The organism is Enterococcus sp. C53 (assembly GCF_040887425.1).
Taxonomy (GTDB): domain Bacteria; phylum Bacillota; class Bacilli; order Lactobacillales; family Enterococcaceae; genus Enterococcus_B; species Enterococcus_B hirae.
The window spans coordinates 1-115,343 of record NZ_JBFOFT010000004.1 but is presented as its reverse complement, the minus strand read 5'-3'; the positions used below and the strand labels follow the sequence as shown (position 1 = coordinate 115,343).

The window sequence follows — 115,343 nt, the reverse complement described above, 5'->3', positions numbered from 1 at the left end:
CAACTAAGTTTTCTTTTTTAGCATTCATATGAACAAAGTGGAACTCGATATCTTCTTGATTACCATTGATCAGATGTTCAGAAGGCATATGAAAATGGATATCTGTGAGATAATATTTCTGACCTTTAAATTCGACATAACTAAGCTGATCATAAGGAACCAAGTGGATCGTATTTTTAAATTCTTTATCTGTAAACCGTTGCTTCTGATAATGAAAAGCAATGGTATCTGATTGATCCTTCGCTGGCTCACAAGTGGTCAATGGAATGGGCGACTGCAATTCAAACGCCGCACCTTTAGCAAACCAGTCGCATAATTCAGCCCAATGTTCCGGTCCTCTTTCTCCCGTATATCCCCATTCAACATCCATATTCTTTTTCACTTTTATTCCTCCTGCATCTTTGCAAAATTTTCTATTGTTGACTATTTTTAACGATCGTTGAAACAGTCGCTAAAAAGTCTTCTTTTCCATAAAATTCTTGATTCAGTAATTCAGGGAAAATCTCGTTGAAGAAATACTTGACAGAAGGACGATGCTCAAACCCTTTGATCGTAGTTACCGCTTCAATAAACATCTCTTTATATACTTTTTCTGGATTGTTCTTGATGATCTCTTCAAATGATTCGTACAATAGATCGACTTTATCAGAGATTGCTAATAACTCACCTTCCACTGTGTCATCTTTTCCTTCAAACAATCGCCGGCGGTATACTTCTTGAAACTCTTCCGGAATCTCTTGGTTGATGAACTCATCCGTCATCTTTTCTTCAACTGTTTGTAACATTCCCCGTAACTCTTTATTTGCATACTTGACCGGTGTTTTGATATCCCCGATAAAACGTTCTGTGTAATCGTGATTTAACGCTTTTTCATAAAGTAATTTCCAATCGATCGCTTGACCATGAACCTCTTCAATGTCACCTAAGACTTGAGCAATCGAAGCCACTCGATAAGAATGAGCGGCTACCGTATGTTCAGTAAATTTAAAGAACCCTGGCGCTCGTGTAATTTTTTCCAAATTATTCAAACCTAAAATAAATTCATTCAATCCCATAAAATAGCCTCCCCTTTACTTTTCCGATGATTTTATCATTAAATAACTATCTTTCGCAAACATCCCGTTTGTAAATCAACGAAAAATTAATTTTTTTGATGAGAATCATGCCATTCTTGCTATAAAAAAATAGAAACCAGAAAAACAACTCTAGTTTCCATCAAAATAATCATAAGATTCAAAACCAACTCTGTGTAAGCTCCTCGCCTTAAAAACGACAAGCGAAGTACAGCAACTATTAGTTCAGAAACATTCAAAACAACATAGCTCTAAAACTTAGAAGCTGTCTTTTCAGTCACTACATAAGTTTTGGAAGCATTCAAAACAACATAGCTCTAAAACCTCGCAGGAATTTTTTTCTTACGAAATTTCGTAATCGCGCTACTCGTCCATAGCAAAACTTTCGCCTTGAATGCTTCCTTTGTTTCATTCAGTTGTTTTGTTTGATCCTAGTATACCATGGATTTTGTTCAACGAAAGCCCTTTTTTGAGTCTTTTGTTTTTGTTCCATCTTCATTTCCTTCGTTACTGTTTTAACCAGTCCGCTGGATTCTTTTTCCATTCTTTTAACAAGGCTAATTCCGCTTCATCAATATATTTTTCGGCTAATGCCGTTTCAATCAAGACAGAATAATTCGTGAGAGTAAATAGTGGTAACTCTGCTTTGGCAAAATTTTCTTCACCTGATGGTAGTTCATACGTAAAGATGGCTGCTACGCCTAATACATTTGCGCCTTCTCTTTTGGCTGCTTCCGTTGCTTCTAAAACGCTTTGGCCTGTCGAGATCAAATCTTCGATCACAACCATTTTTTGACCTTCAAAAATCCGTCCTTCGATTTGATTGCCTTTACCGTGATCTTTCGCTTTACTACGGATATAAACCATAGGCAAGTCCAAGATTTCTGCCACCCATGCAGCGTGAGGGATTCCTGCTGTTGCTGTACCAGCAATGACTTCCACGTCAGGGAATGCTTGCTTGATTTTTTCTGCTAACCCTTGAGCAATTGCTTTTCTGACTTTTGGATAACTCATCGTGATGCGGTTGTCACAATAAATCGGGCTTTTTAGTCCACTTGCCCACGTGAATGGTTCATTTGGGCTTAAGAAAACCGCTTCAATAGCTAACAAATCTTTGGCAATGTTCTTTTCAATCGTATTCAAATTGATCGACTCCATTCTTCTTTGATTGTTTGATAGGCTTGGTAGGGATCTTTCGCTTGAGTGATTGGTCGTCCAACCACGATAAACGTTGAACCAATTCCTCGAGCTTGGGCAGGCGTGACGATCCTCGTTTGATCACCTGCGACGCTTCCTTCTGGTCTGATACCCGGAGAAAGGCAAATGAAATCTTGGCGGGTAGCTGCTTTGATGCCACTCACTTCTAAGGCAGAAGAAACAACGCCATCTAGTCCGGCAGCTTCGGCACATTTCGCATAATGGATCACACTTTCTTCTAAGGGAACTTGGATCAATTGATCATGATGCATATCCGCTTCACTCGTTGAAGTAAGCTGAGTGATTGCTAACAACAATGGGCGTTTTTTGCCAGCAGGCGTTCCTTCTTCTAGCCCACGTAGTGCCGCTTGCATCATTTTGATTCCGCCAGCTGCATGGACACAAGTGATATCCACGCCTAGTTTTGCTAACCCACGCATGGCTTTTTCCACCGTGTTAGGGATATCATGAAGTTTCAAGTCTAAAAATACTTCATGTCCAGCATCTTTCAACCAACGAACAATAATCGGTCCTTCCTGATAAAATAATTCCATTCCGATTTTTACAAATAATTTTTCCTCTTCAGGGAATAGTTGCATAAATTGTTCCACTTCTTGCCACGTCGAAAAGTCTAAAGCAATAATTGGTCGTTGGTTCATTTCATTCGTTCCTCTCTTACTTCTTTGATTAGTTGTTGGAGGGATTCGATCCCTAATTCTGCCATTCGTACGGGTAGTTCTTCAATCAGTTTCGGACAAATGTACGGATCCGTAAAATTAGCTGTTCCTACTGCCACGGCACTGGCTCCTGCCATGAACATCTCTAAGACATCGTCAACGGTTTGGACCCCGCCCATACCAATGATCGGTAACTCGGAAACAGCAGCAACTTGATGGATCAAACGAATTGCCACTGGTTTGATCGCAGGACCAGAAAGACCGCCTGTCTGATTAGCTAAAATAGGTTGACGTGTTTTCAGATCGATCCGCATTCCAAGAAGCGTATTGATCATCGTAAAGCCATCTGCCCCACCGCTTTCGATTGCTTGTGCGATGGGCACGATATCCGTCACATTAGGGGAAAGTTTCACATAAACTGGTACACTTGCAACCTTTTTGACAGCTTTCGTCAATTGAAAGGCAACGTCTGGGTCTGTCCCAAAGGCAATGCCGCCATGTTTGACATTCGGGCAAGAAATATTCAACTCGATCGCTTTGACATTCGGCGCTTCACCAATTTTACAACAAACCTCGACATAGTCTTCTTCACAGGCACCAGCGACATTCGCAATGATAGGTAAATCTGGATAGACAGCTAATTCTGGTAACAGTTCATTCATGACAACTTCCAGACCGGGATTTTGCAATCCGATCGCATTCAACATACCGGAGGGTGTTTCCGCCACACGTGGGGTGGGATTACCAAACCTTGCATGTGGCGTTGTCGCCTTGACCATAATCGACCCCAATTGATTCAAATCGTAATATTTCCCATATTCTTTTCCAAATCCAAAGCATCCACTGGCTGGCATGATCGGATTTTTCAATTCCAAACCTGGGAGCTTAACTGCTAAGGGATTACTCATAAGACAACCTCTCCTACTTTAAAAATTGGCCCTTCGTCACACACCTTGACACTTTTTGTTCCAGTTTCATCATCCGGTCGATGACAAACGCACGCATAACAAGCACCGATACCGCAAGCCATTCGTGATTCTAAGGACAATTGGACATTTGGGTGATCCACAAAAAGTTGTTCGACTGTTTTTAAGAGACCATTTGCACCACAAGCAAAGACAGCTTTTGGTTGCTTATGAGTACTCATTAGCAGATTCCCGACGTTTCCATGGATCCCATAAGTACCATCATCCGTCGCTACTCTGATTTCACCTAATTCATGAAACTTTGCTTCATGGTACATGACTTCTTTTGATGCAAATCCTAAAAAATTGGTGACTTTTACGTCCCGCATATTCAGTTGTTTGGCTAATTCATATAAAGGTGGGATACCAATTCCTCCCCCTACGATGAACACTTCATCTCCTGCGGACAACCCAGATAGATCAAAGCCATTGCCTAATGGACCTAAAACGTCTAAAGAATCGTCAGCTTTCAACGTAGAAAATTCTTTCGTTCCTTCACCTTCGATTCGATAGATGATCTGGCAAGTGTGGTTTTGTTGATCAATCGAATGGATACTGATGGGGCGGCGTAAAAGCAAATCTGCTCTAGGTACTCGAATATTCAAAAACTGCCCAGGTATTAACATTTCTTTGACCAATTCTCCTTTTAAAGTCAATTCATAAATACGTGGTGCTAGTTGTGTTTGTTGAATGATTGTCATGACTTCTTGCTTCATATCTGCTCTCCTCTTTGGGATTTTTTCATTGCCAAACATCTCGACAAAAGTGATCCTTTCAGCCAATGTCAGTAACAAGGCGAACGTAAACGATCACTTTTATCTTTGTTTAGGTGCCTACAAGCTATTTTAACTATTACTTAATCGTTATAGGAACTGTCACTTTAGAACATGCTGATCAAATCGCTTGTGTTGAAAAAGCTCGAGACTCCATTACCCGAATGATCGCATCCGCTGTATCTAATGAAGTAAATAAAGGAATACCATGTTCAACTGCTTCTCGGCGAATGATAAATCCGTCTTTCGAGGCATTTCCTCGATCTTTATCGATGGTATTAACAACGACCTGTGCTTTTCCTTCTCGAATCAACTCAACAACATTTTTCTCCGTTGCTTTTTCAGAGATTTTAGCAACAGGCGTGACGATCAGCCCATTTTTTTCAAAATAAGTTGCCGTATGCTTGGTAGCTAATAGGCTGTAACCAATTTCTGAAAAACGTTTAGCTAGTGCTAACGCTTCTTCTTTAGTTTCATCAGCGATCGTGAACAAGACGGCACCATAATCTGGTAGGCGTAGACCTGATGCTTCAAACGCTTTGTATAATGCTTTATCTAAGTTTTGATCAGAGCCCATGACTTCTCCAGTAGATTTCATTTCAGGGCCTAAATAGGTATCCACTTGTTGCAATTTAGTAAACGAGAACACAGGAGCTTTCACATGAACAGCGTTGGATTCTGGATATAAGCCATTCGTAAAGCCTAAGTCACTTAACTTTTCACCTAAGATCGCTTTTGTGGCGATTTGAGCCATCGGTATTCCTGTAACTTTACTTAAAAACGGAACCGTTCGACTTGCACGAGGATTGACTTCGATCACGTAAACTTGATTGTCGTGGATCACGAATTGGATATTCATCATACCGATGCAGTTTAATCCACGAGCTAAGCGAATCGTATAGTCTTCAATGGTTTGTTTGATCTCTGCTGAGAGTGCTTGTGGCGGATAAACAGCCATGGAATCCCCCGAATGGACCCCTGCACGTTCAATGTGTTCCATGATTCCAGGGATTAGAACTGTTTCCCCATCACAAATGGCATCTACTTCACATTCACTTCCAAGCAAATAACGGTCAATCAAAACAGGATGTTCTGGGGAAGCTTTCACTGCATGTTCCATATAATCTTCCAAATCTTGTTGATTTTCAACGATTTCCATTGCTCGACCGCCCAAGACATAACTTGGTCTGACAAGAACCGGATAACCGATTTTTGAAGCGATCCCTACTGCTTCTTCTTTACTAGTTGCAGTATCACCTAGTGGCTGAGGTACTTCCAGGCTTCTTAAGGCTTGTTCAAATAAATCACGGTTTTCAGCTCGATCTAGATCTTCAATTGTAGTACCTAAAATTTTGACGCCCGCTTGAACTAACGGCTCCGCTAAATTGATAGCTGTCTGACCACCAAACTGGACGATTACCCCAATCGGTTGTTCAAGTTCAATGACATTCATCACATCTTCAAAAGTCAGTGGTTCAAAGTACAGTTTATCAGAGATCGAGAAATCGGTTGAAACTGTTTCAGGATTGCTATTCATGATAATCGCTTCATAACCTGCTTGTTGGATCGCTTTTACTGAATGGACTGTCGCATAATCAAACTCGACCCCTTGACCGATCCGAATGGGTCCAGAGCCTAAGACAAGAACAGAATCTTTTGCGGATCGTTCACTTTCATTTTCAACTTCGTATGAGCTGTAAAAATAAGGCGTCTGTGAAGCAAATTCAGCCGCGCACGTATCGACCATTTTGTATACGGGTTTGATGTCGGATTTTTCACGTAGCTCTCTGATTTGTTTCGCTTCAGTTTTCCACAGTTCAGCAATCTTTTGATCTGTAAACCCGTTTTGTTTCACAGTACGTAAGACGTTTTCATCCTGCGGGTGTTCCAACAGTTCAGTTTCTAGTTCAACGATATGGAGCAACTTGTCTAAAAAGAACAAATCGATCTTTGTCAACTCTGCCAATTCTTCAATTGGATAGCCGCGGCGAATCGCCTCTGCGACATAGAATAAGCGATCATCTTGGGCACGGACGACTTTTTCGATCAATTCACTATCATCGATCATGTTTAGTTCTGGTAGTTCCAAATGGTGTGTCCCGATCTCTAAAGAGCGGACAGCTTTTAATAGGGATTCTTCAATGTTACGACCAATCGCCATCACTTCGCCAGTTGCTTTCATTTGAGTTCCTAAAACTCGTTCCCCATTCTCAAATTTATCGAATGGCCAACGAGGAATCTTAGCAACGACGTAGTCCAAAGCTGGTTCAAATTCTGCATAAGTCGTTCCAGTTACCGGATTCTTCATTTCATCAAGTGTTAAACCTAAAGCGATCTTAGCCGCCAATTTTGCAATCGGGTAACCAGTTGCTTTACTTGCTAAAGCAGAAGAGCGTGAAACACGTGGGTTAACTTCGATCACATAATAATTGAAGCTATGTGGATCAAGTGCAAGTTGGACATTGCAGCCGCCTTCGATTTTCAATGCACGAATAATCGCTAATGATGCATCACGCAACAGCTGGTATTCATGATCTGAAAGGGTCTGACTTGGGGCGAAGACGATCGAATCGCCTGTGTGGATACCCACTGGGTCAAAATTTTCCATGTTACAAACAACAATGGCATTATCAGCCGAGTCACGCATAACTTCGTATTCAATTTCTTTGAATCCAGCAATACTGCGTTCGATCAAACATTGGGTCACTGGAGAAAGGCTCAGACCATTTTCTGCGATCACTCGAAGTTCTTCTTCATTTTTACACATTCCACCACCCGTTCCACCTAACGTGAAAGCGGGACGAACGATGATTGGATAGCCAATTTTATTAGCAAATTCGACTGCTTCTTCAACAGTTGTGACGATTTCAGATTCGGGGATTGGTTGATTCAGTTCTTCCATCAACTTTTTAAATAAATCACGATCCTCTGCTTGATCGATAGCAGATAATTTTGTTCCTAACAGCTCAATGCCTAGTTCATCTAAAATACCAGATTCTGCTAGTTCCATTGCCATGTTCAAGCCCGTTTGTCCGCCTAAAGTCGGTAACAAAGCATCAGGACGTTCTTTTCGCAAGATCCTTGAAACAAATTCTAGTGTGATCGGTTCGATATACACTTGATCGGCAATTTCTTGATCAGTCATGATCGTTGCGGGATTAGAATTTACTAAAACGACCTCATATCCTTCTTCTTTCAAAGCAAGGCAAGCTTGGGTTCCGGCATAGTCAAATTCCGCCGCTTGACCAATGATGATCGGACCTGATCCAATCACCATAATTTTTTTGATATCTGTACGTTTTGGCATGTTTATTTCTCCTCTCCTGCATCCATCATTTCCATAAATTCATCAAATAAATGAAGCGCATCATGTGGACCGGGAGCTGCATCAGGATGGAATTGGACGCTAAACGCTGGATAATGGCGATGTCTAATTCCTTCCACAGTCCCATCATTTACTTCTACATGGGTGATCAGCAACTGATCTGGATCAACTGTTTTTTCATCCACAGCATAGCCGTGATTTTGAGAAGTAAAATCGATCCTTCCAGTCGCGATTTCTCGGACAGGATGATTCAAGCCACGATGACCAAATTTCATTTTATAGGTATCCGCACCATTAGCTAAGGCAAACAATTGATGCCCTAAACAGATCCCGAAAATTGGTATTTTCCCTTGGATTTCTCGAATCATTTCAATAGCTTCTGGTACGTCTTTTGGATCTCCTGGTCCATTCGTCAGCATGACGCCATCCGGTGCTAGGGAGAGAATTGTTTTTGCATCCGTATTATAAGGTAATACGGTTAAATTGCAGTTTCTTTTACTTAGTTCACGCAAAATACTATGTTTCAAACCAAAATCAATGACAGCCACATTTTTTCCAGTTCCAGGACTTGGATATGGTTTACTCGTTGAGACTTGTTGCACTTGGTTTGTAGCTAAAACGGTCGCTTTCAATTGATCAAAAGCATGTTCAAAGGAATCACCAGCATCCACGATACTCGCTTTCATCGTTCCAACTTGACGGATTTTTCGTGTCAAGGCACGAGTATCGATCCCTGAAATTCCAGGGATACCTTTTCGTTTCAAAAACTCGTCCAATGTCATTTGACTCCGCCAATTAGAAGCCACTCTCGCATGTTCTTTGACGACTACGCCCTTGCAAGTTGGTGCGATGGATTCATAATCATCACGGTTGACACCGTAATTTCCCACCATCGGATACGTAAAGGTAATGATTTGCCCATTGAAACTTTGGTCTGTGATCGTTTCTTGATAGCCTGTCATGCTAGTAGTAAACACGATCTCGCCAAACACATTATTATTCGCTCCGAATGCTTTTCCTTTAAAAACTGTTCCGTCTTCTAAAATCAATAATCGTTCCATTTGCTTCACTCCCCTTTGTGCCACGCCAATTTTCCATCAACGAATGTTCCTAATGTTTCGCCCTTGACGTTCCATCCAACAAAAGGTGTGTTTTCGCCTTTCGATAAGAAATCTTTCTTATCGATTGTACTTGAGTGTTCAATATCGAAAATAGCTACGTCAGCTGGTGCCCCAACTGTCAATGTCCCAGCCTCTAACTGGAAGATTTCCGCTGGTTTGGTAGCCATCCAGTTGATCACTTGTTCGAGTGTGAAACGATTGGTTTCAACAAAGTGCGTATAAATCAGTTGGAAAGCTGTCTCACTTCCTACGATCCCAAATGGTGATTCTAAGAAACTTTTGCTTTTTTCTTCTAATCCGTGTGGCGCGTGGTCAGTCGCAATACAATCAATCGTTCCATCAAGAAGTCCTTCAATTAACGCTTCTCGATCTTCCTTTCCTCTTAATGGTGGGTTCATTTTCCAAAAGCCGAAGTCTTCGGGGATATCTTCATCAATCAAGATCAAATGATGGGGAGAAACCTCTGCTGTAACTTGGATACCCGCTTTTTTGGCATCACGAATGACCCGCACGCTTTCCTTGGTAGAAACGTGACAGACGTGATAGTGCACACCTGTTGCTTCAGCTAAAAGGAGATCCCGTGCGATTTGTGAGGATTCAGTTACACTTAAAATACCTGGCAAACCTAGTTCTTTTGCTTTATCACCAGCATGCATCACTCCACCGAATAGTAATGATTCATCTTCCGTATGTGCTACCAGTGCTTTGTTATTCTTTGCTGCTTCTTTCATGGCTTGATACATCGTTCCTGCGGTCTGAACACCCACGCCATCATTCGTAAATGCAAATGCACCTGCTTTAATCATCGCTTCTTGATCCACTAAGACTTCACTTCGAAGATTTTCAGTGATCGGTGCATATTGCAAGACTTTGACCACTGCATCTCGTTTGATCAAGTCATAGACCTGTTCTAATTTTTCCGGGGTATCAGGTACAGGGTTCAGATTAGGCATGGCACAAACAGTTGTAAAGCCGCCTCTTGCTGCTGCTTTAGTACCAGCTGCAATCGTCTCCTTGTATGTAAATCCTGGCTCTCGTAAATGGACATGGACGTCCACTAAACCAGGTGTGATCAGTTGTCCTTTGGCATCAAACACTTCATCAAATTCAGCCTCGGAAAATCCTTCGCCGATTGCTTTGATTTTTCCGTTTTCGATCCAAATTTCTGCAGGTGTTGTTTCATTCTTTCGTGTATTGATTTGACCGTTTTTAATGAGTGTTCTCATCTTTTCTTCCTCCTAGCTTTACGCTTTTCCGTTTAGTACTGCTTCTAAGATCGCCATTCTAACAAAGACGCCATTGCTCATTTGCTGTACGATTCGTGATTGTAGTCCTTCCACAAGGGAATCAGCTAATTCGACATCACGATTGACTGGCGCTGGGTGCATGATGATCGCATGCTTTTGTAATTTCTTCGCACGTTCGACTGTTAATCCATACTCTTGGTGATAGGCTTCTTTCGAAAAACTTTCTTTCCCATCATGCCGTTCATGTTGTACTCGAAGCATCATCATGACATCCACTTGTTCTAATAATTCATCTAATGGCAGGTAGTGCCCATAGACTTCAAATTCTTCATCGTACCATTCACGTGGACCTGAAAAGAAAACTTGTGCTCCTAATCGTTTCAGCATTTGCATGTTTGATTTTGCTACTCGTGAGTGTGTGATATCCCCGACGATCGCTACTTTCAATCCCTCAAAGTAACCAAATTCTTCGTAGATCGTCATCAAATCAAGTAAGCATTGTGTTGGATGTTGGCCACTTCCGTCACCACCATTGATAATCGAGCATTGGATCGTTTTACTTTGGATCAATTCATCATAGTAATTTTCATCTCCATGGCGGATTACTGCAACATCCACACCGAGCGCAGACATCGTCAAGACCGTATCATAAAGGGTTTCCCCTTTTTGTACAGAACTCGTACTCGCTTCAAATTCAATCACTTCTAAGCCTAGTTTCTTTTCGGCTACATCGAAGCTCTTATGCGTACGAGTACTATTTTCAAAAAACAGATTCGTCGCAAAGTATTGCGGTTTTTGTGGTGTCCAGTTTGCTCCTTGTTTAAACTCTTGACCTCGTCGGATCAAGCCCATGACTTCTTGATCCGTTAAAGCTTCCACTGTCAATAAATGTTTTAAACTAATGCGTTCTGATTTGATGATCATGATAGTTCCTCCTTATATTTCTTCGCTACGTGAAGTTTCGGGTAAGATAAGATTCAGAATGATACCAAGTACAGTTGCTAAAGCCATTGCTGATAACGTGAAGGTGCCTACTTCAAAAACCAAGCCGCCGATTCCGACCACTAAGATCACTGAAGCAATCAACAGATTTTTCTTTTTATCAAAATCGATTTTATTTTCGATCAAAATCTTCATTCCACTCGCTGCGATCACTCCGAACAAGATAAAGCTGATTCCGGAAATTACGGGTCCGGGGATACTTAAGATCAAAGCGCTTAATTTGCCCACAAATCCTAAAATCACAGCGAAGACTGCTGCACCACCGATGACGAATACGCTGTGTACACGAGTGATTGCTAACACACCGATATTTTCCCCATAACTTGTAACTGGAGGACCACCGACGAAAGCTGCAACGATCTGCGCTAAGCCATCTCCCATCAATGTTTTGTGTAAACCTGGCTCTTCAAAGAAATTACGTTTGGTTAATTTATTCAAGACCATCAAATGTCCAATGTGTTCCGTCATCGTAACGAAAGCGATAGGTGCCATCGTCGTTATTGCTCCTAAGTAAAGCTTCGGTTCATATTGAACAAATGGAATCTCGAAGTTTGGTAAAGCGAACCAAGCAGCATCAGCGATCGGCTTTGTATCGACGATTCCGAAGAGTAAAGCAACGAGGTAGCCGCAAATGATCCCTAACAAAATTGGAATAAGTCCTAAAAATCCTTTTAGCCACATGTTGAAGAAAATCGTCAATGCTAAAGTGATCAATGCCACGGCAATATATTTAAAATCATAGTTGCCTTGGTTATACATTGCGTTCGTTGCAGCATTCGCTGCTAACCCTAAGCCGATTACCATGATCACGGGACCAACGACAATCGGTGGTAAAATTTTGTCCAACCATGCTGAACCGATCTTTTTGATGATCCATGCGACGATCAAGTAAACCAGACCAGTCGTTACGGCTCCTTGGGCGATCGCTGGGTAACCGTCAGTCTTCATCAGCATTTGCATAGCTGCGATAAAGGCAAAGCTACTACCCAAGTAGGCTGGAATCTTTCCTTTAGTAGTAAAAAGATAAACTAATGTTCCTAATCCTGAGCTGACTAAGGCAATCCCTGGATCGATCCCCACTAAAATCGGCACAAGTACAGTAGCACCAAACATCGTAAAGAGATGTTGTAAACTTAAGCCGATCCAATGTCCTGTTTTTGGGCGATCGTGGATATCTAAAACCGCATCGTGATTATGGAATTTTTTCTGTTCTGACATATCAATTGCTCCTCTATTCTTCCTCTTTCAAAATCATGATTCGATCTTTGCCGTCAAGTTCTTGCATTTCGACTAAGATTTCTTCTGTTTTAGCTGTGGGAATGTTTTTCCCAACATAGTCTGCTCGAATCGGTAACTCCCGATGTCCCCTGTCTACTAAGACAGCCAGAGAAATTTTTCTAGGACGACCATAGTCCATTACTGCGTCCATCGCTGCTCGAATCGTTCGTCCAGTGTAAAGGACGTCATCGATCAAAATCACTTCTTTTCCTTCTAGTGAAACGGGAATATCTGAAGAATGAAGTTCTGCTTCAGCTGGTGTTTCTTTTTTATCATCACGATACAATGTGATGTCCAGCTCTCCGACCGGAACTTCGATGCCTTCTAGTTGCTTCAAACGATCGGCAACTCTTGATGCGATGTAAATGCCTCTTGTTTTTATCCCAATTAAGACAACATCTTGAATCGTCTGATTTCTTTCAATGATTTCATAAGTGATACGTGTCAATGCCCGCTTCATGGTTACTTGATCCACAACTTCTTTTGCTTGCATGTTTGTTTCCTCCTTTTTTATACACAAAAAAACTCCTGCCCTAAGAGGACAGGAGGAATGTCTAGACTAAGTGTACATTTAGATACACTGATAGTTATACTACGTCATTGAGTAATCGATGTTATGGCGCACCATAGCTCTCTTACCCACACCCTTCTTAGCCTCACGGGACTAAACTTAAAGGAACTGATATGAAGTTTTTATGCTTTCGTTGTTAAATACTATACCGTTATCTAAATCAAAATGCAACACTTTTCCTTAGTTTTTCTAAAGTTTTTTCAAAGATTGTTGGAAGCGGTGCTTCAAAGACCATTTTCTGACCTGTGATTGGATGGGTAAAACCTAAGAGCTTCGCATGAAGAAATTGCCCATTTCCTTTCAATGTCTTACTTGGTCCATAAACTGGGTCTCCAGCTAAAGGATACCCTATATATTTCATATGCACACGGATCTGATGGGTCCTACCTGTTTCTAACGTCAACTCTACCAACGTAAAATCATTAAATCGTTCCAAGACATTAAAATGGGTCACGGCTAGTTTGCCATCTTCTCTGACTGCCTGCATTTTACGGTTCACTTTTGATCGACCGATCGGTGCGTTGATCGTTCCTTTTTCATGAGGAATCACTCCATGGACTAACGCTACGTATTTACGTAAAGAAGTTTTATCTTTTAATTGCTTGGCCAAAGATTCATGTGCTAAATCATTTTTCGCTACCATCAACAAACCTGAAGTATCTTTATCGATTCGATGGACGATCCCTGGACGGATCACACCATTGATCGACGAAAGATCTTTTACATGATACATTAAAGCATTGACCATTGTACCATTCGGATGACCTGCTGAAGGATGGACGACCATGCCTTGTGGTTTATTGACAACAGCAACCGCTTCGTCTTCATAAACGATTTCTAATGGAATGTCTTCTGCTTCAATTGAAAGGGTCTCTGGTTCTGGCACAGCGATCACGATTTCATCATTTTTCTTCACTTTATAATTTGCTTTCACCACTTGTCCGTTGACCGAAACGGCACCATCTTTGAGCCAAAGCTGGATTTGTGAACGACTATAATCGTTGAATAAACCTGTGAGTACTTTATCGATCCGTCCTGTTTCTGTTTGAATCGTTGCGTTTAATTCTGTCATTTTTTCCCTTGTTCCTTTTCATCTAAAATAATGTATATCAAAATAAGAATCACACCACAAACAAGTGTCATATCAGCTACATTGAAGATCGGAAAATTCATAAAATCAGTTTGGAACATATCGACGACATATCCCAATCTTACACGATCAATAAAATTCCCAATAGCTCCTGCTAAAATAAAACTTAACCCTGTCAGCAACCATCGATTGCCCTGTTTGCGATTCTTGACCATCAATGTCACGACAACAATGACAGCAATCACTGTGATTATGACGAAAAACCACATCTTCCCTTCAAGCATACTCCAAGCTGCCCCAGTATTGCGTATATGATTCAACGATAAGACGCCTGGAATCAATGTCTTCGTTTCGCCTAAAGATAAATCATTGACGATCCACCATTTGACCCACTGATCAAGAGCCACTAATAATCCACTGATCATAAAATAAATTGCTAACAAAAAATCATTCCTTTTCTATTTGTTGATAAATATCTCTAGGTCTAATGATCCCCAGTAAGTTGCCGTCAGGATGACCATCTTTGGTAATCAGGACTGCTTCTAGAGTTCCTTGTTCCCGAAACATTGTTTCCACTTCATAAACATAAGTATGTTCAGCTACAAAACGATAATTCGTATATTTGCCATCACTAAAAATCAAATCAGCCGCTTTTTTATCTGTTAAATCAATGGTCCCTTTTTGACTTTCCTTTGCTAGCCAAAAACCAATGACCCGCAATGTCACAAGCGCTACGAATTTCCCTTTATTATACAAAGGAAACTGTGAGTATCGTTTTTTGGCAACCGTTCCTAACAAATCAAGTAAAGGAAGATCTCGTTCAAAACCTGTGACATGTTTCGCAAAGCGAGGTAAAACCTTTGCTGGACGAATCAAGTCTTCTTCAATCTGCTGGATCTTATTGACTGCCCAATCATTGGGTTCAGCAATCACAAAATCCACAGCAATCCGATCGTGAACAATGGCATTTCGTAACTGCGCCAGCTGAAGCAAATCTTCTTCATATTGACGAATCACTGCTTTTTTGCGTTGGGCAAGTCGCCGAACTAACTCAGTAAATCCCATATTGCGGGCGTTACCCATTTCATCTCTCATCCATTTTTCGATCCGATTAAAACTACTTAAAAAAATATCAGAGTTTGCCATCTTTCTCCTCCTTGATTACATAGGCTTGGTTTTTGATGAAAAAAAAGAAGCCAATCATTACAAGTACCACGAACATACTATAAATTAGATTGTGTAACCACAATGCGCTTAATCCACTTCCTAAAAATAAAAAGGGATAAATCTGTAACAATAAGAGATTCATTGTAATGAAGTATCCTTTGGACGGATGCGTTATTGTATACACTGGACTTTTTAACCAATAAAACGAAACTTGCATTGTAAAAGGTGCTTCTAACTTAAGTAAAACCGATTGATTATGATTCAATTGTCCTTTTTTCTTTCCATTGATCCGCAGTTGGATCGGACTACCCATGCCATAAAAACCTGTTCGTCTTGTCACTCGTACGTCCATAACGCCCCTCCTCCTGATGCTTTCTTAGTATACCGTAAAACACCCGAACAAGAAAGTAGATGTCTCAAAGTGTTTGAGTTCCCTATATTTAACTAATTTATAGACATTTTTTGCTCAAATGCAGCGAGTACAGTAAAAGTAGCCAACCAGAAAAACTATTAGAAATCTGTTGTAACATCGTTTTCACTCCTTATATATCCATTAAAGATGTTCGATCGAAAATAAAAGGATGACACAACTATCCGTAATGAATAATTGTGTCATCCTTTTTTACTGTTTAGAAGTATTTTTTTCAACCTCACTTTTTGTAAATCTCCACTTGCTTTAACTACTTTATCGTTCATTGCTTTGCAACAACTAAGTAAAGAATAAAAAAAGAAATATACCCACACCATTATAAAAAACATGGGTCAATATGGCGTACCACACATTAGAAGTTTTTATATAAACGAATCCAAATAGAACGCCGCAGAAAAAAAGGTTGAAATTTCCTCCGTGTACGATTGAAAACAAAAATGAAGAGATTATGAGGAGAGAAGCCTTTGTTTTCCTGTCAGAATGTAAGCTGATTAGACTAAATCAAAAAATCATTTCTTCTAAAAATACACCGTACGTTGTAGCACTTATTATATATTTTTTCAATTCACTATTAGCTAAAGAATTTAGGGGTAAGCTATTTGTATCAGGCAAAGCAGTATTAATGACAATAATACTAACGATACAAAAGACTGCTATAAATATGAGTTTCAGCCATTGTATTTCTACTAATGATTGATAGAGAAGCTGGTGGAACAACACCAAAAACATAAAACTTAGGATCAACGGAAACCAAGAAATCCAATCAAATATGAAATCATATATGATTGGGATCCCTATATTTGGGATCATAAAATAAATAATAAAGTAACTCAAGCAAAGAATGAATTTCCAATGTTTCTTAGTATTCCTATGTATCATATTGCTACATAATCAATATATTGTGTATTTGCTGTAGCAGTTTGAGTACGAATATATTTATTGTCTACTTTACGATAAACTCGGTAAGTGACCGTTATTCTTGCATTTTGACGATACTTCTTGAATTTTCCGCTTACTGAGTATTCGTTCCCTATTTTAATATTCATTCCGAAGATCGTTGCACCAATTGATAATGTGGTTTTTCTATTGTGGGTTTCTGTACCCAAATATGTACGATTTCCTTTAGAAACACACCAACTTTGAGGTTGTGACCAAGTTTTTGTCTGAATCGATGGTTCGTCTAATACATAGTACTCATCATCACTACAAATTGCTATGCCAGAACTATTCGTTTCATCGGCTAATACTGGAACACACGAAGTTACAGCAGTTCCTAAAGTCAAAAGTGACGTAGACACCAAAATTGTTCTAAATAAATACTTTTTCAAAAATTTTCACTCCTATTTTAGTATTAAAAAAACGTTTTCTTCGCAATGATTATAAATCATTTTATTTTAGACATATGATTGCTATCATAAAAAGCTGTTTTGAACTCAAAATCATCCGTGAAACCGCCATTATTTACTTGTTGACTAACACAATATGTATAAAAACAAGTCAGCCATTGTATCAACATATACAAGAGCTGACTTTATCCTTTTTTTGATTGAAAGAGAGCCATTACCTAATTTTAGGTATTCTCACTAATCATTTTTGATAGATGGCTTTTTTATGAAGCACCCTATCCTCTTTTTTTAGAATAATCCCAGTACTTCCCCATCATTGGTAACATCCATATTCAATGCAGCTGGTTTTTTTGGAAGTCCCGGCATAGTCATGACATCTCCTGTTAGCGCAACGATAAACCCAGCCCCTAATTTGGGAACGAACTCTCTGATGGTAATCGTAAATCCTTCAGGAGCGCCTAGAAGTGTCGGGTCGTCAGAAAATGAATATTGGGTTTTTGCCATACAAATTGGCAGTTTATCCCAACCATTAAGGACAAACTCAGCGATTTGTTTTTTGGCTTTTTTACTAAAGTTGACCCCTTTTCCACCATAAATCTCTTGGACGATCGTTGTCACTTTTTCTTCGATAGTCGCTGTCGGTTGATACAAGGGTTGATAATTTGCTTGCTGACTATCAATCGCACGAACGACCGCTTTGGCAAGTTCAATTCCACCGTCTGCGCCATGCTCCCAAACACTTGCTCGTTGTACGATCACCCCTTGATTTTCGCAAAGACGTTCTAACAAAGTAAATTCAGCTTCCGTATCTGTCACAAACTCGTTGATCGCAACAATTACTGGGATATGGTATTTCTCCATATTGTGGATATGACGTTTTAAATTACTGAATCCTTTTTCCAATGCTGCTAAATTTTCCGTTTTCAACTCTTCTTTAGTTGCACCGCCATGCATTTTCAATGCACGAACTGTTGCTACGATCACGATCGCATCAGGCGCCTTTTTCAAATTCGGAACTTTGATATCTAGGAATTTTTCTCCACCTAGATCTGCACCAAATCCAGCTTCAGTCACCACATACTCCCCTAATTTAAGAGCTGTTTGGGTAGCTAAAACACTATTACACCCGTGAGCAATATTGGCAAAAGGACCGCCATGGACAAATGCTGGCGTGCCATAAATCGTTTGTACTAAGTTTGGTTTGATCGCTTCTTTTAATAGCAGTGCCAATGCGCCTTCTGCTTTGAGATCACCAGCTGTCACTGGCTTTTGATCAAAGGTATAACCGACAACAATTCGAGCTAAACGAGCTTTTAAATCATCGATGTCTGTTGCTAAGCATAAAATCGCCATGATTTCACTTGCTACGGTGATGTCAAAGCCATCTTCTCTCGGCACACCTTGAATCGGACCTCCCAAGCCAACAATCACTTTTCGCAGTTCGCGATCATTCAAATCGACGACACGTTTCCAGATCACACGACGTGAATCGATTCTCAGTTCATTCCCTTGGTGGATATGATTGTCTAAAAGTGCAGACAATGCATTATTAGCAGACGTAATCGCATGCATATCGCCAGTAAAGTGTAAATTGATATCTTCCATTGGTAATACTTGTGCATAGCCTCCGCCGGCAGCACCACCCTTGATTCCCATGACTGGACCAAGGGAAGGTTCTCTTAACGCAATCACTGCTTTTTTACCAATTTGATTCAATGCGTCCCCAAGACCTACCGTGATGGTCGATTTACCTTCTCCAGCTGGTGTAGGATTGATGGATGTAACTAAAATCAAGTGACCATCTGGTTTTTTCTTTAATTTCTTGATGGTGGAAAAATCGATTTTCGCTTTATATTTTCCGTAAAGCTCCAGGTCATCTTGTTGGATATCCAATTTTTCCGCAATTTTAATAATCGGTTTTAACTCTGTTTCTTGTGATATTTGTAGATCGCTCTTCATCAAATTACCCCTTTACACGAACTTTATACCCAAAACAAAAGACTTTGTTCAGTTATATCTATTATACCTTTTTTTATTTTAAAACAACATAGGCAAGATTGCTTTTTTAATTTAATTGACGTATATATAAATACTCTTTATAATGTTAGTTATGATCAGACTTTAGAAAGGTCGTGAGAGCTTTGACCACAGGAACTGTGAAATGGTTTGACAACAAAAAAGGATATGGATTTATTAGTTATGATGAAACAGAAGAAATATTCGTCCATTTTACTGCAATTGAAGAAGAGGGATTCAAAACCCTTGAAGAAAATCAATCTGTAGAATTTGAAATAATCGAAGGAAACCGTGGGGCACAAGCCGCTCATGTCAAAAAAATGATCTTATAAGAAAGTTTCAACAATAAGTAACTTCTCTTCAAAACAGAAGAGATTGCATCAAAAATATTCAATTTAAAGAAAGACCGATACTCCGCAAAATGTTCTTTGCAAAGTATCGGCTTTTTTATAATTTTATAATTGCTTGAACGATAGAAAATCAACTTATGCTGCGTCTCTTCCATACAGTACAACGTTCACTAATATTACAAAATCTCACTTTTCAATATAAAGATACATATTTCTGTTTGTTTTCTGATCCTATCGAAAGAAGGTTATCTCGAATTTATCAGATGATTTGAAAAAGACTGCTCGACTGTATTGAAAACTTGATTTCTAGCGTTTGCTTTAATATTTTTTACAAATTTCTTTTCTTTTTTCTTCGCTATTATTTCTTCTCGTTGTATCTATGCATCCTTCTCACTTATTTCCGAGTGAATGATGTCTTTCGCATCAGATTGTTTTCTTTTCAACATTAATTGCCATTTTAAAAGAATCTTTCTAAATCGAGACAACGGATTTAAAGAATCGACAATCCGAACAAGGGCTTGATTGTTATATAGCCTTGGTTGATAATCTTTTTTGATTGCTTTTATACCATTTTTTTACCGAGCTTTTCTAATAACTAGTTTCAACGATCACTTTCACTATTTATGATTCGTTCATTTATGTATCTTCTTGAACTGGTTCCTGAAGTTATTTCCTGCGAATCAAACCCAGCCATGATATTTTTTAAGTCCTGAAGGTTATACCCCTGTGTTTTGCTGTTTTCTTTTTAAAAATTGCCAACCATTTATCACTCCTAATTGCTCAAAACACTGAATCCAACGATTGACATCAAAACTATGTGAACCCATAGAAAGATTCATCTCGTTGAGGTGATAGATGTCTGTTGACTCCTGGAGTAGCCCTTCTGCTGATTCGCAAAATTTCTTGAAATTTGCGCATTTTTCCAACTCGCTTGATTTGTTGCACGGACAGATAGCGAACGTATTTCTTGTTTATTGTTCGAACTACCTTGTTTCACTCTTGATGTCTGTGCTTTTTTCATCTGTGTTCTTTTGACATTTTCCTTTCTTTTATTTAGCTTTTCCAAGTGCATTCTCCGTAGTTTTGTACCTCTCGTTTTCCATATTCCTTTTATCTTCCTACCGTTCCTCCGCCATAGTCTCACTATCTTCCTACCGTTTCTCCGCCATAGTCTCGATAGCTTCGCACCTCTTTTTCTTCGTATTTCTTTTATCTTCCAAATTCGGTTGAGATCTTCTAACATTTTTTTTATTTCCACGTCCGTTTTTCTCCTTATACTTTTTCTGTAAGTTTTATTATAAATAAGAAAAAATGTTATCTTACTTCTTTTTTCCTTTAAAAAATATTTAGTGCAAATTTTTTATAATATCCTTTATGTTATTAAGTTATATATCCCTTGGTTGAATGGTCAGGTGTCCATTACTTTATCGAAAGTTACTGGTCGAACATCATATCATCCATTATTCTAAGGTCAAGTTCATACAAACGTCAGCAAGACACAATCAAGCCGAAGAATCTCACCCTGATCATAAAATGATCTTCGGATTCTTCGGCTTGTTTTCTCAGAGGTTATATATAGTTATGTTTTTCTCGCAGCTATTTTATATCTGCTGAATCAATTGGTTTAAACAAGTAAAATCAATCAGCTAGTTGTATTTACTTGGTTGTTAGTGCTTTGTTGCTCTTTACCTTCAGAATAGTAGGACAAAAAAGCTGTCTGACTTTTTTTGCGCATCAGATAGAAGGTTGGCTCAGCCTTCCCTACATATTTAATATTTACGCCTCTTTTGACCGGTGTTACAGAGTCAATATCTTGTAGCGGGATATTTTGGTCCTTCCAAAAAGCAGCATATTTAATTTTGATTGCATGGTTTTTCAAAATAAATGACCGACGATACCCAAGAAAAAGAAAAATTAAAAATAGCCCCATCACTAAGTTACTTTTCCAATAGGGTCTAGTGTTTTCAAGTGATAAAATCAAACTAAAAAATAAAATGATCAAAGATAAAGACCAATAGATGATCGTCTGCGCCCATTCCGGCTGCCAGCGAATTATTTTTTTCATTCTTTAACCTCGCATCTATTTGTAATGGTATAATTATAGCATAACACTATTTTTATAAAAAGGAGAGCTTCCTTATTATGATCAAAGTATACATTGATGCTTCCACAAAAGGCAATCCAGGACCTAGTGGTGGAGGCATTTTAATTATCCATGAAAATAAACAAGAACAGCTTACCGTCCCACTTTCGGATGGCTCCAATCATCAAGCTGAATTCGAAGTCTTTTTAAAAACTTTAGAAATTTTAAAGGAAAAAGGCTGGGTCAATGAAACAATTCTCTGTTATTCCGATAGCAAAGTACTTGTTTCTACAATCGACAAAAACCACACAAACAACGAAAGTTTCTCTTCTCTTCTATATGAGATCCAACAATTACTCGCCCAGTTCCATTTACTCATCTTACAATGGATTCCCGAGAGTAAGAATAAAGGGGCGGATAATCTGGCACGCCAAGCGCTTCAAAAACAATTAAATCCATAAAAAAAAGACTTTTTAGCTACTTACTAAAAAGTCTTTTTAAAGTTTCTGATTTAATAGAGAAGATAATTGTGATCAAAAGTAATATCGAGTTCAAAAGAACCAACCTTTTTCTCAATAGCTTGACGAATCTTTTCTTCTAAAACATCATCTGGTAACTTGAAATTCTGAGGAACTACAATATCGAATTGCAACTCTTTCCCTTTACGTATGATCCGTAAATCGTGCAACCTCAACTCTTCCCCTAACTCTTTGATAATTTGTCTCAATTGTTTCAATATCTTACGGTATTGTTCATTATGGATTGCTACCGGATCTAGATGACAAACTAAATCTACATCCAAAGTCTTTTTAAAGTCTTTTTCGATAATATCAATGATTTTATGTGCTTCATTCAAGTTTAAACTGTCGTCAACTTCAATATGAACAGAAGCAAACTTTTTATTTGGTCCATAATTATGAACCAACAGATCATGAAAACCTAAAATCGATTTATAAGAACTTAATTGTTTTTCCATTGTTTTGATTTCTTCAGCTGTTGGACGGCTACCTAGTAATTCATAGACAAAATCACGTAACATCATGATCCCACTAAAAATAATGTACCCGGCTAAGACAAAACCAACATAGCCATCAATACGCCAGCCAGTGAATCTTTCGATACCTGCAGATACTAAAACAGCTAACGTCGTGAATACATCATTGTAACTATCTTTGGCTGTCGCTTTTAGTGCTTCTGACTGAATTGTTTTTGAAAATCTAGTGTACATACGTCCTTGTAAAAGTTTTAACAGAATCGAAAATATCAGGACAAGAAACACGATCGGTGTCAGGACTAAATGTTCCGGCCGAAAAATTTTCCGTATAGAAGCGTCCAAAAATTGAAACCCTACATACGTAATGATGATTGAAACAAATAAGCCACTGATATATTCAAATCGTTCATGTCCAAATGGATGTTCTTGGTCTGCGGGTTTTGCAGCAATCTTAAACCCAACAAGCGTCAAAATGGATGAAGCTGTATCGGATAAACTATTGATAGCATCCGCCATGATCGAAACACTGCCAGAAAAAAGTCCGATTGCAAATTTCGCAACAAACAATAATATATTTGTGATAAGACCTAAGATTCCAGCTATAATACCTTTTTTGGTACGTTCTTGCCCACTAATCGTTTTTTGTTCTTTTGACACTTTTTCGCTTCCTTTATTCTTTATTCTGGTTTGAGTGGCGTTGCAGCAAACAGCGCTTTAGCAATCAGTGGCGTAATGATTCCGGCACCTATCGCTTCCGGAATCCCATTGATTGCGGCAACTCCTGCCAAAGTTTTAAATAATAGATCCGCATCTACGCCATACGCATCAGCAGTTGCCCCAGTATAAAACAGTCCCATAAACCCTAGAACTAAAAGTGTATTCACGAGTGAGCCAAATACTCCTGCTAAAACCGAACCAACGACTACAGAATGATAACGTTGATAAATCCAGTGAAAAATGATTCCTGCAACTAAGCCAACTAAAACTCTAGGAACAACTGAAATGATCGGGTTGGTAAAGACGAGGGTATCAAATGGGGTCGTAGGCATGGCGTAAGCACGAATGATCGTGGCGATCCCCCAAAACAAACCAATGACCATGCCGTCTTTCGGTCCTAATACAACCGCAGCAACGATAACTGTTATGTGAATAATCGTCAAACTAATAAATCCTAAAGGAATAAACCCTAACCATGGAACCATTGCTTGAACGATAATGATCGCTAATAAAATCGCTCGTAAAACTAAACGAAAAGTTTTATTTTTACTATTCAATTTTACCCCCTCCTTTTTATTCTAATCGTAAAAGGTTTTGCTTTTTTGTCAATTAATTACTCTCAAAGAAAATGCTGATTGGTTGCATTCAGTTCTCATAAAATAAACCGAATTTGTCAACGGGATTTCCGTTTCAAACAAATTCGGTAGAACTTTTCTTTAACAAATAGGAGGATTCAATACTCCTTGAACAAAAAAGGTCGTTCTTGAGCCCTTTAGCATGTATGAAAATAAATAGTATTATCGGTGCTTCCTTAAGCAATAAGCGATCAGTGTTTAAACTATGAAAAGCTGTTTAAAAAATGACCGCTTACTCGCTTCAATGAAAGCATTCTATTCCCCATTATTTGCTAAAACAAGGTCAAGTACTCGCTCCTTGAAATAAGTTTTTTCTCTCCCAAACATAAAATACCGTTTCAAAAGGAGGTTATTATCATCTGAGCTATTCGACGCTTTCCCATTTTATTTGGAAAAGTATTTAAAGTTGATTATTGATTAGACAACCATGTTTTAGCTTCTGATAAAGCATCTGGGATACCAGCAGGGTTTTTCCCACCTGCTTGCGCCATATCAGGGCGACCACCACCGCCACCACCAACTTTTGGTGCGATTGCTTTGATCAAGTCACCAGCTTTTAGCCCAGCATCATTTGCTTCTTTCGTCATAGCGACTAACAAACTAACTTTTCCGTCTTGTTCATTTGCCAAAACAAGAATATCGGAAATGTTTTTTTGTTTCCATTGGTCTGCTAATTGACGTAATTGGTTCATATCTTTTACTTTTACTTGTGCAGTAATCAGTGAATGACCACTAACTGTTTCCACATTTTTAAAGACATCGCCTGCTTGTTGGTTCGCTAGTTTACTTGCTAATTGTTCATTTTCTTTTTGTAGTTCTTTTAGTTGTTGTTGTAATTGTTCTGTTTTTGATACAACCTCTTTTAATTGAGGTGATTTGACAATTGTGGCAACTTCTTTTAATTGTTTTTCTTCTGCTTCCAATAACTCATATGCTTCTTTACTTGTTACAGCTTCGATCCGACGAACACCGGCACCGATTCCTGATTCAGAAACGATTTTAAAGATCCCAATATTTTCAGTATTTGCTACATGGGTTCCACCACAAAGTTCGATAGACCATCCACCAATGTTCACTACACGGACTTCTTGACCATATTTTTCACCAAATAAAGCCATAGCACCCATATTCTTAGCGGTATCGATATCTGTTTCGATGGTTTCTACTGGGATTGCTTCCCATATCTTCTCATTAACGATTCGTTCCATTTTTACTAATTCATCAGCTGTGATTTGTCCAAAATGAGTAAAGTCAAAGCGTAAATGTCCAGGAGCAACTAAAGAACCAGCTTGGTTTGCATGTTCCCCTAAAACTTCTTTTAAAGCTTTATGCAATAAGTGAGTCGCTGTATGGTTTTTGATAATGCGATTTCTCATCGGTACATCGATCAACAAGTGGTAAACTTCGCCTTCAGTCAATGTTGAAAGCACTTCTACGGTGTGCATAAATTGTCCATTCGGTGCTTTTTGAACGTCAACAACTGTCGCAACCGTTTCTCCAGAGGCATCAATGATCCAACCTTGATCAGCCACTTGTCCACCCATTTCTGCATAAAACGGTGTTTGATCAAAAATCAATTGACCTTGTCCAGCAGACAATTCACTCACTAGTTCTTCCTCTTTGATAATCACCAATAGTTTGCTGTCTGATTCAACTTGATCATAGCCAATAAATTTACTATCCACTTTGATATCTGTTAATAGGGCAGATTGGACTCCCATTGATTTTTCTGTACTACGAGCAGCACGCGCACGTTGTCTTTGTGCTTCCATTTCTTTTTCAAAGCCTTCATGATCGACTTTCAAGCCTTCATCTTCTGCCACTTCTTCGGTCAACTCCACTGGGAAACCGTAAGTATCATACAATTTGAAGATATCTTTTCCAGCAAGTGTTGTTCCATTTGCTTTTTTGACTTCAGCGATCACTTGATTCAAGATTTCAAGACCTTCGTTGATCGTTTCATTGAAACGTTCTTCTTCGGTACGAACTACTTTTTCAATAAATTCTTTTTGTTGAAGGACTTCTGGATAATAGCTAACCATGATTTCGCCAACTACTGGAACAAGATCATATAAGAAAGCTTTTTCAATCCCTAATTTTTTCCCGTGCATCACTGCTCGGCGTAATAAACGACGAAGAACATAGCCACGACCTTCATTTGAAGGAAGCGCCCCATCTCCAATCGCAAAAGATAATGCTCGGATATGATCCGCAATTACTTTATAAGAAATGTCGGTTGTCGGGTTTTCCCCATATTTTACTTGGTTGCTTAGTTTTTCTACCGCATGAATGATCGGTAAGAACAAATCTGTTTCAAAGTTTGTTGGTGCGTCTTGAACGATCGAAACCATCCGTTCCAGCCCCATGCCCGTATCAATGTTTTTATGTGGTAAAGGTTCAAATGTATGATCTGGTTTATGGTTGAACTCAGAAAATACTAGATTCCAAATTTCTAAATAGCGTTCGTTTTCTCCACCAGGGTAGTTTTCTGGATCATCTTCTGCGACATCATTGTATGCTTCGCCTCGATCATAGAAGATTTCTGTATCAGGACCACAAGGACCCGCACCAATATCCCAGAAATTATCTTCAACATCTACAATGTGATCAAGTGGCAAGCCGACTTCTTCATGCCAGATTCGTTTTGCTTCTGTGTCTTTTGGATAAACGGTAACATATAATTTTTCCGGATCAAATGCCATCCATTCAGGACTTGTTAAAAATTCCCATGCCCAATGGATTGCTTCATTTTTGAAATAATCACCAATAGAAAAATTTCCAAGCATTTCAAACATTGTGTGGTGCCGTGCTGTCTTCCCTACATTTTCAATATCATTCGTACGAATTGATTTTTGAGCGTTTGTGATGCGTGGGTTTTCTGGTACGACAGAGCCGTCAAAATATTTTTTTAACGTAGCAACCCCTGAGTTGATCCATAAAAGTGTTGGATCGTTGACTGGAATTAATGATGCGCTAGGTTCAATCGTGTGTCCTTTTGATTGGAAGAAATCTAAAAACATTTGTCGAACTTGTGCACTGCTTAATTGTTTCATTTTATTACCTTCTTTCTTTATTTTAAACGACAAAAAAACACCCTCACAGCCAAGGACGAAAACTCGCGGTACCACCTTGGTTGCAATGATGTTCGATCATTACCTCTTGAACTCGATAACGCTGAGTAGCGTTGATATTTCTATCAATAAAAAAGGGAGCAATTTGTTTTTTTGACTATTCTTTTTTCAGCCTGGAAAGAATTTTCTGTAAGTCAGACTTAAACAAACCATGTCCTTTTCGTACTTTACAAGTATACGTATTCTATTTTATTCTGTCAACCGCTCTTTTCCTTCAACTCTTATTTCTTTCTAGAATATTTTTTGTTAAGCTTGAATTACGCCTATTAATCAAAAGGAGAATCGATGATGCAAGTTTATTTTGGAAACAAGTCCTGGATCAGAGGGGCGAGTTTTTATCTTCGTTATCAGGTATTTGTTCTGGAACAAGGCATTTTGCCAGAATTAGAATTTGACGAAACGGACACTTCTGATAACTACTTTCTGTTAATGGAAAACAATGTTCCAATTGCAACATTACGTTATCAAAAAAAATCGTCCACTTGTCTTAACCCCGATCGTTTTTGCGTCGCCAAAAATTATCGCCAACAAGGTTTCGGTCGTCAGCTGTTGTCCTTAGCTGAACAGAAAGCGAAAAAAGAAGGCTTGCTATCAAGTTACCTAGTAGCAGAAATGACTGCCCTTAGTTTCTATCAGCAACAAGGTTACGAGACTTGTACAGATCCTTTTATCGAGGATGGGATTACCTGCGTAGGGATGCAAAAAGAATTGATTTAAGATCTATTATCACTAGATTATCTGCTAAATGAACACTTAAAAACAGACCAAAGGAATGCAATCCTTTGGTCTTTGAGCGTGAAGTCATGACGTCTCTTTTAAAGGGTCTGGTCATTGACTTACTTATTGGAGTTTTTCTTATTTTTTCTTGCAGTTCTAGTTTGTTGTCTGCGTTCGATTTTACGGTCTTTTTTGTTCTTTTCAGCAATTGCCCAATCGATTTTCTTTTTATATCCAGGTTTGATTTTTTTCTTTTTCTTTTTCACTAAGCCGATCAATGTAGGATCCAGTGTATCTTTGGATTTTTCCCGTTTCGTCCGACGATTGCGGTCATAAGTCTTGATGATTTCATCATTTTTGATTTCCATCGGTTCAAATGTGACACCAATTTTTTCAATACTGTCAATCGTTTGGTCATCACTTGGTGAGTACAAAGTGATCGCAGTTCCTTTTAAACCATTACGTCCAGTCCGACCTACTCGATGGATAAAGAAGTCAAGGTCTTCAGGAATTTCTGCATTGATCACATGAGAAACCCCTTCAATATCGATGCCACGTGCCGCTAGATCTGTCGCAACCACGTATTGATATTCTAAGTTTTGAACTTGGCGCATCACCCGTTTTCGTTCTCTTGGAGTGATATCTCCATGGATTTTAGCTACTTTTAAGCCTTGGCTTTTCAAGTAATCAGCAATTTCATCTACGTGTTGCTTCGTATTCGCGAAGACAATTGCTAGATAAGGATGACCAATCGTTAACAATTGGTAAATCATTCGATTTTTATCTTTCCCTTTAGTAGAGATCAGCCAATTCTCGATATCTTCTGAAATAACTGCTTTCGGTTTGATTTCTTCAATGATTGGATTTTCCATGTATTTACGTAAAAATGGTCGTAATTTTTCAGGAATCGTCGCTGAGAAAACTAAAAATTGCAGTTTTTCAGGCAAGCGACTAGCAATTTGATCCACTTCATGCAAGAAGCCCATGTCCAGTGTCATATCTGCTTCATCTACAACAAATGCAAATGCTGTATGGATTTTTAATGCTTGTTCATTCATCATATCCAAGATTCTACCTGGCGTTCCCACTACGATCTGTGGTTGTTGATGTTTCAAGCGGCTCAATTGGCGTTGCTTATCCGTTCCACCTACAAAATTCGTCACTCGGATCTCTGGATCGGAAAATTTAGCGATCTGACTAGCAGCATCATAAATTTGAGTAGCTAGTTCACGACTTGGTGCAGTGATTACTACTTGTACTTCGGCTTTTTCCGCATTGATTTTTTGAAATAAAGGCAATAAAAATGTATGCGTTTTGCCCGAACCAGTTTGTGATTGACCAATGATATTTTTTCCTTTAGCGATCAAAGGAATCAAACGCTCTTGTACTTCAGTTGGTTGAGCAAAACCTTTTTCTGCTAACGCCTCATTTATATATGGTTTAAAATGAAATTGTTCAAAATTACTCATTTAAGTAAGCACCTCTTCTCTTTCTTTTTTACACGACTTTCGCATTATACCACATCCTCAAACAATTTGCTTGATCCTTTTCAAAGTCGCTCACGATCCACTAGTTCCCTTTTGGTTGAATGGTACTAATCGTATGTGTTTGACTGGCTTTTTCATAGAACAGCACTCTTTTCTTACGAAGGAATGACAAGAAAAGATTCAGCATGAAGATAAACTGTGCAAATGCAACACCCAACACAATAAAAATCCCGCTTACCTGTAATACACCTGTCGTATGGTCAGTGATATGTTGGATCGTCTGACTAAGCCAAGCTAACCCATAAAATAAAAAGTAAAGATACCCATAACGGATAAACAGTGCTTTAAAAGAAAGTCGTTTTCCGTTATCCGAAACCACACGAATGCGTACGATTTTTTTACCTAAAGTGAGACCGTTTGTTACATATGGTATGACCATGAAATAAAGCAAGACTTCTAAAAATACCCACCAACTACTTGAAGTGATATCACCTATTTTCAAAGACAATTGAAGAGTCACAGCAATCAGCACGGATAAAACCGATAAGAAAGCCCAATCAATGAAATAGGCAACTAATCGTCTCGTTAGAGAAACTGTTTTCCCTTTTTCGTATGACACTTCATCCATTCTTGCTCTCGTAGGCAACATGAAGGTAAAGATTGGTGTCATAATGTACCCTAACGTTCCTCCGATCGTATTCGTCAATAAGTCATTGACATCAAATAGCCGATAAGGTCGAGGATAAATAAAATACAACCCACTTAACTGTGTCAATTCAAAAAATAAGGAAAGACAAAAACTTGCAATGATGGTTTTCACAAAAGATAATCGAAAATAATATCTTAAATAGATCCCGAAAGGTAATAAAAGCAAAACATTAAATACCGGTTCTAAAAAAACGCTTTGTCGCATCGCTGGTAAATACGTACTTGGATCAGATAAAACCAAGACGGTATTTTCTCGGAAATGGACCCATGATGCAAATAAATGTAATTCCATTTTAGGTCCGGTCATTTGAGCAACGGCTTCCTTTGAAGGCAACGGTAAAATGATCAAAAAATAAGCACATAACAAATAAAAAACAAACGAATATAAGATAACCGCTCTCGAAAAAATAAACGTTCCATACTTTCGATATTCATAAATGAAAAAAAACGAAGAAATCGCTAATGCCAAAAATGGAAAAACAATAAGTGCAAAGCGAATCGGTTCAATATAACTAGCCATAAACATCCCCCTTTTTCATCTTAACTAACGGTTTCATCTTATCAGTACTCTTGTAAACTATGCAAGTTATGGGGTAATTATTTTTAAATTTATATTAATTGAAGTATCATTAACAAAAGGAGGCGATTAGCGTGCTTAATATTTATTTTGTGTTTGGGGTACCCGCTTTTTTATTGATTCTCTATCTCATTTTTGCGTATATACGTAAAAAAACGACCATCCGCTATCTTGGATTTATCTTGTTAATTATTGCTAGTTTCATGCTCGTGTTCAACTTACAGACATGGCAACAAGCACTACTTGAAATGGAGCAAGCTTCCTCTCGATCTTTATCAGATCAATTAGGTTATCCGATCTACTTGATTTGGATTCCCATTACTGTTGCTGGTTTTCTCGTCTTATTAAACCTTTTTCGTGCTTGGCGCCGGCTAAAACAGTTAAGAAAAAAAACAGGATAAAAACGTGCATTCTCTTGTAGCTGGTTGGTAAAGTTAGCATTGCTTAACTTGACACGCTACAACAGAATGCACGTTTAACTATCATTTATATGTTAAACTACAGGATATTTATTTTTCAAATATAAATAAACAGGGATTCCGACTAATGTCAAAGCGATTCCGCTAAATGCTAAAAGTGTTTGTGTCAGTAACGTACTAACCACGATAAAAGCACCACCAAGAATGGCGATTAGCGGAATGATTGGGTATAACGGAACTTTATAAGGCCTTTCAAGTTTTGGAACTGTATTTCTCAATATAATTACACCTACAAATACCATCGTATAAAAAATCCAAATCACAAAAACAAGCATATCCGTCAGCATATCAAATCCACCGACCATCATCATACCGATCGCAATCCCTAGTTCCAAAACACCAGCAACCACTGGAATCTTCGTTCGATCGTTCAATTTTCCTAAGTGGTGACTGAAAGGTAACCGTTTTTCTTGGGCCATCACATAGGGCAGGCGCATCCCAGTAAGTGTATAGCCATTGATTGTTCCATAGACTGAAATCAAAATCCCGACAGTTACAAGTTTCCCACCTACGCCACCAAAAATCATGGTAGCCACTTCGCTAGCAGCATTACTGTTGCCACTGATTCCTCCAATCGAAGCTGTTTTTAAAAAGACGGTATTAACGAATAAATAAACAACCATAATCCCGATGATTCCTATAGAAATGGCTTTCGGTAAATCTTTTGGCGGTTTTTTTAATTCTCCTGCAATGTTTCCAACGTGAATCCAACCATCATAAGCAAACATTGTCGCTAACAAGCCCGCACCTAATGCTGAAAACAATGGCAGATCTTTTCCTGATTCTATGGGAAACAGCTGAAACTCTACTCCACCACTGCGAAATAAGCCAAACAAGACGATGACTGCCAGTGGGATCAATTTACAGATTAAGGTAATGGATTGAAAAGTTCCACCAACTTTTGATCCTAAAAAATTGATCAGCATGATCGTCACAGCGGCTATAATAGCGATGGGGACAATCCATTGCTGTTCTAAGGCAAATAAGTTCACAAATTGTGTCCCAAAGATAATTGATAATGCCGCTACATTTGCAGGAAAGTAAATCACAACTTGTGCCCAACCTAACAAAAAAGCAGCCGTCTGTCCATAGGTTCGTTCGATATATTTGACCATACCGCCTGTTTCGGGGATTGCTGCGGCAAGTTCTGCACCAGTTAAACCTGCACAGACGGAGATGATACCTCCCAAAAACCAAGAAAGCATATGTAAACTAACTGATCCTGTAACTTCTGCGACACTCGCTGCTTTAAAGAATACTCCCGCTCCAATCACTGTTCCCATCACAGTCGATAAAGCAGTAAAAAAGCCCATCGTTCGCTTTAGTTCGACTTTGTTTTTTTCAACCGATACTTGGTTACGTTCCATCGCTTATCCTCCCTTTATCGTAAACTCCCCACCACTCGATCGGAAGTTTACGATAAACTACAGTAATTAGACTGTTGCTGTCAATTTCTCTTGCAACTTGGACAACATATCTTGAGTCATTTTATCTAGGTCGTAACGTGGTTGAAAGCCCCACTCTTTTTGCGCACAACTAATATCTAATGAATTTGGCCAAGAGTCTGCGATCGATTGTCGCACTGGATCAACTGCATAGTCCATTTCAAAATCAGGAAACACTTTTTTGATTGACGCTTTGATTTCTTCTGGTTCAAAAGACATTGCAGAGATATTGAATGCATTGCGATGAACTAAATTTTTAGGATCAGCATTCATCAACTGAACAATCGCCTCAATGGCATCTGGCATGTACATCATGTCCATAGCTGTACCACGATCAATAAAGCACGCGTATTTTCCTTCTTTGATAGCTGAATAATAAATATCCACTGCATAGTCCGTCGTCCCACCCCCAGGTAAAGTTTTATAAGAAATCAATCCAGGGAAGCGTACACCTCGTGTATCTACGCCATACTTTGTATAATAGTAGTCACACAAAAGCTCGCCTGCGACTTTTGTCACGCCATACATTGTTGTTGGTCGTTGGAGTGTATCTTGAGGAGTCTCATCTTTTGGTGTATTAGGTCCAAAAGCGCCGATTGAACTTGGCGTGAAGAATTTTAACTTAAATTCTCTTGCGACTTCCAGCGCATTGACTAACCCAACCATATTGAGGTCCCAAGCGAACTTTGGTTTTGCTTCAGCGACAGCTGATAAAAGCGCTGCTAAATGAATCAAAGTATCTACTTGATATTTTTCGACTAACGCTCGCATTTTTTCGTTATCCATGACGTCTAAAATTTCAAATAGTTCACCATCTTCTAGCTTTTCAGTCATACGAATATCCGTTGCGACAACATTTTCATTACCCAAATCTTCCCTTAAACGTAAAACTAATTCCGATCCGATTTGTCCAAGGCAGCCAGTAACTAATACTTTTTTCATACAAACACTCCTTTTTAGTTCATTTTCACTATCTATTAAAAATAAATGCTACCTACATTCCATTGACGAGCAAAATATAAAAAAGGTGATTCTTCGATTTTCACAGAAACACAACCGAAACGCTCTATCCTATGATCGTCTTTCTCTTAGATTTCAGGCGAGATCGTTTCTACTAAATCAAATGATGCCCATTTCATTTCCGACTTTTTGGTAAATCGCTACAGCATGATCGAGCATTTCTTTGGTATGAGCTGCAGTTGGCATATTACGAACACGACCTGTTCCCAATGGTACGGTTGGATAAACGATTGGTTTCACATATAGTCCATTTTCAATCAACTTTTTAGAAAATTGTTGTGTTAGACTCTCATCGCCAAGTATCACTGGAGTGATTGGTGTTTCCGACACGCCGATGTCATACCCGATTTTTTCAGTTTTTCTTTGAAATAAATGGCATTTTCCCAAACTTTTTCGACTAATTCTGGATGATCTTGCATCAGTTGAATCGATGCTAGAGCAGCGCCAGCAGCACCTGGTGTAAGTGATGTTGAAAACAAGAAAGGACGTCCTCGTGATTTTAACCAGTCGATCAACGATTTAGATCCTGCGACATAGCCACCAACGACACCGATTGCTTTAGACAATGTACCCATTTGCATGTCAATTTTCTGTTGGAGACCAAAATGCTTCACTGTGCCGGCTCCTTTTCCCATCACTCCAGAACCGTGGGCATCATCCACATAAGTAATCAACCCGTATTTTTCGGCAATTGGGATCATATCGGGTAAATTAGCTACATCGCCATCCATTGAAAAAACACCGTCTGTGATATACATGATTTTGTTATATTTCCCAATATTTACCGCTTCTTTTGCTTTTTCTTCTAGATCGTTCATATCTTGATGCTTAACACGAATGATTTTGGCACCAGAGAGGCGACATCCATCGATGATCGAAGCATGATTCAATTCATCTGATAAGATCGCATCCTCCTTAGTCATAATGGCTGAAATAGCTCCCATATTACAATTGAAGCCTGATTGAAAAGCAATCGCTGCTTCTGTACCTTTAAATTCTGCAATTTTATTCTCTAATTCTTGATGGATACGCAATGTGCCATTAATTGTTCGGACAGCACCTGCGCCGACACCATAGCGATTCGTTGCGTCGATACACGCTTGTTTCAGCTCCACTCGATCAGCAAACCCCAAATAATTATTCGATGCTAGATTGATCAAATTTTTCCCTGCTACCTCAATGATCGCACCATTTGCACCTTCAAGGATATCAATCATGTTGTATAGTCCCTTTTCCTTCAATAAAGCCAGTTCCTGTTCTAAATAAGTTGACAATACTTCAGAAGACATGTCTCCACCCCCATTTTTCTAACCTTCAAGGTTGAGGAACGAATATGCAGCCTTTCATTCCTGTTTATAAGTATACCTTTTCTGATAGCGCTTACACAAATTATGAGAGTTATTTAACTGAGTATTTTCTTACATAACAAATCAATCGGTACTCCACTAACGAAATATTTTTTTACTTATTTTAGTAACTGTCGTTATTTTTAAGAGGATCACCTCTAGCTAATATCAACCCTTAACTTAATAAACTTTCCAATAAATATTCCATATATTCTGAATTTTCCGCCATTAGTTATTCTTGTTTTTTGTTATGAAATAAAAAAACGAATATTCTATTTGTATATTAAATTCTTTTAATGTTTGCTTCTCTAGCTATATATTACTTGGTCCAAGGCGCTTACCTGTAGCTATTTTAAGAAGTCTTTCTCCCAACAAAAAAAACGTTCCCTATGGTCGTCAGTTACTACTCATGACCACAAGAAGAGACTGAGACAAACCTTGCCTCAGTCTCTTCTGGTCTCTCTAAAATCGAATAAACGGTGTTCAAAGAGCTGACCTTCGGCGATAAGTCAAAAAATCTCAAAACATGGGGAGCTGTTTCGAGATTTTCATCCTTAATGTTCCTGCGATTACTCGTCGCAGTTTTTACTTGGTGAGCGCTCAGGTCAAGGCACTCTTTTCACGACCTCTTGTTCACGGTGAGACAAAAGTAGCATCTTCGGAAAACTTGCCGAAATTTACCAAAAATTTGAGAAGCACCAAGTAGGTAACAATCAACATCAAAAACGAGTTTTTGTGTTTCTTGTCAATTTTCGGAAATTCCTTCTTATTTCTTGATGCTTAACACTTTTGTCTCAACCTCCTGTTGCCAACCAGCTTTCGGGAGTAAAATCAGGGTCTCCTACTGACCATTCATTGAAGAATTCATCAATAAATTCCCGCATAAAGGCTTCTCGTCGTTTTGCTTCCTTTATACCATATGGGGTGTTCATCCTATCTGGTAATAAGAACAATTTTTCGTAAAAATGATTGATCACAGTGGACCCTTTGCGATAATCTTTTTTATTTTGATAAGTGATTGGTTGCCGACTTTCATCAAAAATGGGATGACCATGTCCACCACCAAAATAAGCCGTACGCAAAATACCAATTGCTCCTAAGGCTTCAAGACGATCTGCATCTTGAACAATTTTTCCTTCAATAGGTAATGCCATTTCTTCACCTGACAACCCTTTTGAAAAAGACAGGTTTTCAATAATCAAAAAGATTGATTCAATGGTTGCATCTGATAGCTCTAAACGTTGCAAAAATTGATGTAACTCTGCTTTTGCTTTCGTTTCATCGGCTACTACTTTATCATCGATCGTATCATGCAAATAAGCAGAAGCAAGGGTAATCAATGGATCAGCTTGCGGTTCAGTTGCTAAAATTTTCTCTGCTAATTTAACGACTCTTACCGTATGATCTATCCCGTGTCCAGTTTGATCCATTGCTAATTGCTTGAAACTGTAATCAGCAATTTCCTGCAGTTTCTCCATTTATTTTCCTTCTTTCTCGCTACTGAATTCAGCTACTTGATAGACCGAAAAATAGATTTTTTTCATGTAATCGATCAAATATTGCGGATTTAGCACCTCACCGGTTGCATCCTGAATCAATTGCGTTGGTTTTCTAGATGCACCATATTGATGGATCTTTTTTTTCATCCATTCTTTGATTGGTCGATAATCATCGGATGCTAACACTTCATCGATCGAAAGCTCTTTTTCTAATGCGTGAAGCAGTTGCGCAGCATACATATATCCTAAAGCATAAGATGGGAAGTAACCAAAACTAGCTCCTGACCAGTGGACATCTTGCAAGATTCCTTCTAAATCATTCGAAGGTCGTACTCCTAGATATTCTTCATACTTTTGATTCCAAATAGTTGGTAACTGAGCCACGTCCACGCCTTCATTGAAAATCATTTTCTCAATTTCATAACGAATAATGATATGCAATGGATAGGTTAAACTATCTGCTTCAATTCGAATCAAGCTTGCTTGGGTTTGTTTCAGCGAGCGATAAAAGTCAGTAAATGAAATATCATCGAATGTTCCTTCTGCACATTGTTGGAAAAATGGATATTGTTTTTCCCAGAAACTTCGATTGCTACCAATGATGATCTCATTGAACAGTGATTGAGATTCGTGGATGCCCATCGAAGTACCTTGGTAAATCGGAGTATAAGCAAATTTTTCGTCAATATCTTGCTCATACATTCCATGACCAGCTTCATGGATCACGCCAAAGACTGCCATTTTAAAGTCATGTTCATTCCAACGAGTCGTAATACGTGCATCATTATGATTGATCCCGATCATAAAAGGATGGATTGTGTCATCTAAACGTCCTCTTGAGAAATCATAACCTAACTGTTCAATCACGCCTGTGACAAACCTTTTTTGTTGGGCTTTAGTCATTTTTCGAGAAAGAAAAGAGGTATCTGGTTCATGCCCTTTTTCTGCTAAGGTTTTTCTAATTTCCATGATTCCTTCTTTTACTTGTTGGAAAACACGATCTAAGATTTCAACAGACATTCCTGGTTCATATTGGTTGAGTAACACATCATAATCAGTTGCTTCGTCTTTTTTCCAATAGGGGATCAACTGTTTTGTTAACTCAATATTTTTAGTCAATGCTTCTTGAAAATCCGCAAAATTTTTCGTTTCACGAGATTGCTGCCATTGCACCTGTGCGGTAGAAGTTGCTGCTGTCAATGCCGTCATCAATTCTTCAGGAACTTTATATTCAAGTTCGTAGTCTTCTTTGACCTTCTCGAACACGATTTTTCCCGTTTCAGATAATTCATTGGGATGTTCAGAAAAATATTGGATGGCTTCTTTGATCTTAGGTCCAATTTTCTTTGAGAAATAAAGACTATAAAGATAACTATTGACTTCACTACGATCCTCACTCGCTTTTTCTGGCATACCCGTTTGGATATCCCAATCTAAAATGCCCAAGGTTTGTTGCAAGAGATTGATTTCTTTTAGTTCTTTCATCAATTCTTTTTCATTCATCATTTATTCCTCCATCCATCCCATATAATTTTAAATCGTTTTGTCTTTTCTTGGTGGACGCGTTCCCCAGTATTGGAAGAGATCAGTCCGTAAAGCTCCGTTATACAGTTTACGTTTTTTAGTAGCTTTTTGCCCATAATACTCTTCAAAAGTAAGGTCACTTGTCAAAATGTATTTACTCCATGTCTTTAATGGACGGAAAACATCGCCCATTTCTTCATACAAGCGACGAACCGTTTCTTCTTCACCTAAACGCTCTCCATAAGGCGGATTCGCGACGATTACGCCGTATTCTTTATCCGTTTTGAAATCTTTGACTGCTTGTTGTTTAAACGTGATTGAAGAGCCTAAGCCAATTTCTTCCGCATTCGCTTTAGCAATTTCGATCATCCGCCCATTGATATCAGAACCTGTGATATCGAGTTCAATATCATAATCTGCTTGCTCTTCTGCCAATGCTCGAACATTTTCCATAACATCTTTACTAAACCAATCCCATGATTCACAAGCAAATTCACGATTAAATCCTGGTGCAATGTTGTGTCCAATCAAGGCAGCTTCGATGCAGATCGTACCAGAACCACACACTGGATCATAAAACGGACGATCTTTTCGCCAATTTGTCAACATCACTAAAGCGGCTGCCATGTTTTCTTTCAACGGTGCGCCACCTTTTTCCAAACGATATCCCCGTTTGAACAAACTAGGACCAGTTGTATCTAGTGTGATCATGACATGATCTTTTAGTAAAGCGACTTCTAATTGAAAATGTGCGCCTGTCTCCGTTAATGGAACAGATGCCGGACGGTGATAATACTTACGCAATCGTTCAACGATCGCTTTTTTAGTGATCGCCTGACAATCAGGTGTACTATAAAGCTTAGACTTGATTGATTTTCCTGCAACCGGAAATTCAGCATCTAAAGGTAGAAAGTCTTCCCAAGGTAATGCTTTAACTTTCTCAAATAGTTCATCAAAGGTAAACGCATCAAATTCCCCAACAACGATTTTTACCCTGTCAGCTGTTCGTAACCATAAATTTGCTGTAGCGATCGTTTCCATCGTTCCTTTGAAACGTGCCCGTCCATTTTCAACTTGACAATCAATGCCTAAGTCACGTAGTTCTTTTCCAACAAGGGCTTCTAACCCACTTGCAGCCGTTGCCACAAGATTAAATTCTCTAGTCGTATCCATACTTATCTCCTTATAAGAAAAGCTGAACGTGGTCGTCCAGCTTTTTGTAAAATCAAACCGAAAAATGAATCAGTATTCTTTTCATACTTGTCTCTAAATTGCCATTCTTCACTCGTTCATTTTTGTGTTCCTGAACAAACAAGCCATTTATTGAATGGTATAAATCGGTGGTGACACTCTAATGTTAAAAAAAACCTTCACAACATGGTTGGAAGGTATTCCCTGTTATATTGCGGTTTTCTGTAAGCCATGTTCTGTACACTACTTTTCCAGGGAGAAAAAGCAATGTGGTAACCATCTATCTGCAGTTAACCTGCCTTTTTGTCTCGTTCTTAATTCCCAACAAAAAGCGCCCCTACCATTGTTTGGGTTGCTCGCTCGAGGGGTTTACCGCGTTCCACCGAATAAGTTTCCCTATCCGCTTCGTCACTGTGGCACTTTCAAGGATACTTAAGCATAGTTAAAAACCTTAGCTTGTTTTCCTGCCGTTACTCTAATAGAGCACCTTAGCTTATTGTTTCGCTAAGCACGAACACTACAGGCATCACAGCCTGTGCGAGCATGGACTTTCCTCAGCCTGATCATGTCAGACCGCGATTACCCAAAAACCGCAATGTATCATCAATCTTAGAATTGACGTGTCTTTTCGTTATCATCGTCACTTGCATTTGTGTAGTTGTTTGGGTTAGGTTGGGAAACATTCACTGTTGATGATTGTTGATCCAATTTTTTTCCAAATACTTCACGTTCAAGATTTGACAAACGTTTCAAGATATCGAAATTTGTGACTGCTGCACTTTTCGGTGTTTCAACTTGTTGAACACGCGTTTGTGCTGCTCCTTGTGTTTTTGATAATTGTGCTACTTTGGCACTTAATTTATCATTTTCTTCTTGTAAAGCAAGGAGTTTTTTGCTGTAAGTTTCATAATCTTTGATGATATTGTCTAAGAATTCATCCACTTCGATGGGATCATAGCCACGCATCTTTGTTTTGAATTCTTGTTGTAAAATGTCTTTAGGACTATAAACCAATTCCGCCATATTTACACCTCTAGTTTTCATTTACATAATAACAGTTTCTACCTATATCATTGTATCGGAAATAACTTGATAAATCAAACACTATCTGAATTATTCACTGAAATTTTGTAAATCATCCATACTGACTAGCCGAATTTCATAAGAATGATCCTGTTGATAGGTTTGCGCCTCTTTCAGAAAATACTGGGTTTTCCCTGGAAACTCAGGATCATAAATCAGTAGACAGCCATCGGTATGGTCAAGTAAAAAACGCGTGTGGTTTCTTAATTGGCTAGGCGACTGATAGGCTTGATGGCTAACTGCTTCAACATAGTCTGCTAACTGTTCTGTCATTCTTAACTTTTCTTGATTATTCTCATTCCAATTATTTCCAAACTCTTTGAATGGATAGATGATCCCCAACTTTAACTCAGGGTATTCCTGCTTTAATTCAGCAACTACTTCCGTGACCCATGTTTCTATACCCAAGTTTCCACTAGTAAGAACCCATTCAAGTCCTTCTTCGACTAATTGCTGTATCTCTTTTTTTAAGACTTTTTTAATAACCGTTATTTTAGGGTCATTTTCCTTAAAAACCCCAAGTTCAAAACTTCGATAACCGGAAATATACATCACTTTTAATCGGTCCATTTGAGTTTCCTTTTCTTTCTTGATTCTTTTTTGCTATAATGTTGGCTAGGAGTGTGATTAAAATGGTTTTACGCTATCCAAACGGCCAACCCTATCATAAGAATGCCTCTTTAAAGGAAAAAGTTCAAGAAAAAAGAGAATCAGCCATTGAATTTGGCAATCGAGGGATGCGTTTTGAAGAAGCAATTAACGAAAGTAACCAGTATTACTTAGCGCACCAAGTAGCTGTTATCCATAAAAAACCAACCCCCATTCAAATTGTTAAAGTAGATTATCCTCGACGTAGCGCCGCTGTTATTAAGGAAGCTTATTTCTCACAGGCCTCCACAACAGATTATAACGGTGTATATCGAGGTTTCTATTTGGATTTTGAAGCGAAAGAAACAAAGAATAAGACATCTTTTCCCTTCAAAAATTTCCATGCGCATCAAATTGACCATATGGAAGCTTGTCTAAAGCAACAAGGAATTTGTTTTGTCCTATTATGGTTTTCTACGTTGAAGCGTTGCTTTTATTTAGATAGTACTTATCTGATCGATTATTGGCATGCGCAAAAGGATCAGGGGAAAAAGTCGCTTCCGCTTTCATTGATCGAAAAAATAGGGATCGAGATCCAAACAGGTTTTTCGCCACGTATCCCTTATCTAAAAGCGGTAGATCAATACTTATCAACATTAACTATCGAAGGAGATCGCAAGAATGGCAAATGAGCAAACAAGAACTTCCAGACGAAACAGTCCCTCTTCTTCTAAAAAGACGAGTCAAACAAGAAATAAAACTTCTGGCAAAGGTTCCGGGCATAAGAAGCGTGGGCTTTTCATCCGTATCATCTTGATTTTATTTTCTTTGATTTGTATCGCTTTCCTAGCCGGTGTCGGATTATTTTGGTTTTATGCAAAAGATGCTCCAAAATTAATGGACACTGCATTAGATGCGACTGTTTCTTCTAAACTTTACACACAAAATGGCGAATTATTTGAAGATTTAGGAGCAGAAAAAAGAGAAAAGATTACCGCAAACGAATTGCCGAAAACGTTAGAAAACGCCATCGTTTCTGTTGAAGATCGACGTTTCTATAAACATATCGGGATCGACCCAGTTCGGATCGTCGGCTCTGCACTTTCTAACTTTACTTCTGGCGGACTTCAAGGTGGTAGTACATTGACCCAACAATTGATTAAGCTCTCCTACTTCTCTACCAACGCTTCAGATCAAACCTTGAAACGAAAAGCACAAGAAGCTTGGTTAGCTGTAAAATTAGAACAACAAAAATCAAAACAAGAAATATTGACTTACTATGTGAACAAAGTCTATATGTCCAACGGATTATACGGAATGGAAACGGCAGCAGAAAATTATTTTGGTAAAAGATTACCAGAACTTTCATTACCACAGACTGCTTTGTTAGCTGGAATGCCACAAGCGCCTTCTGCCTATGACCCATACCAATATCCAGAACAAGCCAAAAAACGGCGAGATACTGTTTTATATACCATGTTACAAAACAAGAAAATCTCTCAATCAGAATATGATGCTGCAGTGAATACACCAATCGATGATGGTCTTCAAGAGATGAAAAAAGAAGATGATAATTCAAAAATCGTTGATAATTATGTCAAAGAAGTCATCAATGAAGTTCAAGAAAAAACGGATAAAAATGTATTTACTGATGGATTGGATATCTATACTAACTTAGATCTAGACGCACAAAAACATCTTTATGATATTGTCAACACTGATGACTATGTCAACTATCCAGATGATGAAATGCAAGTTGCTTCTACGTTGATCGATGTCAATACTGGTCAAGTAAAAGCACAAATTGGCGGTCGCCATATTGCAGAAGATGTCACACTAGGTATGAACTTAGCTGTTAATACTTCTCGTGACTTCGGTTCGACAATGAAACCAGTCACAGATTATGGCCCAGCTTTTGAATATCTAAAATACTCTACAGGAAAAACGATCAGTGATGCTCCTTATAACTATGAAGGAACCTCAACACCAGTAGGCAACTGGGATAACCGTTTTATGGGGACGATCACCTTAAGACAAGCCTTGTATCTTTCCAGAAACGTTCCAGCTGTCAAATTGTTCAATGAAGTCGGCGCAGATAAAGTTAGCACCTTTTTAAAAGATCTTGGAATTGAATATAGTACGATCCATCAATCAAATGCGATTTCAAGTAACACAGAAAAACAAGACGGCACAAAATATGGCGCTTCTTCCTTGAAAATGGCGGCTGCCTATGCTGCTTTCGCTAATGGAGGAACGTATTATAAACCACAATATGTCAATAAGATCGTCTTCCAAGACGGCACAGAAGAAACGTTCGATCCCGATGGTAATACAGCTATGTCTCCAGAAACAGCCTATATGGTCACAGATATTTTAAAAGATACATTAACAAAAGGAACTGGGACGAATGCGTTGATTCCTGGATTATACCAAGCTGGAAAAACCGGGACTTCCAACTATACGGATGATGAGTACGCAAAATTAGGAACTTCTAGCGGTGTGTATCCTGATATTTTATTTGCTGGTTATACACCAAACTACGCCATCTCAGTATGGACCGGTTATAACAACAAAATGACACCTGTCACCTCTGCTTCGTCTCATGTTGCTTCTGATGTTTATCGAGAATTAATGAAATATGTATCATCCAGCGTCACAAATAGCGATTGGCAAATGCCTAGCGGACTGGTAAGATCTGGCGGTGAATTATACTTTACCGATCAACTCAAGAAAACACCAAGTACGACGATCCCTTCAACAACGGTGCCATCTTCATCAGTGACACTGGTACCTGAAAGTTCGACACCGGTATCTTCTTCGTCGGAATCGACAGAAACTTCAACAACTGAGTCATCTGCCGAATCTTCGACATCGGTAGATAGTTCAAGTGACAAAAATGATTCAAGTAGTTCAGCTGAAACGCCAGAAAATAGCAGCAGTAGTCAAAGCTCTTCATCTTCGGCAACTCCTGAGTCATCCACGACACCACCAGCGCAAACACCTCCGGAGAACAATGCACAGTCCGGACAGTCCTCTAGTCGTTCAACGTCTTCTGGCACATAACAAAAAAGGAAGTTGAGAAAAACCTCAACTTCCTTTTTTTATCTTTTATTTTACGTTCAATGTTTTTTCTTTCATTCTGTTTTTTCCATCTTGACACATGTCTAACAAGGGGCAAACTTCACACCGTGGACTTCTTGCCGTGCAATGATAACGACCAAAAAATATTAAAGTGTGGTGAGTCTTGACCCATAATTCTTTTGGTACTTTGCGCATCAGCGTTTCTTCTACTTCCAACACCGAGGCATTCAACTTACAAATCCTTAAACGTTTTGTTACTCTCTCGACATGAGTATCCACAGCAATTGCTGGTATACCAAAAGCATCACCTAAAACGACATTCGCTGTCTTTCGTCCAACTCCCGGAAGAGAAATCAATTCTTCTCTAGTTTGAGGAACTTGACCTGAAAAGCGATCCATCAATTGTTGGGCACATGCTTTGATATTTTTTGCTTTATTGCGGTAAAGACCAATCGTTTTGATCTTAGGGATAATGTCATCAATCGGAGCCGCAGCCAGCTTTTCAGGAGTTGGAAAAGCTTCAAAAAGAGCTGGGGTCGCTTTATTAACTGAGACATCGGTTGCTTGAGCACTGAGTATGACAGCAATCAACAGTTCATAAGGGTTTCGATGTTTTAATTCACCATGTGCTTCTGGGAACATGTCGTACATTTTTGTCAAGGCTTCCATTGTTTTTTGTTTACTTAACATATTATTCCTCCAGCCAATTTTTCAACGTAACTTTTGGCAAGGCTTCTGGTTGTGCGTTAGTGGTTTCCACTTCTTTTTGTAACATTTGTTGTTTTCGTCTTTTTTGATCTTCTTCTACTTGTTGCTTCGTCTTTAAATTTTTACGTTCCCAAGACAACAAGATTCGATCCACATAGTTAAAACTATACGCTTGATTCAAAACAGCCTCACGTAAAGCAAGTTTCAGAATTTCCGGTTGATAATGATCTTCTTCTAACCATTGACCGATCCGTTGAAATTCGATGGCTGACAATGGGCGACCAAATTCCTGTTCAAATAACTGATAAACAGACTGCACCATTTTTTCTTGACTTAAATCAGCTTGTTTTTGATTTTGACTTTCCAAAAAATTCCCTAAAATTTCATATATAGGATATAGATTGTAACGATCAGCTTGCTTACCATCAATTGTTGCTGTTTCAATTTTAATAAACCCATTACTGATCAAGTGATTTAAAATTTGATAGATACGCTCTTGTTTGACACCCATATCCAACGCAATCGAGTGTAAATCTGGGAAAAAGTTTCCTTCAAGTTGCGCCCTTTGCAATTGCAAAATAAATAAAAACTCTTCTGCTTGTAATCCGATACGATGATAATTTTTTAACAACAAGTTCGATATCGTTGTTTGTCCCGCTTTTAAGTAATTTTCTAAGTTCAACATGATTTTTCCCTCACTTCAAATCCAGTATACGGAAAAAGCTTGTTCGAGGCAAGGTAGCTTTCCTTTACTTCTATATGTTTTTTATTTTTTGTTTCACTTTTTCACTTTTCGGAATAAATAAGCTATTCGCTCTATCAAGGAACATGTGCCGTCGCAAAAAAGCCAGGTTTCCCAATCATCAGTCGATTGAAAAACCTGAACTTTTTTTAAATGATTAGAGAACTGCTTATTTATCTTCTTCCGTTTGCAAGACGTAAGGTTCTCCTTCATAAGTATACTCCGTATTGATTGTTCCATCGTTTTCATCTGAATAAACGCGACGACTGAATGGGAAACGATGGGAATTGCCATCTTTCGCTACTTCCCCACTCATTAGATAATAATCCTCTTGTGTTTCATTCAATTGGTTGATTACTTGATCAGCTAATTGATCGACATTGATCGTTTCATCTTTTGCTTCTTTTTTATAATCATCCAGAAATGCTGCTTGTTGTACAAAGTATTCTTTTTCCATCATTTGATCGCTCCCTCATTATAGTTTGACATGATCTGCATCATCCTCTATTTATTTTGTCAGAAAACGAATTGAAAGACAACTTATAGCTTTTATGTCTAAGAATTAAAAGAATACTTTATCTCAAAATAATATTAAATTTTGTCTACTTTGTTATCTATGTGCTTATTTAGACCTAAATTTTTTCAAACTACTTCCTCACTTATCCCCTTACAAACCTAGGCATATTAAAAAGACGCTATTTCTTAACTATAGAAAACAGTAATTTTTCAAATTATTTCATTCAATTGATAGACTTGACTATCTATATACTTTCACTTGGATTTGACATCCATTTTACTGTAATAATCAATACAATCGTTTTTTTTGTTATTGTTGACGCTCAGATTTTTATCATCTGATGTCAGTTGTTTTCTTGTATGTAATTCATTTTTCACACTAGCATTTATACTAGCATTTCTTGTTAAATGATGAAGATTCTTATGGATATTTTCTTCATCAAGTATTCCTTTTAAAATCTCCCCCAAGTTTGGTAATTGCCTTTTTGACGAGGTGAACACCTTAAAATTATCAAACGATTGACTTTTTTTGAAAGTAAGCGGCGAACTTGAGTCGTTGATTATACTATTGGTAAAACTTGCTGTAAATTCTCCCTGAGAGTATTCCAAAAAATAATAGGGGTTTTCAGCAATTCTTTTTTCTCGTTGTTCTTTAAGCTCTAAATAAACGTTATATAGATGAGTCAACGCACTGACTTGTTTTTTATTAAATCTCGCTTCTTTTATAAAAGCTTCAAGTAACATCTTACGATTATCTCTGGTATTTCCTACCTTTGGCTTAATTGTTCTACTTTTTAATTCTACTGGTAGTTTTTTTAACCCAGTAGCTATTGTCTCTTGAAAAATAGATTTCTGACTGTTGTAGAGAACGACTCTAAAAGTCCCAAAAAGTTCTTTAACCGTACAATTTGCCATTCCATTATATCCCCTCATACTAAGGTTGAGGTATGTAGGGTCTATTTTTTCTTCGCCTAATTGCTGAATAACTTTTGCTGTATTGCAACGACTATCTTTGTGATGTTCAAATTTTGTCTGGAAAATGATTTTACTTAAAGTACTTAATTTTTCTGGAAGAATCGTTGTGAATACACCTGATGGACGATCACTGTTCGTATCTTCCAATTTATCAATCATCGCTACTAAATAATGTCCTTCTTTTCTATAAAGGATTAATCCAAATACATGATCTTGAATTTTTTTAGTGATATATGCTGGAAAAATTATAAAATCTGTTGGATCATCTTTTTTCATGTTTTCCATCATTTGCTGTAACTCTTTGGGATTTTTCATTTCATAAAATTTAATCGTTCTTTTCAAGGAATCAATGATTGCTGGTTTTTTCTCTCGGTCAATCAATGCTTCCTGTTCATCATTTTCAAGCATTTTAATAAAAGTTGAGAATAACAATTGATAATTTTTTTTCCTTCTTCACCGACTGCTTTAAAATCTCCTGCATCAGCCAACCCATAAGCGAGTGCCAACAACATATAAGATCGTTCAAACAAGTTCATAACATCACTCCTGATTAGAATAGTTGAATTTTATCATATAAAAAAGAAACAAAAGAATCTCTTTTTCTTATTTTTAGAAAAAAAGATTCTTTTGTTTCGATAATACCCGTTGATACCTTTACGTAAAAAAAGAGGGACTGGGACAAAAGTTGTCTCAGTCTCTTCTAGTATCTCTAAAAAACGAATAAACGGTGAGACAAAAGTAGCATCTTCGGAAATAAACCGAAATTTACCAAAAATTTGAGAAGCAATTTTCGGAAATTCCTTCTTATTTCTTGATGCTGAACACTTTTGTCTCAACCTCTCGTTGATAGCTATAAAGCGAATAAACAATGTTCAACCATTCGCTGATTGCTTATTGCGCAGTTTCGATTTCGCCCAATGCAGCTTGTGCCAATAGGTTCAAGTAGTTCCATGGACGGTCAAAATGAGGTTGGAAGAAGAAATCAGATAGCGCTAGATCTTCAACGGTCATTTTATTTTGAACAGCCAGTGACATCGTATTTGCTGATTGAGTGATATCATATTTCGACATGAATTGGGCACCGACAATGCGGTTTGTCCCTTTTTCATAAACCAATTCCATCATCACTTTTTCATTTGTTGGCATGAATTCTGGACGATAATTGTCTTCAAAGACCGTTGCTTGGACTTCTAAATTATTCATAGGTGCGCTCTCTTTTGTCACCCCTGTTGAACCAATCGTCCAACCAAATAGGTAAAGTCCAGACGTTCCTTGCGTTCCACGATACGCCATTTTATGTTCAGTCAAGTTATTTCCTACTAACAATCCTTGACGAACTGCGTTAGTTGCCAAAGGAATATAATTTTGGGTACCACTTGGGTTATAACTTACTACAGCAGAATCCCCTGCAGCAAAGATATCTGGATCGCTTGTTTGCATGTATTCATTAACTTTGATGGCTCCATTAGGTAACGTATCAACTTTTCCATCAACTAATGTCGTATTTGGTCTAAAACCAACACATAAGATGACCATGTCCGCGTCAAAAGTTTCTTTAGCAGTTGCTACTTGTTTCACTTTACCCTCTTCATCCGCAATAAACTCAGAAACATTTTCACCTAATGCTAGAGTAACTCCACGGTCGACAAGTTCTTTTTCTAATACATCTGTGAATGGTTTATCAAGATATTTATTTAAAATACGATCTAAACCATCAATCAATGTAACTTGTTTACCAGATTCAACAAAAGCTTCGACTAATTCGATACCGATATAACCGCCACCTACGATAACCACCCGTTTGGCATCTTCTGCTTGTGCAATAATTTCATTTGCTTGGTTATAGTTTTTACATAACAAAATATTTTTTGATTCAATTCCTTTGATTGGCGGAATGATTGGCCAAGAGCCAGTAGTCATTACCAATTTATCATAAGAAACTGTTTCAACTTCACCAGTTTTTAGATCTTTGGCTGTCACAGTTTTCTTTTCAGTATCCACGTCAGTTACATCATGTTCCATTTTTACAGTTGCACCTAAAGAATGTAGTTCTTCAGGATTAGAATAGAATAAACCGGCTGGGTCTTTTACTACACCACCCACGTATAATGCGATCCCACATGATAAAAAGGAAATATTATCATTTCGCTCGTACACAGTAACATCCGCTTCTGGGTGATTTTTTAAGATACTTTTAACAGCTGCTGTACCCGCATGCGTGCAGCCAATTACTACAACTTTCATATGTGAATCCCTCCGATTAACGATTTGTCCTTCGACAAGTTTAAATATAGCAAAAATAAAACGGATACAACAGTTTAATGCTTGTGAATTCACAAATTCAACCTTGTTGTTTTCTGTTCATTCTCCTGCGCAATTGCTGATTAATCCACGATTTACTTGTGAAAACAAAAACATACACTATAACCTTTGTGAATGAAAGAGAAAAAAATAAAAAAAAGTCAGTGATTTGTTTATCAAACTGACTAATTTTTTATTTTTTCATATTTTTATCAATACTTTCAGCAAACTAAATCGCTTGTTCTTTTTGACACTCAGGACAGCGACCATATAATTCCAAACGATGCTCATTGATCTCAAAGTTCGTCAATCGACCAGCTGCCATTTCGATATCCGCTAAATCAGGATAATGAAAATCGACGATCTTTCCACAATTTTCGCATATCACATGATAGTGACGTTTTGAACTAAAATCGAATCGACTAGATGAATCCCCAAATTTCATCTCTTGTACAAAGCCAATTGAAGTAAACAAACTTAAATTGTTATAAACTGTTGCCACACTCATATTCGGAAAACGATCTTCCAGAGCACGATAAATTTCGTCAGCAGTCGGATGTGAATGATGTTCAATCAGATACTCTAAAACTGCATACCTCTGAGGTGTGATCCGTATATTTTCCTTTTTCAATTTTTCGATTGTTTCTTCAACTAATAGTTTATTCTCCATTTTTAACACCCCGCGTTGTTATTCTCGTCCTATCATACTATTTTTAGTTTTTAAAATCTACTTTTCATGAAAAGAAATTTCAAATTAATCATAATATTGCGAAAAAAGACGCAATTAAGGAAAAAATCTCCTTAATTACGTCTAAATGTTGTGGTAAGAATTCTTTACATTTCTTGATAAAGCGCTGTTGACAAATAACGTTCTCCGTTATCTGGGACAACCGCTAAGACTTTTTTCCCTTTACCTAACACTTTCGCTTCTGCCAAAGCAGCAGCAATCGCTGCGCCTGATGAAATGCCTACTAAGATTCCTTCTTTTTTTCCAACTTCTCTAGCAGTGGCTAACGCTTGATCCCCTGTTACAGAAACTACCCGATCATAGACGCTCGTATCCAAAGTATCTGGCACAAACCCTGTCCCAATTCCTTGAATTTTATGTGGTCCTGCTTCTTTCCCTTCTAAAATCGCTGATTCGGCTGGTTCAACTCCAATGATTTCAATTGCTGGATAGACTCGCTTCAACTCTTTACCAGCACCAGAAATCGTTCCTCCAGTGCCAATCCCTGCTACAAAAGCATCTAACCCATTCACACCAAACGCCTCTTGAATCTCATGTCCAGTTGTTTTCTCATGGATAGAAGGATTTGCTGGATTTTCAAACTGAAGTGGTAAGAAGTAGTCATTTTCCGCTGCTAAACGTTTCGCTTCTTTGATTGAGCCACTGATTCCATCCTTACCTGGCGTGAGCAGTAATTCAGCACCATAACCTTTCATCAACAAGCGTCGTTCGATACTCATCGTTTCTGGCATCACGATGATCACTTTATACCCTTTAGCTACCCCAACCATGGCTAATCCGATCCCTGTATTTCCTGAAGTCGGTTCGATGATTGTGTCTCCTGGCTTAAGAAGGCCATCCCGTTCTGCTTTTTCAATCATACTTAATGCAATCCGGTCTTTTACGCTACCACCAGGATTAAAAAATTCCAATTTCACATAAACTTCCGCTGAATCTTCTGGAACCAAATGATTAAGCTTAACGATCGGTGTCTGACCAATCAATTCTGTAATCGAATGATAAATTTGTGTCATTTTAAGTTCCTCCTTAATATTTTCTTCTATTCAATGATAATACAACTAAGAAACTTCTGGCGAATAATTCGCCTTTTCAACGTAAAAAAACAGGAAAGCTGCGAAGAGCCTTTCCCGTTTTTATCTCTTAATTTAACTAAACGTTTATTTCTTGTCCGACTAATAAGGAATAGTTAGACATCGTCATCCCATTTTTAGCCATTAAGTCATCAACTGACAAACCAAATTTCTGTGCGATATCCCACAAAGTATCACCTGAAACCACTTTATAAGTCTGGCTGCCGCTTGTTGAAGAGGTAGTTGACGTAGTAGTCGTGGTTGTAGTACTTGTACTTGTCGTTGTCGTTGTTGTACCGGACGAAGGTGTATCAAATCGGGTTAAATTATACGTATTAATCAATGAGTTCAATTTTGCTCCGTAACCCGGATCTGTTGCATAACGACCAGTTAGATATGCTGTCGCATCGTAAAAACTCGTGGTATTACTTTTCCAGACACCAGCATAATGATAGTCTCCAATTGAAAAACTAGTTGAACGCAAAACGTTGGCATGATCTTGCAGAGATTCCCAATAAGAAGAATATTTACGGAAAGGTTCATTCATCGTGACCCATTGTCCATTAAGATATTCCTTTGTAGCCATATAAACGACTTGACCACTATAACTTCCTTTAACTCCGAATAAATTATAGTTTGGCGCACTTGCCAGGCTAGATGTGCCATAAGCACTTTCTAATAAAGCTTGGGCAATCATGACCGATGCATATAAATCATTGTTTGCAGCCACTTCAGAAGCTGCCCAACCGATTTGATTGATGAAAGCTTGTGGATCTGCAGTCGTTTGTGTGACCTGCTCATCTGCTCGTACATTTTGCGGTGCTGCTGTAACCATCATTGGCCCCACTAAAAGAGTTGTCCCCATCAAAGGAGCAATCGCTTTTTTATTGATCACCATGGTTCTTTTATTCTTTTGGTGTCGGGCACTGCGGGTTTTCAGCTCTTGCATTCGAATTCCTCCTCAAAAAAATAAAAAACTCTTGATAAAGTTTCCATCTTTAAACAATCTTAATTAATTAAATTATACTTTTAATTTATGGGAAACTCAAATCAATCTTTACTATTTTTCTTTTTGTAACACGAACGTAATGTTAAAGAAACATTAAGTAATATTAAACACGAATCATTATTCTAATTTTCTACTACAAAAAAAAGAACATCTGAAAATAGTCTCCTTTTTTCAGATGTTCTTAAACGTTTGTCGTAAAACTTCTTTAACTCATTTTATAATTGGTTGAAAGTTGCTACAACATTTTCCACAGTGAAACCAAATTCTTCAAGAATTTTATTTCCTGGAGCAGAAGCACCAAAATGATCGATCGTGATAGTTGTTCCTTCTGTCCCAACATAGCGTTCCCAACCAAATGAAGCTGCTGCTTCAATAGCTACTCGTTTTGTTACGGCTTTTGGTAAGACGCTTTCTTTGTATTCTGCAGATTGTTTTTCAAATAAATCGAAACTTGGCATTGAAACGACTGAAACATCTTTTCCAGCTGCTGCCAATTCTTTTTGTGCTTTGACTGCTAGATCCACTTCAGAACCAGTCGCGATCAAGATACCTTCTGGTGTTTCTCCTTGAGCTGGTGATAGTACATAAGCTCCTTTTTTCACCATTTCGTCTGCCACTTCTTTCGTTGATGGCAGAACTGGAAGATTTTGACGACTTAAAACCAAGATCGTTGGTGTATCAGTCGATTCCATTGCTACTTTCCAAGCAGCGCGTGTTTCATTCCCATCGGCTGGACGAATCACGTGAACACCTGGCATACATCTTACAGACGCTAATTGTTCGATTGGCTCATGTGTTGGTCCATCTTCACCAACCGCCACTGAATCATGTGTCAACACGTAGATGACCGGTGTATTTTGAATAGCTGCTAAACGGACTGCTGGACGTAAGTAATCAACGAAAACAAAGAATGTACCGCCATAGATACGAGTTCCGCCATGAAGCTGGATACCGTTCATCGCAGCTGCCATCGCAAACTCACGAACGCCAAACCAAATATTACGACCTTCATAATGTTCTGGAGTAAAGTCTTTGTCCGCAGTGACCATCGTATTATTCGAACCTGATAAGTCCGCTGATCCGCCCCAGAAACTTGGGATTGCTTTTGATAACTCTTGAATCACTTCTTTGCTTGAAACCCGGCTAGCTTGACTTTCGCCTACTTCATAAGAAGGTAATTCAGCATCCCAGTCAGCTGGAAGTTTTCCAGCAAACGCATCTTCAAATTGTTGAGCTAATTCTGGATAAGCATGTTTATAGTTTTCAAACATTTCTTTCCATTCATTTTCAGCTTTTTGCCCTTCTTCAACCATTGTTTGGTGGAATCTTTCAGCTACTTCTTCTGGAACTGTGAAATCAGGATACTCCCAACCATACACTCCTTTAGCCATTTTAATTCCATCATCGCCAATTGGTGCCCCATGGACAGCAGAAGTTCCTTCTTTAGGAGCTCCGTAGCCGATCACTGTTTTGACTTCGATCAATGTTGGTTTTTCAGTTTCAGCTTTTGCTTCTTCGATCGCTTGATTGATGGCTTCCAAATCATTCCCATCTTTAACCAAAATATGTTGCCAGCCATAAGCTTCATAACGAGCTCCTACATTTTCAGTGAAAGCTTTTGAAGTAGGACCATCTAATGAAATATCATTTGAATCATACAATACGATCAATTTACCTAATTTCATGTGAGCAGCCATTGAACTTGCTTCTTGCGAAACGCCTTCCATCAAGTCGCCGTCGCCACAAAGAGAATAAGTATAGTGATCTACCACTTTGAAGTTTTCTCTGTTATATGTTGCTGCCAAGTGAGCTTCTGCCATTGCCATACCTACAGCCATAGCGATTCCTTGTCCTAACGGTCCAGTTGTTGCTTCTACTCCGTCAGTATGATTGACCTCTGGATGTCCAGGTGTTTTTGAATCCCATTGACGGAATTGTTTTAAGTCATCGATTGTGACTTGATAACCTGATAAATGTAGTAAGCTGTATAACATTGCCGAACCATGTCCTGCGGATAAGACAAAACGGTCACGGTCAACCCAATTTTTTGAAGTCGTTGGGTTCACTTTCAAATGTTTCGTCCAGAGTGCATATGCCATTGGGGCTGCCCCCATTGGTAACCCTGGGTGTCCAGAATTTGCCTTTTGAACTGCTTCAATACTTAATGTACGGATCGTGTTAACGCCAAGTTGGTCGATTTTGTCGAACAAAATAACCCCTCCTATTAATTTAGGTTTTTTTTACCTTTATTTCTTACTTACTAATTTTATTAGATACGTCTAGAAAAAGCAATGTTTTTTAGTAATTATTACTGAAACTTATTTCCTCGACGATGTAAGCCTTTTTCACGTTGGATTTCTTTCAATTTTTCTGGAGTGACATCGTTACCTTCTGGATCAACGATTTTCATCCCTTCGATATGGTGTCGCATCCCAGAACGAAAAGCAGACAGATACTCTTCTCTTAACGCCAATTGTTCTTTTTCTTCGTCAGCTGTTAAGCCTTCTGTTTTCTTTTTTTGGGCCAGTTCGTTGATGCGGGTAATTTTTTCCGGTGATAACATAGCAAGTCCTCCTTTTTACTCTACTTCATATTATATAAAAATCACGAAAAAAACAACTAGTATAAAATATTTTAAATACGAACATTTGTTTGAAAGAAGTAGTTTTATGTGGTACTATTTAATTATTAATTGAAAGAAGGTGTACTCTGTGGCCCGACAAACCGAAACCAGACAAATCGAAGTCTTACGATATATCCACGAGCAAGTTTCCCAAAAAGGCTACCCACCAACTGTTCGGGAGATCGGAGAAGCGGTTCAGCTTTCTTCTACCTCCACAGTTCACGGTCATCTTGCACGATTGGAAAAAAAAGGATTTATTCAACGTGATCCTACGAAACCACGTGCAATCGAATTAACAAAACAAGGATTAGCCAAAATAGGGGTAAAACCTTCCACGATTCCAGTGCTTGGTGTGGTCACTGCAGGTGAACCGATTTTAGCAGTTGAAGATGCGTCCGATTTCTTTCCGATCCCTCCTAACCTTTCTTCTGAAGATGGAAGCTTGTTCATGTTGACGATCCGCGGAGAAAGTATGATCAATGCAGGAATTTTAGACGGAGATAATGTAATTGTCCGTAAACAAGAAACTGCCCAAAACGGGGATATCGTGATTGCAATGACCGCCGAAGATGAAGCGACTTGTAAACGATTCTATAAAGAAAAAAATCATTTTCGTTTACAACCGGAAAACGATCTTCTTGAACCGATCATTTTAGATCAAGTCTCTATTTTAGGTCGAGTCGTTGGGCTCTACCGCAGTCATATCTATTAAAGACGATTTTTTTTACTAGACTTAAGTGAAGGTCTTACTCGCATACTCATTTATTTGCAGTAACTGCTATATCTATCAATAAAGACTGAAAAACCCGGGGCAAAGTGTCTCGGGTTCTTTAATGGGCATTAAGATGGATAAACGATGATTAAGTGTCCATAAACGGCCTGAGTTTTTTCTCTTGTGCTTTCCTCACTCCTTAAATAAAATGCACCGATCTCCTACTTTTTTGTCGATCTTTGTCGTATTTCCATTTCGATTTTTTTCATTTGGTACCACTACAATCGTCATTTACCTACCATGATCTGCGGCATGATTTAGATCAAATACAGCTAACTGCTTTGAATACGGTAAATAAGCAAATGACCTGTGCTGGTTTAAAAAAATTCTGAGTATTACACACATAGATTTCGATCTTTTTTGTTCTTCCCTCTTTACAAAACGAACAAAAGTTCGTATACTAATTATACGAACTTTTGTTCGCATAAAATAATGAGGTGAGAAATCATGAAATCAATGAGACGTCTTGGCTTAGTATTAATGGTATTATTTTTAGGCATTATTATTGGTAATTTTGGTATGCGTACAGCATTGTTGATCTTTGTTCCGTTGTTTGCTTTATGGTTTATGTTGTGGGATGAAAAGAAATACCGTCAGTCTGAACGGCGTCGGATTCATGATGACACTTTTTATCCAGACTCCTATTATCGATCGAGACACTCTTGATCTTGACCCATAAAGAATCCTGAATAACGAAATAAAAAAACACATATGTAAGAGTCAGAAAACGGCTCATGCACAAAAAAGTAGTCGATTGTTCCCCCCCATCAAAAAACAATTGACTACTTTTACAAATACACCTGCACAAACTAAAAATAGTGAGCAAGCGTACTTGGGATTGCTTGACAAAAAAGAGAGTGGGACAATTAGTCAGAAAAAATCTGATTAACGTCCCACTTCTTTTTACATTTATTTTTAATGTTTATTAAGCAAAAAATCGTTTAATATTCCATCAAGGTGATCATATCATATCCTTCGATTTTTTCACGACCATCTAAGTCCATTAGTTCGATCAAGAAAGCACAGCCAACAACGACACCGCCCAATTTTTCTACTAATTCGATCGTTGCTTTGATCGTTCCCCCTGTAGCCAATAAGTCATCACAAATCAAGACTCTTTGTCCAGGTTGGATCGCGTCTTTATGGAGTGTCAATGTATCTGTACCGTATTCCAGTCCGTAAGTTACTTCGATCGTTTCACGAGGCAACTTCCCTTTTTTACGTACAGGTGCAAATCCAACTCCTAATTCGTAAGCTACAGGACAGCCAACGATGAATCCTCGCGCTTCTGGTCCTACAACCATATCGATTCTTTTTTCTTTCGCATAATCTACGATCTGTTTCGTTGCTTCTCTGTAGGCATCTCCATCAGCCATAAGGGGCGAGATGTCACGAAAAATAATTCCTTTTGCTGGATAATCAGGAATACTTGCAATATATTTTTTTAAATCCACTATTTGTCTCCTCCTAGGTTGTTAACCTTTTTTTAATAGAGGGAATATCACTTAACAATAAGAATTCCTCTACTTTGATTTTTTTTATTCGTTGCTGATAACGCACGCTATCAGTCAACGGATGACTTTTGGGATTAGCGATCTTTTGCAAAACGCCATCTTCTATTGTAACAAATTTCAATTCAAAAAACACCTGAATCATAAAAATTAATAATTTTTGTGGTATTTTTAGATATTGAGCAATTGAGCCTAATTTATAGCGAATATCTATTTTTTCTTGTGTATGGATCAGTTTGAACAATTTGGCATATTGTTCTCTTGAACCAACTCCATTCAAATAAGCTTCTTCATAAGAAATCCCTAATAAGTACATTCGATCGAAAGAACCAAAGGCAAGGATTTCTTTTAATATTTCTAAATCATTTGGACAATCAACTACCAGCAAGGAATGATATGAATTATCGTGGATCAACTGCTTGATATGTTCCCCACTTTCGAACACGTGGACATTGTCTGTAGCCAGTCCAGAGATTTCTTTTAAAGAAGAGCGATCAAACGCAAGATACAATGTTTGTGGATCAACTTTCGTTAACTGACGGTATCTCTTTGAACGCCAATCAAAAATTTGAAATCCATCAACAACAAAGTCTGATACCAGCAATTGCGGTTTTTTCCGACCGTTCCATTCATTGATAGCTAATTTCCCAACGATATCCACTGGATTATTTAACAGCTCAGCTTCTTGGTCGCCAAAACCAAATGCTACCGCATCTAACGGACTAGCTTCTTCCATCAATGTTAACTTCAAATGTTGCTGACTCGTACCAATTCTTTTCACATTTTCAGCCAAGATTTGGCGAAACAGAAAGTGAGGTACCGCATTGTCTGTACCATATGGTGCAAGTAACTTTAATTCATTAAGCAATTCAATGGTTACATCTTTGGGTGTAAGGACTTCGTCGATCGGTAAAGCTGCGCCTTTTGTCAAATCAATTTTTTGTTCGGAAACATACTGATTCATTCGTTTTTGTAGTTCTTGAAGATTATCACTAGGCATCGTTAACCCTACAGCAGCATGGTGTCCTCCAAAGAAAGTAAATAAGTCACGCATCGCATCTAACATTTCATATAGATTCAGGGCTTCGATACTTCGGCCAGATCCTTTCGCTGTACCATCTTCTTTGATCGTTAAGACGATCGTCGGTTTACCAGTGGCATTCATCAGCTTACCAGCTACGATCCCCAACACTCCCTCATGCCACCCAGGATGGGCAAGAAGGTGGATCTGATTCGTTTCATCAATCATTTCCAATGCTTCTTGGGTAATTTTTTCAACGACTGCTTTTCTTTCTTCATTGATCGTGTTGAGTTTTTTGGCATACGTGAGTGCCGCTTCCTCATCAAAGGTAGCTAGCATCTCGACAGCTGGATTAGGATCACCCATTCGGCCAATCGCGTTGAGCCGAGGGGCAATTGAAAAGCCGATGGTCGTTTCATCTGCTTCTTTCATAGAGACGCCACTTTCATTAAATAAAGCTTGTAAACCGATCCGTTCGGTTTCTTTGATCGTATCTAACCCTAAAGCAACAAGTGTGCGATTTTCGCCTGTCATTGATACCAAGTCTGCAATCGTTCCAATCGCCACTAAATCTAAAAATTCAGCAGGAGGTTCTTCTAATAATGCTGTTGCCACTTTAAAAGCTACTCCGACACCTGCTAGATCAGGAAACGGATAATTCCCTTGTGGATGTCGTGGATGCACGATAGCGTAGGCTTCAGGTAATTCACTGGGCATTTCATGGTGATCTGTGATGATTACATCAACACCTGCTTGTTGCGCATAAGCTACGGCATCGTGACCAGCCACACCATTGTCCACTGTAATGATCAATTGCGCACCTGCATCAATTTTTTCTTGATAAACGGCTTTGTTTGGTCCATAGCCATGGATAAAACGATTGGGTAAAAATGTTTCGACATTGGCGCCGAGTAGCTCCAATGTTTCTTTCATCACTGTCGTACTTGTAATCCCATCTGCATCGTAGTCACCATAAACGACTATTTTTTCACCATTGATCACCGCTTCTTGGATTCGACTGATGGCTTTATCCATGTCATGCATTAAGTAAGGATCATGCAATTCTTGATGTTTGGGATTCAAAAATTCTTTTACTTTCTCTACATCACGATAGCCTCGTTGCCAAAGTAATTTGCCAATAAAAGGCGATAGATTCTCTTGCTTTATACTTTGAAGAAACATTTCAGTCGGTTCTGATTCACTTAATTGCCAATCATAAATTGCTTGTCTCACTTGCTCACCCCTAACCTAGTTATTATAGCAAACGAAAAGTTTAAAAAAAAGAAGAAAGATAGCCACAAACACATTAAAATGGTCTTCAAAAAGTCGTTACTCACTTTTTGAAGACCATTTGACAAACCCGAAACTCAGCCTTTAACTTCTCAGCCAAATATGACAATGGTTCCTGCCATCTTTTATTTTGGTCTCGTTCATGAAACTTTAGTCAAAATAATTATAGCTTTGCTTTGCTGAAATTTTCTGCGTATCAGATGTTGACGACTGTGCTTGTTGTAGTTGTTTTTTCGTTGCTTGTAATTCTGCCTGATAAGCAGCTTCTAATTCTGCTCGTTCATTTCGGAATGTTCGTTGTTGTTCTTCCTTTGCTTCAGCAATTTTCTTATCAAGATTCTCTTGATAATCTGATAGTTCCTGCTTTAATTGTTTGATTTGTTTTTTCTGTTGCCATAAAGTGGTTGATGCAGTAACAAAAACAATCAATGCACCAATAATCGCCGAACCAATGATAACTAAAATCAATGGTGCAGAAAATGAAGCAATCCCAAAGTTAACAGGAACATTTCTGTTGTTTAATACAGCAAATACGACAATAATCAAGACAAGCAAAAATCCAATAATCACACTACTTTGTTTTTTCATACTCTTTCACCTACTTTTTATTAAAAATCCCACTTGCGAGGTAGTCGCCAATAGTCGGAAAGAGAGTGTAAAATTTAGCCGCTATTTCAAGAAGGACAGGACGATTCACTTCACGCTTTGGATGTTCCATTGTTCGTACAATTGTTTTTGCTAGTTTCTCCGGTTCTAAAACAAGTTGACTAACTTTTTCTAAATAACTGCCGGTAGGATCAGCTTTATCAAAAAATTCAGTAGCAACCGGTCCTGGATTCACCGTAGTGACTGCCACTCCAAGTGGTCTTAATTCTAATCGTAAGGCATTAGAAAAGCCTAAGACAGCAAATTTTGTTGCTGAATAGATCGTTGATTTCGCCGTCGCCATTTTCCCAGCCATTGAAGCGATATTGATGATATGTCCTTGCCTTCTTTCAGACATATCAATCGCAAATTTTTGGGTTAAGACCATCATACCTAGTACATTTACTTCAAACATATCGTAAGCTTTTCCTAAATCGAAAGTTAAAAAATCTTCAAAAATGCCAAAGCCGGCATTATTGACTAACACATCTACACGTCCGACTGTTTGCATCACTTGTTCATAGAGCCGATCGACGCTGTCAGGATCACTCACATCTACTGGAAAAGCATAGGCTTCCTTTCCGCTTAATCTCTGACATTCTGCTTTAACCTCATCAATCAATTGGTTGCGTCGAGCACAAGCAATGACGATAGCACCTTTTTTTGCAGCTTCATAACAGATTTGAGCGCCCAATCCACCAGAACTACCGGTAACTAAGACAACTTTATTTTCTAAATTCATTCTTTTCCTCCTCACGAAATGGAATATCGACAGTATCAAAATCTTTCATGATCCTTGTATTTGCAAAGACCTCACGTGCCTCTTCTTCTAGCTCTTGCGCAGCTTTTCCTAAATAGCGCGCACTGATATGGGTTAATAACAAACTTTTCGCTGCTGCTTCTTTAGCTACTTCAGCCGCTTGATAAGTCGTCGAATGGAAGTAGTTCTTTGCCAGCTTGGCTTCATTTTTGTTAAACGTACTTTCATGAACCAAAACATCACAGTCTTGGGCCAACACGACTGAATTTGCTGTCTTCCTCGTATCACCTAAAATCGTAACGATCCGCCCTTTTTTGTCTGGTCCCACAAACTGCTTCCCATCCACAACCCTTCCATCAGGTAATTGAACAGATTCTCCTTTTTTCAACTTTCCATATATTGGTCCAGCCGGAATATTCAGTTCTTGTAATTTTTCAACTTGAAGCTCTCCTTTATGGTCATGTTCCACAACCCGAAAGCCATAGCTGGCAATTCCATGATCTAATTTTTTAGTATAGACAGAAAAATGCTGATCTTGAAAAATCGGCTGATCTTCAACTAACTCGATGAATTTCAACGGATAGCCTAAACGTGTTTGCGAAACAGCTAACGAAGTTTTGACAAATGTTTCGATTCCTTTTGGTCCGTAGATTTCCAGGGGCGTATCTCCCCCTTGGAATGAACGACTGCTTAACAAGCCTGGCAACCCAAAGATATGGTCACCATGTAAGTGAGTAATAAATATCTTTTCAATCTTTCTTGGACGAATGTTGGTACGTAAGATTTGCATTTGCGTTCCTTCACCACAGTCAAATAACCAGACTTCATTTCTTTCATCCAAAAGTTTTAATGCAATACTGGTAACGTTTCGATGTTTGGCAGGTACCCCTGCACCAGTTCCTAAAAATTGTAATTCCATAATCTACCTGACTTTCTTTAAACTCACTATTAATTTTATGGGAAATGTGTCGGATAATCAACCGAAAGTCCGTATTGCTTCCTAAATAATTGCATTTTTATTGGTACTAAAAAAAGAAAAACGCCTTTTTCACGCGTTTCTCTTTCTTTATTCTGTTCGTTTCTTTATTGAGGATGTTTGTCTTTCCACGATTTCCGTGCCGTTTCTTGTGTTTGTTTTTCGACTTCTTTGGCAGCGTGGACGTCTTCTTCGACCTCTTCATAATCTAAGCGAGTAATTTCGCCACCTAAATCCATCATGACTAATTGGTTCAAAGGACGATTATCTTCTTCTTCAGCAATCAAAATCAAACCGGTTGCTCCTTCGCCAATTTTATTGCCCACAAAATCAAAAACTGTCTGAGCATCTTGGATTTCCTTGGCATCCTGCGTAGCACCGATCATCCCGCCAGCAAACCAGCCTAAAAGAATCCCTAGTGGGCCTCCCAAGACACCGACTAACATTCCGATTAAACCACCTTTTGAAGATTTATTGTTTCCAGTAAAATCCAAAAAATCCTCTATTTTGAATTGATGCGTTCCATTAGGATCGTGACTAATCACTGCCATTTGTTCACCCTTGATGGCACGAGAAGCGTGTAATCGTTTGATTTCAGAAAATGCTTGGTAAGCTTGACTCTCTACAGGGAAATTCAAAATAATCACTCGTTTGCTCATAAAAACACTCCTCTATTCATTTTCTTTATTCTAACTTTTATTTTAAAAAAACAAAAGGAAAAACCCTTTAATAAATAACACATAAGAAATATAAATTTTTCCTATTAAAAAATCTTTCTGAATACTATTGGTGATAGCTTAAAAATTTTTACCAAAAGACAAATCCTACCATTGCTTAAACCAAAAAAGCGCCAAACCATTTTTCTGGTTTGACGCTTTGTTGATATTGAGTGTTAACATGGGCTCTTTTCATGAGCATGCGTAATCTTATTCGACAAACTCAAATTCAAATTCACCGATTCTCACTAGATCGCCATCTTTTGCTCCACGGGCACGTAAAGCTTCGTCAACGCCCATTCCTCTCAACTGACGAGCAAAACGCATAACAGTTTCATCGTGATCGAAATTCGTCATTTGGAATAGTTTCTCAATTTTTTCTCCTGATAAGATCCAAGTAGCATCAGGATCGCGATCGATTTTAAATTCTGGCCCTTCTGGATTGAATCCATATTGAACTGTTTCTTCTTCGATTTCTTCATCATATAACGGAAACTCTGGTGTTACTTCTAGAAGATCCGCTGTCGCATTCAGCAATGGATCAATGCCTTTTCTTGTTACCCCTGAAACTGGAAAAATCGGCATATCGTCTGCAAATTCATCTGTTTTTTCTTTATTAAGCTGCTCTTTGAATTTTTTCAAATTTTCTTCTGCGTTTGGCATGTCCATTTTATTGGCTACAATTATTTGAGGTCGTTCCAATAAACGAAGATTATAAGTAGACAATTCATGGTTGATCGCCAAATAGTCTTCGTAAGGATCTCTGCCTTCCATCCCACTCATATCAATCACATGTAAAATAACACGAGTACGTTCGATATGACGTAAAAACTGCGTTCCTAAGCCAACACCTTGAGAAGCTCCTTCAATCAATCCAGGAAGGTCCGCTGCTGCAAAACTGCGTCCATCGCTAGTTGTTACCATACCAAGATTTGGTACTAATGTCGTGAAATGGTACGCGCCGATTTTAGGCCGAGCAGAAGAAATAACTGAAAGCAGCGTTGATTTACCTACAGATGGAAAGCCAACCAGCCCAACATCAGCCAAGACTTTTAGTTCTAATTCGATTCTGCGTTCTTGACCTGGTTCGCCGTTTTCTGCAATTTCTGGTGCTGGGTTTCGTGGAGAAGCAAAGCGGATGTTTCCTCGTCCCCCTCGACCGCCTTTAGCAACGACTAAGGTTTGACCATTTTCAATCAAATCGCCTAACAAAGCGCCTGTTTCAGCATCACGGACAGTCGTTCCTTGAGGGACTTTTACATAAGTATCTTCTGAACCCCGACCGTGCATCCCTTTACTCATTCCGTTTTCTCCTGGCTGTGCTTTAAAATGGCGATTGAAACGAAAATCCATTAATGTACGTAAACCTTCATCAACGATCAAAATGACGTCACCGCCACGACCGCCGTCACCACCAGCAGGTCCTCCATCAGGTACATATTTTTCTCTGCGAAAAGCGACCATTCCGTCGCCGCCTTTACCGGCCTTCACATCGATGGTTACTTGATCTAAAAACATGGACATCTTTAAGTCCTCCTATTTTAATTATCTATTATTCATTTGACTGCCTGAATTTCCACAATAAACAAAAGTCTTATTTATTTTATCGGTCAAAAGCTATTTTGTCTATCGTTTCAATTAAACTTTCCAGGTTTTGTTCATTTTTTCTATTCTACTTAAGGAAATTGTTTCAAAGATCTCCTAGTGCTTTTTACCTCTCAGACCATTTTATCACTTTACTTTTGTAAGTATCTTTTTTTGACAAATTTTGTGAACAGGAGGAAAATGACAGTGTATTAATCAAGGATGCGAAGTTTGCACCCTCAATATTACTAAAGGAGGAACTTTTGATTATGACAGTAAAAGTAGGTATTAACGGATTTGGACGTATTGGACGTTTAGCTTTCCGCCGAATCAAAGAAGTATCTGATGATATTGAAGTCGTAGCAATCAATGACTTAACTAGCCCAACCATGTTGGCACAGTTGCTACAATTTGATTCAACTCATGGAACCTATCCCGGTACAGTTACTGCAACAGAAGACTCAATCGTAGTAGATGGTGAAGAAACGCGTGTCTATGCTGAACCAGATGCAAGTAAAATCCCTTGGGTTAAAGAAAACGGGGTCGATATCGTACTGGAATGTACTGGTTTTTATACTTCGGAAGAAAAAGCACAAGCCCATTTGAACGCTGGGGTAAAACGTGTAGTGATCTCTGCTCCTGCTGGTGCAATGAAAACTATCGTATACAATGTAAATGATGATACGTTAGATGCTAATGATAAAATCATTTCGGCAGGCTCTTGTACGACAAACTGTTTAGCACCGATGGCTTATTTCTTAAATAATGAATTTGGTATCGAAGTGGGGACTATGACTACCGTTCATGCTTATACTTCTACACAAATGTTATTAGACGGACCAGTAAAAGGTGGAAATTTACGGGCAGCTCGATCAGCAGCTGACAACACGATCCCTCACTCAACAGGTGCGGCAAAAGCAATTGGCTTAGTTATTCCAGAGCTTCAAGGGAAATTGCAAGGTCACGCACAACGAGTACCTGTAGTGGATGGTTCATTAACAGAACTAGTTTCCATTTTAAAAACAAAAGTGACCGCTGAACAAGTGAACGAAGCGATCAAGAAACATACCGAAGACAATCCATCATTTGGTTACGATGATCGTCAAATCGTCTCTGGTGACGTAATCGGTACCACACAAGGTTCGATTTTCGATCCAACTCAAACAGAAGTCACAACGGCTGGCGATTACCAACTCGTAAAAACCGTTGCTTGGTATGACAATGAATATGGTTTCACTTGCCAAATGATCCGTTTGTTGGAAAAATTTGCTAATCTTTAATCACCAAAAGATCACACGTTTTCAAAGATAGAAAATAGAGACCGTTTGAACGACTCGTTGAGTGGTTCAAACGGTCTCTTTGTCTAGTTCTTCTAAACTGGTTCAAAAAGAACGAGTGATGGTAAAACTTATTCCCTCTCTTGATCAAAGATAGAATTTTTATAAACGTCCCTTATTTGCGAATTACTAGCTCGTGTTTTTTTCACTTTCTTTTGAACAAAGTGTTCCGGATAAGCTATTTTCAATGCTCTTTCTTCTCCTAAATTATTCGCTAACTCTGTATTTTTTCCACTCAATTTCTTAAGATCATTAATATAAACATAACGCCCTAACTGCATTGTACTTGAAAAAATAACAAAATCTACTGCGGCAGAAAAATGATGAAATCCCTGTTTTGATTTTAAATAAGCACTTTGATCAATGATATAATCTGTAACTTTTCCTCCATTGCTAATTAAAGATAAATCCCTTTGAAGGATAAAATCACTTTTGTTCTTATCGTTGCTCTTATTGAGTGCTTGTGCTAGTTCTGATAGGTTAGATTTAGAAATTTCAAATTCATGTACACAAGGTAACAGACCATTTACTTGCGTTCTTTTTTGATAGTAACCTGTGGGATCAACCACTGAAACGATAAAGTTACCGAAAGTATTTTTCCGTATCACACAACCAAGATTCTGTTTTTCATGAGGACCCTTGTCCTTCAACTTGATCTGAATATCATGAGAAGTAACTAGAAAAGAAGTTGGATCTCCTGGCATTAATCGAGAGAGTTCTTGTACAATCGAATTTTTTTCTAACTGATAATACTTACTATATTGAAGTGAACGGCTAATTGCTGCCACTTCATTTGGCAGAACAATCCCTCTTGACTGTTTTAATTGTTCTTCTGCTTTCTCAAATATTTCTTTTGGTTCCCGCAGCTCAGCTAGGTAAATCCCTCTGTCTTCTACTTCTACTGAATCTTGTCTAGACAGCGATTTTCTTTGTTGAGAAGTTGTGAGTATTGTATCTTCAATTTTTGTTTTCCAATTCTTATCCATATTTTCCACTTGTTCAGTTTTATTATGTACAATAACCATCGAATGAAGAAGATCTTCAGAATATTGTAATTGGTTCATCCTCTTAAGTGCTGCGTAATGAAACTCATTCATCAAACGTTTATGATTATTTTGTTGAGTTGCTGGTGTAAGATTGAAGTAATCCATTGGGGGCTTCGTTTGTTCATCAATTGCCTTCCCCTTCTGATCTTGTATTTGACCGTTCTTTTGAACATCCTCATGAATTTGATCAATAGCATTCCCATAAAAAATGTAGTCAACAGTGTAATATAGTTGCGGAAGTAAGAAATGAAATTTTTTTGAATGTGATATATTCTTTGCCGTTTCTTTTATTTCTTGTTTATTCCTAAGATTCTCAAATTTATCCACTAGTGTAGTCATATTCTCATGGCTAGAGTGTAATGGCGTGCCCAATAGATTGGCTAACTCTTTGGTTTTGTCTTGATCGATTGCGCATTTGCGAATCGTGAGCTCTTGGTCATTCGAAGTTACCAATGTAACGAGATATTTATTGTTTTGATTTTGGATAATTGCTCCTGTTAAACTAGTGTATACAGGCTCATTTTCAGTGGTGTCCTTAATCAACTCTTTTTCCTCTTTATGTAACGGTCTCCCACTTAGGAGTGGTAATACGAGAAAACGAGCTTCATCTCCACTTAAGTGTAAAAGTTCCTGTTCTATTTTTTGTGTATCTTGGATAGCATCGCTACTCCGTTCGAATGAATCGTACATTGTAAACTGACCCTTTTCTTCAGCTAAACTTGTTATGTTAGGATCGTCACTCACATTGATCATATGACTCCAATTTTTCAAATACTCTTTAAACATCGCTTTCGTCTCATTCAAATCAGGAATATGCCGAATATCTCCAACTGGAAGATCAAAAAATTGTTCATACATTTTGAAATTTCCAAATTTGTCTTGCTTATTTACTTCAATCGAAGGTTTTTTTTTGAACAAACGTTTTGTACGGTTCACAATTGAATGTTTAGTATCTTTAGAGGATATTGAATTGACTAATAATCGTGCGCGCAAAGCTTGTTCTAGTTCTAGTTTATTTGCCAGTGGCATTTTTTCGCTCCCTTTCTTGAGATCATTTTTTATAATAAAAATCGTTTTGTGCGGTTGATTTGCTTTCTTTACGAAACGATTTTATATCCGTTTTTATGTCAAAAAGGCTCCTAAATTCATTTTCTCTATTTTCATTCTTCACAATGTATTTTTCGATAATGACAGAAAGGTTCCTCTTTGCCTATTCTTGATTTTCGTTCGTTTTTTTGTCTGATTTATGTAAAATTCTCAACTATATATGTAAGCAGTCACCCATATTTCTATTGTGAACGGATGACTGCCGGTAAATAAAAAGAATGAGTTCTCTCTATTAGAATCCTAAAATTATTTTTGTATTAGCTATTAGCAAACAACTTATTGGACATATTTTGCTAAAAACTCTTTGACGGTTTGCTGATACTTTTCTGGGTCTGCCTGATACGCTTTTGCGTGTTCGGCTCCCTTGACCACGTATTTTTCTTTTGGTCCCTTAGTTGCAGCATATACTTTTGCTAACATATTATAGGGAACGAATGTATCCGCATCACCATGGATAAATAACATTGGTTTCGTATTTTTAGTTAATTGATCAACGGCACTTGCTTCCCCAAAAAAATACCCTGCTCGAATTTTTGTAATCAAGCTAGTCACTTGGATCAATGGAAAAGAAGGTAAGTTGAACATATCTTTTAGTTGATATGCAAGTTCTTCATCAACTGACGAATACCCACAGTCTTCGATGATCGCTTTCACGTTATTTGGTAGCTTCTCACCGCTCGTCATCATCACAGTTGCAGCACCCATACTTACTCCATAAAGCACGATTTGTTGCGACTGCCCTGTTTCTGCTATGATTTTATCGATCCATTGGACGTAATCTTTTCGCTCTGGCCAACCGAATCCGATATAATCCCCTTCACTACGCCCGTGGCCTCGAGCATCTGGAACTAACACATTGTAGCCTAAATCATGAAACATTTTTGCATAATTTGCCATTGTTTCTGCATTCCCCATATAACCATGGGCAACAATAACTGTTTTATCACTTTTCTTTTCTGCTGGCAGATAGATCGCAGACAATTTCAAATGATCTGTTGATGTTAGATGCCAGTAAGTGCGATTCTCTTTCTGATTGAACCACTTTGTCGCCTCGTTTTCTTTTGTTGTTTGAGAAGTTCCCGGCGTATCGTTTTCTAAAAAATCCTTTTCTGATGGGACAACTGCATAATTATAAAAATAGTTGCCTGCAAATAATAGAACCACTATCACGACAATAGCAATTCCGATTACTATTTTTGTCAAAAGTTTCATCGCTTTCCTTCCTTATTCCATTATTAATACTAATTCTTGATTAAGTATAAACAAAGAAGTTATTCGATGCAATCCTTCCAAGAGTAAATATAAAGCTCCACATCACCCATTTCTCTTCAAATTTCATTATAAATGGTTGAAAAAAAACCATCTTCACACAACTAATCTATCAAGATCAGTCTTGTTATCTCAGAGACATAACATCTTGACAAATTATTTAGACTAATCAATTTTTCAATCATTTTTACAAAAAAACTTCAAAACCAGTAGAATTAACCGGCTTTGAAGTTTCCCCGATGGTTCTTAGCTTTTAAACAAAAATAGTTTAAAAGTTAGGAACCATTATTTTTTATTTTCGATCATTTTAAAACTTGACCACGGTTTTAAGAAGTCTAATAAGAACAATTCATCTTCTGAAATACGTCCGACTACATTCACACGACCGTCATTTTTCATCTCTTTTAGCGCAATTTGAGTTTCACCTTTGTATTGGTCATACCCCACATTATCAATCAAGACATCCCCGCGAGACATGTCCCGGGTATTATGTGGTGGGAATGGTTTATCTTTATAGTAGATCCGTGTCATTGTTGAACGAAGGATATATTCTGAACGATCACCACGATAGCTGTGGAGATTATCAAACAAACAAATCCGTTCATCTTCGGTGATATCTTCTTCAACATCTACTTTCAATGTTGGATAATCTGCATTAAATGCTTCTGCCATCGCTTTTAGTTCTTCCTCGCTCGCATAAGCATTGCCGATAGAAATATCATCGATCAAACCCGTCAGCATCAAGTGCTTGACTTGTGTAGAAATCTCTAAGTTTCGATGATCTTCAAGCGAACACAAACCGTCTTGCGTTGGCCATGGTCCGAAATCAGCGGTTTGAGAATTAACGAATGCCATTGTATTCAAATTATAATTTCTAAATTTTTCTGAGCAATACACAAAATGATCATAACTCAAACCAGAATAGCGATGAGGGTAAAAATTATGAGACCCTAACAAATTATTAGTATTCGGAGAATAACTCATGATGTTGTCAACATAACTAGTTCCAGAACTCATATTGATCTCAATCTTAATACCGTATGGATTACGTGTCATTTTTGCTTCTTCAGCTCCCGTAAACCCGATATCTAAACGGATGCCGTACGCTCCCATCTTATGAAAAAAGGAAAGATCATCATAGGATATCCCTAATTGTTCAAATAATGCTGAATTGATATCTACCATAACTTCCATTCCTAATTGGTTCGCATATTCCACAACTTTAGAAAAATCAGCTAAAACCTTTTCTTTGTCATCTTCTATTTGTAATAAGCTAGTAAATACACGTTTGAATCCATATTTATGTGCTAAATCCAAATATGCTTTGTCCTTTTTGAACGTTGAACGTTCCGGATAAATCGAAATACCTAATTTTCCCATCAGTTGAATCCTCCCAAAATCTTTTTTGTATCCACTTACATTATAACAAAAGCGCTTTAAATGGTCTACACCTTTGAGAAAAGTGATCATAAACGAAGAAATTATGAGAAAAAGAATAGGTAAATTGATCATTATTTGTTATCATTATAGATAACAAACTGATTATCTTTGAAAGGAACCAAAAATGAAAACAAAAAAACTTCTTTTAAGTATGGGATTGGTTGCAACCCTACTATTTGCAGCAGGGTGTAATCAAAGTGAACCAAAAACAAACACTTCTGAAACAACAAGTTCAACAGAAAAAACAACGGAAAGCAGTACAAAAGAAAGTGTCGATTTAAACGCACTCCCTCTTCCTCAATTGAGCAATGAGGTCGCTGCCAATGAAGATCTGGTTGAGATGGTCACATCAAAAGGGACAATCAAAATGAAATTATTCCCTGAATTGGCCCCTAAAGCAGTTGAGAATTTTATGACACATGCTAAAGATGGCTATTACGATGGCTTGACTTTCCACCGAGTGATCAAAGATTTCATGATCCAAGGAGGCGATCCTAAAGGGGATGGTACTGGCGGTGAAAGTATTTGGGGCAAAGGATTTGAAACTGAAATATCTAACCAGCTTTACAACATCCGCGGAGCTTTATCCATGGCACGTGCCCAAGATCCTAACAGTAATGGGAGCCAATTTTTTATCGTCCAAAACTCAGATGATATGCATGACGGACTATTAAAAGATGATTACCCTCAAGCAATCATCAATGCGTATAAAAATGGTGGCTATCCTAGTTTAGATGGTGAATATACGGTCTTTGGACAAGTCATCGAAGGAATGGACGTTGTAGATAAAATCGCAGAGGTTGAAACAGATGCCTCAGATAAACCAAAAGAAGCGGTTAAAATTGAAAAAATCAATATTTTACAAGAAGCGAAAGAATCATAAGACGAATCATTAAGTAAAAGCCGAAGAATAACGAAAGGTATTCCATTGCCCTTCGCTGTTCTTCGGCTTTTACTGATAACTGGGTCCTTGTAAATTCTGCTTTTATAAAAAAAGCCGCTTTACCCAATTAAGCATCTTTGTTCACAATAAAAGTAAACTCACACTCACAAACTTTTTTATCCTCGACATAAGCCGCAGATAAAGCGGTCCCTACTGCACCCTTCATTTTTGTGATTTCAAAATGACATTTCATCACGTCACCAGGAACCACTTTCTGGCGAAATTTCGCTTTGTTAATCCCACCGATATACGCTCTTTTGCCTAAAAATTCTTCTGATTTTAAAATCAGAATCGATCCAGCTTGCGCTAAGGTTTCTAGAATCAATGCACCAGGCATTACTGGATTATCAGGAAAGTGTCCTTGGAAGAAATCTTCATTGATCGTTACATTTTTCGTTGCGACGATTTTCTTTCCTGGTTCTAAGGTATCGACATAATCGATATAGCATATTGGATAACGATTGGGAATCAAGTCCATTACTTCAGTAGCTGATAATACGTAAGACATAATATACTCCTTCTTTTGGCTAATTGCCTTGATTATTACTTTGATTATCAAAGTATCATATTCTTAAATTTTTAGCAATCTTTTTTTATTATTAAAAAAAATAGTTTGACAATCAAAGCATTTTGACTAATAATAGAAAATCAAGAGGTTATTATTTTGCAATTATTGTTTATTATACAACCTATTAAATCTTTTTAAGATCAAAGGAGTGTCAATATGTCTTTTTTAGAAGGAAAGAAAATCGTCATTATGGGCGTCGCAAATAAGCGTAGTATTGCTTGGGGTTGTGCCGAAGCAATGATGAAACAAGGTGCTGAGATCATCTATACTTATCAAAATGAACGCATGAAAAAATCATTGCTTAAATTAGTCGGCGAAGATGCCTTTACGGTGGAATGTGATGTATCAAGTGATGAAAGTATTGAAAAAGCAATGGATGCAATCGGCGAATATGCTGGAGAAATCCACGGCCTAGTACACGCGATCGCATACGCAAACAAAGAAGAATTATCAGGAAACGTATCCGATATCTCACGTGATGGCTATCAATTAGCGCAAGATATCAGTAGCTATTCATTAATCGCTGTAACAAAATATGCACAAAAGTATCTAGCACATAACAGCGGAATTGTAAGCATGTCTTATTTAGGATCAGAACGCGCTATTCCTAACTACAACATGATGGGAATTGCAAAAGCATCTTTAGAAGCAGCCATCCGTTACTTAGCTGCAGAACTATCTCCTAAAGGCATTCGTGTCAACGGTATTTCAGCTGGGGCGATCAAAACATTAGCGGTTACTGGCGTGAAAGATTACCAAAAATTGATCCAATTATCTGAATCACGTACACCAGATCAACAAGGTGTGACGATCGAAGAAGTCGGGAATGCCTGTGCCTTTTTAATTAGCCCATTATCAAGCGGAATGATTGGCGACATTGTTTATGTAGATAAAGGTGTCCACTTATCTTAAGAGAACCCTATTTACTTTAGTCATCCCATTTAAAACAACACGAATCGCTTTTTATTTAAGTAAGATAACGGAAAAATTCGTTTAACACTAACGAACTCACCGGTTTCAAATAAACTTTAAACGACGACCTACTATTGATAGGCTTATCAATATTGGGTCGTCTTATTTTGATTGATCCCTAAAGAAAATATGAGACCCAGACGATGATACGCATGAAATATGCCTATCTAGATTATTGTGGCAGATTACAAGCCATTTGATTGTTAAAATATAAATAGTTTATATTTTAATATGAGTGAAATTGTATCTTCTATTTGGTGATGGATAAACTCTTCTAAAGTAGTATGTGGCAAGAAAGCTTGTAAAACTAATTTTATAAAAAAACTAGGACAGATCATCTATATCTGTCCTAGAAATCGTAGTATCTCTTTTTTACTAGATTATACTGTTGTTTATTCGACTACTTCGATCCAACCCTCAGGCGCTTCTACATCGCCAAACTGGATCCCTGTCAATTCATCATACAATCGTTTAGTTACAGGACCAACTTCTGTTTCGCTATGGAAAACATGTAAGTTATTTTGATAATAGATCCCTCCGATCGGTGAGATGACCGCTGCTGTGCCACACGCTCCTGCTTCGGCAAATTGGTCTAATTGATCAATAAAGATATCCCCTTCGACAGCAGTTAAGCCTAAACACTCTTCAGCCAATTGTAAGAGTGAATATTTCGTGATACTTGGTAAAATCGATGGCGATTGCGGTGTGATAAATTGCCCATCTTTAGTAATACCAAAGAAATTCGCTGCCCCGACTTCTTCAATTTTCGTGTGAGTAGCAGGATCTAAATACACGCAGTCTGAATAATCTAATTCCTTCGCTTGTGTACCTGGCAACAGACTAGCTGCATAGTTCCCTCCTACTTTTGCTGCCCCTGTTCCATTAGGTGCTGCCCGGTCGTACTCTGATACGATAAAGTTCGTTGGTTTCAAACCACCTTTAAAGTAAGCACCAACTGGTGTACAGAAAACGACAAATAAGTACTCTGGCGCTGGGTGCACACCAATGTTTTCACCGACACCAATCAGAAAAGGACGTAAGTATAATGTTGCGCCTGTTCCATAAGGTGGTACAAATGCTTCGTTCGCTTTGACTACGTCTTTCACAGCTTCAATGAACATTTTTTCTGGTACCATCGGCATCAATAACCGTCTAGCACTTTGATTCAAACGACGGCTGTTTTGATCTGGTCGAAAAAGATTGATCTTGCCATCTTTTCTTCGGTAAGCTTTTAATCCTTCAAAGCATTGTTGTCCATAATGAAGCGCTGGAGAACCTTCATGGATTGTTAAATAGTTGTCTTCCGTCAATTCTCCTTTTTCCCATTGACCATCTTTCCACTTTGCAACGTAACGCCAAGGAGTTTTGATATATGAGAAACCTAAATTATTCCAATCCAATTGCATATTCATTCCACCTATCTTTGTTTTGTGAATATTTTAGCACTATCCTTGAGGTTTGTCATTTTATTTTTTGGAAAATTTCTGAAATTTGAAACAGTTTTGCTGATTTTCTTTTTCCCTTGTTCTTGTTACAATACAGTAGTGAGTATATATTTTAGAAAAGAGGATCTTATGTTTTTACAACTAGCGACAACAGCAACCACTTCCACAGGTGAAACATTAACTGACCAAGCAGTCCACCAAGTGAATGCTTTTCAACGTTTCTGGAATACGATCGATTGGGATGCAATTTTTGCAACCTTCATCCAAAAAGGACTTTATTTAGTTTTTTTAATTCTTTTATTTGCCATACTCAACCGTGTTGGAAAATATTTAATTGATAAATCTTTTAAACAATATTCTAAGAAATCGGTTTTGAATGAAAGTCGTTTAAAAACGTTACACAGTCTGTTAAATACGATTTTCCAATACACGATGGGTTTTTTCTTTATTTATGCGATTTTATCCGTCATTGGTGTTCCGATTGGTTCATTGTTGGCAGGAGCGGGAATTGCTGGGGTAGCAATTGGATTGGGCGCACAAGGCTTTATGAGTGATGTGATTACTGGCTTTTTCATTATTATGGAACAACAAATGGATGTCGGAGATTATGTAAAATTAGCAAATCTGTCAATTGAAGGAACAGTGGCTTCTGTCGGCATTCGGACGTTACAGCTAAAGGCTGTAGACGGTACGGTTCACTTTATTCCCAATCGAAACATCACGACTATCAGCAACCTATCCAGAGCGAATATGCAAGTTCTACTTGATATTCGCATCGTGCCGGAAGAAGGCTATGATTCTATCTACGAAATCATCGATCGTGTAAATCAACGATTAGCTGAAAAATACCAAGACGACTTACAAACTGAACCAACAATTTTTGGATTAGTCGATTTAGGGAACAGTAATTTTGCGATTCGAACCATTTGTTATGCCTTGAATGGAAAACAATTTGTTTTGAAAGAAGAATTTTTGAGTTCTTATGTAAAAGAATTGACAACAGCAGGATTTACCATTCCTAACAGCCCGATCAGCTTGAAATAAAAAAGATTGAGACGATTCCTTACGCTTTCCATTAAATGACCTTAATGGAGAAATAAGTGTAATCAGTCTCAATCTTTTTTGCTTTAATCGTTAACTAACGATGTCTAACTTTTCTTTTAATTCTTCGACTTTAGGCGAAACAATGTTTCGTCGTTCCAATTCATGCACCATATAGTTGACTGCCTTTAGTAGTTCTTTTCGAGTAATGATCCCTTTAAAAACTTTGTCTTCTGTAACAACCGGTAGAAAAGGTGAATCAACTAATAAATGGAGAACTTCTTCTAGTTCCCAATTTTCATCGATCGTTGCAACATTCGTTTCCATTACATCTGCAACGGTTAGTCCTTCTAATGGGTCCATGCTGATCGTTTGTAGATCGATCATTTTATTGACGACATCAGATAAGCTAACTAATCCCACAAAACGGTCATCTTTTCCTAGTACAGGGATCTTCGTATAACCTACTTTCGATAAAACAAGCAAACCATGTGATAATGGATGTTGATACATGACATTCGCTACATTTTCAGCTGAGATCAAAAAAGTCTCTCGATTTTGTAGCAATAACTCTCTTACAATCGGTCCAATCATTGGAGGGCCTCCATTTCAATTTCATTTCAACATTATTATTTTACCGAAAACGGATGCAAAATTCATATAAAAAATCGAGATTTTAGTAAAAATTAGAGATTTTTTGCTTACAAGGAAAAAGTGAAAGCCAGTTCCTCGACAGGTTGATGCGCTCGATTATAATATTGAACATTGACTTGTTCTCCACTGTGTTCAATCAAGGCATAAGAAGGGATTTGGATCGGTCCTCGTGGTTGCGAAATGCTTCCAGGATTCAAATACAAGACCCCTTCTACTACCTCACAACCAATTTGATGCGTATGACCAAAAAAGACCATTGTTGCTTGGTTGGCTTGCGCTTCAAGCGCTAATTGAGTAAGACCAAAACGAACATTTGCCAAATGTCCATGAGTGATAAATATTTTATCTTTCCCAGTATCAACCCACTCTTTTTCAACAAATCCCGGTCCGAAATCACAATTTCCCTTGACTACATGGAAGTGCGTCCACAATTGATCTTCTGGCGATAATTCTGAATCGCCACAGTGAAAGAAGAAATCCACTTTCGTTTGATAACGAGCAACTAGATCAGCTAAGATTTCCCGATCACCATGGTTATCACTGACAACTAAATATTTCATTTGTTTTCACCTTCCAACCAGCTTTGCCATACTTGGCTCAATTTTTTCATTGCTTGTGCCCGGTGGCTGACTTGGTTTTTTTCTTCACTTGACATTTCGGCTGCAGTTTCAGTTGAACCGTCAGGAATAAATAGTGGATCATACCCAAAGCCGTTGTCTCCTCTTGGGATTCTTCCTACTTTTCCTGGCCATTGCGCTTCCACCACTAGACTTTCTTTATCCGGTGCAGCAAAAACCAAGGTGCAATGAAATTGCGCCGTTCTTTTCTCATCTAGAATCTCCGTCATCTCATAAAGTAATTTCGCATTGTTTCCTGCGTCACTTTTGTGTTCACCGGCAAATCGTGCAGAGTAGATTCCTGGCATGCCACCTAAAGCATCTACTTTCAAACCAGAGTCATCAGCTAATACAGGTTGATTCAACAAATAAGCAATCGTTTCCGCCTTCAGACGAGCATTTTCCTCAAACGTTGAACCAGTTTCTTCTACATCAGGTAATTCAGGATAGTCAAACAATGTTTTGACTTCATAACCAGCTTTGCCAAACATCGCTTTAAATTCTTCTGCTTTCCCAGCATTTTTGGTAGCAATAACGATCGTCTTCAAATCGTCCTCTCTTTCTGCTCGTTGCTCGAACAAGACATTTTTTTGTTCAAGAATCAATTGCTCAATCGCTGTTTTTCCATAAAAGAGCAGATCGTTTAATTGTTCACCATCAAAGGTTGCTTCTTCCCCAGTTCCTTGAATCTCGACAAATTTGCCAGATTCAGTCATGACTAGATTCATATCGACTAGCGCTGCAGCATCTTCTTCATAATCTAAATCTGCCACACATGTCTGATCGGGTAAAATCCCAACACTGATAGCAGCTAAATGTTCAATAACTGGATCTTCACGTAAAACTTTTGTTTGAAGTAACTTTTCGACTGCTAATTTTAACGCAATAAAAGCTCCTGTGATGCTAGCCGTTCTTGTCCCACCATCTGCTTGCAAAACATCGCAATCAATGATAATACTACGTTCGCCTAACTTTTTCAGATCAACGACCGCTCTTAACGAACGACCAATCAACCGTTGGATTTCCATTGTGCGTCCTGAAAGTTTTCCTTTGCTGCTTTCTCTTCGATTTCTAGTATGAGTCGCACGTGGCAACATGCTATATTCTGCTGTTACCCAACCAGTTCCTGTTTCTCTTAAAAATGGCGGAACGTTTTCTTCAATCGTAGCAGAACAATTGACGATCGTATCACCAAAGTGAATCATAACAGAACCTTCTGGATGTTTAAAAACATTTGTTTCAATCTTTATTTTTCTTAACTGCTGAGGTTGTCTTCCATCGTGACGCATCTGTTATTTTCCTCCTAATTCAATATGCTCAACATTCAACTGATCGAGCATCAACCAATCTTGTGCAATCTCTTTAAAAAGCTTAGCTGAACCAGTCGTATAGAATTGGCATAACGTCCGCCCCTCATTGACTGAATTGCTGATTTCAAAATAGTCCAGCAACATCGAAACTTCCCCGACAGTCTCTGCACCTGAATCGATTAATGTTACACTTTCTCCCATAACGTTTTGGATAATCGGACGTAACAAAGGGTAATGGGTACAACCCAATACTAATGTATCGATTTTCTTAGTAACCAATGGCGCTAGTGTCTGGGCAACGATTTTTTTTGCCACTGACGAATGATATTCATTACTTTCCACTACCGAAACGAATTTTGGACAAGCCAAACTAGTCACGGCAAGTTCAGGTACCTTCGTTTTCAGCGCTGTTTCATAAGCACGACTTTTGATCGTTCCGAGGGTTCCGATAATCCCTACTTGTTTATTTCTTGTTTGTTTAACAGCTGCTCTTGTCCCAGGTAAGATCACACCAATGACTGGAATAGGAAGTGCCGCCTTGATTTCTTCTAAAGCAACCGCAGTAGCAGTATTACAGGCAATCACTAACATTTTGATGTTTTGTTCCACCAAATGATTCGTCATTTCCCAAGTAAATTCGATCACTTGTTCTGCCGGTCTAGGACCATAGGGGCAACGGGCAGTATCTCCAACATATAAGATATTTTCATTTGGTAATTGTTTCAATGCTTCTTTGACCACCGTCAATCCACCAACACCTGAATCAATAAAACCAATCGGGCGATTATCAGTCAATAGTATCATCCTTTTTCTCAATAAATTCTATCTTCCTTATTGTGGACTTTTTAAGGTGATTTTTCAAGTACTACCTTTGTACTTCTATCCATAAAGCTTGAATAGCTCACACAGTCGATCTAAAGAATCACTAGTTTGACTTAATGATCTTAAGTTAGTTGTTTTTAGCAGATGAAGATTGCTCTTTATCTACACTTATCATGAATGATTGCGATTCGTTTTAGAGATACTAGAAGAGACTGAGACAAGTTTTGTCCCAGTCTCTGAGCAATTATGGTTTATCGACTAACTTCAGCTGACCCTTGAGATAAAGAATTCATTTGTTTTATATTTTTGTTTGGTTTTGGTAGAGTATTTTGTTCCGATCCTCGATTACTTAGTCTTTGATTCAATGGTAATGGAACTTGATCTATTGGATTTGGGTTTGTTCTATCTAGTTCGGGAAGCTTACTTAGCAAAGTTGTTTTTCCATTGATTATTTCATTAAGCTCTTTTTTATCTTCGTTAGTGAGAGTAAGCATATAAGGTATATTGCGTCTATTTATTTCATTAAGTTTTCTGCTACCAATAAATTCCGCCATCGTAGATAGCATTTTGGGTTCTACCTTTTGGTTCTCTTTAAGTGCTAATGCAGTGTTCATTGCTCGAGATAACAAAAGCGCGTTGTCATCCACTACTTCAGCTATAGTCTTCCCATTTATTTTAATGTCTGCTTCATTTTCTTGTTTTTTATCTGTTTGTTGTTTCGCTCTTTCTCTGATTATATCCCGAAGTGCTTCTTTTTCTTCTATTCTCATGACAAGATTTGTAATCTCTTTTAAATTAGCATCTGTCTTACTTTCCTGTGTTTTCAATGTGTCTTGTTTTTTTCTGTATATTTTCCGAAGAGTGGCTCGATCTTCTTTTAATAGTTCAAGTTTAGCTATAACCGCCCTTTTCATTTCCTCATCAAGATTTAAATCCATGACCTCATTTGCTATTGCCTCTAGTTTTTCTTCGGAGACAGTGTGGTTCTCTAAAAGTTGGTATTTATTTGTAATAGCTATAGTAGCATCATCTGTTAGCTGCGCTATTAATTCATTCACCTTTAGAAATTGATCATCTTTAAGCCTAGTTAATTCCCTTCTAGTTATATTCAGATCGAAAATAAAGTTATGACACGTACTAGTTTTTAAAGGAATATAATAGAATTTATCAAGGTCTTCAATTAGTGCAGCTTTCGTTTCTTCCGACAAAGGCATGTTTGAATTAAGTCTATGTTTTTCATTAAGATAGTTAATAAAAAAGGTTCTATTATTACTATTTATTTCTATATTTCTTTGTTTTAACAGATTTTTCTCTTCTAGAAGAGATTTTAGATAGGAGGGAATTTCTTCAGTTGAAGCTTGATGATCTTTAGAAAGATCTTTATCCAATGCTGCTGATGTTTCCAGATCAGTACGTTTCTTTTTCGTAAATTTATACTTATTGAATAGTCTATAAAAAAAACCACGCTGATCTTGGGACTGTATGCTAACTTTCTCTTCATTGTTTTTATTTATATTCTGTTCCTTGTCTGGCATGCTGTTTTCTCCTTTGAGATTTTATATACGCTTTATAAATTTATCAGAAAAAAAAGGACATCAAAATTTTTATTTCTAAACAAAGAAATTCTTGGGATTTAATACTATTGCATTTATTCAAAATCTAGATTATCGTTTTTAATCTCTGGGAATATTTGGTCATAAATAGTATTCTCAAAGGATTCTACATCAACAGAATTTTATTTAGGTACTGCTATACCTAACTATTTCTTTAAAAATAATTTTTTGAATATTTGGCATCCACGTGCGGTGATTTGCAAAAATAGTATTACTTTATAAAAACAGAAGAACATGTAGCCTGCAAATTCAAATCAATATCAACATGAAAATTAGAAGCTTTTTGATCAATTTATGAGACAATGTGAAAGAACAAAAAAGCTGAGATAGCATGAGGTACATTCTGACCCAGATTTAATTTTGCGTAACTTATCAGTTCTTATTGACCAAAAACCTTTTTTTAACATATATTAAAACTAATCAAAAAAAAAACGAAAATCAGAATAACTGCTTTTCGTTTTTTCAGCTTGTTCATACGAATACTTTGACCGCACGCTCAAGTTAATTTTTGAACTGTTACACTCTTACTTGAATGTTGCTAAATTGAACACTATCTGATCGTTAGGTGATAATTTAATATCATTTGCTCCTTTTTCCGCCATTTTGCCGTTGATTGTGAACGTCCAATATAATCCTTTATCTTTGTCTTGTGCATGCCCATCAATTGCCGTCACAAAACCATTGTCTTCTTTCACTGAAAACTGTTTTTTTAGTAATTCCAACAAGGTCTGATTTGGTTGGTAAGTAACGTTTTTTGCCGATAGTTCTTTTCCCTCTTCTTGCAAAGTGATGGTCACTTTTTTTGTAGTGGCTTGTGATTGAGCGCTTGATTGTTCTGTCGTGGTAGGTGATTGACAACCAGTCATAACGATCATACTTGATAAAGCAGCTAATAATACTATAAATTTCTTCAAAAAAAACACTCCTATTTATTAATTTGTAAAAAGAATTAACTTAAGTTATCACTTTAAACATTATAGATATGATTCTTAGACAGTTAGATTTTAATTCAAACAGTAAGGTCTGATAATAATTAATGGAATACTTTCCCAGCTCGCTCATAGAATGGTTCTTTAATATGATAAACCACATTGACATAACGTGCCAAGACAAAAAAGAGATCCGATAACCGATTAATCAGTTTATAGCTCATTTGATTCGTTTCTGTTTCTTCCAAAATCAATTCAGTGATTTCACGTTCCGCTCTTCGGGTCACTGTTCGGGCAAGATGGAAATGCCCTGCTACTGGATGTCCACTAGGCAAAATAAATTTGTCGATCACCGGTAGTTTTTCTTGATAAAAATCAATCATTTCTTCCATTTTCTCCAAATCTTTTTTAGTCACGATCCGTTCTTTGACTTCCGTTGGTGTGGCAAAATCTGTTCCGATATCAAATAGTAATCGTTGAAGTTGGATTAATTGTTCGATCAAAAGTGCAAATTTATCAGGATCTAATTCTGCAACGATCGTTCCTACCCAAGAGTTGATTTCATCCACACTTCCATAAGCTCTAACACGAGAAGCTGACTTAGCTAGCCGTTGCCCTCCGATAATACTAGTCATCCCAGCATCACCACTTTTAGTATAGATTTTCATGGTACCATGCTCCTTTTTAAACTTATAATCCACACTTTAGTTGTACTTTACAATGGGTGCAAGTACTGCAACCTCCGATTTCTTCAATTGTACCTTCATGACAAATCGGACAGCGCTCTTCATTCGTTGCTGAGTCGTTTGAAGCTTCTGTTAGCAAAACATCTGGGTGTACCTCTGATGTTACTAGCTCATCGGTAAAACTATTTTCTTCCGCTGATAAAGTCAGGACTTGTGAATCTCGGCTACCGTCAACATATACCGTACCGCCTTTTGCCCCACCTTGATAAAGTCGTTCGTAAATATCAGCTACTTCTTTAACACGATATCCCTTAGGTGCGTTGACTGTTTTGGAAATGGAGCTATCAACCCATCGTTGGATCGTACATTGGACATCCACGTGAGCTTCTGGTGAAAGCTCCATTGCTGAGACAAAGTATTCCGGTAACTCTGAGGCATCTGCCTCTGGATGTTTCGCTAGATATTCGTCAACGATTTCAGCGTGTACTTCAATGAATTTTCCTAAGCGACCGCTTCTAAAGTAGGAAAAAGAGAAATAAGGTTCCAATCCCGTGGAAACACCAGTCATCGTACCTGTCGAGCCAGTTGGTGCAACGGTTAATAAGTGTGAATTTCGGATTCCATAAGTTAAGACACCTTGCCTAATATGTTCTGGCATCTTTTTCATATACCCAGAATGGATAAAACGCTCACGTAATTGTCGTGTTTCTTCTTCGTTCTTACCAACTAAATAAGGAAAACTTCCTTTTTCTTTTGCCAATTCGATCGACGTTTGATAAGCTGTAACGGCAATCGTTTCAAACAATTGATCGACTAACGCATTTCCTTCTTTAGAGCCATACGTTTTGCCGCAATAGATCAATAAGTCGGCTAAGCCCATCACCCCTAAACCAATACGACGTTCCCCTTTTGCTTGTTGCTCATTCTTGTCAAAAAAATAAGGGGTCGCATCAATAACATTATCTTGGAAACGTACACTGGTTCTAACCACTTCTGCAACTTTTTGAAAATCGATTTCTTGGTGCTCATCTACCATATTCGCTAAATTGATAGCTGCAAGATTACATACCGCATACGGTGTCAATGGCTGTTCTCCACAAGGATTTGTTGCAACGACTTTTTGTCCATAGGCAGCAGCATTAGTCATCTCATTGGCGTTATCAATAAAAAAGATCCCTGGTTCCGCAGAATAAGTAGCACAGTAAGTGATCAATTCCCAAAGCTCTCTGGCTCGAATTGTTTGATGAACTTTCACTTTACGTCCTGTCGCTTCCCACTCACGAACATCACCGATTTCAGCCCAATGTTGATCATAATCAGCCATTTCTATTTCTGTATACTCGTCAATAGCAGGAAAACGCAAATCATAGGTCTTATCTTGTGCGACAGCTGCCATGAATTCCTTTGTCAGACAGATTGAAATATTCGCCCCTGTTAAGAAGTCAGGATCTTTGACACTATAACTTCCACCCATTTTTAATTTTTGCTTAGCCTCTTTGATGAAAGCATGTTCTGCAAATTGCAAAAGCCCCTCTTCCTTAACCAAGACTTCAAATAGCTCCCTTTCTTCTTGAGTTAAAGGAGAAAAAGCTAGTTTCTCGCTTGCTAATTGTTTGATTAGGGGATTTTGACTTGTAGTTATCAACTGTTGCAGGATCAACGGATTCTGGATTTTTGAAATAATAAATTCAAAAATATCTGGGTGCCAATCATTGAGCATGATCATTTGCGCCCCTCTGCGACTTCCTCCTTGCTCGACTAAATGGGTGAGATTAGCTAAATCATTGAGCCAAGAAACAGCACCAGAAGATTTTCCATTTACGCCATGTACGACAGCTGATTTTGGTCTCAAGGTTGAGCCATTCGTTCCTACTCCACCACCACGACTCATGATTTCCATGACTTCTTCTCGGTGTTTTGCTAAACCAGAAAGAGAATCTTGAATAAATGGCATGACAAAACAATTAAAGTATGTGACTTCTGATTGCGTACCAGCACCATATAACACCCTTCCTGCAGGAATCAAATTTTGTTCAGTCAATTGTTTGTAAAAATCTTCAAAAAATTCAGCTTTTCTATCGCCCTCGACTTGACTAATTCCGAAAGCAACTCGAGCAGCAATTTGTTCATAATACAGCTCTAAAGGTTTTTCAACTTCACTTTTGTTTCTTTTAACGAATCCACGAGCTATTTCTTCAGGATCAGTCAAAGAGGAGCGAAATTCCTCTTCCACTTCGATCGTTAAATCGTCTCCAGAGTGCTGAATGATCGTTCCAATTCCACGAGCCGGGTATTGTGGATCCGCATGTACCGTCAAGACGACTAGATCACCTATGGTTAACGTCTGATTATGTGGATCTTTGTAAGTATATCGATCCAACATGACCAAGCGTGAAATCCCTTCAAATGTCAGTTTCATTTGTGGATCAATAGGTTTGACCTCTGGATAATTCCGTATATCCTGATTAAGTTTTTCTATATATTTTTTTGAATAAATTCCCATTCCATCGCCACCTTATCATAAAAAACACTATATATAGTGTCTGTTAATTATTATCACACTACATAATGTGTTTTTCAATCTTGTAATAAAAAAAATTTATGATATAATGAGAACTATTATCAGTGAAGGAGCAGCCTCAAAAGATGAACACATTTAAACAAAAACCTTACTTTACGATTCACAAATTTGCTTATTTGTCATTATTAATTGCTGCCTGTGTCGTAGGCAGACTTTTTTTTGCTTGGTTACCAAATATTCAACCTATGACAGCAATTCTTTTACTACTTGCGGCATTTGGTTCTTTAACAGATGCTTTAATCGTCTCCATATTGAGCTTATTCATCACTAATCTATATTTAGGATTAGGGACTTGGACAATCAGTCAAATGCTCGCCTTCAGCGGGATTGTTTTGTTTTTTCATTGGATGAATCAGTTACCTATAGTCGCTAAGCATGTGACTATTCAAGCAATTTTGAGCTTTATTTGTGGATTAATTTACGGTTTGATTGTTTCACGAATTGAAACTTTCATCTATCAACTTCCCTCTTTTTGGGCTTACTATTTTCAAGGACTTCCTTTTGATCTCGCCCATGGTATAGGTAATTTCTTTTTTTATTTGATTCTCTTTCCCGCATTTCAACGGATACTGTTTCCGCTATACAGTAAGACGCTTGATGACAGATATAAAAAATAAATGACGTGAGAATCCTTATTTTATCAGCCCTCTGATTATTTTTGTCTAACTTTTTTTGAGGGTATAGAATCAGAAGTGATTCTTCTGTCCCAGTTTTCATTTAGCCATAAAAAGTGGGATATTAATCAAATTTTTTCTGATTAATATCCCACACTCATTTATCATGTAATCATTTTTAGAGTTTATTGATTGTTATCTATGTAACGGGTTAAACTTCTCAATTTCTTTTTCTCGTCTCTCTCGGCTTATTCTTGGTCTATTCTCCAACTCATCTATGAATTGCTTTAATATGGTGGGGTTAAGTTTAGTAAAGTGTCTATTCTTCATAAAACTTGCTATCGCTTGCTTAACCGCTTCATTTTCTTTTCTTTCTTCAATTAATTTTTCCACTCTTGAGGTTTGATTTTCTATAAGTTCCTTAGCGTCCTGTTCAGCGATTATTTTTAGATCATGAATAAATGCTATACACGTATCAGGAGTCAAGGGATTAAACTTAAATTTATTAAGGTCTCCAATTAGTGCATCTTTTGTTTCCTTCGGCAAACGTGTATCTGAGTGAATCTTATGCCTTGTCTTAAGGTAGTCAATATAAAAAGTTTTATTTTGGCTAGTTACTTCTATTGTATTTTGGGTCTCTATTAGGTTGTTTGGTTGTATGAGTTTGCTCTCATCTGGATGAAGTGGAAGTCGTTGGATGACCCCTTCTGCTACATCTTCTTTAAGTTCAGAAAGAAATTCACCTATTGCTGCTAATGTTTCCGAACTAACAGGTTCACCCTCCTCAAGCTTACACTCTTCGATTAGTTGAAAAGCTATAGTAGCATGATTATACAAAGTATTTCGAGGTCGTTCGCTTTCATTATTTGCAATTTTTTGATTTGTTTCTTTTTTCTGTTCCATGTTTGGCATGTTATTCTCTCCTTTAAAATTTTATGTACTGCTTCATCAATTTATCAGAAAAAAAAATACATAAGAAAACTTTTATTTCCAAGAAAAGAAAATTTTGCAATTTAATACCATTTAATTGATTAAAATTCTAGGTTATTACTTTTAATTTCTGAGAATACAAGGTCAAGAATAGTATTTTCAAAGAAAAATGCATCATGAAATTATATTTGAGTATTCCTATACATAACAATTCCTTTCATAATATTTCATTGATTTTTTAATCCCAGTTTTAATTTAGCCATAAAAAGTGGGATATTAATCAGATCAATATCCCACACTCATTTATTATGTAATTATTTTTAGAGTTTTATTGATCACTATCTTTGAAATTGATCCTTTTTGTTTAGATATGCCTGTGACTTTGGTAGTACAGATGTTTTTAATTGCTCAATTCTTTTTTTCGTAAGTCTTCCTTGCTCGAATTTTCCTTGCTCACGTTTTCTTTTATTAAGGCTTCTTTGTTCTGAGCTTCCTTTTTCAAGAAATTCTTTTACACTCATCTTGAAATATTCCTGTCTTTCATTTGGTTTACTTGGAGACTTATATTCATTTTTTAATTTCTCAATTTCTATTTTTTGCCTCTTTTTGCTTATGTATTCAGATTTTTTCAACTCGTCTTGAAATTGCACCATTAGTGTTGGGGGAATTTCAGTATAGTGTCTGTTCATCTTAAATCTTTCTTTCACTTGATCAACCGCTATATCTTCTCTTGCCTTTTTTATTGATTTTTCTATCTTGGGCGTTTGCTTCTTTAAGAGTGTCTGAACATCTCTTCTAGCGATCACATCTAAATCATAAATAAAGGAAGTAAACCTGTTAAGGTCCAAAGAATCGAAATAGAATTTATCAAGGTCTTGAATTAGTGCATGTTTTGTTTCTTTCGACAAAACTGCTTTTTTGCTTAAATCATACTTTTGATTAAGGTAGTTAATATAAAAGGTTTTATTTTTATCATCCACTACTATTCTATCATCACTATTCATTTGGATGTTCCTTTGTCGTAACAGTTTTTTCTCTTCTGGAAGAAGCGGAAGATAGGAGATAATCCCTTCTGCAGAATCTCTCTTATAGTTAGAAAGAATTTTACCTAATGTTGCTAACTTTTCCGAACTATTAGCTTCTCCCCTCACAAGCTTATGATCCTTGATTAGTTGAAGAGCAATAGCATATTGACTTCCTGTCCGTATTACTGCTATTTTTTGTTTATCATTTGGCATGTTATTCTCTCCTTTAAAAGTTATATACTACCTTGTTAAACTATCAGAAAAAAGGAGTATCTAAGTAACTTTTATTTCTGCAGAAAGAATTTTTTGGCATCTGATATCACTAAACATGTTGTTTTTCGAGTTACTATCCGATAACCATTCTGTCAAAAAGCAGTCATCACCCACTTATAGAGAATGGATGATGACTGCCTATACTAGATTAAAATTGAAGATTCTTAATTTATCCACTTCTGTTTGTCACAAATTGTTGATTGAATGATCTATCGACCACTAGAACATCGTACTTCTACTTCACGCAAGCTCCCCTTTTTTGCTTTAGCAGTCGTTCAGAACAGCTGGTTTTCTAACCGACCAATTTGTTCATTCATTTTTGACATTTTCCTAAATAAACGAACTCTTACACAAAAAATGTACTAAATTTCTAGAAAATCTTACAGAAACTTCTTTCTTTTTACCATTTCCTGTTTGTCGCAAGCAATGGATCATTCGTATACAATTAGTCCAATTACATTCGATAATAGACAATGATTGCTAGTCCGATACCTGATAAAATCAGTCCCCAAAATAGTTGTCCGAACATACTGGTATCTCCCAATAGCCAACGAACGAAAAATAATTTTCTTCCAAAGCAAAAAATTAACACACCTATGATAAAAATAATACATCCCGTAGAAAATATCGGGTTTGCTTGAAAAGCATTTATAATCTCTTCCATCTAACAACATCTCTTTCTCTATCTATCCATTATAGTTACCACAAACTCTGTTAGGCATTCTCTCATTTCAATACGTTTACCTAACGACACTTAGTATACTTCCTACTGTCAAGACAGTCCATATTTTTAAATGAACTGAACGAACAAAACTGTAAGCTATGTTTTTAAGCTGATCTTTGTCTACGACTACTTTCTCTCACAATATCGTTGAAGAGAAAAACGATCTAAGTTTTACATTGACGAATCAAATAAAAATACTCGCTGAACAATTTTCATTGAACAACGAGCATGCTAAGTTTTTGACTAATAGCTGTACTTTCTTTTTTCTAAATAGGAAGAAAGTAAGGATAAAGCATAGCAGACAGCAAAATACATCAATGTCATTGCCACAAACATTGGCAATACATAATTGGTATTTTGTCCGTAAACAATTCGTGCTTGGTGAGTCAATTCAGGTAAGGAAATGATCACTGCTAATGATGTATCCTTGATCAATGAAATCAGCTGACTCACGATTGCTGGGATCATTGATTTAAATGCTTGGGGTAAAACGACGATTCTCATCGTTTCTACATAAGACAATCCTGTGGAAAGACCAGCCTCCATTTGTCCTTTAGGAACGGCATTCAACCCTGCTCGAAAAATTTCTGATAACATAGCCGATTCAAAAATCGTCAATGCTGCTACGGCTGACCAAAAAATATTCATTTGGATACCGATTTGTGGTAAGGCAAAATACGTAAAGAAAATGATTAATAACAATGGAAGATTTCTGATAATATCAATTAGTATTCCTAGTATTTTTGAAAGATAAGGTATATTGGCAAAACGAACCACACCACAAATCCCGCCAATCAAAAAACTAAAGATGATTGAAAATAATGAAACCTCCACAGTCACTTTTAATCCTTCTAATAAGAAGCGGATATTCATCCATGAAAAAGCACCACTAAAATCCATTTTGTTCTCCCCTTCCTATGAACGAACTGCCCATTTTTTCTCTAAATATGTCATCAAGTAAGACAAAGGTAATGTAATTACTAAGTAAAAAAGACCCACGATGATATAGGTATCAAAAGTGTTGAAAGTTTCACTGGCAATTAAGTCCCCTTGATACATTAAATCTAACCCAGCAACGATAGCTAAAATCGATGAATTTTTTACTAAATTAATAAATTGGTTTCCTAATGGTGGTACGACGATCTTGAAAGCCTGCGGCAAAATAATAAACCGCATCGTTTGCGCATAGGTCAAACCAGCTGATAATCCCGCTTCTGTTTGCCCTTTTGGCACTGTTTGAATCCCTGAACGAACGGTTTCTGCAATAAATGCCGAAGTATAGATCGTCAAACCGATCGTCCCTGCTTGAAAGCCATCAAAACTAATCCAATAGATCGGAAGGACGACATAAAAGAACATCACAATAATCAACAATGGGATATTTCGAAAAAATTCCACGTACGCTTTAGCTAGTCCACTGATCACTTTGTTCGTTGACAATTGAAAAATTGCCATCAGTGTTCCAATAATCAAACTAAATAATAAAGCTAACACACTTGAATAGATAGTGATTTTAAACCCTTCTAAGAAGGTTGATCCATATGTTTGCAGCAACTCAGCCATTCTTTCCCCTCCTTAATTCACTTTTCCTTGGGTGGTATCTGGGAACCATTTTTGGTAAATCTGATCATATGTGCCGTTAGCAATGAGTTCTTTTAACGCTTGATTTACGGCATCCAAAAATTCTGTTTGTCCTTTATTGATCGCAATTCCATAAGGTTCATTGGTAAATGTCCCACCTGCTAAAGTATAGTCAGGGTTCTCGTCAGCCATTCCCAACAAAATGGCATTATCGGTCGTCATAGCATCTCCTTGTCCTGATTGTAAAGCAGTAAACGCTTCGGCATAGTTTTCTAGTTCAAGAATTTTTGCATCTGGAGCATGTTCTCGGATATTTACTGCAGAAGTTGATCCTTTGACTGCAAGCACAGTTGTTTCAGCATTTAATTCATCTACGCTTTTAATCGGGCTTCCTTTTTTGACTAATAAAGATTGTCCGGCATCAAAATAAACATCAGAAAAATCAACTTGCTTTTTTCGTTCATCTGTAATGGTCATTGTCGCAATAATCGCATCAATATTTCCATTTTTTAATAGCGGAATCCGTGTTTTAGAGGTAACTTCCACAAATTCTGCTTTCCCATCCTTTCCAAGAATCTCTTGCGTAATCGCTTTAGCGATATCGATATCAAATCCTTGAACCGTACTACTTTTGATATCCATCATCCCAAATAAGCGAGTATCGTATTTTACACCCCACGTTATGGTGTTGTTTTGCTTACTTCGTTCCAGAATATTTTCTTCAGCGACACTTTTTCCTTTGCAGCCTGCTAATATCAAAAAGACCAGACCCAAAAGGAAAAGCAAACGAATCATTGTTTTCTTACGCATTTTATTCCTCCTATCAATGATTGATTACTTTACTAATAAATTGTTGTGCCCGAGGTTCTTTAGGGTTCTCAAAGAAGTCTTTTACATTGCGGCTATCTTCTAATACTTGGCCATCCGCCATGAAAATAACCCGATCTGCTACTTCTTTTGCAAATCCCATTTCATGGGTCACGACGATCATTGACATCCCATCACGAGCTAATTTTTTCATCACATCAAGTACATCCCCGATCATTTCCGGATCTAAAGCAGATGTAGGCTCGTCAAATAACAGCATTTCCGGATTCATCGCCAAACCTCTGGCAATTGCCACACGCTGTTGTTGTCCTCCAGATAACATAGATGGATAAGAATCTTTTTTGTCGAGCATGTTGACTTTTTCTAAGAATTTTTCCGCGTTTTTCACTGCACTTGCTTGATCTTGCTTTAATACTTTAATCGGTGCAAGTGTAATGTTTTCTAAAACGGTTTTATTAGGATATAGATTAAAATGCTGAAAAACCATTCCAACATTTTTTCTGACTTCGGTCAATTTTGTTTTTTTGTCCTGAAGGTCGATATCATTGATTAACAATCTTCCAGAAGAAATCGTTTCTAATCCATTGATACATCGTAACATTGTACTTTTACCTGAACCTGAAGGACCAATGACAACGACGACTTCCCCTTTCTCAAACTCGAGGTTTATGTTTTTCAAAGCATGGAATTTGCCGTAGTATTTTTCCACGTTATCAAATTTAATCATTGCCATATCATTACACTCCCATTATTATTTAGTAAGAAAACATTTAAAGATATATAATAGAACATATTATATCTGAAACTTACGTATTTTGTAAAGTTTCTTTGAAACTTTCTTTCGTTATTTTTCTCCTTTGCTTCTTACATCTGCTATTTTTCTGCATCTTGTTCGTCTTTTGATTTAGAACGGTTGTTTCTTCCTCCAAAAAACGGTAAGATATTAAGTGCTTAGTCTTACAAATCGTAAAGAGGTGTTTTTTTTGAAAAATATTATTCTAACAGGTGATCGCCCGACTGGCAAGTTACATTTAGGGCATTATGTAGGATCACTCAAAACACGGGTAGAAATGCAAAAAGATGAAAACAATCAACTTTTTGTAATGATTGCAGATATGCAAGCCCTAACCGATAACGCTAAAAACCCTGAGAAGGTTTCTTCAAATGTACTTGAAGTTGCTTTAGACTATTTAGCTGTTGGATTAGATCCTACGAAATCAACGCTTTTTATCCAATCGCAAATACCAGAATTAGCTGAATTGACTATGTACTATTTAAACCTAGTCAGCGTCGGGCGTGTCCGTCGTAATCCTACAGTTAAAACAGAAATCGAACAGAAAAAATTTGGTGAAGGTGTCCCAACTGGATTCTTTATTTATCCTGTATCGCAAGCTGCTGATATCACAGCTTTCAAAGCGAATTTAGTTCCTGTTGGTGAAGATCAAAAACCAATGCTTGAACAAACACAAGAAATAGTTCAAAGTTTCAACCACACGTATGGCGACGTCTTAGTGGAACCAAAAGGCGTTTTCCCACCAAAAGGAATGGGCCGTTTGCCTGGCATCGATGGGAATGGAAAAATGAGCAAGTCATTGGGTAATGGCATCTATATTTCTGATCCTGCTGATGTGGTCAAGAAAAAAGTAATGAGTATGTACACAGACCCAAATCACATCCACGTGGAAGATCCAGGTCAAGTCGAAGGCAATATGGTGTTCACTTATCTTGATGTGTTTGGAAAAGACAAAAATGCGATTGAAGAAATGAAAGCTCATTATCGTCGTGGTGGTCTAGGTGATGTGAAAATCAAACGCTATTTGATTGATGTTTTGGAAGAAGAGTTTGCTCCAATTCGTGCTAGAAGAGAAGAATTAGCGAAAGATCCAGCTGCTGTGATGGCGATCCTAAGAGACGGTAGTGAAGCAGCTGCGAAAGTCGCTGCTCAAACTCTAGCAGAAGTCAAAACTGCAATGGGAATCAATTATTTTAACTGATTGGCTTGTTAATGAATAAAAAAGACGTCCTCATTCTTTGTGAGGGCGTCTTTTTTTACAGTTTAACGAATATTTGCACCAACTGTTTCACTTAGTGCTTTTTCGATCTTAGTCATTGATCGGTTAATTTCTTCATCTGTCATTGTTGCTTCAGGATTCTCGAATGTCAGACTGTAAGCCATTGACTTATGTCCTTCCTCGATATTTTTTCCTTGATACACATCAAACAATTGGATGTCTGTTAAGAACTTACCTGCAGCAGACTGGATAACCGTTACGATTTCTTGATTGGTTACTGTTTCTGCAACTAACATCGCAATGTCACGAGAAACGGAAGGGAATTTTGTCACCGCATGGAAAGTCATCCCTTTTTGAGCAGCTTCGATCACTGAGCTCAAGTCAAATTCTGCAACATAGGTTTCTGGAACATCGTATTCTTTAGCTGTATTCGGATGAACCTGTCCAACAAATCCAATCACTGTTTCACCTAAATAGATTTCCGCTGTTCTTCCTGGATGCATGTCTTTCAAACTATCAGTCGCTTGATAAGAAATGTCTGTTGCTATTCCTAATTGTTCAAACAAGTTTTCTAAAAGACCTTTGATCGTATAGAAGTCAACTACTTCTGCTTGAGTTTGCCAACTTTTATCCTGCCAAGTACCTGTCAATGCAAGAGCAACATGTTTCACTTCCTGCGGCAAATGAGTCAATGGATCGTTTTCTTGATAGAAGACTCTTCCGACTTCATAAAAAGCGACATCACTATTTTTTCTAGCTACGTTATAGTTCACATTATCCAGTAACCCACTGATCAAGTTCATTCGTAAGACAGAACGGTCTTCGCTCATTGGCCAATCAAGACGTGTAACTAAGGAATCTTTGATTGTAAATTGACGAGATTTTTCTTCCGTTGTCAAAGCATAGCTGATGGCTTCATGTAAACCACTGTCTTCAAGTAATGTACGGATCTTGCGTGTTGTTGATTGCTCTTGGGTCAAACTTCCTGCAACAGTCTCTCCACTTGGTAATGTGGAAGGCAAGCGATCATAGCCATAGATACGAGCAACTTCTTCAATAATATCCGCTTCAATCTTGATATCCCAGCGACGAGGAGGAACAGTAACGGTGAACGTTTCCCCTTCACTTTGATAGCCAAAGCCAAGTGCTTCAAAAATCTCATTTACTTCCTTAACTGTTAAGTCAGTTCCTAGATAATGATTGATTCGTGAGAGAGTGATCGTTACTGTTACGTCTTCTACTTGATAAGTCGAACCAGCAACCGCACCTTGAAGAACCTCACCGCCTGCTAACGAAACGATCATTGCAGCAGCAACGTCACATGCTTCAGCAACTGTTGCTTGATTGATTCCTTTTTCAAAACGAGCAGAAGATTCACTTCTTAAATTGAATTGTTTCGCTGTTCGACGGATCGAAATTGGATCAAACAAAGCTGCTTCTAGAGCAACCGTAGTCGTTGTCTCAGTGATTTCAGAATCCAAGCCGCCCATCACACCTGCTAAAGCGACTGGTTGTTCTCCATTAGTGATCACGAGATTTTCGGGTGTTAACTCACGTGTTTCGCCATCTAACGTAACGATTTTTTCTGTTGCTTTTGCCTGACGGACGACGATTTCTTGTGATCCTAGCCGATCATAATCAAACGCATGTAATGGTTGTCCAAACAACAGTAAGATGTAGTTTGTGATATCTACTACGTTGTTGATTGGTCGAATCCCATCATTCATCAAGATATTTTGTAACCATTGTGGACTAGATTGGATTTTTACGCCTTCAATGATTCGAATTTGATAAGCAGGCACAGCTTCTGGATCTTCGACTGTCACCTTGATTTTGTCTTTTGCCGGACGTGCTGCTTCTACTAATTCTTCCTCTGCAAAATGAGGTGTTTGACGATAAATCGCCCCCACTTCATATGCTACTCCTCGCATAGATAAAGCATCTGCGCGATTCGGTGTAATCGATAACTCGATAATTGAATCGTCCATGTCTAAATAAGAAAAGACGGGCTCTCCATTGACTGCCTCTTGTGGAAGATAGTAGATTCCTTCAGCATATTCTTTGGGAACGACACTATCTGGATAGCCAATTTCTTGTAAGGCACAAATCATCCCATTAGAAACTTGACCACGCATTTTCCCTTTTTTGATTTTTACATTCCCTGCGATCCGTGAATTAGGTAAAGCAACGATGACTTTGATCCCTGCCTTCACGTTAGGCGCGCCACAAACGATCTGTGAAAGTTCTTCTTCACCGATATCCACTTGGCAAATCGATAAATGATCGGAATCAGGATGTGGCACACATTCCTTGACTTCGCCGACTACGATTTTTTTTAAGCCTTCTTCAGGAACCGTGATTCCTTCCACTTCGATCCCAGTCACTGACATTTTATCAGCTAGTTCTTTTGGCGTAACTGCTGACAAATCAAGATATTTATTTAACCATTTATAAGAAACTAACATGCTTTTTACTCCCCTTTGAACTGACTTAAGAAACGCAAGTCATTTTGATAGAAATTACGAATATCATTGACACCGTAACGTAGCATTGCTACTCGATCTGGGCCAAGGCCAAAAGCAAAACCAGAGTATTTTTCCGGATCGATACCTGACATTTTCAATACATTTGGATGAACCATCCCAGCTCCTAAGATTTCAATCCAACCGGTGTGCTTGCAGACATTACAGCCAGCGCCACCACATTTGAAACAGCTGACATCCACTTCAACAGAAGGTTCAGTAAACGGGAAATAACTAGGACGTAGTCGAATTTCACGTTCTTCACCAAACATCTTCTTCATTACGACTTCTAAAGTGCCTTTTAAGTCACCCATCGTAATATTTTCATCGATCACTAATCCTTCGATTTGATGGAATTGGTGGCTATGAGTAGCATCATCCGTATCACGACGGAATACTTTCCCAGGTGAGATCATTCGAAGTGCACCTTTTGAAAAGTCATGTTTCTCCATCGTACGTGCTTGTACTGGTGAGGTATGCGTACGAATCAAGATCTCTTCTGAAATATAAAAAGTATCTTGCATATCACGAGCTGGGTGGTCTTTTGGTAAGTTCATTCGCTCAAAATTATAATGATCAGACTCCACCTCATACCCTTCAACAATTTGGTAGCCCATTCCGACAAAGATGTCTTCGATTTCTTCCATGATTTGTGTCAAGATGTGGCGGTTTCCTTGTTTGACTTGACGTCCTGGCAAGGTCACATCAATTGTTTCTTTGCTTAAAGCTGCTGCAAGTGCCGCTTCTTCTAACGCTTGCTTTTTACGTTCAATTTCTGCTGTCAACAGATCACGAATCTCATTGGCAAAACTACCAACTTTCGGACGTTCTTCAGGACTTAGATCCTTCATTCCCCGTAAAACTTCGGTGATTGGTCCTTTTTTTCCTAAAGTTTCTACACGAATTTGATTTAATTCTTTTAAATCGCGTGCTGTCGCTATTTTAACGATTGTGGCTTCTTTCAAGCTTTCTAATTGGGCTTGTAGAGACATTCCCTATTTCCTCCTTCAAATTCAAATACAAAAAAGACCTCATTCCTACAAAGGAACGAGGTCTTCGCGTTACCATCCTAATTTACGGTCAAAACCGTACACTTACTTTTTTAACGACATTTGCCGGTCTGAATAAATCAGACGAACTCAGAAAGTGAACTTCATTTTTCAAACTCAGGATCTGCTTACAGTCTATGACAGATCTCCCTGGACTGGTTTAGCCAAACTACTCTTTTTCGTCAACGTTCTTTAGCTATTCATCTAATGCCAGTTTACAAGATTTCACTTCCAAAATCAACTGCATTCTTCTTCTGTCACCCATTTTTCACTCCAAACCTGTAACTGAACGATGGCCTTTTGAAGATCCGCTCCTTTTTCAGTTAACATATATTCTGAACGGCTGGACTCTTTACATGAGAAGTTTCTGGCGATGATTTTTTCTTTTTCAAGTTCTTTTAATCGTTCAACTAAAACCCGATCACTCACCATAGGTATTTTAGCTGCGAGATCAACAAAGCGTTGCGGACCATTTTCAAGCAATACATCAATAATCAGCCCATTCCATTTTTTACCTAAAATCGAAAAGGTCTTTTCAAATTTAGGACATAAAGTGAACTCTGTCTGTGTTAGCTCCATTTTACTCACCTCTTTGCTAAGAGTATAGCATATTACTTACAAAGTGTAAGTCCTAGTTGCTCAATTATTATTATTTATTAATATTTATTATTTTCTTTGCACTTAATAAGACAAGAAAGACATCTGTGACAGGCTTTTCTAAAGATTCTGTCAACGCCTGTTGATAGAGATTCAATTGCCCACGATATTTTTGAATGACTGCATCAATCGCTGTTTCATCGTCACGATCTAAAATGAAATCCGTCTTAAAGTCATATAATTGAATCGTCGTGGGTAACTCAATATAACCATCAACAATCCCATGGATTAGCAATTCATCTTCTTCATTTGGGTATTGTTCAAAGACCCGTTCTGCAGGTAACAGCATCGAAAACGGTTGTTCCCGTTTGACATGCGCTTTTTGCTTGATTAATTCTTTTCCAAGCTCGGTTTCAAAAAACCAAAGAATAGCAGAAAAATCAATTTTTTTGGCTACCTCTTGATCCACTAAACGCTTTTTAACTAATTCATCTAGTAATGCTTGGATCGACTCAGTAGTCGGCGTTTCTAATGGCAGCAATTGCAATAAATAGTGTGTTGCAGTTCCGATTGCCGCAGCTGAAACCTGTTGCGTTTTTTGTAAGAAACGTGGTTCAGCCAATGTATCTTGCGTATAACGGAATTGGCGGTTTAACCCTCTTGTTTCATTACTTTCCCAGACAAGTTTAGCATCAAGCGTATCATCTGGATCTTCAAACAAACGTTTAATTTCAGAAACCGATTGATAACTCGTGGTTTGTGTCGACTCTTTGAAAGGGTAACGATAATCGAGTCGTGCTTTCAAAGCAGGTGATAGTGGTGTTTGATCCACGTCATTATTTTCAGCAGCATCGTTTTCTTGCGCTATTAAACGTTGCCTTTTTTCAAGCAGAGATTGTTGATTCATCCAAGTAATGGCAAATTGGCTATCAGAGTTTTTTAATTCTGAAAGAATGGTTGCTTCGGCAAAATAGTTTTGCATCAATGGATGACGCATCAAACTAAGACCGATCCAGCTCATCAAGCTGCTATTCCCTTTTAATCGAGTCGTTGGCTCTAAGACTAATTTGGTTTGTTCAGAAGCTTCTGACCAATTCTTCAAGGTATCTTCTTTATTTTTATACGAGCCGATAATAAATAATTTTTGTTCCGCACGGGTCAAACCAACGTAGAGTTTACGCATCTCCTCTGACAATAACTTATTTTGTTTGGCTGATTTGATTGCTTGGTAAGGCAAGGTATCATACAACACCCGAGTATCAGGATCCATATAACGAATCCCCGCACCTAGTTTTTCTTCAAAAGCATATCGCTTTTTTAAATCTTGCAAATTGAATTGTTTGGTCATATCTAATAAAAAGACAATAGGAAATTCTAAGCCTTTACTTGCGTGAATTGTCATGACCCGAACAGCATTATCGCTGGAGGAAATCACCGGCTCCGCTAAATCTTTGTCTTTTTCCTGCATCTTTTCGATGAAGCGAACGAATTGATACAACCCTCTAAACGAACTTTGTTCATACGCTTTCGCACGATCAGCTAAGGCATAAAGGTTTGCTTGTCTTTGGGCACCGGCTGGTAAACCTGCTACATATTCTAAATAACCGGTTTGTAAATAGATCTCCCACAGCAAGTCAGTGATTGAAGACCGCCGAGCCAGTTCCCGCCACAATTCGAGTTGGTCATTGAAATGGCGCAATTTATCAGCCAATTCATTCTGATTTGCTGTTTGGTAAGCCAGCACCGCATCATAATAGGTATGCGTTCGATCAGCTAAACGGATCTGTGCCAGTTCTGGTTCAATCAGTCCTACGATCGGTGAACGTAAAACGGCTGCCAAGGGAATATCTTGATACGGATTATCAATCAATTGTAGCAAAGAAATCATCGTACGCAACTCTGTAGATTGAAAATAATTTTGGGCATCATTCATTTCTAAAGGAATATCCAATGTTTTAAAGATCTCTAATATCGTAAGATTATTCTTCTTTGTAGGTGTCAAAAGTACGATATCTTTATATTCGACTGGACGATTCTGTTTCATTTTTTTATCATAGATCAGGAATTTTTCATCAATCAGTTCGCGGATTTTTAAGCCCGTCATAAAGAGTTCACCTTCTGTTTTGTCCTCTAGATTCTCATCAATTGGAAGGTCGCTGTTTGGCTCTTCTTCTTTTTCGTAAATCAATAGTTCTGGTTCAAAGCGATCGACTTCGGGGAAATCAGGAAATCCTAATCGTAATTGTGCAGCATCATCATAAGCGATTTGTCCCACAACAGGGTCCATCAATTGTTGGAACACCAGATTGGTAAATGACAGGACTTCCTTTCGGGAACGAAAGTTTTCTGCCAAAATGATCCGTCTTCCACCCTCAGCTGTTGAAAATGCTTCATATTTTTCAATAAACAAACTAGGATCAGCTAGTCGAAAAGAATAAATCGACTGTTTGACATCCCCAACCATGAATAAATTACCGTTTGTCGGATCAGGCTGTCTAAGCCAATAAAGGATAGCTTCTTGCAACTGGTTGATATCTTGGTATTCATCGACCATTACTTCTTTGAATTGCTTACGATAAAGCTTTGATGCTTCACTTGGAAGCCATGACTCTTCTGTTTGAGTCGTCAAGATTCGCAAGGCAAGATGTTCTAAATCATTGAAATCTACTACTCCCTTTTCTCTTTTTCGTTGGCTAAAGCCATCCATGAAACGTTTGGTGACATTCGTCAACTCTTCCACTAGGACAGCAGCTTTTTTCGTCCGTTCGGTCAATTGTTCAGGAGAAATCGGAAAATAAGTTTTTCCAATTTTCTGAATGATTTTTTTCGCCTGATCTCTTAAATTTTTAACTTCGGCTGAACGTTCTTTCAGCTCTGCTTTGCGACTGCTTTTAAAAGTAGTAAAAGTCAATGTTTCTAAACCCGTATAGGCTTCCGGCAATTGATCTTGTAATAAGTGATCATAAATGCGTTGGACTTGTTCTTTTTCTCCTGCAACTTGTTCCAACATTTTTTCCAGACCTTCTTCTTGCGCTAATCTAACCATTTCTTCATAAAGTTGCACACTTTGTGCCATATCTGTAAGTAGAAGTGGTCGCAATTGTTCTTGGTACAATGGTGAATGAGCTAATCCATCATCTAAACGATAGTTATCCACTAATTGATCTAACCAACGTTTGGGATCAGGATTCGCTCGCGCAAATTCATAAAGAGAGAAAACCAGATTGGTCAATCCATCATCTGAACGATCATTTGAAAAATTCATTGTTAATTGGAAAAACTCTTCCCGATCTTCACTATAACAAGCCTCGCGTAATTCATCCCAAACATCTTCTTTCATTAAGATCGTTTCTGTCTCATCCGTTAACATTCGAAAAACTGGATCAATATCGATCAAGTAGTAGAATCGGCGGATAACCGTTAAACAAAAAGCATGTAAAGTAGAAATATTAGCACTCGGCAATAAAATCAGCTGTTTCGTGAAATGTTGTTGGCGTGCCGGATCGCTTTCACTATTGACTGCTTCTTGTAAAGCTTCTTGGATCCGTTCTTTCATTTCTTTCGCTGCCGCTTCTGTAAACGTCACGATCAAAAGTTCATCAATATTGAACCCCATTTTTAGTTTTTCGATTACTCGACGGACAAGCACTGTGGTTTTTCCAGAACCAGCGGAAGCTGATACCAGCAAGTTATCTCCCTGATCAAAAATGGCTTGCCATTGTTCGTCAGTGAATCGTTCGTTTTCTGGTCTCAAAGGAATTTTGGTCATTCTTCCTCACTCCTTTTTTCTATTCTTCGCAGGGCTTCTTCCTTGTTTAATTTTTCTAAACGGTGATAATTGTTTTCTTGCAACATCACATCGAACGTACAAACACTTCTAAAAGGACACATCTGGCAAGCAAGCCGCTCCTTGTCTTTGTAAGCTGGATTAAGTTTGATCTCCCCTGACGTGATTTTATCCCCTGCTAAACGCATATTCGCACGATTATGCGCCATAAAAAGTTGGAGTTCCTGTTCTGTATAGAATTTTTCTTTACTAAAACTTCCCTTTTGATAGACATCTTTCGCATTTTTCTTGATCGGATAAATCAAAGAGTTCTCTTTTGCTTCCAGTGAATGATCTAATACTTCCAATAACTCAGGTTCATCGACAAAGATGCCGTCATAACTGAATTTTTTCAATGTCTCTTTTTCAATTTCATTTGCTTCAGACAAAATCGGATTATGGACATGTAAATAATAGGAACCAGCCGGTCGAACCAATGCTTTTCCAGTCAATTTGACAGCATCCATCAACGCCACGTCTAGATAGGTCAACAGTTGCATAGCCATCCCGTAGTAAGCTTCAGTGACATCAAAGGAACGTCCACTTGATTTATAATCGACAACACTAAGCCAGGTATCCGCTTGTTCAACAGCAACATCCACACGATCAATCTTCCCACGAACATGTAGTTTCCCTCCATTATTCAGTGGTAATTCCAACCCTGGGATACCTTGAGCGCCCGCAATTTGGCCAAACAATATTTCTGTTTGAAGGGGCTTCATCCCTGTATTTTTACTTTGCTTTTGTAATGCCCAAGCTACTTTTTGGATCGTTTGTCCTAACTGATAACGAATATAGTTCATTCGAGCTGAACTATCTAAAATTTCAAAGCGTAACTCGCCAAAGACGTCTTGCAAGACTTTTTCAGTAAACTCTTTACGTTGTGTATCGGTCATTTCTACTAGCGATATCTGATTTGAAAATAGTAATTTAAAGAAACGATCTAGTGATTCATGATAAAAATCACCTGTAGCAGCCGGCGTTAAACCATAGACCATTCGTTCTTTCAGTTTCAAACCAAATTGGACAAAATATTTATATTCACAATTATAGAAATTTTCTAATCTGGAAATAGAGGTATAAATATCTTTACCATAGAGTTCCTCTGCCATCTTTTTAGGTAATGACACCGGGACATTCAGATGTTCTTGACTTTCAAAAATGCGCAATGCAAAATTTCGCCATTGTGATTGCAAGATCTGCTCTCTTAGTTGGCGCCAATACACCGGAACTTTTTTCTTCTCTTCCTTTGCTAAACGATAGATATGATTGATTGTATTGATCCCACTACGATACGTACCGATATAACAACTCGGATCGCTGTCTAAAACCAAATGCTCTTTTCTTTCAGCTGGGATCATCAAGTATTCCATGATTCGTTTCAAATAAGGAGAGATTTTCAACGTGTTTGTATCATAACTTTGAGCGTAACTGAGGTATAGACGCTGAGTGGCTGAAGCAAACACCAAGTAGGCTTGCAATGGTTCAAAAGACAAGTTCTCTTTTGCGGGATCAAATAAAAATTTCTCTTCCGCTAAACGAGCATTCAACGTTTCCCTTTCCTCACTAGAAAGCAAGCCTTTCGTTTCGTGCCGATCAGGAAATACTTGATCATTCAAGCCAATGGCAAACGTGACTTTCGCCTGGTTTGATCGTACCAGTTCCAAGCGGTTGATGCGTACTTGGTCGATTGCTGTAGGAATCTTCCCATAACTTAAATTTTCTAACCCGCTGGTAATGATTTCCTGAAACAAATGCCAGTCAAATTCAGATTCCCCATAAATGAGCGAATACTCGTCCAGTAAATCAATCAACGCCCCCCATGTTTGCTCATGGTTTCGGGCTGCTGCTAAATTGCCTCGTTCAATTTCTTGATTTCGCCAAAAAACTAATTGTTGTTGTACGCCACTGTTCACCAAAAAACGATAAAAGACCGTCGCGCCTTCTTGTCCATTTTTACATTTTTTTATCTTGTCAAAAAATGTTGGGACTTTCTCTTTGAAGAAGTGCCGAATATCATTCGAGCGTTTTTCTAATTCTTGAACATCTTCCAGTTGTTCTGCTTCAAAATCGTAAGACACGAACTGCCAATCTTTTTCTCTCGTCCAGTATGAACCTTGATAGTTATAAGCAAGTGCTACATTTTCTGTGACATCTAATTTTGCTCGGAACTGATTTCTTTGCTCACGCCAACTGGCTAAGTCTAGTGTATCATCCGCTTCACAAATGAATAATTCAGTTTTGAAAAAACGCATGATATCATTCAAACGATAGGCATATCGATCTAAAGCGAATAAACTATTGATCCATTCGATCAATGGATGATTCTCCATCAACTGCTCTTCATCAATATAAAAAGGAATTGCCATTTCTTTGAAAACAGGTTGTAGCAAGTTACCATAAAACGCCATATCTTTCGTTAACACTTGAATGTCACGATAGCGATAATTTTCCTCGCTGACCAAACGACGGATCTCCACAGCTAGTTGTCTGACTTCTTCGGTGGCGTTCTCTGCTTCCCAAATTCTCAACGCCTCTTGTTGCCCAACCTTCAGCGGCTGGCTTTTTTTGTTGCTAGAAGTTTCTTCCCACATTTTTTGCAAGTGCATGAGTGCAAGCGGTCTTTCATGTTCTGGGGCAAATTTTTCCACTAAAACCGGCACTCTTCGTTCTTTGGCACTGTTGATCAGTTGGAAATAGAGCTTTCCTGTTTCATGAAACAATGTCAACACTTCAGGCATATCTGTGATATAAGGACGATCAAGAAGCAAATCAATCACTAGCTGTCCCTTTTCCATCATGACCTGTAACAATTGATATTCTTGCGCATTGACTCGAGTGAAACCACTAACGATAAATTTCACCTTAGACATGTCTTGCGTTTGTAAATAATTTGCCAAAATGGTCAAAGCATCTTCAGATTGCAGCGCACGTTGGACCAATTCTTCTTCAAAAGCTGTAAAAATCAATTGAAGATCTTTCATTTTCAACTGTTGATTTTCAGCTTTTACCGTATCCGCTAGTTCTGAAAAGACAAGATCTTCAGGTGAAATATTTCCAATACGTAATTCATTGTGCAATTCTTGCAGCTGGCGAATAAACCCTTTTTTATTGATTTCTCCCCGAAAAATCGTTAAATTTTCTTCATTTTTTTCTAGGATCTGTCGCAAGATCATTGCCGAACCAGATTCTGAAAGTTCATTACCAGACAATAACGTTGTTTGCTGCAACAAATACCACGCTAAACGATAAAAACTAAAGACTTGGACATTCGTTGTACTAAATGACGTTTTGCCACTTCTTTGACGCAGCTCTGTCAAGATTTCTTGTTCTTGTTCAAATTTATTATAGTTAGGTACAAGGAAAAATACCTGGTGCATGCTATCTTTTGCTAACCATTCGACTGATTCATCAATCAACGCTGTACGGTGGTCTTTTCGGGCTGTCCCGAGAATAAATTGTAAAGACATTTTCCCTCTCCTTATTCCTTAGATTCATTCCTCATTCATTATACCAAAAACAACTGAACATTTGTTCTTTCTCCTATTTTTTTTAGAAATTAATTGTTTGCGCTTATAGAGATTATTTTACCAAATCCTCTCAAAAAAAGTTTGGGACTACTTCTTGCGATTCACATCCATCAATCGCTATCCTTTACTTATTTCTTATACTTATCCATATAAAAAAAGCACCAAAGCTAGTTATTTCCACTAACTTTGATACTTTCTTTTATAACTTCATTTGGTTTAATGAATGGAACCCATCAATTTTTTGATTGGTTCTTTGATCATAAATAATACAACTGCTCCAACGATTGCTACGACACCGACAATCCCGAAATAAGCAGATTCAGTACCTGGTGTATAGAAACGCGCGATTTGTGCATTGATCGCTTGTGAAGAAGCATCTGCCAAGAACCAGATAGCAATGGTTTGTGATTCAAAAGCTTTAGGTGCTAATTTTGTTGTCGCAGACAAGCCAACTGGTGATAAACATAATTCAGCGATTACGACAATGAAGAAGCTGCCAATCAACCACATTGGACTTACTTTACTATCTGTGCCATAAAGCATGCCTGGTAACATCATTAATAAGAAAGATAACCCAGCAAATAATAATCCTAGTGAAAATTTCACTACGGTTGATGGTTGTCGTTTTCCTAATCTCGTCCACAATGTAACGAATACTGGTGTCAAGACGAAGATGAAAATCGGATTCAATGATTGGTACCAACTAGCTGGAATATTCATACCGAACAATGTTGATTGTGTCCGTTCTTGTGCAAACAGAGCCAAGATGGAAGATCCTTGTTCTTGTAACGACCAGAAAATGATCGCTGCTAAAAATAATGGGATATACGCCCATACTTTTGGTTTTTCCTCTGCTGTAACATTTTTAGCTGTTAACATTTTAACAAAATAGTATAACGGTAAAAGAATACCTAAAACACTAATTGAATTGACAAAGAAATCAATGGTTAAATGTCCAGTGACTTGTGCGCCACCAAAGATTGCTACAATCACAACTAAAGCAATGACTAAGTTACGAATGAATTTTTTACGCTCTGCTGCTGTTAATGGATTAGGAGCAACTGTTCCTATACCATCCAACGTTTTACGTCCTTGGATCACGTATTGTAACAGTCCAAAGAACATTCCGATTGCAGCTAATGAGAAGCCAAGATGGTAGTTGTATTCCTGTCCGATCGTTCCTACGATGATCGGTGCTAGCATCGCACCTAAGTTGATCCCCATATAAAAAATAGAGAAGCCGGCATCTCGTCTTAAATCAGTTTTTGAATAAAGATGTCCAACCATTCCGGAAACATTTGGTTTCAAAAAGGCTGTCCCAAAGATAATCAAAGCCATTGAGACGAATAAAGTGGAAACACCAAATGGCAATGCTAAGACGATATGCCCAAGCATAATAAATATTCCACCGAAGAAAACAGTTCTTTTTGCACCTAGTACCCGGTCTGAAACCCAACCACCGATGATACTAGACATATAAATCAGTGAACCATAAATTGACATAATTGCTAATGCTGTTGCGGTAGGTAATCCAAGTCCACCGTTTGCTACAGTATCGTACATGTAGTAAAGCAACAGCGCACGCATACCATAATAACTAAATCGTTCCCACATCTCTGTGAAGAACAATGTTGACAACCCCTTCGGCTGACCGAAGAAGCCCTTGTCTTGTTGATTTTCCATAATCCATACCCCAATTCTTTAAATTTTCAGAAAATACTATAAATATTCACTGAAAAATTTAACTAAAAAACTTATTTAAGAAATATATACTTATTTTCTATAAAAACGAATAAAATTTAATGGGAAAATGATAATAAAAAATAAACAGATATTTAATAATTATATATTGCTATTTTAAAATGATCGAGTTTTACTTAGTTTAACAACAATGGAAACGTTAACTAAAATAACCTCTATTATTTTAATATTCATTAAAAAATTTACTTATTTTTTGTGAGCATATTATTTCACTTACTTTTTGTAAGGTGATATACTTCGTTTGTACTCATAAAATATGCAGATCGCAACTAAAGGAGATTTCACCATGACAACATTTACAAAAACTTTGCAAAACCGTCGCTCTATCTATGATTTAGGACATAACGTAACACTATCAAATGAAGAATTAACAGCTTTGATCAAAGAAGCAATCAAAGAAAGTCCAACTGCATTTAATGCACAGTCAACACGAGCAGTCATTCTTTTTGGAGATGCTCACGAAAAATTATGGGAAATGACCGAAGAAGCTCTTCGCCCATTGACACCTGCTGAAGCTTTTCCAAATACGCAAAATAAATTAGCGGGCTTCAAAAAAGGCTATGGAACAGTCTTGTTCTTTAAAGATACAGATATCATCAAAAATCTCCAAGAACAATTTACATTATATGCTGACAACTTCCCAGATTGGTCAGAACAATCAAATGGGATTGCTACAGCAAATACATGGGTAGCCTTAACAGAACAAGGTTTAGGAGCTAACTTGCAACATTACAATCCAGTAATTGACGAAGCTGTCGCTAAAGAATGGAACATCCCATCTAATTGGAAACTACGTTCTCAATTAGTGTTTGGCTCACCAGAAACACCAGCTGGAGAAAAAGAATATATGAACGACGAAGATCGTTTCCGTGTATTTAACTAAAACCTCTATGTAATAACCAACTTTTAGCCCAATACTTTAATGGTTGTGAATAGCGTGCTTTAACTTGAACAATAAGTGCACATTTTTAAAATAGCTTTTCAACTCCTTAACAGTGTCTGCTTATGGTTTAATGTTCACTCTGTGATACCATTTCTGTCTATATTAAACTACTAAAGATAAAGAGCTCGGGGCGAAGGTCGCCCTGAGCTCTTTATCAATTTTCTTTTATCCTACCTTTAACCAGAAGGACTTGTTACATTAATTACATAAAAATCTTAAAATAGTCTATTCATGTGTTCTATTAGACTTGCCTATTAATAAATTCTATCAAATTTCACTAAAAAATTTAAAGATACCTTTAATGATCTTAAAAAATTAGATAATATGGAGACTGGGACAAAAGTTGTCTCAGTATCTTTTAGTATCTCTAAAACCAATAAAATGAGTTTTTGTGTTTCTTGTCAATTTTCGGAAATTCCTTCTTATTTCTTGATACTAAACACTTTTGTCTCAACCTCTTCCTGATGGCTTTGTTACGACTATCATCTTTTTCTATTATTTTGAATGAATTAATTTATAACAAGCATATAAGTTTTTCAACACCCAGGTTTTATTTTCGTAAACGAGATATTTTGCAGCCCACTGAGGCTTGTATTTTTCTTTGTATTTCCTTAACCCTTTGAATGAATACAAATACTGAGTATTATTATAGACGCTGTAAATAAACGTATTCTCTAAATTAATTGTGTTTTTATAAGTAGAAGAGAACGGAGCCATTCCTAAATTGAATTTTTGATAACCTTGTTCCTTAGCCCATAGGATGGAATATAAATAAAGAGCATCCATCATTGCCACTTCTTCACTGATAGACCAACGGATCAAGTCGACTGAAATGGTCTCATTAGTATAAGTTGGCATCATGGAAACAAAGCCAACAATTTTTTGTTCTTGATTTCTTATAATACCAACTGCTGCACAATTTAAATATTCCTTCTCAAATCGTCCGACAGAAAAAGTCATCTCATTTTTTGACCTTAACCATTGATCAGATACTTCTTTCAATTCTGACAACAGTTCACGATCATGGGATAACTGTGATGTTGGTGAAAATTCCGAAGAAATTGAGCCCACGCTTTCTGATGACTCTGAAACAATTGTCGGTTCGATGATTTCAAACGTATACCCTAGTTTTTCCATTTGGTTTAATGTTGCTCTAAACCCTCTCTTCTTCCCTGATAGTGAAAACTCAGATAAATCAATGACTGCTTCTTCTCCTAACTTGAAAAATTCGCAATTTAGATCATTATAAAAGCTAAGGTACTGTGTGGAAGCTTGATAAAAAACAATTCGTTTGCCTAATTGATTCGCTTTAGACACCAAAGTTTTCAAAAAAGGAAAAATGGCTTCTTGTTTACCAACTGGATCACCTAAAATAAAGAGATAATGGTTATTTTCTTGATAAATCACTGCAACATCTTCCCACCACGCAACTCGGTTTTCCTTTAAAAAACCTAAATGAGCTAAGTGATTTCCACCATTTTGTTCTAAGAAATTTCGATATTCAGCATCATCTAATAACTTTAAATCAAGCTTTAATGATTTCCTTTTTCTTCTTCGGTGTATAACTGACCAAAGCCCAGAAAGTAAAAGCAATAATAGTGTCGTTCCACTCAGAATAAAGAATGATTGTCTAGGCAATATCGGAAAAATTTCAGTTAGACTATCAAATACATAGAGACATGCTAAAGTCCAAATCAATTTTTCTAAAACACTTTGTTTGATGACTTCGACCTCTAACCATCTCCTATAAAATAGAGTATCTACAAATAATACCGTTGTTAATAAGAGGGCTGTCAAACTTTGGTCTTCCCAAAAAAGATAAAACTGACAAAGTGCTAATAACATCAGTTTGAAACGCAACATTTCCCAAGTATCGATCGCCCCTTTATAAATCCCTACAACATCTGTCAGTAATAAAATGCTCAGACATACGTAAATTGGCGCAATAAAAAAAGCCGACTTCATTCCCATATATGCATATTCAAAAAATAAAATGCATGAATCAAATAAAAATGTTAATGAACAAAATAGAAAAATGGCTGTGCTGAGCGTTCTTCCAATTTGCTTCATCTGTGCTTGCGTAATCGAAAATACTACTGTCGTAAATTCCTTCGTAAGAATCGAAAATTGATTATTGCTGATTTTTTGACTAATCAGCATTTGAACTTCACTCACACTGAACAATAAACCAAACAATAGTGGAATGAAGTAATACGCTAAACGATACAGAATCAGCGCCATCAATACTGCTTCTTTATCTATCTGCAGCTCGTGTGTAGCGCCTAAAAGGAAAATGACATCAAACGCACCAAAACCACCTGGTACCATACTAATAATTCCAGCAATCGTTGCTAAAATAAAAATACTTTCCATATCAACGAATTGAACCTGCAAGTTAAGAAAACGAAACGCGACGTACATCACAATACCAGAAGTGAGATAATCAATCGTTGATACGATCGTGAATTGTAAACCTAACCATCTCGCAGCTGGAAGTGGCGGTTTGATACTAATGTAGCCGATATATAGAGGCAACAAACAAGCACTGACAATTAAACCAATCTTGATCGTATCATTTCCCTCTAATAAATGACTTTCTGGAAAAATATTTAGCAGCACCATTGCAGATAATACGCCCACACCAGAAATAGATGAGATCAATAATAGCGAAATCGCTTTTTTTAGTTGGTTTACTCTGCTTTGGTCAATATAGTTTTTATAGAAATTATAACGTACGCTGGCACCAAAAATTCCACCAAATCCCAAAACTGCATTGAATGAATTGGCAATCCAGCTGATTTTTAATAGTTTTATTTTAGAAATTTTCTTCGTCTTCAATTTTCGGATTAATGCAAAGTCGTAGAGACAAAGAATGAAAATGCCTAAAGCACCTACTAAAAACAAACTGAAAATTTTTAAGATAGATTCATTACTAATTGTTTGTAACACTTTGCTTAACCTAATGGTAGAAAGTTCACTATTTATTTTTAAAACAGAGATCGAAAAAATGAATAGTGAGAATATAATTTTGAAAAAATTGAGTTTCATCCTCTTCATTAAAATTAAAAGTCCTTTCATTATAATAGAGCTAATATATATCAAATTAGTGAAACAATTTTTTTAATGTTATTATAAAAGTGATCGCAACGATTCAAAAATAAATAAACAAACTCTTTCTCATACGAAGAATCATTTTGAAATGCTGTGTAATCTAGCGTCTGCAAGGCAAAGAAAAAAGAGACCGAGCTAATACTTGCCTCAGTCTCTTATTATATATGCGACTCCGAAATAGGTTCATCCCATATATCGCTCACTATCGTTCTTTGTTCTTATTCTAAAGTAACTTACTCTTGATCAGAATCAATCATAATATCAATTTCGGCATCATCATTTAAATGCTGTGCTAAAAAAGTGACCAACTCTTCCATTGATACAGAAAATTTCAGCATGGGTCCACGCCAACCGTTACGAAAGAAATTCATTTTTATGATGGAAGATCCTTCCGGTTGATACAAAACGATTTTATTGATCTCAGAAAAAGGAACACCTTTTTTATCAAAGCTATTTAGAACAAGCCCATCTTCTGTTATACCACGACTATCTAGTAAAAAGCTGATGAAAATTAGCGCTGACAAGACCCCTTTAGCCAATTCATCTGCAGTTGGTTGACTAATCAGCGTAAACCAAAGAACTAAGATTGCCAGAAAAGGCACGACTAAGTAAACCCAGCGATTTCTAACCGTTCGATAGACGATTTCTCGACGTACCAACCATAAAAACAAACACATAACAAAGACAAATAAAAATAATAGTAAAGTAAATATACTAATCATCTAACTACACCTCTTTTCTCTTTCCAAATACTCGAAAAAGAAATAAAAATTACAAGCAAAAGGACATACAGTACCGATTTCGTTACTGTACGTCCAAAATCATTTCTTCTTATTCAAATGTTTCGTATTTTGCAACAACCATACTTGCTTTTTCTTCTAATAACTCTTGATCTTCCATTGCGCATTGAGCAACTTTGACTACGGCACAATTCGTCATTTTTGAAACAACTTCTCCGATAACTGCTTTTGTAAACCCAATCGGTTTACATGAATATTGCTCTCCTAAATTAATCATTTCTTCCGTCATCAAAATCCTCCTAAACTACCAAGCTCTTTTATAAGGTAACTGTTTTTTTCAAACAGTAATTGCTCTTTCAAATAAACATCATCTAAAAACATTTGTTATTTGACCTGCGATTTATTTCGACCTTACTGGCATTATAGCGTACTGTTTTCGTTTTCACAATTAAAAACTATCAATAAATCGAAACATTTTTTTCAATTTAAAAAAAATTATTCGGCTATTGATCCTGTGATTTTTCAGGACTTTTGTCTTCTTATTTTAAATTTGGAAAACAACATGTCAAATTTTTTATTTTATTTTTAAAAAAAAGCATTATAATATGTAAATATCAGAAAAAAGGGGAATTATTATGAAAAGATTCATTGGTAAAAAAATATTATTCGTGGCAGTCCTATTATTCGTTATTTTTTCTGCCACCACTTATTTTCACCATTCACACAATGTTGGAAAGGATACTGAAAAAGTAAGTAGTTATGCTAAAAAACAAGTTTTACTTGATGTCCCCTTGGAAAGCCAATTCACCGAGCCAGCGTTAGGAAATGGCTGTGAAGTTACTTCACTGTCCATGCTGCTTTCTTATTATGGTTACGAGACTTCTAAAAATCAGTTAGCTCAACAATTGAATTACGTTCCTGTTTTTAATGCTGATGGTACACATGGCGATCCTAATGAAGGGTTTGTTGGGGACATCAGCGGTGGAGATTGGGCAATGGGCGTCTATGTCCCGCCTATCGCTTCGTTGGCACAGACAATCGTAAAAACAGATTATCATACTCTTCCAAAAACCGATGCAACAATCAATGACATTAAGAAAGCTTTACAACAAGGAAAGCCTGTGTGGGCCTCCGTTACTTTAGATTTCCAAGTGCCTACTGATACTGATTTCGTTACTTGGCAAACAAACAATGGGCAAGTAAAAGTGACACCATTAAACCATGCCTGTGTAGTTACTGGTTATGACAATGACAATATTTATGTAAATGATCCTTATGGAGAAAAAAATAGACCCGTAGCAATCAAAGATTTTGAGGCAATTTTCACCTCAATGGGTGGTCAAATGTTGACTTTAGAGAAAAGCTAGTATTTTTATAAAAAATACATTATACTCTAGCTAAATATGATGGAAAGGATTGAGGGAAATGGAAAAAATTCATAAAAAAATAGATCCTAATGAAATTCCGATTATTTTCGTTCGTGATGTAAATGGTCATACACCAACCAAAGTTTCCGTCAAGGAATGGACGGATCGCTATAGCCCAGTTTCACTCAATGAGTTACAGATCAAACTTTATCGTCAAGCATTAGCCTATTATTCTGAGAAAGATTATGCAAAAGCGATTGATTTATTGAAATTTTTAATCTCACAAACAAACTATACACATTTTGAATACATCGAACGTTTGGCAACGATCTATCGAATCATCGATGCTCCACTAAAAGAATTTCAGTTACTTTCTAATACATTATCAATTGCCAATTTGATCCCACTTCCATCTGGTTTAATCAAGAAGTTAGAAAGACGAATGATCACTGTCAAAAAAATGCTGGATAAAGAGTAATCTCTTGCATTTTCTTTGTGTCGTGCTATGATCAAATTGTTTGATTGGGATGTAGCCAAACTGGTAAGGCACTTGACTCTGAATCAAGCAATTGCAGGTTCGAACCCTACCATCCCAATAAAAAAACCAATCAGAAACTCAGTTTTCTGATTGGTTTTTTTATATTCTCTTTAAGTTTACATAATAAAATTATATTTATCCAATGATAGCTAATGCTTTTTTAGGTACTTCTTTTTTGTCAACTTCTTCATATGACTCGACGTGAGCGCCCTTATTAATGATCTTTAAATAATGTCCTTCTTTTAAAATAGATAAACCTGTAAATTCAATCGTTCGTTCATGTCCCTTTTGATCGGCAGCTTTTTGGATATAAGTCGCTGTTCCATATGAATTGACTTCATCTGGTTTTTTCGTCTTGACGTATATCTCTCCTTTTGTTACCAACGGATTTAATTGGTCTACCACACCTGCCATCTCATCGTGGGAATTTTGCGTATAAAACTTCAAGCCCACTAATGCGACTCCTGCAAATAATACCGTTCCAATAACTACTTTTACTATTTTCATTTTTCTACCTCCTATTTTTATTTCATTATATCCATAAAAATAAACGGCTTCATCCGCCTCTAGTTGGAGATTTTTCTCCTACTTTGGCACAAAAGCTTTTGCTCACCCTTGTTCTAAATAATGCTCAATATTAAAAAACGCTCAAAATGGCTAAAACCATTTCAAGCGTTTTTTTAATAATAAAATCATGAGCAACAATTTTGCCATATGATTAATTTCTTGTAATTAATACAGCCTAGTTGGATCATAATGATAAACTACATTCCCGTTCAATAATGCCTTACCTACGACATATTTACGATTCTTTAATTTTAGCCACGCTTCACGAAAAAGCATGACCTCTTCTCTTTTGACTTCAATTTTTTCAATTTTTCCGTCAATCAATTCTTGGATAAGTGCTTCGTATGGATTCATTGTTCTCCTCCGTCACAATCAATACGTAGTAAAAATTGGTTCATGATCTACTTTTGTATCTAGGTCTGTTCTGACATTTACCGTTGTATATAAAACTTTTTCAACAGGTATACTATAATAATTGTCTTCGCTACTGCTGAATTGGTGTACACCTTTTTTCGTCAGAATACCATTGATTTTATTCATCAGTACTCTTTTTTCTACACTATTACTGACCACATAGTAAATCACACGTATATTGTTTACTAAATGTAAATCGACTTCTAACATTACTTGATCCATGAAAATTTCATCCTTTCTTTCGGATCAATTATAGCAAGAAACTTCTTGTTAATCAAAAACCTTTGTATGTCCTTCTTGGTTATCAATTAAAGAAATACTTGCATCATTTGATACAAAATGTTATTTTGTATCAGATATCATTATTATTCTGGGAGGCACTCTCGTGATTGCGATTGGTCAGCTTGTTTTTTACATTCCATTTTTCATCATGCTAAGTATTCTTTTCTATTACATAAATTGGACAAAAAAGAAACTATCTGTTTTACTTGTTTCTCTTCCAAGCATCTATTTTACTTATCAAATCTTTTCTTTCCGCCATTGGGAAATCCCTTCTGTCTTAATTAGACATGTCATTAGTTTAGTTATTTCAGTCATTATACTGATACTTTGGATATTTTATTTATTAAATAAACAAGATTAGTGTGTGTATAGATTGTGAACAATCGAACAAAAAATGAGTGTGAAAAAAGTGAGCAACCACTTTTTCACACTCATTTTTGATCATTCATTTACACCAAAGAAAGGTTTGAACCGTTCAAGGATTGATGCTTGTTTTAAATCAATAAACTGTTGGGCAACAGAAAATTTGTCCTCTAGCAATTCTTTATTTGATTCAATCAAAATTTTTGCTTCTTCGTACTTCTTTTCTTTACATAGTTGTTTGACTTCATTCAATACATCACCAGCACTCATCTTTTCACCTACTTCAGTTATTAGGAACCTGTTGATATAAAAGGTTGTCTCAATGTTGAATGTTTACGATTCTTTCACACAATGAACTTTCTTCCGCAGCACAAAAGCTATTCTTTTTGATCACTTGACGTGATAAACCGGATCGACTCTTGGTACTCACGATAGTCTCTACTATAAAGATCTGTTAATCGATCTGGCAAAACGAACCAAGCTGGATGGTACCCATTTACAGTGACAGGAAATCCTTTCTCTTGCAGACTATCACCATCCCAGCGTAAGGCAATCGCTGTTTTGCCTGACCATTTCACTAAAGCAACAGAATAACCTTTTTTCGTCTGCGTACCATCTTCTAAAATTTTGAGAATTTCAATTTTTTCTTTAGGAGCTGTAACCTCTTGTGGACGTACTATTCTTTCCCCTCCTTATTTGACCACTAACACACTGCAGGGCGCATGAGTAACAACGTAAGAAGCTGTAGAGCCGACTAAAGCTTGTTGGATTGCTCCTTTACCAGTAGCCCCCATGACAATCAAATCGATCGCTTCTTGTTGTGGAAACACCGTCCCAATCAAGTTACGTGGGTCACCCGTTTCAACAATAGCATGGATGTCATTGATCCCATATTCTTTCGCATCATGGATCTTTTTTAACATTTCGACTTCTATCTTCTGTTTTTCTTCTGCATAGATTTTTGAAAATGCGTAGGCGCTATGTGTCAACTCTACTTTATTGATGATCGAAACGATAAATAATTCGGCTTCATTATCTTTCGCTAAATCTAGCGCTTCCAAAAAAGCTTGTTCTGATTGCTTAGACCCATCGACAGCTACCATTATTTTTTGATATCTCTTACTCATGTTATCGCCTCCTTGTTTCTATTATTGTAACATCACATGCTAAATTTAAAAAAAATTACGCTGTTTTCAATTATTTCGTATTTATTTTCAAAAAATGTAGCTTTTTTTTACTTGTTTCTAGTGTTTATTTTTCTCATCAATTGTCCTTGTTAGTGGTTTATTTTAAACGTTTATGACGGTTTTCTCATTGTTTTTCACATTTTATGATAATCTGTTTGTTACAAAAAACGTATCTTTGTTACAAAGTGTCATAGAGCTTTTACCTATGAAATATTTTCCCATGGTAAAGTATTCCTCGTTGGACACAACAAAACTATTTTTAAATTTATGAAGGAGATC

103 protein-coding genes, 1 tRNA gene, 1 other RNA gene and 1 pseudogene (1 of these 106 running past the window's edge) are annotated in these 115,343 nt (G+C 37.6%); 19 read left to right on the top strand and 87 right to left on the bottom strand.

What is annotated here, in order from left to right:
• The 19 genes from AB3I42_RS07140 to AB3I42_RS07050 all read right to left on the bottom strand — a co-directional run.
• Window positions 1-382, bottom strand: the 5' portion of a protein-coding gene (locus AB3I42_RS07140; protein WP_010737542.1) for a carbonic anhydrase family protein. It extends 323 nt beyond the left edge of the window; 382 of the gene's 705 nt are visible here — the first part of the coding sequence; the start codon lies at window positions 380-382; the stop codon falls past the left edge of the window.
• A 31-nt stretch (window positions 383-413) separates the two neighbouring features.
• Entirely contained in the window at window positions 414-1,055 is a 642-nt protein-coding gene (locus AB3I42_RS07135) for a YfbR-like 5'-deoxynucleotidase (RefSeq protein WP_010719207.1), read from the bottom strand.
• 525 nt (window positions 1,056-1,580) lie between these two features.
• On the bottom strand, window positions 1,581-2,231 hold the full coding sequence (pyrE, locus tag AB3I42_RS07130; protein ID WP_164907395.1) for an orotate phosphoribosyltransferase: 651 nt from the start codon (window positions 2,229-2,231) through the stop codon (window positions 1,581-1,583).
• The gene (gene pyrF, locus AB3I42_RS07125; protein WP_010719209.1) at window positions 2,213-2,929 is read right to left on the bottom strand and encodes an orotidine-5'-phosphate decarboxylase; all 717 of its coding nucleotides are present in this window, start codon (window positions 2,927-2,929) and stop codon (window positions 2,213-2,215) included. Before pyrF ends, pyrE begins: the two co-directional genes overlap by 19 nt.
• Window positions 2,926-3,855, bottom strand: a complete 930-nt coding sequence (locus AB3I42_RS07120; RefSeq protein ID WP_368022402.1) for a dihydroorotate dehydrogenase — start codon at window positions 3,853-3,855, stop codon at window positions 2,926-2,928. The genes pyrF and AB3I42_RS07120 overlap by 4 nt, the downstream gene beginning before the upstream one ends.
• The gene (locus AB3I42_RS07115) at window positions 3,852-4,628 is read right to left on the bottom strand and encodes a dihydroorotate dehydrogenase electron transfer subunit (protein ID WP_131773144.1); all 777 of its coding nucleotides are present in this window, start codon (window positions 4,626-4,628) and stop codon (window positions 3,852-3,854) included. The genes AB3I42_RS07120 and AB3I42_RS07115 overlap by 4 nt, the downstream gene beginning before the upstream one ends.
• Window positions 4,629-4,806: 178 nt before the next feature.
• Window positions 4,807-7,992, bottom strand: a complete 3,186-nt coding sequence (gene carB, locus AB3I42_RS07110; protein ID WP_181914515.1) for a carbamoyl-phosphate synthase large subunit — start codon at window positions 7,990-7,992, stop codon at window positions 4,807-4,809.
• A gap of 2 nt (window positions 7,993-7,994) precedes the next feature.
• Window positions 7,995-9,071 carry a carbamoyl phosphate synthase small subunit gene (locus tag AB3I42_RS07105; protein WP_010737537.1) on the bottom strand — a complete coding sequence of 359 codons (1,077 nt, stop codon included), beginning with the start codon at window positions 9,069-9,071 and terminating at the stop codon, window positions 7,995-7,997.
• Window positions 9,072-9,076: 5 nt separating this feature from the next.
• On the bottom strand, window positions 9,077-10,357 hold the full coding sequence (locus tag AB3I42_RS07100; RefSeq protein WP_010737536.1) for a dihydroorotase: 1,281 nt from the start codon (window positions 10,355-10,357) through the stop codon (window positions 9,077-9,079).
• A gap of 18 nt (window positions 10,358-10,375) precedes the next feature.
• On the bottom strand, window positions 10,376-11,302 hold the full coding sequence (locus AB3I42_RS07095; protein WP_010719215.1) for an aspartate carbamoyltransferase catalytic subunit: 927 nt from the start codon (window positions 11,300-11,302) through the stop codon (window positions 10,376-10,378).
• Window positions 11,303-11,314: 12 nt separating this feature from the next.
• A complete protein-coding gene (locus AB3I42_RS07090; protein WP_181914516.1) occupies window positions 11,315-12,598 on the bottom strand; it encodes a solute carrier family 23 protein in 1,284 nt (427 codons plus the stop codon).
• Between the two features lie 13 nt (window positions 12,599-12,611).
• The gene (gene pyrR / locus AB3I42_RS07085; RefSeq protein ID WP_010719217.1) at window positions 12,612-13,151 is read right to left on the bottom strand and encodes a bifunctional pyr operon transcriptional regulator/uracil phosphoribosyltransferase PyrR; all 540 of its coding nucleotides are present in this window, start codon (window positions 13,149-13,151) and stop codon (window positions 12,612-12,614) included.
• Between the two features lie 238 nt (window positions 13,152-13,389).
• Window positions 13,390-14,301 (bottom strand): RluA family pseudouridine synthase, encoded by a 912-nt coding sequence (locus tag AB3I42_RS07080; RefSeq protein ID WP_034866618.1) that lies wholly within the window; start codon window positions 14,299-14,301, stop codon window positions 13,390-13,392.
• A complete protein-coding gene (gene lspA / locus AB3I42_RS07075) occupies window positions 14,298-14,762 on the bottom strand; it encodes a signal peptidase II (protein ID WP_010737534.1) in 465 nt (154 codons plus the stop codon). The genes AB3I42_RS07080 and lspA overlap by 4 nt, the downstream gene beginning before the upstream one ends.
• A 4-nt stretch (window positions 14,763-14,766) precedes the next feature.
• Window positions 14,767-15,465, bottom strand: a complete 699-nt coding sequence (locus AB3I42_RS07070) for a CBS domain-containing protein (RefSeq protein WP_010719220.1) — start codon at window positions 15,463-15,465, stop codon at window positions 14,767-14,769.
• On the bottom strand, window positions 15,452-15,838 hold the full coding sequence (locus AB3I42_RS07065; RefSeq protein ID WP_081122784.1) for a hypothetical protein: 387 nt from the start codon (window positions 15,836-15,838) through the stop codon (window positions 15,452-15,454). The genes AB3I42_RS07070 and AB3I42_RS07065 overlap by 14 nt, the downstream gene beginning before the upstream one ends.
• Window positions 15,839-16,195: 357 nt before the next feature.
• Window positions 16,196-16,351, bottom strand: coding sequence for a CPBP family glutamic-type intramembrane protease (locus AB3I42_RS07060; protein ID WP_232622369.1), 156 nt, complete (start codon window positions 16,349-16,351; stop codon window positions 16,196-16,198).
• A gap of 440 nt (window positions 16,352-16,791) precedes the next feature.
• Window positions 16,792-17,244, bottom strand: a complete 453-nt coding sequence (locus tag AB3I42_RS07055; protein WP_010737530.1) for an LMxysn_1693 family intestinal colonization protein — start codon at window positions 17,242-17,244, stop codon at window positions 16,792-16,794.
• Window positions 17,245-17,550: 306 nt separating this feature from the next.
• On the bottom strand, window positions 17,551-19,221 hold the full coding sequence (locus tag AB3I42_RS07050) for a formate--tetrahydrofolate ligase (protein WP_010737529.1): 1,671 nt from the start codon (window positions 19,219-19,221) through the stop codon (window positions 17,551-17,553).
• A gap of 182 nt (window positions 19,222-19,403) precedes the next feature.
• Here AB3I42_RS07050 and AB3I42_RS07045 point away from each other — a divergent pair, with 182 nt between their 5' ends.
• On the top strand, window positions 19,404-19,610 hold the full coding sequence (locus tag AB3I42_RS07045; protein WP_010719225.1) for a cold-shock protein: 207 nt from the start codon (window positions 19,404-19,406) through the stop codon (window positions 19,608-19,610).
• 1,660 nt (window positions 19,611-21,270) lie between these two features.
• On the opposite strand, the gene AB3I42_RS07040 is transcribed toward AB3I42_RS07045, so the two are convergent.
• Window positions 21,271-21,693, bottom strand: a complete 423-nt coding sequence (locus AB3I42_RS07040; RefSeq protein ID WP_010737527.1) for an EbsA family protein — start codon at window positions 21,691-21,693, stop codon at window positions 21,271-21,273.
• 77 nt (window positions 21,694-21,770) lie between these two features.
• On the opposite strand from AB3I42_RS07040, the gene AB3I42_RS07035 reads away from it, so the two are divergent.
• Complete coding sequence (locus tag AB3I42_RS07035; protein WP_010719229.1) at window positions 21,771-22,172, top strand: ribonuclease HI family protein; 402 nt, start codon at window positions 21,771-21,773, stop codon at window positions 22,170-22,172.
• A 50-nt stretch (window positions 22,173-22,222) separates the two neighbouring features.
• Here AB3I42_RS07035 and AB3I42_RS07030 read toward each other — a convergent pair whose 3' ends face one another.
• From AB3I42_RS07030 to alaS, 3 genes are all read right to left on the bottom strand, one after another.
• Window positions 22,223-23,362, bottom strand: coding sequence for a cation diffusion facilitator family transporter (locus AB3I42_RS07030; protein ID WP_010737526.1), 1,140 nt, complete (start codon window positions 23,360-23,362; stop codon window positions 22,223-22,225).
• Between the two features lie 20 nt (window positions 23,363-23,382).
• Entirely contained in the window at window positions 23,383-23,979 is a 597-nt protein-coding gene (locus AB3I42_RS07025) for an ECF transporter S component (protein ID WP_010737525.1), read from the bottom strand.
• Window positions 23,980-24,467: 488 nt separating this feature from the next.
• The gene (alaS, locus tag AB3I42_RS07020; protein ID WP_034866621.1) at window positions 24,468-27,110 is read right to left on the bottom strand and encodes an alanine--tRNA ligase; all 2,643 of its coding nucleotides are present in this window, start codon (window positions 27,108-27,110) and stop codon (window positions 24,468-24,470) included.
• 363 nt (window positions 27,111-27,473) lie between these two features.
• On the opposite strand from alaS, the gene AB3I42_RS07015 reads away from it, so the two are divergent.
• Window positions 27,474-27,905 carry a GNAT family N-acetyltransferase gene (locus AB3I42_RS07015; RefSeq protein WP_010719233.1) on the top strand — a complete coding sequence of 144 codons (432 nt, stop codon included), beginning with the start codon at window positions 27,474-27,476 and terminating at the stop codon, window positions 27,903-27,905.
• A 119-nt stretch (window positions 27,906-28,024) separates the two neighbouring features.
• Here AB3I42_RS07015 and AB3I42_RS07010 read toward each other — a convergent pair whose 3' ends face one another.
• Both AB3I42_RS07010 and AB3I42_RS07005 read right to left on the bottom strand, forming a co-directional pair.
• Window positions 28,025-29,374, bottom strand: a complete 1,350-nt coding sequence (locus AB3I42_RS07010; RefSeq protein ID WP_010737523.1) for a DEAD/DEAH box helicase — start codon at window positions 29,372-29,374, stop codon at window positions 28,025-28,027.
• 100 nt (window positions 29,375-29,474) lie between these two features.
• Window positions 29,475-30,620: a VanZ family protein gene (locus AB3I42_RS07005; RefSeq protein WP_010737522.1), complete on the bottom strand. Its 1,146-nt coding sequence runs from the start codon at window positions 30,618-30,620 to the stop codon at window positions 29,475-29,477.
• Between the two features lie 131 nt (window positions 30,621-30,751).
• On the opposite strand from AB3I42_RS07005, the gene AB3I42_RS07000 reads away from it, so the two are divergent.
• Window positions 30,752-31,078 carry a hypothetical protein gene (locus AB3I42_RS07000; protein WP_010719236.1) on the top strand — a complete coding sequence of 109 codons (327 nt, stop codon included), beginning with the start codon at window positions 30,752-30,754 and terminating at the stop codon, window positions 31,076-31,078.
• Window positions 31,079-31,170: 92 nt separating this feature from the next.
• Here AB3I42_RS07000 and AB3I42_RS06995 read toward each other — a convergent pair whose 3' ends face one another.
• The 9 genes and pseudogenes from AB3I42_RS06995 to AB3I42_RS06955 form a co-directional block, all read right to left on the bottom strand.
• On the bottom strand, window positions 31,171-32,523 hold the full coding sequence (locus AB3I42_RS06995; protein WP_081201292.1) for an APC family permease: 1,353 nt from the start codon (window positions 32,521-32,523) through the stop codon (window positions 31,171-31,173).
• Window positions 32,524-32,589: 66 nt separating this feature from the next.
• Window positions 32,590-33,543, bottom strand: a complete 954-nt coding sequence (locus AB3I42_RS06990) for an L-threonine 3-dehydrogenase (protein WP_368022401.1) — start codon at window positions 33,541-33,543, stop codon at window positions 32,590-32,592.
• A gap of 177 nt (window positions 33,544-33,720) precedes the next feature.
• Window positions 33,721-34,910: pseudogene (locus AB3I42_RS06985) on the bottom strand (glycine C-acetyltransferase).
• Between the two features lie 851 nt (window positions 34,911-35,761).
• Entirely contained in the window at window positions 35,762-36,445 is a 684-nt protein-coding gene (locus tag AB3I42_RS06980; protein ID WP_010737518.1) for an HD domain-containing protein, read from the bottom strand.
• Window positions 36,446-37,969, bottom strand: coding sequence for a carboxypeptidase M32 (locus AB3I42_RS06975; RefSeq protein ID WP_368022400.1), 1,524 nt, complete (start codon window positions 37,967-37,969; stop codon window positions 36,446-36,448).
• A 30-nt stretch (window positions 37,970-37,999) separates the two neighbouring features.
• Window positions 38,000-39,163: a class I SAM-dependent RNA methyltransferase gene (locus AB3I42_RS06970; protein ID WP_010737516.1), complete on the bottom strand. Its 1,164-nt coding sequence runs from the start codon at window positions 39,161-39,163 to the stop codon at window positions 38,000-38,002.
• A 238-nt stretch (window positions 39,164-39,401) separates the two neighbouring features.
• Window positions 39,402-39,772: RNase P RNA component class B (gene rnpB / locus AB3I42_RS06965), an RNA gene on the bottom strand.
• Window positions 39,773-39,790: 18 nt separating this feature from the next.
• The gene (gpsB, locus tag AB3I42_RS06960) at window positions 39,791-40,204 is read right to left on the bottom strand and encodes a cell division regulator GpsB (protein WP_010719243.1); all 414 of its coding nucleotides are present in this window, start codon (window positions 40,202-40,204) and stop codon (window positions 39,791-39,793) included.
• Window positions 40,205-40,294: 90 nt separating this feature from the next.
• A complete protein-coding gene (locus AB3I42_RS06955; RefSeq protein WP_010737515.1) occupies window positions 40,295-40,834 on the bottom strand; it encodes a DUF1273 domain-containing protein in 540 nt (179 codons plus the stop codon).
• Window positions 40,835-40,896: 62 nt separating this feature from the next.
• On the opposite strand from AB3I42_RS06955, the gene recU reads away from it, so the two are divergent.
• The gene (gene recU / locus AB3I42_RS06950; protein ID WP_010737514.1) at window positions 40,897-41,544 is read left to right on the top strand and encodes a Holliday junction resolvase RecU; all 648 of its coding nucleotides are present in this window, start codon (window positions 40,897-40,899) and stop codon (window positions 41,542-41,544) included.
• Complete coding sequence (locus AB3I42_RS06945; RefSeq protein WP_081122797.1) at window positions 41,534-43,915, top strand: PBP1A family penicillin-binding protein; 2,382 nt, start codon at window positions 41,534-41,536, stop codon at window positions 43,913-43,915. Before recU ends, AB3I42_RS06945 begins: the two co-directional genes overlap by 11 nt.
• Before the next feature lie 45 nt (window positions 43,916-43,960).
• Here the strand turns inward: AB3I42_RS06945 and nth are convergent, their stop codons facing one another.
• From nth to AB3I42_RS06890, 11 genes are all read right to left on the bottom strand, one after another.
• Window positions 43,961-44,623 carry an endonuclease III gene (gene nth / locus AB3I42_RS06940; RefSeq protein WP_010737512.1) on the bottom strand — a complete coding sequence of 221 codons (663 nt, stop codon included), beginning with the start codon at window positions 44,621-44,623 and terminating at the stop codon, window positions 43,961-43,963.
• Window position 44,624: 1 nt separating this feature from the next.
• Window positions 44,625-45,326 (bottom strand): DnaD domain protein, encoded by a 702-nt coding sequence (locus AB3I42_RS06935; protein ID WP_181914521.1) that lies wholly within the window; start codon window positions 45,324-45,326, stop codon window positions 44,625-44,627.
• A gap of 226 nt (window positions 45,327-45,552) precedes the next feature.
• Window positions 45,553-45,840, bottom strand: coding sequence for a DUF5960 family protein (locus AB3I42_RS06930; protein WP_014834686.1), 288 nt, complete (start codon window positions 45,838-45,840; stop codon window positions 45,553-45,555).
• A 314-nt stretch (window positions 45,841-46,154) separates the two neighbouring features.
• Complete coding sequence (locus AB3I42_RS06925; protein ID WP_368022399.1) at window positions 46,155-47,162, bottom strand: hypothetical protein; 1,008 nt, start codon at window positions 47,160-47,162, stop codon at window positions 46,155-46,157.
• A gap of 89 nt (window positions 47,163-47,251) precedes the next feature.
• Window positions 47,252-47,410, bottom strand: a complete 159-nt coding sequence (locus AB3I42_RS06920; RefSeq protein WP_010719252.1) for a hypothetical protein — start codon at window positions 47,408-47,410, stop codon at window positions 47,252-47,254.
• 355 nt (window positions 47,411-47,765) lie between these two features.
• Window positions 47,766-49,118 carry an NADH oxidase gene (locus AB3I42_RS06915; protein WP_010737508.1) on the bottom strand — a complete coding sequence of 451 codons (1,353 nt, stop codon included), beginning with the start codon at window positions 49,116-49,118 and terminating at the stop codon, window positions 47,766-47,768.
• Between the two features lie 286 nt (window positions 49,119-49,404).
• Window positions 49,405-49,845, bottom strand: a complete 441-nt coding sequence (locus AB3I42_RS06910; protein WP_081125679.1) for a Fur family transcriptional regulator — start codon at window positions 49,843-49,845, stop codon at window positions 49,405-49,407.
• A 164-nt stretch (window positions 49,846-50,009) separates the two neighbouring features.
• Entirely contained in the window at window positions 50,010-50,936 is a 927-nt protein-coding gene (cysK, locus tag AB3I42_RS06905; RefSeq protein WP_010719255.1) for a cysteine synthase A, read from the bottom strand.
• A 136-nt stretch (window positions 50,937-51,072) separates the two neighbouring features.
• A complete protein-coding gene (locus AB3I42_RS06900) occupies window positions 51,073-51,942 on the bottom strand; it encodes a glucosaminidase domain-containing protein (protein WP_034866634.1) in 870 nt (289 codons plus the stop codon).
• Between the two features lie 275 nt (window positions 51,943-52,217).
• Complete coding sequence (tkt, locus tag AB3I42_RS06895; protein WP_010737506.1) at window positions 52,218-54,212, bottom strand: transketolase; 1,995 nt, start codon at window positions 54,210-54,212, stop codon at window positions 52,218-52,220.
• Between the two features lie 98 nt (window positions 54,213-54,310).
• Window positions 54,311-54,565, bottom strand: a complete 255-nt coding sequence (locus AB3I42_RS06890; RefSeq protein ID WP_010719258.1) for a DUF896 family protein — start codon at window positions 54,563-54,565, stop codon at window positions 54,311-54,313.
• 148 nt (window positions 54,566-54,713) lie between these two features.
• Between AB3I42_RS06890 and lexA the strand changes: the two genes are divergently transcribed.
• Together lexA and AB3I42_RS06880 are read left to right on the top strand one after the other, a co-directional pair.
• Window positions 54,714-55,337 (top strand): transcriptional repressor LexA, encoded by a 624-nt coding sequence (gene lexA / locus AB3I42_RS06885; protein WP_010719259.1) that lies wholly within the window; start codon window positions 54,714-54,716, stop codon window positions 55,335-55,337.
• Window positions 55,338-55,844: 507 nt separating this feature from the next.
• A complete protein-coding gene (locus AB3I42_RS06880; protein WP_010719260.1) occupies window positions 55,845-56,063 on the top strand; it encodes a hypothetical protein in 219 nt (72 codons plus the stop codon).
• 275 nt (window positions 56,064-56,338) lie between these two features.
• Here AB3I42_RS06880 and AB3I42_RS06875 read toward each other — a convergent pair whose 3' ends face one another.
• From AB3I42_RS06875 to obgE, 7 genes are all read right to left on the bottom strand, one after another.
• A complete protein-coding gene (locus tag AB3I42_RS06875) occupies window positions 56,339-56,851 on the bottom strand; it encodes an adenine phosphoribosyltransferase (RefSeq protein ID WP_010719261.1) in 513 nt (170 codons plus the stop codon).
• Window positions 56,852-56,864: 13 nt separating this feature from the next.
• Complete coding sequence (gene recJ / locus AB3I42_RS06870) at window positions 56,865-59,162, bottom strand: single-stranded-DNA-specific exonuclease RecJ (RefSeq protein ID WP_181914523.1); 2,298 nt, start codon at window positions 59,160-59,162, stop codon at window positions 56,865-56,867.
• A gap of 207 nt (window positions 59,163-59,369) precedes the next feature.
• On the bottom strand, window positions 59,370-59,807 hold the full coding sequence (locus AB3I42_RS06865; protein WP_010719263.1) for a lipopolysaccharide assembly LapA domain-containing protein: 438 nt from the start codon (window positions 59,805-59,807) through the stop codon (window positions 59,370-59,372).
• 10 nt (window positions 59,808-59,817) lie between these two features.
• Window positions 59,818-60,606: an SDR family NAD(P)-dependent oxidoreductase gene (locus AB3I42_RS06860; RefSeq protein ID WP_368022398.1), complete on the bottom strand. Its 789-nt coding sequence runs from the start codon at window positions 60,604-60,606 to the stop codon at window positions 59,818-59,820.
• Window positions 60,590-61,543 carry a ribonuclease Z gene (rnz, locus tag AB3I42_RS06855; RefSeq protein WP_010737502.1) on the bottom strand — a complete coding sequence of 318 codons (954 nt, stop codon included), beginning with the start codon at window positions 61,541-61,543 and terminating at the stop codon, window positions 60,590-60,592. Before rnz ends, AB3I42_RS06860 begins: the two co-directional genes overlap by 17 nt.
• A gap of 164 nt (window positions 61,544-61,707) precedes the next feature.
• Window positions 61,708-62,259, bottom strand: coding sequence for a hypothetical protein (locus AB3I42_RS06850; RefSeq protein WP_010737501.1), 552 nt, complete (start codon window positions 62,257-62,259; stop codon window positions 61,708-61,710).
• Window positions 62,260-62,526: 267 nt separating this feature from the next.
• Window positions 62,527-63,840: a GTPase ObgE gene (gene obgE / locus AB3I42_RS06845; protein WP_010719267.1), complete on the bottom strand. Its 1,314-nt coding sequence runs from the start codon at window positions 63,838-63,840 to the stop codon at window positions 62,527-62,529.
• A gap of 329 nt (window positions 63,841-64,169) precedes the next feature.
• Between obgE and gap the strand changes: the two genes are divergently transcribed.
• Complete coding sequence (gap, locus tag AB3I42_RS06840) at window positions 64,170-65,180, top strand: type I glyceraldehyde-3-phosphate dehydrogenase (RefSeq protein ID WP_010719268.1); 1,011 nt, start codon at window positions 64,170-64,172, stop codon at window positions 65,178-65,180.
• Window positions 65,181-65,308: 128 nt separating this feature from the next.
• On the opposite strand, the gene AB3I42_RS06835 is transcribed toward gap, so the two are convergent.
• The 3 genes from AB3I42_RS06835 to AB3I42_RS06825 all read right to left on the bottom strand — a co-directional run bounded on the left by AB3I42_RS06835 (window position 65,309) and on the right by AB3I42_RS06825 (window position 70,039).
• Entirely contained in the window at window positions 65,309-67,312 is a 2,004-nt protein-coding gene (locus AB3I42_RS06835; protein ID WP_368022397.1) for a hypothetical protein, read from the bottom strand.
• 354 nt (window positions 67,313-67,666) lie between these two features.
• Window positions 67,667-68,602: an alpha/beta hydrolase gene (locus tag AB3I42_RS06830; protein WP_010737499.1), complete on the bottom strand. Its 936-nt coding sequence runs from the start codon at window positions 68,600-68,602 to the stop codon at window positions 67,667-67,669.
• A gap of 342 nt (window positions 68,603-68,944) precedes the next feature.
• Window positions 68,945-70,039, bottom strand: coding sequence for a DUF871 domain-containing protein (locus AB3I42_RS06825; protein WP_131773152.1), 1,095 nt, complete (start codon window positions 70,037-70,039; stop codon window positions 68,945-68,947).
• A gap of 184 nt (window positions 70,040-70,223) precedes the next feature.
• Between AB3I42_RS06825 and AB3I42_RS06820 the strand changes: the two genes are divergently transcribed.
• The gene (locus AB3I42_RS06820; protein ID WP_010719273.1) at window positions 70,224-70,982 is read left to right on the top strand and encodes a peptidylprolyl isomerase; all 759 of its coding nucleotides are present in this window, start codon (window positions 70,224-70,226) and stop codon (window positions 70,980-70,982) included.
• A 127-nt stretch (window positions 70,983-71,109) separates the two neighbouring features.
• On the opposite strand, the gene fabZ is transcribed toward AB3I42_RS06820, so the two are convergent.
• Entirely contained in the window at window positions 71,110-71,550 is a 441-nt protein-coding gene (gene fabZ, locus AB3I42_RS06815) for a 3-hydroxyacyl-ACP dehydratase FabZ (protein ID WP_010719274.1), read from the bottom strand.
• Between the two features lie 216 nt (window positions 71,551-71,766).
• On the opposite strand from fabZ, the gene fabI reads away from it, so the two are divergent.
• Window positions 71,767-72,522: an enoyl-ACP reductase FabI gene (fabI, locus tag AB3I42_RS06810; protein WP_010719275.1), complete on the top strand. Its 756-nt coding sequence runs from the start codon at window positions 71,767-71,769 to the stop codon at window positions 72,520-72,522.
• 452 nt (window positions 72,523-72,974) lie between these two features.
• Here the strand turns inward: fabI and AB3I42_RS06805 are convergent, their stop codons facing one another.
• The gene (locus AB3I42_RS06805) at window positions 72,975-73,988 is read right to left on the bottom strand and encodes a branched-chain amino acid aminotransferase (protein ID WP_181914526.1); all 1,014 of its coding nucleotides are present in this window, start codon (window positions 73,986-73,988) and stop codon (window positions 72,975-72,977) included.
• Between the two features lie 168 nt (window positions 73,989-74,156).
• Between AB3I42_RS06805 and AB3I42_RS06800 the strand changes: the two genes are divergently transcribed.
• Window positions 74,157-75,071, top strand: coding sequence for a mechanosensitive ion channel family protein (locus AB3I42_RS06800; RefSeq protein WP_034697771.1), 915 nt, complete (start codon window positions 74,157-74,159; stop codon window positions 75,069-75,071).
• A gap of 90 nt (window positions 75,072-75,161) precedes the next feature.
• Here the strand turns inward: AB3I42_RS06800 and cbpB are convergent, their stop codons facing one another.
• The 8 genes from cbpB to AB3I42_RS06760 all read right to left on the bottom strand — a co-directional run bounded on the left by cbpB (window position 75,162) and on the right by AB3I42_RS06760 (window position 84,202).
• On the bottom strand, window positions 75,162-75,662 hold the full coding sequence (cbpB, locus tag AB3I42_RS06795) for a cyclic-di-AMP-binding protein CbpB (protein WP_010719279.1): 501 nt from the start codon (window positions 75,660-75,662) through the stop codon (window positions 75,162-75,164).
• Between the two features lie 107 nt (window positions 75,663-75,769).
• Window positions 75,770-76,282: a metallophosphoesterase gene (locus tag AB3I42_RS06790; protein WP_010737496.1), complete on the bottom strand. Its 513-nt coding sequence runs from the start codon at window positions 76,280-76,282 to the stop codon at window positions 75,770-75,772.
• Window positions 76,279-77,628 carry a ribonuclease PH gene (gene rph, locus AB3I42_RS06785; RefSeq protein ID WP_368022396.1) on the bottom strand — a complete coding sequence of 450 codons (1,350 nt, stop codon included), beginning with the start codon at window positions 77,626-77,628 and terminating at the stop codon, window positions 76,279-76,281. The genes AB3I42_RS06790 and rph overlap by 4 nt, the downstream gene beginning before the upstream one ends.
• 3 nt (window positions 77,629-77,631) lie before the next feature.
• Complete coding sequence (gene racE, locus AB3I42_RS06780) at window positions 77,632-78,453, bottom strand: glutamate racemase (protein ID WP_010737494.1); 822 nt, start codon at window positions 78,451-78,453, stop codon at window positions 77,632-77,634.
• Between the two features lie 269 nt (window positions 78,454-78,722).
• Window positions 78,723-80,006: a hypothetical protein gene (locus AB3I42_RS06775; RefSeq protein WP_104325111.1), complete on the bottom strand. Its 1,284-nt coding sequence runs from the start codon at window positions 80,004-80,006 to the stop codon at window positions 78,723-78,725.
• Between the two features lie 602 nt (window positions 80,007-80,608).
• Window positions 80,609-81,007 (bottom strand): DUF4430 domain-containing protein, encoded by a 399-nt coding sequence (locus tag AB3I42_RS06770; RefSeq protein WP_223603268.1) that lies wholly within the window; start codon window positions 81,005-81,007, stop codon window positions 80,609-80,611.
• 110 nt (window positions 81,008-81,117) lie between these two features.
• Entirely contained in the window at window positions 81,118-81,681 is a 564-nt protein-coding gene (locus tag AB3I42_RS06765) for a cob(I)yrinic acid a,c-diamide adenosyltransferase (protein ID WP_010737492.1), read from the bottom strand.
• Between the two features lie 22 nt (window positions 81,682-81,703).
• Window positions 81,704-84,202 (bottom strand): vitamin B12-dependent ribonucleotide reductase, encoded by a 2,499-nt coding sequence (locus AB3I42_RS06760; RefSeq protein WP_368022395.1) that lies wholly within the window; start codon window positions 84,200-84,202, stop codon window positions 81,704-81,706.
• A 143-nt stretch (window positions 84,203-84,345) separates the two neighbouring features.
• Between AB3I42_RS06760 and AB3I42_RS06755 the strand changes: the two genes are divergently transcribed.
• The gene (locus tag AB3I42_RS06755) at window positions 84,346-84,897 is read left to right on the top strand and encodes a DUF6580 family putative transport protein (protein WP_010737490.1); all 552 of its coding nucleotides are present in this window, start codon (window positions 84,346-84,348) and stop codon (window positions 84,895-84,897) included.
• A 192-nt stretch (window positions 84,898-85,089) separates the two neighbouring features.
• Here AB3I42_RS06755 and AB3I42_RS06750 read toward each other — a convergent pair whose 3' ends face one another.
• From AB3I42_RS06750 to AB3I42_RS06720, 7 genes are all read right to left on the bottom strand, one after another.
• On the bottom strand, window positions 85,090-85,806 hold the full coding sequence (locus AB3I42_RS06750; protein WP_131773153.1) for a hypothetical protein: 717 nt from the start codon (window positions 85,804-85,806) through the stop codon (window positions 85,090-85,092).
• Between the two features lie 356 nt (window positions 85,807-86,162).
• A complete protein-coding gene (locus tag AB3I42_RS06745) occupies window positions 86,163-87,062 on the bottom strand; it encodes a hypothetical protein (RefSeq protein ID WP_181914532.1) in 900 nt (299 codons plus the stop codon).
• Window positions 87,063-87,576: 514 nt separating this feature from the next.
• Window positions 87,577-87,786: a hypothetical protein gene (locus AB3I42_RS06740; protein ID WP_010737487.1), complete on the bottom strand. Its 210-nt coding sequence runs from the start codon at window positions 87,784-87,786 to the stop codon at window positions 87,577-87,579.
• Window positions 87,787-88,089: 303 nt separating this feature from the next.
• On the bottom strand, window positions 88,090-88,746 hold the full coding sequence (locus AB3I42_RS06735) for an amino acid ABC transporter permease (protein ID WP_010737486.1): 657 nt from the start codon (window positions 88,744-88,746) through the stop codon (window positions 88,090-88,092).
• Between the two features lie 15 nt (window positions 88,747-88,761).
• On the bottom strand, window positions 88,762-89,409 hold the full coding sequence (locus AB3I42_RS06730) for an amino acid ABC transporter permease (RefSeq protein ID WP_010719298.1): 648 nt from the start codon (window positions 89,407-89,409) through the stop codon (window positions 88,762-88,764).
• Window positions 89,410-89,421: 12 nt separating this feature from the next.
• On the bottom strand, window positions 89,422-90,237 hold the full coding sequence (locus tag AB3I42_RS06725; RefSeq protein WP_131773154.1) for a transporter substrate-binding domain-containing protein: 816 nt from the start codon (window positions 90,235-90,237) through the stop codon (window positions 89,422-89,424).
• Between the two features lie 13 nt (window positions 90,238-90,250).
• Window positions 90,251-90,988 carry an amino acid ABC transporter ATP-binding protein gene (locus tag AB3I42_RS06720; protein WP_010719300.1) on the bottom strand — a complete coding sequence of 246 codons (738 nt, stop codon included), beginning with the start codon at window positions 90,986-90,988 and terminating at the stop codon, window positions 90,251-90,253.
• 250 nt (window positions 90,989-91,238) lie between these two features.
• Here AB3I42_RS06720 and trpS point away from each other — a divergent pair, with 250 nt between their 5' ends.
• The gene (trpS, locus tag AB3I42_RS06715; protein ID WP_010719301.1) at window positions 91,239-92,249 is read left to right on the top strand and encodes a tryptophan--tRNA ligase; all 1,011 of its coding nucleotides are present in this window, start codon (window positions 91,239-91,241) and stop codon (window positions 92,247-92,249) included.
• A gap of 62 nt (window positions 92,250-92,311) precedes the next feature.
• On the opposite strand, the gene pheT is transcribed toward trpS, so the two are convergent.
• The 6 genes from pheT to AB3I42_RS06685 form a co-directional block, all read right to left on the bottom strand.
• Entirely contained in the window at window positions 92,312-94,732 is a 2,421-nt protein-coding gene (gene pheT / locus AB3I42_RS06710) for a phenylalanine--tRNA ligase subunit beta (RefSeq protein WP_368022394.1), read from the bottom strand.
• 5 nt (window positions 94,733-94,737) lie between these two features.
• Window positions 94,738-95,781 (bottom strand): phenylalanine--tRNA ligase subunit alpha, encoded by a 1,044-nt coding sequence (pheS, locus tag AB3I42_RS06705; RefSeq protein ID WP_034866648.1) that lies wholly within the window; start codon window positions 95,779-95,781, stop codon window positions 94,738-94,740.
• Between the two features lie 294 nt (window positions 95,782-96,075).
• A complete protein-coding gene (locus AB3I42_RS06700; protein WP_010719304.1) occupies window positions 96,076-96,417 on the bottom strand; it encodes a helix-turn-helix domain-containing protein in 342 nt (113 codons plus the stop codon).
• Window positions 96,418-96,487: 70 nt separating this feature from the next.
• On the bottom strand, window positions 96,488-100,204 hold the full coding sequence (gene addA, locus AB3I42_RS06695) for a helicase-exonuclease AddAB subunit AddA (RefSeq protein WP_368022393.1): 3,717 nt from the start codon (window positions 100,202-100,204) through the stop codon (window positions 96,488-96,490).
• Window positions 100,201-103,731 (bottom strand): PD-(D/E)XK nuclease family protein, encoded by a 3,531-nt coding sequence (locus AB3I42_RS06690; RefSeq protein ID WP_081115032.1) that lies wholly within the window; start codon window positions 103,729-103,731, stop codon window positions 100,201-100,203. Before AB3I42_RS06690 ends, addA begins: the two co-directional genes overlap by 4 nt.
• 276 nt (window positions 103,732-104,007) lie before the next feature.
• Window positions 104,008-105,474 carry a peptide MFS transporter gene (locus AB3I42_RS06685; protein ID WP_010719307.1) on the bottom strand — a complete coding sequence of 489 codons (1,467 nt, stop codon included), beginning with the start codon at window positions 105,472-105,474 and terminating at the stop codon, window positions 104,008-104,010.
• A gap of 364 nt (window positions 105,475-105,838) precedes the next feature.
• Between AB3I42_RS06685 and AB3I42_RS06680 the strand changes: the two genes are divergently transcribed.
• Window positions 105,839-106,435, top strand: coding sequence for a nitroreductase family protein (locus AB3I42_RS06680; RefSeq protein WP_034866654.1), 597 nt, complete (start codon window positions 105,839-105,841; stop codon window positions 106,433-106,435).
• A gap of 555 nt (window positions 106,436-106,990) precedes the next feature.
• Here AB3I42_RS06680 and AB3I42_RS06675 read toward each other — a convergent pair.
• From AB3I42_RS06675 to AB3I42_RS06665, 3 genes are all read right to left on the bottom strand, one after another.
• Window positions 106,991-109,543, bottom strand: a complete 2,553-nt coding sequence (locus tag AB3I42_RS06675; protein WP_325830160.1) for a phosphatidylglycerol lysyltransferase domain-containing protein — start codon at window positions 109,541-109,543, stop codon at window positions 106,991-106,993.
• Window positions 109,544-109,839: 296 nt separating this feature from the next.
• Complete coding sequence (locus tag AB3I42_RS06670) at window positions 109,840-110,328, bottom strand: hypothetical protein (RefSeq protein WP_010719310.1); 489 nt, start codon at window positions 110,326-110,328, stop codon at window positions 109,840-109,842.
• A gap of 109 nt (window positions 110,329-110,437) precedes the next feature.
• Window positions 110,438-110,635 carry a hypothetical protein gene (locus tag AB3I42_RS06665; RefSeq protein ID WP_010719311.1) on the bottom strand — a complete coding sequence of 66 codons (198 nt, stop codon included), beginning with the start codon at window positions 110,633-110,635 and terminating at the stop codon, window positions 110,438-110,440.
• A 346-nt stretch (window positions 110,636-110,981) separates the two neighbouring features.
• On the opposite strand from AB3I42_RS06665, the gene AB3I42_RS06660 reads away from it, so the two are divergent.
• The 3 genes from AB3I42_RS06660 (at window position 110,982) to AB3I42_RS06650 (ending at window position 112,309) form a co-directional block, all read left to right on the top strand.
• Entirely contained in the window at window positions 110,982-111,713 is a 732-nt protein-coding gene (locus AB3I42_RS06660) for a C39 family peptidase (protein ID WP_010737478.1), read from the top strand.
• A gap of 58 nt (window positions 111,714-111,771) precedes the next feature.
• Entirely contained in the window at window positions 111,772-112,191 is a 420-nt protein-coding gene (locus AB3I42_RS06655) for a hypothetical protein (RefSeq protein WP_010737477.1), read from the top strand.
• 45 nt (window positions 112,192-112,236) lie between these two features.
• A tRNA-Gln gene (locus AB3I42_RS06650) sits at window positions 112,237-112,309 on the top strand.
• Between the two features lie 77 nt (window positions 112,310-112,386).
• Here the strand turns inward: AB3I42_RS06650 and AB3I42_RS06645 are convergent.
• From AB3I42_RS06645 to AB3I42_RS06635, 3 genes are all read right to left on the bottom strand, one after another.
• Window positions 112,387-112,758 carry a YxeA family protein gene (locus AB3I42_RS06645; RefSeq protein WP_368022392.1) on the bottom strand — a complete coding sequence of 124 codons (372 nt, stop codon included), beginning with the start codon at window positions 112,756-112,758 and terminating at the stop codon, window positions 112,387-112,389.
• A 225-nt stretch (window positions 112,759-112,983) separates the two neighbouring features.
• A complete protein-coding gene (locus AB3I42_RS06640; protein WP_010737475.1) occupies window positions 112,984-113,172 on the bottom strand; it encodes a hypothetical protein in 189 nt (62 codons plus the stop codon).
• Window positions 113,173-113,190: 18 nt separating this feature from the next.
• Window positions 113,191-113,454, bottom strand: coding sequence for a hypothetical protein (locus AB3I42_RS06635; RefSeq protein ID WP_010737474.1), 264 nt, complete (start codon window positions 113,452-113,454; stop codon window positions 113,191-113,193).
• Between the two features lie 163 nt (window positions 113,455-113,617).
• Here AB3I42_RS06635 and AB3I42_RS06630 point away from each other — a divergent pair, with 163 nt between their 5' ends.
• Window positions 113,618-113,875: a hypothetical protein gene (locus tag AB3I42_RS06630; RefSeq protein WP_010719317.1), complete on the top strand. Its 258-nt coding sequence runs from the start codon at window positions 113,618-113,620 to the stop codon at window positions 113,873-113,875.
• A gap of 80 nt (window positions 113,876-113,955) precedes the next feature.
• On the opposite strand, the gene AB3I42_RS06625 is transcribed toward AB3I42_RS06630, so the two are convergent.
• From AB3I42_RS06625 to AB3I42_RS06615, 3 genes are all read right to left on the bottom strand, one after another.
• A complete protein-coding gene (locus AB3I42_RS06625; RefSeq protein WP_131773158.1) occupies window positions 113,956-114,147 on the bottom strand; it encodes a hypothetical protein in 192 nt (63 codons plus the stop codon).
• A gap of 107 nt (window positions 114,148-114,254) precedes the next feature.
• On the bottom strand, window positions 114,255-114,557 hold the full coding sequence (locus AB3I42_RS06620) for a hypothetical protein (protein ID WP_010719319.1): 303 nt from the start codon (window positions 114,555-114,557) through the stop codon (window positions 114,255-114,257).
• A gap of 12 nt (window positions 114,558-114,569) precedes the next feature.
• Complete coding sequence (locus tag AB3I42_RS06615; protein ID WP_010719320.1) at window positions 114,570-115,004, bottom strand: universal stress protein; 435 nt, start codon at window positions 115,002-115,004, stop codon at window positions 114,570-114,572.
• Between the last annotated feature and the right edge of the window lie 339 nt (window positions 115,005-115,343).

Bases quoted from the DNA above. Each gene is read 5' to 3' on its own strand.
- AB3I42_RS07135 (WP_010719207.1), bottom strand. From the start codon at position 1,055: ATGGGATTGAATGAATTTATTTTAGGTTTGAATAATTTGGAAAAAATT.
- pyrE (WP_164907395.1), bottom strand. From the start codon at position 2,231: ATGGAGTCGATCAATTTGAATACGATTGAAAAGAACATTGCCAAAGAT.
- pyrF (WP_010719209.1), bottom strand. From the start codon at position 2,929: ATGAACCAACGACCAATTATTGCTTTAGACTTTTCGACGTGGCAAGAA.
- AB3I42_RS07120 (WP_368022402.1), bottom strand. From the start codon at position 3,855: ATGAGTAATCCCTTAGCAGTTAAGCTCCCAGGTTTGGAATTGAAAAAT.
- AB3I42_RS07115 (WP_131773144.1), bottom strand. From the start codon at position 4,628: ATGAAGCAAGAAGTCATGACAATCATTCAACAAACACAACTAGCACCA.
- carB (WP_181914515.1), bottom strand. From the start codon at position 7,992: ATGCCAAAACGTACAGATATCAAAAAAATTATGGTGATTGGATCAGGT.
- AB3I42_RS07105 (WP_010737537.1), bottom strand. From the start codon at position 9,071: ATGGAACGATTATTGATTTTAGAAGACGGAACAGTTTTTAAAGGAAAA.
- AB3I42_RS07100 (WP_010737536.1), bottom strand. From the start codon at position 10,357: ATGAGAACACTCATTAAAAACGGTCAAATCAATACACGAAAGAATGAA.
- AB3I42_RS07095 (WP_010719215.1), bottom strand. From the start codon at position 11,302: ATGATCATCAAATCAGAACGCATTAGTTTAAAACATTTATTGACAGTG.
- AB3I42_RS07090 (WP_181914516.1), bottom strand. From the start codon at position 12,598: ATGTCAGAACAGAAAAAATTCCATAATCACGATGCGGTTTTAGATATC.
- pyrR (WP_010719217.1), bottom strand. From the start codon at position 13,151: ATGCAAGCAAAAGAAGTTGTGGATCAAGTAACCATGAAGCGGGCATTG.
- AB3I42_RS07080 (WP_034866618.1), bottom strand. From the start codon at position 14,301: ATGACAGAATTAAACGCAACGATTCAAACAGAAACAGGACGGATCGAT.
- AB3I42_RS07070 (WP_010719220.1), bottom strand. From the start codon at position 15,465: ATGGCAAACTCTGATATTTTTTTAAGTAGTTTTAATCGGATCGAAAAA.
- AB3I42_RS07065 (WP_081122784.1), bottom strand. From the start codon at position 15,838: ATGGACGTACGAGTGACAAGACGAACAGGTTTTTATGGCATGGGTAGT.
- AB3I42_RS07050 (WP_010737529.1), bottom strand. From the start codon at position 19,221: ATGAAGAGCGATCTACAAATATCACAAGAAACAGAGTTAAAACCGATT.
- AB3I42_RS07040 (WP_010737527.1), bottom strand. From the start codon at position 21,693: ATGAAAAAAATAATTCGCTGGCAGCCGGAATGGGCGCAGACGATCATC.
- AB3I42_RS07035 (WP_010719229.1), top strand. From the start codon at position 21,771: ATGATCAAAGTATACATTGATGCTTCCACAAAAGGCAATCCAGGACCT.
- alaS (WP_034866621.1), bottom strand. From the start codon at position 27,110: ATGAAACAATTAAGCAGTGCACAAGTTCGACAAATGTTTTTAGATTTC.
- AB3I42_RS07015 (WP_010719233.1), top strand. From the start codon at position 27,474: ATGATGCAAGTTTATTTTGGAAACAAGTCCTGGATCAGAGGGGCGAGT.
- AB3I42_RS07010 (WP_010737523.1), bottom strand. From the start codon at position 29,374: ATGAGTAATTTTGAACAATTTCATTTTAAACCATATATAAATGAGGCG.
- AB3I42_RS07005 (WP_010737522.1), bottom strand. From the start codon at position 30,620: ATGGCTAGTTATATTGAACCGATTCGCTTTGCACTTATTGTTTTTCCA.
- AB3I42_RS06995 (WP_081201292.1), bottom strand. From the start codon at position 32,523: ATGGAACGTAACCAAGTATCGGTTGAAAAAAACAAAGTCGAACTAAAG.
- AB3I42_RS06990 (WP_368022401.1), bottom strand. From the start codon at position 33,543: ATGAAAAAAGTATTAGTTACTGGCTGCCTTGGACAAATCGGATCGGAA.
- AB3I42_RS06980 (WP_010737518.1), bottom strand. From the start codon at position 36,445: ATGGAGAAACTGCAGGAAATTGCTGATTACAGTTTCAAGCAATTAGCA.
- AB3I42_RS06975 (WP_368022400.1), bottom strand. From the start codon at position 37,969: ATGAATGAAAAAGAATTGATGAAAGAACTAAAAGAAATCAATCTCTTG.
- AB3I42_RS06970 (WP_010737516.1), bottom strand. From the start codon at position 39,163: ATGGATACGACTAGAGAATTTAATCTTGTGGCAACGGCTGCAAGTGGG.
- gpsB (WP_010719243.1), bottom strand. From the start codon at position 40,204: ATGGCGGAATTGGTTTATAGTCCTAAAGACATTTTACAACAAGAATTC.
- AB3I42_RS06955 (WP_010737515.1), bottom strand. From the start codon at position 40,834: ATGGACCGATTAAAAGTGATGTATATTTCCGGTTATCGAAGTTTTGAA.
- recU (WP_010737514.1), top strand. From the start codon at position 40,897: ATGGTTTTACGCTATCCAAACGGCCAACCCTATCATAAGAATGCCTCT.
- AB3I42_RS06945 (WP_081122797.1), top strand. From the start codon at position 41,534: ATGGCAAATGAGCAAACAAGAACTTCCAGACGAAACAGTCCCTCTTCT.
- nth (WP_010737512.1), bottom strand. From the start codon at position 44,623: ATGTTAAGTAAACAAAAAACAATGGAAGCCTTGACAAAAATGTACGAC.
- AB3I42_RS06935 (WP_181914521.1), bottom strand. From the start codon at position 45,326: ATGTTGAACTTAGAAAATTACTTAAAAGCGGGACAAACAACGATATCG.
- AB3I42_RS06930 (WP_014834686.1), bottom strand. From the start codon at position 45,840: ATGGAAAAAGAATACTTTGTACAACAAGCAGCATTTCTGGATGATTAT.
- AB3I42_RS06925 (WP_368022399.1), bottom strand. From the start codon at position 47,162: ATGATGGAAAACATGAAAAAAGATGATCCAACAGATTTTATAATTTTT.
- AB3I42_RS06920 (WP_010719252.1), bottom strand. From the start codon at position 47,410: ATGAACTTGTTTGAACGATCTTATATGTTGTTGGCACTCGCTTATGGG.
- AB3I42_RS06915 (WP_010737508.1), bottom strand. From the start codon at position 49,118: ATGAAAGTTGTAGTAATTGGCTGCACGCATGCGGGTACAGCAGCTGTT.
- AB3I42_RS06910 (WP_081125679.1), bottom strand. From the start codon at position 49,845: ATGGAGAATAAACTATTAGTTGAAGAAACAATCGAAAAATTGAAAAAG.
- cysK (WP_010719255.1), bottom strand. From the start codon at position 50,936: ATGACACAAATTTATCATTCGATTACAGAATTGATTGGTCAGACACCG.
- AB3I42_RS06900 (WP_034866634.1), bottom strand. From the start codon at position 51,942: ATGCAAGAGCTGAAAACCCGCAGTGCCCGACACCAAAAGAATAAAAGA.
- AB3I42_RS06890 (WP_010719258.1), bottom strand. From the start codon at position 54,565: ATGTTATCACCGGAAAAAATTACCCGCATCAACGAACTGGCCCAAAAA.
- AB3I42_RS06880 (WP_010719260.1), top strand. From the start codon at position 55,845: ATGAAATCAATGAGACGTCTTGGCTTAGTATTAATGGTATTATTTTTA.
- AB3I42_RS06865 (WP_010719263.1), bottom strand. From the start codon at position 59,807: ATGAAAAAACAAAGTAGTGTGATTATTGGATTTTTGCTTGTCTTGATT.
- AB3I42_RS06860 (WP_368022398.1), bottom strand. From the start codon at position 60,606: ATGAATTTAGAAAATAAAGTTGTCTTAGTTACCGGTAGTTCTGGTGGA.
- rnz (WP_010737502.1), bottom strand. From the start codon at position 61,543: ATGGAATTACAATTTTTAGGAACTGGTGCAGGGGTACCTGCCAAACAT.
- AB3I42_RS06850 (WP_010737501.1), bottom strand. From the start codon at position 62,259: ATGAGCAAACGAGTGATTATTTTGAATTTCCCTGTAGAGAGTCAAGCT.
- obgE (WP_010719267.1), bottom strand. From the start codon at position 63,840: ATGTCCATGTTTTTAGATCAAGTAACCATCGATGTGAAGGCCGGTAAA.
- gap (WP_010719268.1), top strand. From the start codon at position 64,170: ATGACAGTAAAAGTAGGTATTAACGGATTTGGACGTATTGGACGTTTA.
- AB3I42_RS06835 (WP_368022397.1), bottom strand. From the start codon at position 67,312: ATGCCACTGGCAAATAAACTAGAACTAGAACAAGCTTTGCGCGCACGA.
- AB3I42_RS06830 (WP_010737499.1), bottom strand. From the start codon at position 68,602: ATGAAACTTTTGACAAAAATAGTAATCGGAATTGCTATTGTCGTGATA.
- AB3I42_RS06825 (WP_131773152.1), bottom strand. From the start codon at position 70,039: ATGGGAAAATTAGGTATTTCGATTTATCCGGAACGTTCAACGTTCAAA.
- AB3I42_RS06820 (WP_010719273.1), top strand. From the start codon at position 70,224: ATGAAAACAAAAAAACTTCTTTTAAGTATGGGATTGGTTGCAACCCTA.
- fabZ (WP_010719274.1), bottom strand. From the start codon at position 71,550: ATGTCTTACGTATTATCAGCTACTGAAGTAATGGACTTGATTCCCAAT.
- fabI (WP_010719275.1), top strand. From the start codon at position 71,767: ATGTCTTTTTTAGAAGGAAAGAAAATCGTCATTATGGGCGTCGCAAAT.
- AB3I42_RS06805 (WP_181914526.1), bottom strand. From the start codon at position 73,988: ATGCAATTGGATTGGAATAATTTAGGTTTCTCATATATCAAAACTCCT.
- AB3I42_RS06800 (WP_034697771.1), top strand. From the start codon at position 74,157: ATGTTTTTACAACTAGCGACAACAGCAACCACTTCCACAGGTGAAACA.
- cbpB (WP_010719279.1), bottom strand. From the start codon at position 75,662: ATGATTGGACCGATTGTAAGAGAGTTATTGCTACAAAATCGAGAGACT.
- AB3I42_RS06790 (WP_010737496.1), bottom strand. From the start codon at position 76,282: ATGAAATATTTAGTTGTCAGTGATAACCATGGTGATCGGGAAATCTTA.
- rph (WP_368022396.1), bottom strand. From the start codon at position 77,628: ATGCGTCACGATGGAAGACAACCTCAGCAGTTAAGAAAAATAAAGATT.
- racE (WP_010737494.1), bottom strand. From the start codon at position 78,453: ATGATACTATTGACTGATAATCGCCCGATTGGTTTTATTGATTCAGGT.
- AB3I42_RS06775 (WP_104325111.1), bottom strand. From the start codon at position 80,006: ATGCCAGACAAGGAACAGAATATAAATAAAAACAATGAAGAGAAAGTT.
- AB3I42_RS06765 (WP_010737492.1), bottom strand. From the start codon at position 81,681: ATGAAAATCTATACTAAAAGTGGTGATGCTGGGATGACTAGTATTATC.
- AB3I42_RS06760 (WP_368022395.1), bottom strand. From the start codon at position 84,202: ATGGGAATTTATTCAAAAAAATATATAGAAAAACTTAATCAGGATATA.
- AB3I42_RS06755 (WP_010737490.1), top strand. From the start codon at position 84,346: ATGAACACATTTAAACAAAAACCTTACTTTACGATTCACAAATTTGCT.
- AB3I42_RS06750 (WP_131773153.1), bottom strand. From the start codon at position 85,806: ATGCCAAACATGGAACAGAAAAAAGAAACAAATCAAAAAATTGCAAAT.
- AB3I42_RS06745 (WP_181914532.1), bottom strand. From the start codon at position 87,062: ATGCCAAATGATAAACAAAAAATAGCAGTAATACGGACAGGAAGTCAA.
- AB3I42_RS06740 (WP_010737487.1), bottom strand. From the start codon at position 87,786: ATGGAAGAGATTATAAATGCTTTTCAAGCAAACCCGATATTTTCTACG.
- AB3I42_RS06735 (WP_010737486.1), bottom strand. From the start codon at position 88,746: ATGGATTTTAGTGGTGCTTTTTCATGGATGAATATCCGCTTCTTATTA.
- AB3I42_RS06730 (WP_010719298.1), bottom strand. From the start codon at position 89,409: ATGGCTGAGTTGCTGCAAACATATGGATCAACCTTCTTAGAAGGGTTT.
- AB3I42_RS06725 (WP_131773154.1), bottom strand. From the start codon at position 90,237: ATGCGTAAGAAAACAATGATTCGTTTGCTTTTCCTTTTGGGTCTGGTC.
- AB3I42_RS06720 (WP_010719300.1), bottom strand. From the start codon at position 90,988: ATGGCAATGATTAAATTTGATAACGTGGAAAAATACTACGGCAAATTC.
- pheT (WP_368022394.1), bottom strand. From the start codon at position 94,732: ATGTTAGTTTCTTATAAATGGTTAAATAAATATCTTGATTTGTCAGCA.
- pheS (WP_034866648.1), bottom strand. From the start codon at position 95,781: ATGTCTCTACAAGCCCAATTAGAAAGCTTGAAAGAAGCCACAATCGTT.
- AB3I42_RS06700 (WP_010719304.1), bottom strand. From the start codon at position 96,417: ATGGAGCTAACACAGACAGAGTTCACTTTATGTCCTAAATTTGAAAAG.
- addA (WP_368022393.1), bottom strand. From the start codon at position 100,204: ATGACCAAAATTCCTTTGAGACCAGAAAACGAACGATTCACTGACGAA.
- AB3I42_RS06690 (WP_081115032.1), bottom strand. From the start codon at position 103,731: ATGTCTTTACAATTTATTCTCGGGACAGCCCGAAAAGACCACCGTACA.
- AB3I42_RS06685 (WP_010719307.1), bottom strand. From the start codon at position 105,474: ATGGAAAATCAACAAGACAAGGGCTTCTTCGGTCAGCCGAAGGGGTTG.
- AB3I42_RS06680 (WP_034866654.1), top strand. From the start codon at position 105,839: ATGACAACATTTACAAAAACTTTGCAAAACCGTCGCTCTATCTATGAT.
- AB3I42_RS06675 (WP_325830160.1), bottom strand. From the start codon at position 109,543: ATGAAACTCAATTTTTTCAAAATTATATTCTCACTATTCATTTTTTCG.
- AB3I42_RS06670 (WP_010719310.1), bottom strand. From the start codon at position 110,328: ATGATTAGTATATTTACTTTACTATTATTTTTATTTGTCTTTGTTATG.
- AB3I42_RS06665 (WP_010719311.1), bottom strand. From the start codon at position 110,635: ATGACGGAAGAAATGATTAATTTAGGAGAGCAATATTCATGTAAACCG.
- AB3I42_RS06660 (WP_010737478.1), top strand. From the start codon at position 110,982: ATGAAAAGATTCATTGGTAAAAAAATATTATTCGTGGCAGTCCTATTA.
- AB3I42_RS06655 (WP_010737477.1), top strand. From the start codon at position 111,772: ATGGAAAAAATTCATAAAAAAATAGATCCTAATGAAATTCCGATTATT.
- AB3I42_RS06645 (WP_368022392.1), bottom strand. From the start codon at position 112,758: ATGAAAATAGTAAAAGTAGTTATTGGAACGGTATTATTTGCAGGAGTC.
- AB3I42_RS06640 (WP_010737475.1), bottom strand. From the start codon at position 113,172: ATGAATCCATACGAAGCACTTATCCAAGAATTGATTGACGGAAAAATT.
- AB3I42_RS06635 (WP_010737474.1), bottom strand. From the start codon at position 113,454: ATGGATCAAGTAATGTTAGAAGTCGATTTACATTTAGTAAACAATATA.
- AB3I42_RS06625 (WP_131773158.1), bottom strand. From the start codon at position 114,147: ATGAGTGCTGGTGATGTATTGAATGAAGTCAAACAACTATGTAAAGAA.
- AB3I42_RS06615 (WP_010719320.1), bottom strand. From the start codon at position 115,004: ATGAGTAAGAGATATCAAAAAATAATGGTAGCTGTCGATGGGTCTAAG.